The following is a 108586-nucleotide window of genomic DNA, read 5'->3' as shown; positions in this document are numbered from 1 at the left end:
TTGTGTGGGTCGTGTGTGTGTGTTTGTGTTTAATCAGCCCCCGGCCCTCCCGCCCCCCCCCCCGCGGCGCGGGGGGCGCCCCCCCGGCCGCCCCCCCCCCCCCCCCCTTCGGCGTACTGGCGCTGTTGTCTACGGCTCGAACTTGTAGCCGAGGCCACGCACCGTCACCAGGTAGCGCGGGGCGCCCGGGTCCGGCTCGATCTTGGCGCGCAGGCGCTTGACGTGGACGTCGAGGGTCTTGGTGTCACCGACGTAGTCGGCACCCCAGACGCGGTCGATGAGCTGCATACGGGTCAGGACCCGGCCGGCGTTGCGCAGGAGCATCTCCAGGAGGTCGAACTCCTTGAGGGGGAGGTCGACCTTGGAGCCGGAGACCGTGACCACGTGGCGGTCGACGTCCATGCGGACAGGACCGGCCTCCAGCGCGGCCGGGGTGACCTCCTCGGGCTCGCCGCGGCGGCGCAGGACGGCCCGGATACGGGCGACCAGCTCGCGTGAGGAGAACGGCTTGGTGACGTAGTCATCGGCTCCTATTTCCAGGCCGACCACCTTGTCGATCTCACTGTCCTTCGCGGTGACCATGATCACCGGAACGTTTGAGCGGCCACGCAGCTGACGGCAGACCTCGGTGCCCGGCAGGCCGGGCAGCATCAGGTCGAGGAGGACGAGGTCGGCGCCGTTGCGCTCGAACTCGTCGAGTCCGTCGGGCCCGGTGGTCGCGACGGCGACCTCGAAGCCCTCCTTGCGGAGCATGTACGACAGGGCGTCGGAGAAGGACTCCTCGTCCTCGACGACGAGCACTCGGGTCACGGGCGGACCTCCGGGGCGGAAAGCGTTTCGTACGCGGGTGAGTCGGGGGAATTGGGGGAATTCGATAGTGCGGGCTGCCCGGCCTCGTCGTCGAGATCGGGGTGCTGCTGAGCACGGTCGCGGGCCGCACCCGCCTCCGGCAGCCGCAGGGTGAACGTGGAGCCCTGTCCCTCGGAACTCCACACCGTGACCTCCCCGCTGTGCGAGGCGGCCACGTGCTTGACGATCGCGAGACCGAGGCCGGTGCCACCGGTGGCACGGGAACGGGCCGGGTCGACGCGGTAGAAGCGCTCGAAGATGCGCTCCTTGTCCTTGTCCGAGATGCCGATGCCCTGGTCGGTCACGGCGATCTCGATGAGGTCCCCGCCCGGAGCGCTGAGCCGGCGCGCGGCGATGCCGACGCGGGTGCGGGCGGGCGAGTAGTTGACGGCGTTCTCGACGAGGTTGCCGAGCGCCGCGGCGAGCTGGCCCCGGTTGCCCCAGATGCTGAGGTCCTCGGCGCCTCCGGCCGCCATGGTGATCTGCTTCGTGCCGGCGGCGTGCCGGCAGCGGTCGATCGCCTCGGCGACGAGCTCGTCCACGCGGACGGGCTCGGCGTCCTCCAGCGGGTCGTCGTTCTGCACCCGGGAGAGGTCGATGAGCTCCTGCACCAGGTTGGTCAGCCGGGTCGCCTCGATCTGCATGCGCCCGGCGAAGCGCTCCACGGCCTCCGGGTCGTCGGAGGCGTCCATGACGGCCTCGGACAGCAGGGAGAGGGCGCCGACCGGCGTCTTCAGCTCATGGCTCACATTGGCGACGAAGTCACGCCGCACCGCCTCTATCCGCCGGGCCTCGGTGAGGTCCTCGACCAGGAGAAGCACGAGTCGGGAGCCGAGGGGCGCGACACGAGCGGACACGGCGAGCGCCTCGCCGCGTCCGGTGCCACGCCTGGGCAGATCCAGCTCGACCTGCCTTATCTCGCCGTCACGTCTGGTGTCCCGGGCCATCTGGAGCATGGGCTCGACGGAGAGCTTGCCACCGCGCACCAGACCGAGGGCGTACGCCGCCGAGCTGGCCTTGACCACGGCGTCCCCCTCGTCGAGGACGACGGCGGAGGAGCGCAGCACCGAGAGGACCGTGTCCACGCCGGGGGGCAGGACAGGGTCGGTGTGCAGGGAGGTTCGGGTGGGTCGCTTCAGGTCGCGTTCGCTCCAGCGGAACGCCAGCATGGCGATGACGCCGGTAAGCACCCCGGCGATCGCTGCCGCTGCGGCGACCGCCGCGTTCACGTCCATGCGTCCAGGTTAGGCATGGGGTGGGTGCCGGCCACAGCCATCGAGGTGCGAGCTCGAACACTCGTCGCCCAGAGTTCACCTTGGAGCCAGTGTTGGTTCATTTGGGGTGGCGGAAACGGACGCGTACGGACCGGATCGTGGAAGCGTCGGGTTCGCCCTGGCGGTTTAGCGTGGAGATCACACTGGCGGTTTCACGACAGTCCGACTGGCGTTTTCGGGACAGTCTTACTGTCGGAGGTCATGACCGTAAGACTGTCCGCTCGACGGTTCGACGGAAACCCCTGAGGCAGACGTAAGAGAGGGACCCCTGATGCGGGACGCGTACCACGAGGAACTGGACTCGATCGGCGACAGCCTGGTGGAGATGGCCCGGATGGTCGGGTCGGCGATCGGACGCGCCACGACGGCGATCCTCGACGCCGACCTGAAGCTGGCCGAGAGTGTGATCGAGGCCGACCAGAAGGTCGATGATCTCCAGCACGACCTGGAGGCGCGGGCCATAGCGCTGCTCGCCCGCCAGCAGCCGGTGGCGACGGACCTCCGGATAGTCGTCACCTCGCTCCGTATGTCCGCCGACCTGGAGCGCTCGGGCGACCTCGCCCAGCACGTGGCGAAGCTCACCCGGCTGCGCTACCCCGAGCGCGCCATCCCGCAGGACCTGCACGCCACCATCCTGGAGATGGGCCAGCTCGCGCAGCGCCTGATGGCGAAGGCGGCCGAGGTGCTCGTCACCAAGGACGTCGACCTCGCGCTCCAACTGGAGCAGGACGACGACGCGATGGACCTCCTGCACCGCACGCTCTTCCAGCACCTCATGGACGAGCGTTGGAAGCACGGCATCGAGACGGCCGTCGACGTGACGCTGCTCGGCCGCTACTACGAGCGGTACGCCGACCACGCGGTGGCCGTGGCGAAGCGTGTGGTGTACCTGGTGACGGGTGAGCACGCGGATGAGCTGCAGGCCGACGTCCAGCCGGAGATCCAGCAGGTTTCGGGGGCGGAGGGGGCGTAAGCCCTCCGGGGGGCCTCGGGGACGGCTCGGGGGCGGCTCGTCACGCGGGCTTGCGGGGGTCTGTTCGGGGCGTGTGCAAGCCTCTGTGCGCCGTTGATGCGCCCAGCGGGGCGGGCATCCAATGGGCACAGGCTCCAGCCCTGAGGAGGCACCATGGCCGAATCCCCCAGCACGCCCGGCACGACACCCGACCCCACCCGGGAACGCGCGACCGAGCAGCCCGCCGACATCAGGAGCCTCCCGCTCTTCGGCGCCTGCGGCTGTGGCTCGGGCTGCGCGTGCGGGTGCCAGTCGGGGAATCCCTGCCAGTGCGGGTGAGGGTGTTCTGTTTCTCTGTACGACGCTGAAGGGCCCCGGTGCGATGGCGTACCGGGGCCCTTCGCGTGCCCGCGGCTCGGCGGCTCGGCGGGTCGGCGCTCGCCTCGCTCCCGGTGCCGTGCGGGAGGAGCATGGAAGGAGACCAGGACCAGGATCGTGAGGAGGTGCGGGCCATGGCTCAGTACATGGACGTACACCACAACATGAAGGGCATCACGGCCGACCAGCTCCGCGAGGCCCACAACGCGGACCTCGCCATAGAGAAGGACGAGCGCGTGCACTTCGAGCGGGCGTGGGCCGACCCCGAGTCGGGCGTCGTCTACTGCCTCTCCGAGGCGCCCTCGGCCGAAGCGGTCCAGCGCATCCATGAGCGCGCCGGGCACAAGGCGGACGAGATCCACGCGGTGCCGTTGTCGGTCTGACCGGCGGTGTTGGGGAGAACACGGAGATCGGCTGGGGGCGTTCGGCTCGACAGGCGGTCCGCGGAAGACGGGCTTACGGTCGAGCGGTAGGCGCCGAAGCGAGTGGTTGCCTCGCGTGCAGGCGTCGATTCCCTTCAGGACACGGACAGGAGACGACCTGCCATGGCCACAGCATCCGAAACCCCCGTACTGGACACCCTCGCCGCGATGACCGTCGACTCAGTCGAGCGGTGCGGGTTGACCCCGGAGACGTTCATGCTCACCCGCATCGCGGCCCTCGCCGCGTCGGACGCCCCGCCGATCTCCTACGTCGCCCACATCGACCCCGCCATCCAGGCCGGCATGACCGCCGAGCAGGTCCAGGACGTCCTCGTCGCCATCGCCCCCGTCGTGGGCACGGCCCGCGTCATGACGGCGGCCGGCAACATCGCCAAGGCCCTCGGCATCACCATCGCGGTCGCGGACGCCGAGGCCGAGATGCGGGGGCAGGGGTCGGGAACGTAGCGGCTCGACTTGGGCCCGGCACAACGGCAACAAGGCCCCTACCGGCGGAGAAACCGCAGGTAGGGGCCTTGAACAGTTCGGGTTACTTCTTCTTGCCCTGGTTCTTGACCGCCTCGATGGCCGCTGCGGCCGCCTCCGGGTCCAGGTACTTGCCGCCCGGGGTGACCGGGTTGAAGTCGGCGTCGAGCTCGTAGTAGAGGGGGATGCCCGTGGGGATGTTCAGGCCCGCGATGTCGGCGTCGGAGATGCCGTCGAGGTGCTTGACCAGGGCGCGCAGCGAGTTGCCGTGGGCCGCGACCAGGACCGTGCGGCCGGTCAGCAGGTCGGGGACAATGCCGTCGTACCAGTAGGGGAGCATGCGGACGACGACGTCCTTCAGGCACTCCGTGCGGGGGCGCAGCTCCGGCGGGATCGTCGCGTAGCGCGGGTCGTCCGACTGGGAGAACTCCGTGCCGTCCTCAAGCGGGGGCGGCGGGGTGTCGTAGGAACGGCGCCACAGCATGAACTGCTCCTCGCCGAACTCCGCGAGGGTCTGGGCCTTGTCCTTGCCCTGGAGGGCGCCGTAGTGCCGCTCGTTCAGGCGCCAGCTGCGGTGGACCGGGATCCAGTGGCGGTCGGCCGACTCCAGCGCCAGCTGGGCCGTGCGGATCGCCCGCTTCTGGAGGGACGTGTGGACCACGTCGGGCAGGAGGTCGGCGTCCTTCAGGAGCTCGCCACCGCGGACCGCCTCCTTCTCGCCCTTCTCGTTGAGGTTGACGTCCACCCAGCCGGTGAACAGGTTCTTCGCGTTCCACTCGCTCTCGCCGTGGCGGAGGAGGATCAGCTTGTACGGTGCGTCGGCCATGCCCCAGAGCGTAATCGACGTATTCCGCCCCCAGGAGGCCCGCCCAGCAGGCGGACAGTTGACGGGATCTGTTAATTGAGTGGCCTCCCCGAGCCGGGCCTATGTAAGTTGCGGATGCCGCCTCGGCTTCTTACATCCGCCGGCCCGTATCGGCCACACCCGTGGGGACCCCTATGTCACTCGCCGCCCTGAGGCGTGCCACCCGCGAGACCGTCTCCGGTCTTCCCCGCGAGTTCTGGTGGCTGTGGACCAGCACCCTGGTCAATCGGCTCGGTGCCTTCGTCGCCACCTTCATGGCCCTGTACCTCACCCTCGACCGCGGCTACTCCGCCTCCTACGCCGGTCTCGTCGCCGCGCTGCACGGCCTCGGCGGAGTCGTCTCGTCCATCGGGGGCGGCGTGATGACCGACCGGCTCGGGCGGCGGCCCACGCTGCTGATCGCGCAGGCCTCCACCGCCGCCTCGGTCGCGCTCCTCGGCTTCATGCACCACCCCGTCGCCATCGCCGCCGTCGCCTTCCTCGTCGGTGCCGCCTCCAACGCCTCCCGGCCCGCCGTGCAGGCGATGATGGCCGACATCGTCCGGCCCGAGGACCGGGTCCGCGCCTTCTCCCTCAACTACTGGGCGATCAACCTCGGGTTCGCCGTGTCCTCCATGGCCGCCGGGTTCATCGCCGAGGTCAGCTACCTCTCCGGGTTCCTGATCGAGGCCGGCATGACGGCCGTCTGCGCGGTCCTGGTGTTCGTCAAGCTGCCCGAGTCACGGCCCGAGCGCACCGCGACGGAGAAGGCCGCCGACGAGGTCGGGCTCGGCACCGTTCTGCGCGACGGGCGTTTCATGAGCGTCGTCGGACTGTCCTTCCTCGTCGCCCTCGTCTTCCAGCAGGGCTCGGTGGGGCTGCCGGTGGCGATGGGTGAGGAAGGGTTCTCGCCCGCCGACTACGGGCTCGCCATCGCCGTCAACGGCGTCCTGATCGTCGCCCTGCAGATCCCCGTCACCCGCTTCATCGAGCACCGGGACCCCAGACGCCTCCTCGTCCTCTCCTCCCTCCTCGCCGGATACGGCTTCGGGCTCACCGCCTTCGCCGGGTCGGTCGGCGTCTTCGCGCTCACGGTGTGCGTGTGGACGCTGGGCGAGATGCTCAACGCGCCCACCCAGACCGGCCTCGTCGTCCGCCTCTCCCCCGCCCACGGACGCGGCCGCTACCAGGGCATGTACACCCTGTCCTGGTCCGTCGCCGCCCTCGTCGCCCCCCTCATGTCCGGTTACGTCATCGACCACTACGGCGCCGAGTGGCTGTGGGGCCTGTGCGCGGTCGTCGGGACGGTCGCGGCCGTCGGATACGGCGCCCTGATGCACCGCCTGCCGGCCCGGCCACCGGCCGACAGCGCCGCCCCTGCCGACGCCAAGCCCGAGGTCAGCGCGGCCTGACCGGCCACTTCCTCCCTCACGGGTGCATCCGCGCCCCCTTCATCACCTTGTCCACCGCGTTCCTCGGCCCGTACACCGCCAGCCCCACCAGATCCAGCTCCGCCGTGCCCACGGCCCGCACCGCCGCCCGGTTGTCGCGGTCGTTGCCCGTCGTGAACAGGTCGGAGGTGAACACCGCGCGCGGGAGGGAACGGGACAGCACGCGCGCGTGGGCCGTCGTCAGGGTCTCCTTCGTGCCCTCGAAGACCAGGACCGGCTGGCGGAACATCGGCAGGTAGGGGACGCCGTCCGCGTCCTCGTAGGGGTCGCCGATCACTTCCGGCAGCTGCGTGCCCAGGCCGCTGACCAGGAACGCGGTGACGTTCAGCCGCTGCCAGGTCTCCAGGTCCTCGCGCAGCAGGACGGCGATCTTCGTGTCGAAACGGACGGGTTCAGCGGTCATGGGTTCGGCGGTCTTGGGATCAGCGGTCTTGGGATCAGTGGTCATGGGATGAGACTGACGGCCGTCGTACGGCACCGTCTTGTACGTTCTTTGCATGGCCGCCGCCGGGAATCGTCAGGAAGTCTCCGCGTGGCGCCCCTCCGTCCCGGGCGTCACCGAGGTGTTCCACGCCCACTTCACCGAGTACGCGTATCCGATGCACGTCCACGAGGCCTGGACGCTGCTGATCGTCGACGACGGCGCCGTCCGCTACGACCTCGACCGGCATGAACACGGCACCCCGCACGACACGGTCTCCCTGCTCCCGCCGCACATCCCCCACAACGGCTCCCCCGCCACCCCGCACGGCTTCCGCAAACGCGTCCTGTACCTGGACGGCACCCGGCTGGGCGACGATCTGATCGGCCCGGCGGTCGACTCCCCCGACCTGCGGGACCCGGTGCTCCGGCGGCGCGTCGGCCGGCTGCACACCGCCCTCGCCCACCCCGGCGACGAGTTGGAGGCCGACAGCAGGCTCACCCTCATCGGCGACCGGCTGCGCACCCATCTGCGGCCGAGGACGGTCACCGACCTCCCGCGCCGCGACCCGGCCCTCGCCCGGCGCCTGCGCGAACTCCTCGACGAGCGGGTCGTGCAGGGCATCGCCCTCGACGAGGCCGCCGGGCTCGTCCAGGCCCATCCCGCCCATCTCGTACGGTCGTTCAGCACCGCGTACGGCATCGCCCCGCACCAGTACCTGATGTCCCGCCGCGTCGACCGCGCCCGTCGGCTCCTCCTGGAGGGCCGGTCGCCGGCCGAGGTGGCCGTCGCGACCGGGTTCTACGACCAGTCCCATCTCACCCGGCACTTCCGGAAGTTGGTGGGGGTACCGCCGGGGCGCTATCGCGGCAGCGCGCGCTGAGCGTCGTACAGATTGCGCGGGCGTGCGGCGTCCGTGGTGCCGTACAGCTCCAGGCGGGAGTGGAGATCGCCGGGGAAGTCGGGTACGTCGATCTGCCCGAAGTCCGTGACCTCGTTCAGTCCCACGGTGGCGGAGTAGGGCGCCAGGCCGTCGAGGCGGACCATGCCGGCGCGGCCGTTGGTCACCCGGACGTTCCAGTGCGTGAAGCGCGCGCCGAACAAGGGGCCCGCGCTCGCGTCGCCGCCGTGGCGGCCGTCGTTGTGCACGGTGATGTCGGTGCGGACGTTGGCGAAGGGCAGGCCGCGGTGGCTGTCGAAGGTGCCCGTGCGCATGTCGCCGCGCGACCAGACGTTGTGGGAGGACAGGCCCTCGACGTTGATGCCGTGGAGCTGGGTGTTCGAGGGGGCGGGGGTGGTGCGGGCCTCGATCGTGAAGTCCTCGATCAGGTTGTCGTGCGAGCCCTCGCGGCAGAAGTAGGGGTGGTGGGTGCCGCGGCCCGCCACGCGCGTGTGCCGGAGCGTGCAGGCGGAGGCCGCGACCAGGCCGAAGCCGTTGTCGACGTGGCGCACGGTGACGTCGTCCACCCAGCAGTCGTAGGCGCATTGGAGGACCACGCCGTTGTGGCCCTTGTCGAGGAGGTGGGGCTGCTGTGGGGTCTCCACCGCCTCCAGGGTCAGGCCCTCGACGCCCGATCCCGTCAACTCCGGGGTGTGGGTGGTCAGTTGTGGGGTCCACTCCGGGCGCAGGTCGAGCGGGAGGGGGCGTTCGAGGGTGATCGTCCGGCCTCGGATCGCGGTGATGCGGACCGGCCATTCGTAGGGGACGTATGACGTCAGCTTCGTCTTGTCGTCCCAGGTGTACGCCTCGGGACCCGCGCCGCCGCCGCACATGTGCTCCAGGAGGTTGTGGTCGGCGTCGTCGGCGAGGCGGAGCAGGACCAGGGCGCCGGGGCGCAGCGTCGGAGGGAGCGGCGAAGGGGGCGGGGCCGTCACCGTCCAGTCGCCCTGCCGGGCGGGGGCGAGTGTCGTGAGCGGGCGCCACTCGTCGCGTCGGTTGCCCGTCCAGCCCTCGAAGGGCCAGGTCTTCGCCCTGATCGCGGCGACGAGGGAGTTCCAGCGGGCCTCGGGGGCCAGCCAGAGCAGGCCGCCCGCCCAGGACCAGGCCGACTTGTCGCCGCCGTAGCGGGAGCCGTAGGGGCCGATCAGATCGGTGAGGCTGTGCGTCGCGTAGAGCTTCGTGCGGGTGCTGCCCGCGCCGCGGAGGACCACGTTCGAGTGGCCTACGCGGATCACGTCGTCGATGCGGAACGTGCCGGGCGGGAGGGTGACCGTGCCGCCGCCGGCCCTTCCGGCGGCGGCGAGGGCCCGGTTGATCGCGGGGGCGGAGTCGGTCGTGCCGTCGGGGGTGGCGCCGAAGTCGCGGACGTCGGCCACGACTCGGGGGCGGGGGAAGCGGGGCGCTCCGCCGCGGTGGCCCGCCCGGCCGACGTAGGGGATCTGGGGGTGGGTGAAGGGGGTGCGGGTGAACTCGTGCCAGAGGGGTGGGACTTCGGTGGCGGCTGCCGCCTGTGCCGGAGCGGGCGCCGTTCCCGTGGCCGCGCCGAGTGCCACGGCTGTGGCTGCGCCCAGCAGGGTTCGTCTGGTGGGATGCGCGTTGCCCATGTCCGTACGCCCTTCCATGCGGCTCTTCATGGATGTGAACGACGTTCAGAAGTGCGGTGGGCGTGAGCATGCCACGGCACCTCGGGGGCGCGGAAGGGGTTGCGCGGAGTGAGTTGGTTCGGACTTTTACGTCACTCGGAAGGGCGCTGGGTCAGGTGAGTGAACGCGTCCAGGTTGCGGGTCGACTCGCCGCGGGCCACCCGCCACTCGTACTCCTTGCGGATCGCGGAGGCGAAGCCGAGTTCGAGGAGGGTGTTGAAGGCGCCGTCCGCCGCCTCCAGGACCTGGCCGAGGAGACGGTCGATGTCGTCGGGGGTCACTGCGGCGAGCGGGAGTTTGGCGGTGACGTAGACGTCGCCGAGCCGGTCCACCGCGTAACTGACGCCGTACAGCTTGAGGTTGCGCTCCAGGAGCCAGCGGTGGACGCCGGGTTCGTTCTCGTCGGGGTGGCGGATGACGAAGGCGTTGAGGGAGAGGGAGTGGCGGCCGACGATCAGGGAGACCGTGGTCGACAGCTTGTGGGTGCCGGGGAGCTTGACGACGTAGTTGCCGGGGGCGGGGCTCTCCCACTCCAGGTCGGCGTCCTTCAGGGCTCCCTCGACGACCTGCGCCGTCCTCTGTACGTCCGGTACGTCCGGTGCGTCCTGTGCGTCAGCCATGGTGGGAGCGTACGTGACGCCGGTGGGCCTGGGCCGCGGCGATGTAGACGTCCGCGGTGGCGGCGGCGGAGCTGTCCCAGCCGAAGGACTGGGCGTGCCGGGCGGCCGCGTCGCCCATGCGCGGGGACAGGTGCGGGTCGTCGGCGAAGGCGTGCAGCACGCGCGCGTACTCGGCCGGGTTGTGGCCCTGGACCAGGAAGCCGGTGTGTCCGTCCCGGACCGCGACGGGCAGGCCGCCGACCGCTGCGGCCAGTACGGGGGTGCCGGCCGCTTGCGCCTCGATGGCCACCAGGCCGAAGGACTCGCTGTACGACGGCATGACCAGCAGCGATGCCGCCCTGAACCAGTCCGCGAGCTGTTCCTGGCCGACGGGTGGGCGGAACCGTACGACGTCCGCGATGCCCAGGCGGGCGGCGAGCTTCTGCAGGCCCTCCGGCTTGGCGAGGCCGCTGCCGCTGGGGCCGCCGACGATCGGGACGAGGATGCGGGAGCGCAGCTCGGGGTGCTCGTCGAGGAGGACTGCCACGGCTCGCAGGAGGATGTCCGGGGCCTTCAGGGGCTGGATGCGGCCCGCGAAGAGCGGGATCAGGGCGTCCTGGGGGAGGCCCAGGCGGGCGCGGGCCGCCGCTCGGCCGTCGGCGGGTGAGAAGCGGGTGAGGTTCACGCCGGGGTGGACTACGGCGACCTTGTCGGGGTCAGCCGCGTAGTGACGTACGAGTTCTTCTGCTTCTTCGGCCGTGTTGGCGATCAGGCGGTCCGCTGCCGCGACGATCTGGGTCTCGCCGATCACCCGGGCCGCCGGTTCGGGGGTGTCGCCGTCGGCGAGGTTGGCGTTCTTGACCTTGGCCATGGTGTGCATCGCGTGGACCAGGGGGGCGCCCCAGCGCTGGGCGGCCAGCCAGCCCACGTGGCCGGAGAGCCAGTAGTGGGAGTGGACCAGGTCGTAGTAGCCGGGGCGGTGGCCGGCCCAGGCCTGCATGACGCCGTGGGTGAAGGCGCAGAGCTGGGCGGGGAGGTCCTCCTTGGCCAGGCCCTCGTAGGGGCCCGCGTCCACGTGGCGGACCAGGACGCCGGGGGCAAGCTCGACCACCGGGGGGAGGTCTGTGGCCGTGGTGCGCGTGAAGATCTCGACCTCGATGTTGATCGCGGCGAGGCGCTGCGCCAGCTCGACGATGTAGACGTTCATGCCGCCTGCGTCGCCGGTGCCGGGCTGGTGGAGGGGTGAGGTGTGCACGGAGAGCATGGCTACGCGGCGGGGGCGGCGGTGGAGCCTGAGCCGCGGGTGGGGTGCCGGGGAGCGTCGCCCGAGCCTGCTGACGTACTGGCTCACGTGGCAGTTCCTCCTTGGCTGCGGGCATGCCTGGCGGAGGGTGTGGGGCCCTCCACGGGGGTGCAACAGCGGAGGGAGGGGTTCCCATTCCGGGTGGGGTGGTTTTTGCCCAGGAATTACTGCGGATCGCTCAACTGTTCGGGGGTTGGGTGCGTTGGGGTGGCTGGGCCGGTATGCCTGCGGCAGCCTGTTGCCCTTCGGTGGGGGTGCGCGTTGCGCACGTTCGTCGTGGGTCGGTGCAGGTGGCGAGCCGCCTGGTGCCGGGCGCTTACCCTCGTATTCATGCCTGCCCGCGCCTCTGCCCGCCCCGTGGGAACGGTTACGCGCGGGACCACCAATCCCAATCGGCTGCGCCGTATGGATCGGTGGATCGCCCATGTGCATGGGGCCGAGCTTCGGCGGGCTGCCGTCGATCCCGTTGCGGTTGATCTTGGGTACGGCGCCGCTCCCTGGACCGCCGTCGAGCTGCTCGGGCGGCTGCGGGCCGTTGCGCCTGGTGTGCGTGTGGTCGGGCTGGAGATCGAACCCGCTCGGGTTGCCGCCGCTAAGCCGTATGAGCGGGAAGGGCTTGTTTTTCGGCACGGTGGGTTCGAGATTCCCCTTTCGCAGCGGCCGCTGCTCGTGCGGGCGGCGAATGTCTTGCGGCAGTACGAGGAGGGGGAGGTCGCCGGGGTCTGGGAGCGGCTGTGTGGACGGCTGGCGCGGGGCGGGCTGCTGGTCGAGGGGACCTGTGACGAGGTCGGGCGGCGGCATGTGTGGGTTGCGCTGGGGCCGGAGGGGCCTCGGACGGTGACCTTTGCGGCGCGGCTGGGGTCGTTGGGGCGGCCTTCGGATCTTGCCGAGCGGCTGCCCAAGGCGCTTATTCATCGCAATGTTCCCGGTGAGCCCGTGCACGCGTTTCTGCGTGACTTCGATCGGGCCTGGGCCGCTGCCGCGCCCTATGCGTCCTACGGCGCTCGTCAGCGCTGGATGCGGGCGGTGCGGGATCTTGTGGCGGACTGGCCGGTGGTGGACGGGCCCGGGCGGTGGCGGCAGGGGGAAGTGACCGTGCGGTGGGAGGCGTTGGCGCCCCGGGGCTGACGCTGTGAGCTGCGGGGAACGATCTCCGCGAGTCGTTCGTCACAAAGGCGGGGAGTTCGTCGTACGACGGATGGAATGGGGGAGGGAGTCACCGCCTCTGTCGTTTTGCGCCATGGCGTGGCACGATCCCCCAGGCGTCCGCATGTTACTGACGGTAAATCAGGTTTGGGGGCAGGGGTATGGGACCGGACAGGCGCACCCTCTCGCTGGGCAAGCGCAGCGTCCTCGTGGCCGTGGCCGTCGTCGGTGCGATCACCGTACTGGCGGCGCCTGGTACGGCGTTCGCGGCGCCCGAGCCCAGCCCGTCGCCCAGTGCGTCGCCGAGCAAGTCCCGGACTCCTGTGTCGAACAAGGACCTTGAGGCCGTCCGCGAGAAGCTGGAGAGGCTCTACCACTCCGCGGCCGTCGCCACCGACGAGTACAACGCCGCCGAGGAGGCGGCCGACAAGCAGTCCGCCCAGATCGTCGCGCTCGCGAAGAAGATCGTCCAAGGGCAGGAGCGGCTGGCCGAGTTGAAGAAGCGGGCCGGTGCCGCGGCCGCCGCCCAGTACCGCTCGGGCGGGCTGCCCGACGAGGCCAAGCTGATGCTCAGCGACGATCCGCAGGAGTTCCTCGAAGGCGCCGGGCGGGTGTTGCAGGGTGAGCGCGCGACCAAGGGGCTGCTGGGCGAAATGACCCGCACCCAGCAGGACTTGGAGCAGTACGCCAAGGACGCCTCCGCCCAGTGGCAGAAGCTGGAGGCGGGCCGTAAGGCGAAGGCCGCCGCCCAGAAGAAGATCGAAAAGCAGATCAAGGCGGCCGAACAGCTCGAATCCCGGCTGGAGGTGGAAGAGAAGGAACGCCTTGCCGAGTTGGAGAAGGAGGCCGCGCACAAGGCGCAGACCGCGTGGCTGGACTCCGGGATCCTGGACGACATCAAGGGCGAGGCGTCCGAAGAGGGGCGCAAGGCCGTCGAGTACGCCACGGAGCAGTTGGGCAAACCGTATGAATGGGGCGCCGAGGGGCCCAAGACGTACGACTGCTCAGGGCTGACGTCACAGGCCTGGGCCAGCGCCGGTCAGGGGATTCCGCGGACCTCGCAGGAGCAGTGGAAGCAGCTGGATCGGATCCGCATCGAGGACATGCGTCCCGGCGATCTCATCATCTACAACGCCGACGCCAGCCATGTGGCCATGTACATCGGCGACGGCGCCATCATCCACGCCCCGCGCCCCGGACGGACGGTGACCGTCGCGGGGGCCGGGTCGATGCCGATCCTCGGGGTGGTTCGGCCCGATGCGGGGTGATTCAGGGGGCTTGTGAGGGCTGGATGGTGATGGGGTGGATGGTGACTCGCGCCACGTGACCCGGCCCACGCCCCGTCCCTGTGCAAACCGGGCGTGGACGTGACGTTCGTCATCCCGACCCCCCGGTCACCCTGTCCAACTGCGGTAGGGAACGCGGCATATGACAGCGGCCGGTGTCCAAGCGGCGTGCCTCACACCATTCCGTTGCGGCGCCGACTACCGCTATGGTCCCCGTCGGTGGACCGAGACCCCTCGTTCCCGCCATGCCCTCGGGGGGAGGGAAGGAACTAAAGACGATGCCCCTACCCATACCGCGGCAGAGAGCGATCCCGGCCGTGGAGAGTGGTCGGGCGCCGGCCGCGTCCCCAGGCGGCACCTCCGAGGAAGAGGCTCCGCGTAAGGACGAGACGGTCGAGAACGCCACCCACACCACACTGACGCTGCTGCTGATCGAGGACGATCCCGGCGGCTCCGCGCTCGTGCCCGAGATGCTCGACTCGACCGGCAAGCCGATCCGCGTGCGCACCGCCCGCAACCTCACCGAGGCCGAGCGGCTGCTCACCGACGACGTCCACTGCATCCTGCTGGACCTGGCGCTGCCGGCGGCCGGCCGAAGCAGTGACGAGGACGAGCTCGGCGTGCTCAAGCACGTCCTGGAGCTCGCGCCCCGGCACGCCGTCCTGGCCCTCACCGCCTCCGGCGACGCCGAGCGCGGCACCGAGGCCGTGCGCGTCGGTGCACAGGACTACCTCTTCCGGGATGAACTGGACGCGCGGCTGCTCAGCCGTGCGATCCGGTACGCCGTGGAGAGGAAACGTTCCGACACGGCCGAGCGGCGCCTTGCCGAGGGCCGGCTGCGGGCCCAGGAGAACCGGCGCCTGGAGCGCGGGCTGCTGCCCACGCCGCTGCTGGAGGGCTCGTCGCTGCGGTTCGCCGCGCGGTATCGGCCGGGGCGCTCGCGTGCGCTGCTGGGCGGAGACTTCTACGACGTCGTCCGTACGGCCGACGGCACCGTGCACGCCATGATCGGTGACGTCTGCGGGCACGGGCCCGATGAGGCGGCCCTCGGTGTGGAGCTGCGGATCGCCTGGCGGGCGCTGACCCTGGCCGGGCTGTGCGGGGACGAGCTGCTGGGGACGCTGCAGAAGGTCCTTGAGCACGAGCGGGCCGACGACGAGATCTTCGCGACCCTGTGCACGGTGGACATCGCGCCGGACGGCCGACGGGCGGGGCTGTGCCTGGCGGGGCATCCGTCGCCGCTGCTCGCCCGGGCCGGGCGGCCGGCGCAGCTGCTGCCGTACGACAACAACGGTCCCGCACTCGGTCTGCTGCCCGGCGCACGGTGGCCTCGTATGGAGGTGAAGCTGGGGGCGGAGTGGAGCCTGATGCTCTACACCGACGGCTTGATCGAGGGCCGTGTCGGCGAGGGGCGGGAGCGGCTCGGGCAGGACGGCATGGTGGAGATGGTCCGCCGCCAGCTCTCCGAGGGGTTGAGCGGGGAGGCGCTGCTGCGGGCCGCTGTCAATGAGGTGCGGGACCTCAATGGCGGTGAGTTGACGGACGATGTGGCTGTGCTGTTGCTCGACCGCGGGGCGTGAGTTCGGGGCGTGAGTGCGGGACTCGCCCCGCGCCCCTGAGGGCGCGCCCCTAGGCGGCGCTGATCAGCGGCCGCCGTTCCACGGGCCGTACGGGCCGTCGCTGCTGGAGCCCCTTCTGCTGCGGCCGCCGCCGGGGAGGCTCTTGATCGCGGGGCGGACGTCGACCATGTACACGATCGTCGCGATGAGGCCGATGATCGGCAGGAACGACAGGATGTTGAAGATCAGGTTCACCACGAAGGCGATGCCGAGGATGATCAGCCAGAACGGCTTGGTCTGCTTGTCGGCCGCTCGGTAGGCGTCCTCCCGGCGCGTGGCCGCGTCGATCAGCGCGAAGCCGCTGAAAAGGATCAGGGCCATGCTCAGCAGCCACATGAACCCCGCGAAGCCCTGCATCAGCACAACGTCCACCACCCGATTCGGCTCGTACCTACGCGGTCACCGTACCCGCAACCGCCGGACCGCTACCCGAACAACGGGCCGAGCACTCCGTAAGTGCCCGGCCCGTGTCGAACGGCCCTGTTTCACCCGTACGTGTTACTTGGCGGGCGGGGTCGTCTTCTTGGCGGCGGTGGTCTTGCGGGTCGTGGTCTTCTTGGCGGCGGTCTTCTTCGCCGCAGCCTCGGCGGCGGGCTTGGCCTCGGTGGACTGCGCCTCGACCTTGTCCTCCTTGACCTCGACCGGCTCGGCCTTGGGCTCGACGGCCACGGCGAGCTCCTCGATCTCCTCGGCCGCCTCGCCGCGCCAGGTCTTCACGGCCTGCTCGCCGTGCTCGGCGACCTTCTCGTAGGTCTCACGGGCCTTCACGGCGTACTCGGCGGCGACGCCGACACCGCGCAGCGCGATGTCCTGGGCGGTCTCGCCGAGCTTCTTCAGGTCGGCGTCGAGGCTGCTGCCGAACTTCTTGAAGTCCGCGTCCAGGTTGCTGCCGAGCTTCTTGATGTCGGCGTCCAGGCTGGTGATGAACTCGTTGACCTTGGCCTGGATGCTCTCCTGGGCCTCCTTGGCCTTGGCACCGGCCTCCTTGGCACGGGCCGTGGCCTTCTCCTGGACGGCCTTGGGGTCGGTGCCGCGAACGGCCTCGATACGAGCCGGCGCCTCGGCGCGCAGCTGCTCCACCAGACCGGGCACCTTCTTGGCCTGCTGGTAGGCGAGGTCGGCCGTACCGGCGGCGAAGTAGAGCGGGGTCGGGTCGCTGAGGGTCTTACGCAGGTCGTCGGCGATGGCCATGGTGATGGTCCTCCCGGGTTGCTTTCAGGTGAGGGTTTTGGATCCCGCGGTCGGCCGGACGGGTACCCGAACAGTGCCGGACGAGTGCCGTAAGGCTGCTCGCCCATGCGCGCCGGTCGGTGCCGGTGCGTGCTGTGCGTGCCATGCGGGCCGCGCGTGCCGTGTGTCCGTTGTGCGGTGGCACTTGGCGCGCGTACGGCGGTGCATGGTCAGCCGGCCGACTGCCGCGGGTTGGTCGGGTTCTCCGGGTCGGCGGCGTCGCTGCCGTCGGACTTACCGGTCGTGCGGGTCTTGCTCGTGTTGCCGGTCTTGCTCGTCTTGCTGGCCTTGCTCGTCTTGCTGGTGGTGCGAGTGCGGCGCGTGGCGGACTTGCGGCCGCCGTCGGCCGCGCTGTTCGTGCCGTCCGCGCTCTCCGTGCGGGTCGTGCCGGTCGTACGGCCGCGGCGTACGGCGGTGTCGCCGCCCTGGCTGTCCGGCGCGCCGTCGCGATGGTCATCGCCGTCCCGGATGCCCGGTTCCGAGCCGAGGGCCTCCGCCGGCACGACTGCCTCGGCGGGTATCCCGAACCCGTTCTCCTTGCGGAAGGATTCGTAGATCTGGAGCAGCACCTGCTTCTGCCGCTCGTTCAGCGTGGGATCGGCGAGGATGACGGCGCGCGTCTCCACCTCGTCCCGGTCCCGCTCGGCGTCGAGGATGCCGGCGCGCACGTACAGCGTCTCGGCGGAGATCCGCAGCGCCTTGGCGACCTGCTGCAACACCTCCGCGCTCGGCTTGCGCAGCCCGCGCTCGATCTGGCTCAGATACGGATTGGACACCCCGGCGGCATCGGCGAGTTGCCGCAGTGACAGCTGCGCGTTGCGCCGCTGCTCACGCAGATAGTCGCCGAGATTGCCGACGTTGAGCGATGCCATGTCTCCACCTTGCCGCACTCTCGCTAACTATTGCAAGCACCCGCTTGCAAAAGTGCGCCACGCCACGTCGCGACGAAGGCGTGTCGGTGGCGTCGGTGGCCTCACTGACGTCAGTGAGGCCAGTGACGTCAGTGGTGGTCCCCGTGTCGGCCGAGGGTTTGTACGGGTGTCGCGTCGGGGCGGGTCCACTGGGGGACGGGGCGGCTGGTCGGGCCCCAGGTGGCGTTGCCGTCGGCGTCCGAGCGCCAGTACCAGCAGATCGGCGCGCCGTGCCCACCGACCGGGGCGCCGACCTCGGGGGACTCGGGCCAGCCCTCGGGGTCGTCCTCCCAGGCCTCGCGGCGGCCGTAGGGCGTCATGTCGAGCAGGCCGAGGGCACCGTTGACGCGTTCGTTGCCGCGACCGGTCGTGGAGTAGGTGAGGAAGGCGCGGTCGCCGTCGCGCAGGTAGCAGGTGAGGTACCCCATGTCGCCGCCGGCCGGTCCGGCCACGCCGCGCACCGAGTACCAGGGCTGGGTGTAGCCCATGAACTCGACGTAGGAGGCCACCTCGTCCCAGGCGCCCGTGGTCAGGATGGCGAACGAGACGCCGCGGGCGTTGAGGTAGGCGGCGTCCTTCAGGTGCCAGGCCGTGGTGGTGCAGCCCTCGCACTGCCCCTGGTGCGGGGCGCCGTCGTACCACATGTGCTTGTAGACCACGAGCTCGTCGCGGCCCTGGAACAGGTCCAGGAACGGGACCGGGCCGTCGGGTCCGACGACCTCGACCTTCCCGTCGAACTCCACCATCGGCAGCCGGCGGCGGGCCGCGGCGATGGCGTCCTCCTCCCGGGTGTGGGCCTTCTCCCGGACCAGCAGCTCGTCACGGGCGGCCTGCCAGGTGGCCAGGTCGACGACGGGCGGGCGGCCGGGCAGCGCGGGGGTGGGCGTGGACGTCATGGCTTCCTCCGTGGTGTGCCTCGCGGGTGGCGTTGGGTGGCCTCACTACAGACTCGCGCCCCCGCCCGAACTCATCGACCGACGCGCGGTGAGAGCACCTGCCACACACCGGAATTGGCGCCCTCGGAGGCGCCCGGAGTGGGGCCGTACACGGTCTCGGTGGGGCGTCGGACGCGGCTTCGGGCGTGGTGGGTGCTCGTTGGTCGGCCGTCCCCTGACAGGGCTTCACCCGCCCGTCCGCGGACTCGACGAAACTGCTCTGACCTGGTGTTTTCCTGGATTCTTTCTAGGCTGGGGAGATCTGCCGGACGCCATGGGAGGGGTCTTCGTGAGTGTGGTTGGCGTGGAGAGGGATGGCATGGAGGGGGATGGCATGGAGGGGGATGGCATGGAGTACGACGCTGCCCGCATCGAGGTGCTGGAGGGGCGGGAGGCCGTTCGCAAGCGGCCCGGGATGTGGGTCGGCTCGGTCACGGAACGCGGCCTGCATCAGCTGGTGTTCGAGGTCGTGGGCCGGGCGGTGAACGAGGTGTCGGCCACGGGTGCCGGCCGCGTCGACGTCACGCTCACGTCCGACGGCGGCGTACGGGTCGCCGACGACGGGCCGGGCGTCGCCTTCGAGGCACCGGCCGCCGGGGACGCCGACGGCCCTGGTCTCGAAGCCCTGCTGACCAGCATGTGCGCCGGGTCCGAGCCCAGTGGTCGACGCCTCGTGGGCGTGGGCCAGTTCGGCGCGGGGCTCTTCGTCGCCAACGCGCTGTCGAGCCGGCTGACGGCCGAGGTGCGGCGCGAGGGGGTGCGCCGGGCGCAGGAGTTCGCGCGCGGTGTCGCTCTCGCCCCGCCCTGCGCCGCGGGGCCCGCGACCGGCAGCGGGACCACTGTCGCCTTCTGGCCCGATGCCGGGATCTTCGAGACGACGGAGTGCTCGTTCGCCGTGCTGGCGGAGCGGTTCCGGCAGGTGGCCTTCCTCAACCGGGGACTGGAGATCTCGCTGACGGACGAACGCCCGGCGGGAGGGGCCCGGGTGGTGCGGTTCCGGTTCCCGGACGGGGTACGGGACTTCGTGGCCGCCCTCGACGCGGAGGCGGGGGCGTCCCTCCATCCGGACGTCATCGGCTTCGAGCGGGAGGACCCGCGGATGGCGGGGACGATGGAGCTGGCGTTCCTGTGGAGCGGTACCCGCTGGAACGGTTCCCGTGCGGAGCGGGTGCGCGGCTTCGCCAACAGCCTGGCCACGCCCGAGGGCGGCACGCACGTGGACGGCTTCCGCGACGGGGTGGCCGCCGCTGTCACCACGTACGCGCGGAAGCGGGGGTTGCCGGCGGCGGTGGAGGTGGATCCCGGTTCCGTGGCCGACCGGATCGGCGAGGGCCTGACGGCGGTCGTGTCGGTGAAGCTCGACCGTCCCGAGTTCCTCGGCGCCACGAGGGGGCTGCTGGGCAATCCCGAGGTGCGCGCCTGCGTCGGGGAGGCCGTACGGGAATGTCTCGACGGCTGGTTCGAGGAGCATCCGGAGCGGGCCGCGGAGGTCGTCGACCGGATCGTCCGGAGCGCCCAGGACTGATACGGGGCACCCAGAAGGAGCCTTCACTCCCGACCCGACGACCGCCCCGTCACCACCCGCTCCACATGCGTACGAAAGCTGCGCGGCGGGCGACCCGTCACGCGGAGGACGGTGTCGGTGGTCCGGTCCTCGGCTCCTTCGGCGATGGATCTGTCCAGGCCGGCGAGCATCGCCGCGAACTCGGGCGGCATCGACCGGGCGAGGTGATCGCGGAGCTGCTCGTACGTCAACTGCCGGTGCGTGACGGCCCGGTCGGTCACCTCGCCGAGGATGGTCGCGACGTCGGTGTGGCTGAGCGCCTCCGGGCCGGTGATGACCAGATCGGTGTCGGGGGCGTGGACGTCGGTCAGCGCGTGTGTGGCCACGGCCGCGATGTCGTCGGCGTCCACGAAGGCCACGCGCCCCTCGCCCGCCGCCGTCCGGATCGTCCCCTCCTCGCGGATGCTCCGGGCGTGCAGGTGGTCGCCGGTGAAGTTCTGCATGAACCAGGACGGCCGTAGGACCGCCCACTCGTCGAAGAGGCCGGGCAGCGCCTGGTGCACCTGGCCGACGGCCGGGCCTCCGGCGGGGATCGCCGAGGAACTGAGCAGTACGGCCCGGCGCACTCCGCAGGCCCGGGCCCGCTCCAGGAAGGGGAGCATGATGTCGGCCGGGGTCGCGGAGGCCAGGGGCGGGACGAGGTAGACGTGGTCCGCGCCGGTCAGGGCCTGTTCGTGGGTCGAGCGGTCGTACCAGTCGAAGCCGACGTCGAGCCGGGCCGCCTTGACCCGGTGCCCCCGGGCGGCGACGCCCCGGGCCACCCGGCTGCCGGTGGTGCCGGTGGCCCCGAGGACCAGGACGGTGACGGGCGGCGTGGTCATCGGTCCCCCTGAGCGAAGGCGGCGGCGCCGTCCTGGGGGATGCCGAGCGGGTTCCAGTAGTCGCGGTAGTGGGTGATACGGCCGTCCGCGACCGAGACCACGGCGACGTAGGTCATGTCGAAGGGGTCACCGCTGGGGACCAGCCGCCCGACCCCGCGCATCTCGACCACGATCGTCTCCGGGTCGAGGGTCTGGTGGATCTTCAGGTCGGGGAAGGCGTGGAGGTCGATGTGGTCGGGGTAGTCGCGCATGTAGTCGAGGACGGCGGCCCTGCCCTCCAGCCGCCTCGGCCATCCCTCGGGAGCGAACGGGAACTCGAAGACACCGTCCTCGTCCCACAGGTCGACCCAGGCGGGGATGTCCTTGTCGAGCAGCAACTGCAGGCCGTGGCGGTACAGGTCGGCCGGGTGCGCGGGCGCGGGCATGGGCTTGGACATGGGCGTGCGCATGGGCATGTGGGCTCCTTCCGTTACGATACGGACCCTGGGTCCGGTTAACGCTCCGCCACGATACGGACCCAGGGTCCGTTTACGCAACCGGAGGAATCACCGTGCCCGAACGCAAGCCCCGCGCGGACGCCGTACGCAACCGTGAGGCCGTCCTCGCGGCCGCCGACCGGCTCTTCGCAAGCTGCGACAGGCCCGAGCAGGTGACCATGGCCGACATCGCGGTCGCGGCCGGCGTCGGCAAAGCGACCCTCTTCCGCGGCTTCACCGACCGCACCGGGCTGATCCGCGCGCTCTACGAAGCCCGGCTCGAACCGATTCGCCGGGCCATCACGGACGGCCCGCGCCCCCTCGGACCGGACACCCCGCCGATGGAACGCGCCCTCGCCCTGCTCGACGCGGTCCTGTGCTTCAAGCTCGACCACCGGCACCTCTCCCTGGCACTGGAAGCGGCGGGCACCGACAGCCCCTACGGCGCCGACCACTACGACTGGTGGCACGGCACACTCCGCCGCGTACTGGAGCAGCTCCCCGGCCTCGACGGCAGCGACTTCGCCGCACACGCACTGCTCGCCGCCGTCCGCGCCGACCTCGTCGACCATCTGGTCGACCGACAGCACATGACCCGCGAGCAGCTGCGGGCGGAGCTGGCCGCGTTCGTGACGCGGGTCCTGACCGAGTCCGGGGAACTGTCTCCCTCCCCATGACCGGCCACCACCACCGCCGCCACGCCACCCCATGTCACAACCGTCCGCCCTGTCTCGTCCCAGGTGCAGAGACCCACTTCGGAATTCGGAAACTGGCAGGTGAGGGACATGCACGTGTTCGTGGCAGGAGGGACCGGGGCACTGGGCAGGCGGCTGGTGCCGCAGCTGGTGGCCCGGGGGCATCAGGTGACGGCCACCACGACGAGCTCGGCCAAGCTGGGGCTGCTGGCGGAGCTGGGCGCGCGGGGTGTGGTGATGGACGGGCTGGACGGGATGTCGGTCGGAGAGGCGGTGGCCGCGGCGCGGCCGGACGCGATCGTGCATGAGATGACCGCGATCTCCGGCAAGGCCGACATGCGGCACCCCGACCGGTCCTTCGCCACCACCAACCGGCTCCGCATCGAGGGTACGGACCACCTGCTGGCCGCCGCCGAGGCGACCGGCGTACCCCATGTCGTCGTGCAGAGCTTCGCCCAGAGCTACCAGCCCGGCGCCGGGCTGCTGACCGAGGAGGACCCGATCGAGCCGGGCACGGCGACGATGGCGCGCAGGATCTCGACGGGTGTCCTGCACATCCAGGACGTGGTGCCCAAGGCCGGCGGCACGGTCCTGCGCTACGGCGGGTTCTACGGACCGGGCGCCAGTGACGACGTGGTCGAGTTCGTACGCAAGCGGAAGTTCCCGCTCGTGGGCGAAGGCACCGGCTGGAACTCGTGGGTGCACCTCGACGACGCGGCGAGCGCCACCGTCCTGGCCGTGGAGAAGCAGGCCAGGGGCGTGTTCAACATCGTCGACGACGAGCCGGCGCAGGTCCGCGAGTGGCTGCCGTATCTGGCCGAGTGCGCCGGTGCCAAGCGGCCGATGCGGATCCCCAGGTGGCTGGCCAGGCTGCTGGCCGGGGAGTTCGCGGTGTCCCTGATGACCGAGGGACGCGGCTTCTCCAACGCGAGGACCAAGCGGGAACTCGGCTGGGGGTTGCGCCACCCCTCGTGGCGCCAGGGCTTCAAGGAGGAGCTGGCGTGACCCGGACCCAGGAGTTCGAGGAGCTACGGCCGCTGCTGTTCGCGATCGCCTACCGCATCCTCGGCAGCGTGAGCGAGGCCGAGGACGCCGTCCAGGAGAGCTGGCTGCGCTACGAGACCTCCCCGACCCGGCCCGCCTCGCCCAAGGCGTTCCTCTCGGCCGTGGTGACCCGGATCTCGATCGACGTGCTGCGCTCGGCCCGCGTCCGACGGGAGACGTACGTCGGACAGTGGCTGCCCGAGCCGCTGCTCAGCGACCCCTACGAGGACCCGGCGCGCTCGGCCGAGCTGGCCGACTCGGTGTCGATGGCGGCCCTGCTGCTGCTCGAACGGCTCAGCCCGCTGGAGCGCGCGGTCTTCGTGCTGCGCGAGGTGTTCGGGTTCGGCTTCCCCGAGGTCGCGTCGGCGGTGGACCGCTCGGAGGCGGCGTGCCGTCAGCTCGCGGTACGGGCGCGACGGCACATGGCCGCCGGGCGCCCCCGGTTCGAGGCGGACCGGCGGGAACGGGACGAACTGGCGGCCCGGTTCTTCGACGCGCTGCGGGAGGGCGACGTCGACGGGCTGCGGGCGCTGCTCTCCGCCGACGTCCAGCTGGTCGGCGACGGCGGCGGCAAGGCCCCGCAGCTGGCCAGGGTCGTCTTCGGCGCCGACAAGGTGGCCCGGGTGCTGGCCGCGGCCTTCCCCTGGCTGATGCGGATCGACATGACGCTGGAGCCGCGCGAGGTCAACGGCCAGCCCGGCGCCGTACTCCGCGACCGGGACGGCAAGGTGACCAACACCCTGGCCCTCGATGTGCTGGACGGCCGTGTCCAGATGATCCGCTCGGTGCAGAACCCCGACAAGCTGGGCCATGTGGGCCCGGTCGCGGACCCCTGGGCGGTCGCCCGTGAGGTGAAGGAGGCCCGCCGGGCCAAGGCTTGAGCACCGGGCTGGGGGCTTGAGCGCCGTAGCCACCAAGTACCCACTTTTTTGTGGGTACTTGGCAACGGCCGCCGGACATCCGAACCTGGGTGCAGGTGATCGGAAAGACACCCGCACCGCATCGAACGGAGGTGAACGCCCGGATCAGGCCGGAGCAAGCCGGAGCAAGCCGGATCAAGCCGGATCAGGCCGACCGGCTCTCGGTCATCCTCTCCAGCCGTCGATACCCCCACTCCGCCAACGGAGCCACGGCCTCGGCCAGGTCGCGGCCGAAGTCGGTCAGGGAGTAGACGGTCTTCAGCGGCAGGACGTCGTACACCTTGCGGTGCACCAGCCCGTCCGCCTCCATCTCACGCAACGCCTGCGTCAGCACCTTCTCGCTGAGGCCCGGCAGCCGACGGCGCAGTTCCGCCGGACGGGCGGGGCCGTCCTCCAGCAGCCACAGCAGCGACGTCTTCCACTTGCCGTCGATCACGGCGATCGCGGCGGTCACCCCGCACACATTCGGGTCATGGCGTCGATGCGACATTTCCCCACCCCTTTTGTCATCAATTATCGCCACCTTACAAGGAGTTGAGTCATGCCCACCTACGACCACGAGTCCGCCGTCACCGTCCTCGGTCTGGGCCCGATGGGCCGCACCCTGGCCGGTGCGTTCCTGGACGCGGGGCTGCGGGTCACCGTCTGGAACCGCACGCCCGGGCGGGACGGGGAACTCCTCGACCGTGGTGCCGAGTCGGCCGCGTCCCCGGCGGAGGCGGTCGCCACCAGTGCGCTGACCGTCGTCTGCGTGGTGAACTACGACGCCTCCGACGCCGTTCTGCGGCAGGACGCGGTGACCGACGCGCTCAAGGGCCGTACGGTCGTGAACCTGACCGCCGACACCCCGGCCCGCGCCCGGGACACGGCCGAGTGGGCCGCCGCGCACGGCGTCCGCTATCTGGACGGCGCGATCATGACACCGACCACGACGATCGGCACGGCCGACGGTGTGTTCATCTACAGCGGCCCCGAGGAGCTCTACCGCGAGCACCGGCCCATCCTCGACGCGCTCGCCGGCACCCACACCCACCTCGGCGAGGACATCGGCCGCGCCGCCGCCTACGACATCGCCCTGCTCGACATCTTCTGGACGGCGATGGCCGGCTACGCGCACGCCGTGGCCGTGGCCCAGGCCGAGGGCATCACCGCACGGGAACTCGCCCCGTTCGCCCAGGGCATCAGCGCGATCCTGCCGGCGCTCTTCGAGGAGTTCGCGGGCGACGTCGACGACCGCACCTACTCCGGCGAACTCAACCCCATCACCTCCGCCGTCTCGACCATGGCCCACATCGTCGAGGCCTCCGAGTCCCACGGCATCGAGGCGAACGTGATCCGCGCCGCCGAGGGCCTGGCCCGCCGTGTGGTCGCCCTCGGCCACGGCACGGACGGCTACATGCGAGTCACCGAACTCCTGGGCCGCGCCCGGCGGTAGCCCCTCCTCCAGGGCGGTCCAGGCACCGGTCGGTGAGGGCCGCGTCCGCGTCATCTCCCCCAGGTCGCGGCCCACACCGGCCCCCCGGGCACGGCCGGAACCCCTCAGCCCTCGAACCCCTTCTCCGCAAGGATCTTGTCGATCCGCGCCCGATGCGCCGCTTCCCAGTCGTCCAGGGTCTCCGCGGCCTCCTTGGCCAGCTTCGCCCGGGCCGCCACGAGCACCTCGTCCCGGCGGGCGGCCGGCACGACCACGACGCCCTCCTCGTCGGCCACCACGATGTCCCCGGCGTCGACCGAAACACCCCCGCACCGCACCCGCTCGTTCAGCGGCCGTACGACGGACTTGCCGCCCGGGATCGGGATGACGCCGCGTGCGAACACCGGGAACTCGATCTCCCGTACCTCCGCCAGGTCCCGGATCAGCCCGTCGGCGACGAACCCGGCGACGCCCCGGCGGTGGGCGACGGCGCAGACGTTCCCGCCGGCCAGCGCGTAGTCCAGGTCGCCCGACTCCACCACGACGACCGATCCGGGCTCGGCGCGGTGGATGGCCGCGTGCAGCATCAGGTTGTCCCCGGGCGGGCACCGCACCGTGAACGCCGGCCCGGCGATGCGCGGCACCGGGTTCCACAGCGGACGCATCCCGATGTCCATCACCTGCTCACGGCCCAGCAGGTCGGCGAGGGTGGTCGTGGGGATCTCCTGAAACTCGTTCATGGCAGTCATACAAGGAAAGTTACCGTCATGGTCATGACCGCCGGGGCGGCTCTCCCAGCCCGAAGGGTCACCACGGCAACGGCCGCCCATGCACCACCTCCAACCCCGCCACCGCCCGCGTCACCACCACATACAGCCGGTGCAGCCCCCGCTCCTCCGCCTCCACGATCGCCGCCGGTTCCACGGCGACGACATGGTCGTACTCCAGCCCCTTCACCACACTCGCCGGCACGACCGCCACCCGCGCCCCCAGCTCGTCCGCACCCCCCGCCTCGATCCCGGCCGACTCCAGCGCCGCCCGCACCCGTCCCACCTCCCCGTCGGCCGCGACGACCCCCACGGACCCCTCCCGGCCCAGCGCATCCCGTACGGCACCCACGACCGCCCCCGGCAGATCGCCCCCGGCCGCCCGGAACCGCAACTCCCCGTCGCCGCGCAGCGAACGGGCCTCCGGCACCTCCACGTCCAGCCGCTCCAGCAGCCGGTTGGCCAGCGCCAGTACCGCCCCGGGCACCCGGAACCCCGTGGTGAGAGGCACGACCGCCGCGTCCGGTTTGCCGAGGTGCCGCAGCACCGTCGCCCACGACCGCGCGGCCCACGGCGTCGTCCCCTGCGCCAGATCCCCCAGCACGGTCACCGACCCGAAAGGTGCCCGGCGCGCGATCGCCCGGCACTCCATCGGCGACAGGTCCTGCGCCTCGTCGACGACGACATGGCCGTACCCCTGCGGATGCTCGATGAGCCCGGCCACCTCGTCGAGCAGCACCAGGTCGGCGGCCGACCAGCGCGCCGACTTCCACGACCGCGGCGGCTTCGCCCACAGCAGCGCCTTCTGCTCCTCGCCGGCCAGCACCCCGTCGGCGGCGGCCGCCAGCACGGCCGGATCCCCGAGCAGCGCGGCCACCACCTCCTCGGGCCGGACCCGCGGCCATACGGCGTCGACGTACGCCCCGACGGCCCGCGCCCCGGAGATCCGCCGCACCCACGCCCCGCTCTGCGGCCCCGCCCGCCGCTCGGCCTGCTCCTGAATGCGCCGCACCACCCGCGTACGCACCCGCTCCCGTCCGACGCCGTACGGCGGCTCCTCGCCCCGCACCCCGGCGACGATCCGCCCCAGCTCCTCCGCCGAGACCCGCCACCGGTACGAACCGTCCGGCACGACAAGGGAGTCGACGGCCCCGCCCCGGCCCCCCACCCGTGCGTGCAGCGCCCGCCGCAGCACCTCCGCCATCCGGACGTCATGCTTCAGGACAGCCGCGCGCTCACAGTCCACCCCACGGACCGGACATCCGGCGGCGATCTCCTCCCCGAGCGTCGACTGCCGCACGCCCGTCTCGCCGAGGGCCGGGAGGACCTGGGAGATGTACGACAGGAAGGTCCGGTTGGGTCCGAGGATCAGCAGGCCGCCGCGCCGGATGCGCTGTGGGTGGGTGTAGAGCAGATACGCGGCGCGGTGCAGGCCGACGGCGGTCTTGCCGGTGCCGGGCGCGCCCTGCACGCACACCGACATCGCCAGGTCCCCCCGTACGAGATCGTCCTGCTCGGGCTGGATGGTGGCCGCGATGTCCCGCATGGGCCCGACGCGGGGCCGCTCGATCTCACGGGCGACGATGTCGCTGACGCGCGACTCCCCCCGGTCGAGGTGCTCGTCCTCCAGCCCGGTCAGGTCTGCGGAGTCGCCGCGGCTGCCGGGTGCCCAGCCGAACCGTCGCCGTACCGAGACGCCCTGCGGATCACGTGCCGTGGCCTGGTAGAAGGCGCGGGAGACGGGGGCCCGCCAGTCCACGACGAGGGGCGGCTCGGCCGGGCGCTCGGTGATCCGCAGCCGCCCGATGTGCAGGCTCTGCCGCCCGGCCTCCAACCGCCCGAAGAACAGGGGCCCTTCGGGCAGCTCACGCATCGCCTTCGCATGGCTGCGCAGCTCGTATCCCAGCACCTCGGCATCGGCGCCGGAGGCGGAGACGTCCGCGCCGGTGACGACATGCTCCTGGGCCCCGTCGACCATGGCGGAGAGGGCGGTGCGGCAGCGGTCGTGGTGGGCGCGTTCCTGGACGAGGGCGTGGTGGAGGGAGGGTTCGGGTGACGTCATTCCATGGAGCGTACCCAAAACTCGTAACCGAGTTAAATTTTTTACTCAGGCACTGATCCACTCAGATGTGGCAGTCCCGCCTCCAGCAGCCCGAACGCCCGCTCGGCCGCCGCCACGGCATCCGCCTTCACCTCCGCGACGGACTCCCCGCCGGCGATCCGCCGCCAGTTCTCGTTCGCGAGGATCCGCTGTACGGCGACGATCTGCCCGGCGGCCAGCCGTGCGTCCAGATCCCCGCCGAGCGCCTCGGCGAGCGCGGCCTCCGAACGCTGCTGAAAGGTGTACGCGCGGGCGACGAGAGACGGGGTCCCGTACAGCAGAGAGTGAAAGGCGAGCACCTCGGGATGGTCGTTCAGCCCGGTCACCGGATCGCACCGCTCCAGCCCGTCCAGGAAGTGCCGCCGCAGCGCGGCTACGGGCGCGGGCCCCTCCCGTACGACCCGCGCGGCCTCGTCCTCGTGGTCGGCGAACCGGTACAGGACGAGGTCCTCCTTCGCCGGGAAGTACCGGAAGAGCGTCGGCTTGGAGATCTCCGCGGCGGCGGCCACCTCGGCGACGGAGACGGCGTCGAAGCCCTTCTCCAGGAAGAGGCGGATGGCGGTGTCCGACAGGGTCTGGTACATCCGCCGCTTCTTGCGCTCGCGCAGGCCAACCTCGCTCATGCCGGTGAGCCTACGCTCGGCCCGCGCCGGCGCCCCTATGCCAGGAGGCGGGCGAGGTAGGGGTTGGCCGGGGGGCGGGCGGGCAGGCCGAGGAAGGCGGTGGCGGCGGCGAGGGTCATCGCGAACGAGCCCGCCGCCGTGTCGGGAGCGTTCCGGTCCGCCCTCGTGAGCAGGCGGTCCAGATCCACGTACGCGGAACGGACGATCTCGATGCCCCGGTACGTCCGCCAGTCCTCCTCCCAGTTCCCGGTGCACTCGCCGGGCAGCCCGCGCTGCCAGCGGCGGATCATGCGGTCCCGGATCTCCGGCCTGGTCGGAGTGAGATGCATGTGCCGGACCAGGTCGTAGAGGGGGTCGCCGATCAGTGCCCGGTCCCAGCTGACGAGGGTCACCGCGAGGTGATCGTCGCGGCGCACCAGATGCCGCGGGCCGAGGTCGCCGTGCAGCAGGGACGGTTTGCGCTCACTCATCCGGTGCCCGGACAGGAGCTGGTGCAGACGGCCCGGGGCGGGGAGCCCGACGAAGCGGGCCAACCGCTGTGACGGCTTGGGCAAGTCCCCGACCAGCTCGACGAGTTGGGACGTCAGCCACTCGAAGAACCTGCCGTCCCCGGCGGCCGGGTCGATCTGCCGGTGGCCCACCCCTGTCAGTGCGGCGAGCTGGTCGACCAGTCCGTCGGCCTCGTGCGGGAGCAGACCGTGCACCGGGTGACCCGGGGGCGTCTCGATGTCCCGAGGGCCGACGTAGGTGTGGATCGCGACGGGATCGCCCCGGGAGCACTCGCCCAGCGCCAGGACCCTGGGCACCGCCACCGCGACGCCCGCGTCCTCGATCGCCCTGAGCACCGCGTGTTCGGGAAAGAAGCCACGCTCCCGTCGCCCGGCATCCGTCAGCCTGCGCCGGACCACCACCGGAGGACCACCGTCCGGCCCGGGGACCACCGTGTTGAGATGCGCGGTCCCCTTGAACACCCGGCCCGCCGGGGCCGACCCCTCCGCGAGCAGGGCTTCCCGCACGGCCGCGGCGGGAAAGCCCGGGTGCTCGGGGAGCCGGTGATCCGGCCGCCAGCCGAAGACCTCCGCGCTGCCGTCCCCACCTCTGGCGCCGTCCCCACTACGGGGGCCGTCCCCACCGCCGCTGCCGTCCCGGCCGTCGATGCCGCCGTGCCGGTCAATGCCGCCGTGGCCACGCGCTGCCCGCCACCGGAAGAGGGCCCGTTCGATCTCGTACTCGCTCGGTATGTTCCGCAGCCGGAGCGGCTCCGCCGCATCCTCCAGGGCCCGGCGCACCTCCGCCGTGGCCGCGTCGAGGTTCTTCTGGGTGATCGGTCCCTCCAGCGACCGCGCGGCACGCATGACGTCCGGGTACACGGACTGCGCCCGCTCGAAGGCCACGTAGTGACCCAGATCCCTGGCCAGGCCGGACACCGCCGCGGGCCGGATCCACTGCATGGCGTCGGCCCAGGCGTCGACCACTTCGGCCCACTGGTGGGCCGGGTAGCGCATCCGCACCAGGTGCGTCGCCAGATCGTGCAGCGGATCGCCGTACGTCGCCAGCTCCCAGTCGACGCAGATGAGCGGGGGCAGGCCGTCGTAGGCCATGATCAGGTTGTCGCGGTGCAGATCCGCGTGCAGCAGGCTGTACGGCCGTCTGGCCATGGCCGGGACCCGCTCGGCCAGCCGGGTCAAGGCGTCCTCGGGTATGCCGAGCGCCGCGAACAGCCCGCCGAAGGCAGGCCGGTTGGGCTGCCGGATCTGCCGGTCGGCGAGATGCGCCAGCGTGCGCAGGAAGCCCTGGCTGTCCTTGTCGTCGCTCGGCCAGACCGACGGCAGCGACGGCAGCCGGCCCCGGCGCACCTGGGCCATCCCGGCGAGCAGGCCGGCCAGGGCCTTGACCAGCACGGTGTCGACGGGCTTGCCGTTCTGGGTGACGCTGGACAGCGGCATGCCTTCCACATAGCTGTGGATCGAGACGCCGTCCGCCTCGGCGAGGCACCGCGGCACATGGGGCAGGGCCTCTCCGACGGCCTGGAGGATCCGCGCCTCGTCGTTCCAGGTCCTGATCACCACGGGCAGTGCATCGGCCCGTCGCTCCCGCACGGTCACGGACGTACCCACGTCGAGACCCACCAGCGTGGCCATGGCGTCCGTGAGCGGAACCACGTAGTTCATGTTGTGGTATCCGCTCGTCGCCTGCCCCAGCCTCGCGGCTCGCCGCACGAACTCCCCGACGATGTCGGGCGTAGCGCGCTCCCCGTGTGCAGGACGGGGAGGAGGAGGTGCGCCCACTGGCCGCTCCAGGGTGTCTGGTGTCACGCGGAGGAGAGACGAACGAAAGGTGAAAGCAACACCATAGGACCACAATCACTCACCGCACGGCTCAAGTTGCCGTCAGGTGTCACGAAGTACGCCCGCCGCTTCCCGGGCCCGGCACCATCGGGTGAGTGCGCCCATGATCTGCGCCGGACTCGGCACGAGATCCAGCCCCAGGGGACCGGCGGCGCCCATCAGGATCCGGCGCAACTTCAGCCCCGAGTGGACGAGTTGTCCCCAGTGGGAATCCGGCTCCGAGCCCAGTTTCAGGGCCTCGCGAATGACATCGGTGAACACCGACTGGGCTCTTTTGTAGTCGATGAGCCGGTCCAGATCCTCTTCCATGCCCTTCGCGCTGCCGGGGCGGACCGCTTCCACGGCCGTACGCCACTGCTTCGCCATTCGGCGCGCCTGACGCATCGGATACTGCATCAGATACAGATGTGTGGCCAGGTCGTAGAGCGGATCGCCGACCATCGCGAGTTCCCAGTCGATCGTCCAGAGCAATCGGTCGGGATCGACGATGAAGTTCTCGCGATGGAGGTCGGCATGCAGCAGGCAAAAGGGACGCTCATGGAGACCCGCCACCGTCTTGCGCAGTTGTCCGAACGCATCGGGTTCCACTCCGAGATCCCTGAAAAGGCTCTCGAAGGTCTTCAGGTTCTCCGCATAGACGCGTTCTTCGGTGAAACAGACGAGCCGCTCAAGAAAGCCGTTGGTGTCACCGTCCACCGGCCGGTCCACGGTGTCGCACTTCCGGTCGGCCGCGAGGGCATCGGCGTCCAGGGCCGCCAGCTGGCCGAAGACATCCACGATCTGCCGGAACGCGTCATCGGGAATACCCTGCCCGGACGCGTACATCGACCCGAGGGTGACCCCTTCGATGAAGTGCTGCAATCCACAGCCGTCCACGTCGACGACCTCGGGAATCTGGCGGACATGCCCCCGCAGCGCGGTCAGCAGCTGCTCCTCCGACGCGAAGCAACGCCTGTCGAACCACAGGAGATTGCTGCGAGGTGCGCGGCACTTCCACCGCCCCTGAGCCACTCCGCCCGCCCGCGGGGGCAGCGAGATCACATAGGTCTCGTGGTGGTAGCCCTGAAGTGGTCCCTCGACCGCACCAGGGTCTCCACCGATCTCGACCGCGCGCAGCCGAGCGACGGAATCTGGTTCGGGTGACATGGCCCGTTTCTCTCACCTTGGGGCCTTGCGGCGGGGCACCGGAGTGGCAGCACAGTACTCCGCCGCCCGCGCGTATCGTGCCAGAAACCCGCGACACGTCCGAGCGCCCCTTCCCCACGTCATGACCTGCGACAGGGGCCGTGGCACGACCTGCGGCACGACCGGAGACATGACCGGTGACATGACCTGGGACGCTGGCCGCCCGGCCCGAGGTGGTCCACACTGAATCGGATGACCGGGAGGAGACCCATGGGTGACGCAGCCGGCGAACGGGAAACGCTGCTCGGACTCCTTGAGCACGCGGACGCCGTGTTCCTCGACTTCGACGGGCCCGTCTGCGATCTCTTCGGCGATGCCTCGACCGCACCCGTCGCCCGTGAGATCAAGAAGGCGGTGCGTGCCGTCTGGGACTCCGACCTGGGGCCGGACATCGAGCGCTGCGACGACTCCCACGGCATCCTCCGGCATGTCAGGGACTTGTACGAGGGGCCGCTTCCTGTCCCCCCTCGGCTGCGGGAGGCAATCGCAGAGGCGGAGGAGATCGTGCGGCGGCAGGAGTACGCCGCCATCGACTCGGCCCGCCCGGCGCCGGACGTCACCGGTCTGGTGACGGCACTCCGCGACATGGGGATGCGCCTCGCGATCGTCAGCAACAACGCTCCGGGACCGGTCGAGTCGTACCTGGAACGCAAGGGCCTGCGGTGGGCGTTCAAGGAGGTCATCGGGCGTGACCCGCACGAACCCCGCCATATGAAGCCCCACCCCGACTCCGTCGACCGTGCGCTGGAGTCCCTGGGCGGCCTGCCTCCTTCCGCCTGCGTCCTGATCGGGGACCAGATCACCGATCTCCAGGCCGCCCAGGCCGCGAAGACCCGGTTCATCGGATACACCCGGTACCCGCGGCGGGCAGCGGAGATGCTGGAGCTCGGCGCCGACGCGGTCGTGTCGTCGCACGCTCCCCTCATCGGCGCGGCAGAAGCACTGCGGAAGCCGAACTGACCTTCTGGTGCTGCCGAGTTGGCCCGGGCATCATGGAATGCTCGGAGATCGGCAGGCGTCGTCGCCGCGCATGTCCGCGGCACACAGGGGGTAGCGGGTGTCTCCTCGCGGTCCGGGCACCGACGGCCCGTCCAGACTCGCTCGCGTACGGCACTCACTGAGCGCGTGGAAACCCCGCATCGTCAAGTCGCTGCTGGCCCTGGTGGCCGCGCTGGCCCTCGCGGCCGAGATCATCGAACCGCTCGGAAATCTGCTCAAGGAGCAGAGTTTCCTCGGCGGATCCTTCGCCGCGCTCATCGCCCTCATCCTCTTCGACGCCATCAGCGACTCCGAGTCACGGCAGGAGGCCGACGGCGTCCATGTCATGGCCACCTGGCACGACCTGTTCCGCCCGATGCGCGAGACGTTCGAGGCACGGCACATTCGCATCGACTTCTCCGGGTTCACGATGGAGACACTGCTCACGCTGCTCAGGCCGTCCCTGGAAAAGCTGGCCGACGAGGAAGCGCACACACAGGAGTTGACCCTGCGCATCATCATCGCGCACCTCAATCTGCCGATGAGCCTCCCCGGCAAACTGGAACCCGCTCCCCCGAGCGCCGGACTCCCCGCCGGCACGCTGTACTTCGCCGACTCCACCGAGAACCGCGAACGGATGCGGGACGCTTTCACCAAGCCCAACTGGAACGAACTCAAGCGTCTCCTGGACCGGGTGCGTGAACGCAATCCCCGTCTCACCATCACGTGCGAGGTACGGGAGTCGCCGCAGATTCCGGAGCGGAAGCTGTACATCTTCAACCAGGAGAAGGTCTTCCACCAGCCGTACGGCATCAAGGACCGGACCATTTCCTGGCGCGAGGACGACGTCCGCATTCTCGACACCGAGGGCTTCGGACACCGGTACGGAAAGGCCCGCGTCGTCGGCTGGGACATGCGGTCCACGTCCCGGGAGACTCAGGAGATAGCGGAGCACCATATGGAGTGGCACCGGAACCTGTGGGAGAAACTGGAGTACATAAAGCCCCGCAATCCGGTCATCGCCGAGCCGCGCTGGGTTCCTCCGGAGGTGCGGGGCGCTCGGTAGCGGCTTGGGACCGAGCGCTATTGGGCGAGCAGGTTCCAGAGCGAGTCGAACCACCTCTGCATGGTGCCCACGAAGACCGTGCCCGGGGAGTTCGGATCGTCGTCCTTCACGTGGTGGGTGAGGGTGGCGCCGAGGACGAGCACGTCGAGCGCGACGACTTCCTCATCGGGTTCCAGCTCGATCCTCCGCTCGATCACCTCGTACGGCCCCTGCAGCGCTTCGACGCCGTTGAGCAGGTAGGGCTTGGAGGTCGGGGCCGGCGGCACATGGCGGATCTGTAAATCGACCGACGGCACCACCCCCAGGTTGGAGAGGGAATTCAATGACAGCCGCAGCGAGGCGGTGTGCCGCTCGGTGATGTCCCGCTGGACGGTGTCCCGGGACACCGCGAACTCCTCGGCGAGGTCTCGCTGGGAAGGCAGGAAGGAACCCCGTACATAGGTCCCGTCGGTCATACGGACGCGCAACTCGTCGGCGATCCGGAGGAATTCCCTGCCGTCGATGCCGCCGGTCGGCTCCGCATCCACCCGGCTTCAGCCCTCTCCCCTGACCACCCGCAGCAACGGCAGCAGCGACGCCACGACATGCGACGCTCCCGCGTCGCTCAGCAGCTTCTCCTTGCGCTCGTTACGCGCGTAGCCGAGGAACGGAACGCCGGCCTCGCGGGCGGCCTGGCAGTCGGTGGGGGCGTCGCCGATGAACAGGGCTCCGGCCGGGGCCACTCCCATGGCGTGCAGGGCGCGGTTGAGGTAGTGCGGGTGGGGCTTGAGGTACTGGAGTTCCTGGGTGCGGCCGTAGATGTGGGGCTGGAAGCAGTCGAGCAGCCCGCGGTCCGCGAGATAGGCGCGGACCACCTGAGGGGAGTTGTTCGTCACGATGGCCGGCCGCGCGCCGACCGCCGTCCAGGTGCGTATCAGCGGGTCGGCGTAAGGGGTGGGCAGCGACGAGGGGACGGCCCGCAGCTCCTCCTGGGTGAGACGTTCCTCCAGCTCCGCGACCAGGTCACTGTCCGGGTGCCGGCGATCGACGGCACGCAGGACGGCATGAGGGTCGGCGGTGTCCCGTTCGGCGCCGGACAGCAGGCCGTGCAGGCCCCGTACCTCCAGCCAGGCCACCAGGTCGTTCGCGACCCGCTCGGCCTTGTGGCCGGCGAACAGCCGACAGATCGGCCCGTCGAAGTCCCAGAGGACCACACGGACAGGACCGATCAGATCACGCAGGTTCTCGGTCTGTGCCGCCACAGGTTCAGTCCGCTTCGCATCAGAAGTCACTAGGAGAGTGTCAGGTCCGTCGTGATGGTTTCCCAGAGGGCGTCGAACCACTTCTGGGATTCCTCCACGAACGCGGCGTCGCGCTGTCCGGCCTGTCGTACGAAGGAGAAGAGCAGGGACTGGGAGCCCAGGGCGTCGTACATGTCCAGGGTGCGGCTCTCGTACTCCTCCTGGCGTTCGGTGAGGACGTAGTAGCCGATCAGCGCTTCGTCGCCGTTGAGGAGGTAGAGCTTCACCGGCGGGGTGAACGGCAGGGCGCGGAAGGTGACCCGGACGTCGATGCCGTGGGTCGCGCGCACGGCCTGGAGGTTGTGCCGCAGCACCTGGGCCTGGGCGTTGCGCATCTCCAGCCACCGCTTGTGGACCGGGTCGTCGTCCTCCCGGCCCTCCACCAGCACCGGGAACGCCAGATGGATGTCCCGCGACGGCAGCAGGATGCGGGCCTCGATCGACTCGGGGCGGATCGAGCCCTCGTGGATCTGGCGGAGCGGCTCACCGAGGGCCAGCATCAGGGTCTCGGAGGTGTGGCATACGACGTCCACGCGGACGTGCGGTGCGGCGAACGCCTCCCCCAGCCGGGGGGCGAGGCCGACCATCGTCGGCTGCGGGGCGCCCCGGGTGGGGGCCGGGAGGGCGATGCGCGGCGGGCTGCCCTTGCTGACGTTGGTGAGCAGACCGTCCTCCTGGAGCGCGCGCAGGGCCTGGCGTACGGCGCCTCGCTCCACGCCGAACTCCTCGGCCAGTTCGGCCTGGGTGGGCAGGCGGTCGCCCGCCTTGAGCTCTCCGACGCGGATCCGTTCCCGCAGGATGTCCGCGATCTCCTGGGGCGAGAGTCTCCTGCTGCCGTTCACTGCCACGTTCTCCTGAGTCACGACCAAACGCTACAACTCGCACCTATCTAGCGGGAGTTGTTTGAGAGTTGTTTCAAAGTAGGGGCCAAGTGGGGACAACTTAGTCAGAGTTGGCGTCAAGTTGGTTTGAGTTGGCGGAAGTAATCCTTCCATCCCCAGGATCCTGAAGGAGGAAACACCGATGCCCGTCCTCGCGCTCCTCTCCGCCGTCTTCGTCGTCGGCGTCGAACAGACCCTCCAGTGGAAGTACGGAACCACCGGCATCATCGGCCTACTGCTGCTCACGATAGGCATCAAGGCCAAGAACCCCGCTATCAGTTCGATGGGGGCCGTCGTCCTCGCGATCCTGGTGTCGGGGCCCGCCCTATGAGTCTCGACGAACACCCAGGTCAAACGCTGTGGGAGACGATCAGCTCGTGAGCACCAGCTCCGAACTGATCGTCTCCCACAGTGCGTTGAACCACACATGCGACTGCTCCACGAACGTCGTGTCCCGCAGCGCGGCCCCCTGCTCGAAGGCGAACAGCATCGACTGGATGCCCGGGGCGTCGTACATCTCCAGGTGCCGGTGGTCGATCTCCACCTCGCTGCGGGCCACCGTGTAGTAGGCGAAGAGCGCCTCCGCGCCGTTGAGCAGATACAGCTTCACCGGCGGAGTGAACGGCAGCGCACGGAAGCTGACCTGGACATCGATGCCGTGCGTGGCACGCAGCGCCAGCAGATTGTGCCGGAGCACCTGCCCCTGGGCGTTGCGCTGGGCCAGCCAGCGGCGCCGTAACTGTGCGTCGTCGTCGGCCGAGTCGCCCACCGGGGTGGGGAAGGCGAGCGGGATGTCCCGGCTGGGCAGCAGGACACGGACGTCGACCTTGGCCGGATTCAGCTGTCCGACATGGATCTGGCGGAGCGGTTCGCCGATGGCGAGCGTGAGGGAGACCGAGGTCAGACACAGGGCGTCGATCTCGACGTGCGGGGCCGCGAAGGCGGCGGCGATACGCGGGGCGAGGGCCACCATGGTGGACTGCGGCGGTGCTCCGGGGCCGGTCAGCGCCGTTCTGCCGAGGTCGGGCGCGACGGTGGCCGGCGCTCCCTTGGAGACGTTGGTGAGCAGGTGCTCCGACTGCAGAATCCGCAGGGCCTGCCGTACGGCTCCGCGCTCGATGCCGAATTCATCGGCCAGCTTGGCCTGGGTGGGCATGCGCTGACCGGGCCGCAACTCACCCGAGGTGATCCGGGCGCGCAGCTCGTCGGCCACCTCCCGGTGTGACTTCTGTGGCCGCTGTGACCTCTTCCGCCCATTGACGGAGGCGTGTTTCGGCTCCACGACCAAACACTACAACTTCCCGCCATCTTTAGGCAGTTCCTGGGAAGGTGGTTATGAGACGCTTCCAAGCGGTCATAAGTACAGTGAAGTTGGTCGCCAACTTCAACAACATGGTCAAACTTCAGGAAGGTTGGCCATCCGAGTCGGCTCCAGGTTCGGCTGGCCGGGCTCCCTTCCGGAGGGGAGCCGGGAGCCCGGTCGGTCAGCACAGTCACAACTTCACAGCGACAACTGAACATCGACGGCACAGCCACAACTGAACAGCTCGCTACGGATGAGCAGACCTGTCATCGGCAGGGAGGAGGGCTCAGTGGCTGTCCGGGCACCGCGGTCGCCCGGACGTACGAAGCGGGGCGTCGGCCATCCGGGCGGCGCCCGCTCGTTCTTCTCGGCTACGTCAGGAGGTCGGCTACGTCAGCAGGTCGTCCACCTGGGCCTCGCCGTCCCGGTAGCGTCGCGCGATCTCCGCGCTGCAGTCGTCGGCCGTCCGCTGCAACCGCTGGCGGCGCCGCGACACCTGCTGCTCGTAGCGCACGAGCCGCCCCATCGCGGTGTTCAGCTCGACGTCCGTACGTGCCTCCAGGTCGGACAGTTCGACCTCCGCCAGCATCTCCGCCGCCAACCGCCGGTACTCCTCGCTCTGCGGGGTGCCCAGGGTCACATGGCGGGCCGAGGAGCGGTGGCGGGCCGGTGCGTCGGTCAGGATCTCCGGGAGACGGTCCACGACGGACGCCGCGCCGGCCGGGGAGCGGCGCGCCAGCTCCGCCCGCAGGATGTCGATCCGCCCCTGCAGCAGACGTCGTACATAACTCAGGTCCGCCTCGTCGCGCTGGGCGTCGCGGCGCAGGGTGCGCAGCTCCGGCAGGCTGAGTACGGTCAGATCGAGCTCGGGCGGATCCACGGGCAGCCGTGGACCCGGGCCCGGGTCGTCGGCGGTGCGTTGTGTGGGCGGGCGGATGCCGTCCAGGTTGGCCGCCTGGTTCAACACGACAGCCGCAGGCGGCTGCCCGGTACTCGGTGTGCTCATATGCCTCTACCGTCCCCTCGACCGGCGCGTGGAAGCATGGTGCCATCCCAACTGGCCGCTATGTGACCGAGTGCCCATGAACAGCCCCAGATGGGGGGTTAAGGAAACAAAAAGAAGCCCCTTACGAGGCAGTCTCGCGCACACGGCATGATGGCGGCATGCGAGCTGTGGTGCAGAGAGTGGACGGCGCGAGCGTCGTCGTGGACGGCGAGACGGTCGGGGAGATCAGCGGCGAAGGGCTGTGCGTCCTCGTCGGGGCGACCCACGAGGACACCAAGGAGAAGGCCGCCCAACTCGCCCGCAAACTCTGGTCGATCCGCATGCTGAACGACGAGAGGTCGTGCAGCGACATCGACGCCCCGCTCCTGGTCATCAGCCAGTTCACCCTCTACGGCGACGCCCGCAAGGGCCGCCGCCCGACCTGGAACGCCGCCGCCCCCGGCGACATCGCCGAGCCCCTGGTCGACGAGGTCGTCGCCCAACTCCGCGCCCTGGGCGCCACGGTGGCGACGGGCCGTTTCGGCGCCAAGATGCGGGTGTCCTTGACGAACGACGGCCCGTTCACCGTGCTGCTGGAGATGTAGTCGTACGACTTACGACCACGACCACGACCACGGCTACGGCTACGGCTCGACGACCACTTCCTGCGCGGCCGCGGTCTCCCCGGCCAGCAGCCTCGCGTCCAGCGGCACGTTCCGCTTGACCAGCGCGAGCGCGACCGGGCCGAGTTCGTGGTGGCGTACGGACGTCGTGATGAAGCCGATCTTGCGGCCGTCGGGTTCCTCGTCGGCCAGCCGGATCTCGGTGCCGTGCGCGGGCACGTGGACCTCGCTGCCGTCCAGGTGCAGGAAGACCAGCCGGCGCGGCGGCTTGCCGAGGTTCTGGACGCGGGCCACCGTCTCCTGGCCGCGGTAGCAGCCCTTCTGCAGATGCACCGCGGTGCCGATCCAGCCCAGCTCGTGCGGGATGGTGCGGTGGTCGGTCTCGAAGCCGAGGCGCGGGCGGTGGTGCTCGACCCGCAGCGCCTCGTGGGCCAGGATCCCGGCCGGCGGGCCCGCCTTCTCGGCGTACGACTCCAGGTCGGCCCGGGGCAGGAAGAGGTCACGGCCGTACGCCGTCTCGCGTACGGCGACGCCCTCCGGCACCTCGGCGATCGAACCCGCGGGCAGATGGACGACCGCGCGATCGGCCGTCCGGTCGGCGACCTCGACCCGGTAGAAGAACTTCATCGACTCCAGGTACGCGATCAGCGCCTCCTGGGTGCCGGGCTCGACATGGGCCCAGACCGTCGTCCCGTCGTCCACCAGATACAGCGCGTGCTCGATATGGCCGTGCGCGGAGAGGATCAGCGCCTCGGTGGCCTCACCGGTCGGCAGGTCGCTGACGTGCTGGGTGAGCAGCAGATGCAGCCAGCTCAGCCGGTCGTCGCCGGAGACGGCCACGACCCCGCGGTGCGAGAGGTCGACGAATCCGGTGCCGTCGGCGAGGGCACGCTGCTCGCGGAACAGATCGCCGTAGTGGGCGGCGACGCCTTCGTCCACACCCTCGGCGGGCACGGCTCCGGGCAGGGACAGCAGAGGGCTCTTCATATGACTAACCCTACGACTCGGTAGTTGAACTCTTCAGCGCACAGTCCTTGCACCGGCCGAAGATCGCGAAGTGCTTCATGTCCGTGTCGAACCCGAAGGTCTGCCGCAGTTTCGCCGTGAACTCCGCGGCCACCGACACATCGGCCTCGATGACGTTCTGGCAGTCGCGGCACACCAGGTGGATGTGATGGTGCCGGTCCGCCAGGTGATACGTCGGCGCGCCGTGCCCCAGATGGGCGTGGCTGACCAGCCCCAGCTCCTCCAGGAGCTCCAGGGTCCGGTACACGGTGGAAATGTTGACCCCCGACGCCGTCTTCCTCACTTCCACGAGGATGTCGTCGGGGGTCGCGTGCTCAAGGGTGTCCACGGCTTCGAGCACGAGTTGCCGCTGCGGCGTCAGCCGGTAGCCGCGCTGCCTGAGGTCGCTCTTCCAGTCGGTGCTCACCACACCGACGAGTCTAGGCCTACTTGAAAAAGGCGATCCCGTCGTCCGGCATGTCGTCGGGCAGGGCCTTGGCCCAGCGCTCGACATCCTCCGGGGTGACGACCTTCTTCAGGTGTGCCGACATGTAGGGGCGCAGCTCGACCTCGGGGGTCTGCTTCTCGCCGACCCACATCAGGTCGCTCTTGACGTAGCCGTACAGGCGCTTGCCGCCGGTGTACGGGCCGGAGGCCGCCGTGCGGGCCACCGCGTCCGTGACCAGGTCGATCTGCGGCTTCTTGGCCGCCATCTCGCCATACCAGATCTCGACGACGCCGTCGTCGCGGACCATCGTGACCTCGACCTTGCGGTCGGCGTCGATGCGCCAGAAGCCGTGCTCGGTCTCCAGCGGCCTGACCTTGTTGCCGTCGTTGTCCAGGACCCAGGTGTGGGACTGGTACTCCAGGAAGTCACGGCCGTCGTGCGTGAAGGCGACCTCCTGCCCGAAGTTGCACTTCTCGGACCCCGGGAAGTCGTGCACGCCCGCGCCCGCCCAGTTGCCGAGCAGGAAGGCGAGGGGGACCAGGTCCTTGTGGAGGTCGGACGGAATCTCGATCATGAGCAGCTCAGAAGTCTCGTAAGTCGGTGAACGCGGCGATCCGGGTCAGCGCTGGCCCTGGTACAGCTTCTTCACGGTCAGCCCGGCGAATGCGAGGACGCCGACGCAGACCAGTGCCAGCAGTGCTTCGAAGAAGATCTCCACGGGGTGCTCCTTGGTGAGCGAGGGTGCGGTTGCACAAGGCCGTGGCCAAGCTTACGCGGGCGCCCGCGGCACTACGATTCCGGCTATGGCGAAGAAGCTCGTGATCAAGGTGACGGCGGGGGCCGATGCCCCCGAACGCTGTTCGCAGGCGTTCACGGTGGCGGCGGTGGCCGTGGCGAGCGGGGTCGAGGTGTCGCTGTGGCTGACGGGCGAGTCCGCCTGGTTCGCCCTGCCGGGCCGCGCCGCCGAGTTCGAGCTGCCGCACGCCGCCCCGCTGCCCGACCTGATCGACGCGATCCTGGCCGGCGGCCGGCTCACCCTGTGCACCCAGTGCGCGGCCCGCCGGGACATCACGGAGAAGGACCTGATCGAGGGCGTACGGATCGCGGGCGCGCAGGTCTTCGTACAGGAGGCGCTCGGCGACGAGACGCAGGCGCTCGTCTACTGAGACCGGGGGCGCACCGCTACCGCGACCGGGGCGCGCCGCTACTGCGACCGGGGCGCGGCTCTACTGCGATCGGGGGCGTTTCTTGCCGTCCAGCTCGTCCCACCACTCGTCGGACTTGGGGTCGCCGGACGGGTCGTCCCACCAGCGGTCCTCCGGTCCCCGCCGGTTGGCGACCATCGCGGCGAGCGGCGGGATGACCATGGCGACCACACACATCCCGACGGCCACCGGCACCGACCACAGGCGCACGACACCCCACGCCAGGACGAAGAGCGTGATGCACGTCCCCATCATGGCGAAGTACATATGACGTCGCCGTGCGTACATGCTTCAAGGGTAGGTCCGGGTACGCCGAAGGGGCCGCACCTCGGGCGTCCAACCCGGTTGAGGTGCGGCCCCTCGGCCGTCACTTGTCCCTCGCGGTCAGACCGCGATGGCGACCTCGGCGAGAGCGCCCTTCTCGGCGACGACGACCGTGCGGTCGGCGGTGGCGCCGGGGATGAGCGCACGTACGGTCCAGGTGCCCTCGGCCGCGTAGAAGCGGAACTGGCCCGTGGCGGAGGTGGGGACCTCCGCGGTGAACTCGCCGGTCGAGTCCAGCAGACGGACGTAGCCCGTCACCGGCTCGCCGTCGCGGGTCACCTGACCCTGGATCGTGGTCTCACCGGGCTTGATCGTCGAGGCGTCGGGGCCGCCGGCCTTCGCTCCACACATGTCTTTCTCCAAGAGGGGTCTGACCGGAAGGAAGGCCGGTCGGGGGTTACGAGAGGGTTGGGACTTACTTGTTGGCGCCGAGCTCGATCGGAACGCCGACCAGGGAGCCGTACTCGGTCCAGGAGCCGTCGTAGTTCTTGACGTTCTCCACACCGAGCAGCTCGTGCAGCACGAACCAGGTCAGCGCGGAGCGCTCACCGATACGGCAGTAGGCGATGGTGTCCTTCGCCAGGTCCACCTGCTCCTCGGCGTAGAGCTCCTTGAGCTCGTCGTCCGACTTGAACGTGCCGTCGTCGTTGGCGTTCTTCGACCACGGGATGTTGCGGGCGCTCGGGACGTGGCCCGGGCGCTGCGACTGCTCCTGCGGCAGGTGGGCCGGGGCGAGCAGCTTGCCGGAGAACTCGTCGGGCGAGCGGACGTCGACGAGGTTCTGCGAGCCGATCGCGGCGACGACGTCGTCACGGAAGGCGCGGATGGACTTGTTCTGCGGCTTGGCCTTGTAGTCGGTGGTGGCCCGCTCCGGGACCTCCTCGACCAGCTCGCGGGCGTCCAGCTCCCACTTCTTGCGGCCGCCGTCGAGGAGCTTGACGTTCTCGTGGCCGTAGAGCTTGAAGTACCAGTAGGCGTAGGAGGCGAACCAGTTGTTGTTGCCGCCGTAGAGGATCACCAGGGTGTCGTTGGCGATGCCCTTCGCCGACAGGAGCTTCTCGAAGCCCTCCTGGTCGATGAAGTCGCGGCGGACCGGGTCCTGCAGGTCCTTGGTCCAGTCGATGCGGATCGCGTTCCTGATGTGGTTCTTCTCGTAGGCGGACGTGTCTTCGTCCACCTCCACGATCGCGATGTTGGCGTTGTCCAGGTTGTCCTGGACCCACTCGGCGTCGACGAGGACGTCGCTGCGGCTCATGCTCTTCTCTCCTCCGGGGCAGTTACGGCGGGGCGTGCGAGTGCGGTGGGGTGCGCTCGCTCATGCCGAGACGGCGCACCTGTGCCCTGGTCAGGGCGTGGGGAAACGCAGAAGTCGGAGCTTCCGCTCAGAAGGGGCGACAGAGCATGGCGGCAACGCGGCACAGGTCTACTGCCCGCCGCTTCGTGAGATCCGCCTGTCCCCGCGACCGGAGGACGCTTGTCGAACACTGCATGGGCTCGATCGTAGGGACGGACAGGCGGGCGTGTCACCGGCGTGTCGCATCCTGAGACGGGATCGTCCGGGATGTGGGATTGAATCACTGCCGAGGGCGCACGGAGGTGGTCTCCGCGCGCCTGCTCCGGCGATCACATCTACGGTACGGACGGAGCCGTCTCGCCAGTCGGACACACGGCGTTCAAGCGGTGTGCCGACCCGCGTACTACCCGCGGGCTACCCCGCGAGGCGGACGTTCGAACCCCGCACCGTGATCTCGACGCCGGTCTTCGCCGCCTGGACCTTGTCGAGCTGGATGCCGCCGGGCAGGCCCTCGATGTTCTGCTGGAAGTCGGTGATCGCACGGGCCTTGGCCTCGGCGATGTCGACGCCGCCGAAGTTGGGCAGCGTGTCGGCCTTCACCCGCACGGTGTCGCCCTGGGCGGTGACCGAGCTCAGGACGTAGACCGGCTCGGGCAGCTTGGTGCCGAGGACGGTGGCCTCCACAGCGACCTTGATCTTGCCGTTGCCGCCGTCGGAGAGGCCGATGACGCTGGCGGTGACGCCGGGGGCGACCTGGGTGGGCTCGGACTTGGCGGTCTTCAGCAGTTCGGCGTAGGTGATGGACGCGGTGCCGGTGGCGGTGGCCGCGGTGGCGGAGCTGTAGTCGCCGGAGAACTCGACGCCCTTCATGTTCGCCTTGAGGTCGTCGATCCGGATCGTCTTGCCGTTGGTGCCGGCGGTGGCCTCGTAGTCCTTGATGCCGACCTCGACGTCGTCCAGGGTGCCGCTCGCGACCTGGGTCAGGAACGGAAAGCCCTTGATCGACACGTCGGGCGCGGTGGCGAGGTTCTCGGTGTTCTGGAGCTTGCCGGCCGCCTCGTCCTCGGCGAACCCGACGGCCAGCCGGTCGGCCAGCACGAAGAGGCCGCCGAGTATCACGACGACGATCAGCAGTATCCGCAGGGCGCGCATGTTGTGGTGTTCCCCCCACCTTGGCGGTCATCAACGACGTTGGTCTTGACGGTCATGACGGTCAACGACGGCTGGTGGCCGTCATGCGTGAGGGTAACGCCGCACCGGGGGTTGACCGGCGAATTGTGGATCATCTGTAACAGGTACCTGGGGCGAGGAGCCCCTGGAACTCAGACCAGCGCGCGGCCCAGCACGTACACCGCCGGTGCCGCCGCCGCCAGCGGCAGGGCGACGCCCGCCGTGAAGTGGACGAACCTGGACGGGTAGTCGTAGGAGGCCACCCGATGGCCGATCAGCGCGCACGCCGCGGCGCCCGCCCCGAGCAGCGCCCCGCCCGCGCCGACCCCGGTCATGGCACCCCCGGCGACGCCCGCCCCGGCCGCCGCGAGCAGCGAGACCACCACGGAGGCCGGCGTCGGCAGCGGCAGGGCCCGGGCCAGGACGGCCACCGCGACCGCCAGCGCCCCGACGGTCACCGCGTCCGCCGCCGCCGCGAGGAATCCGCCCGCGACGATCGCCAGCGCGGCCGAGACGACCGTCGCCATCAGGCCGTACATCCGCTCGTCCGGATCGGCGTGCGAGCGCAGTTGCAGGACCAGCGACAGCAGCACCCACACGCCCAGCGTGCCGAGGATCGCGGCCGGCGCGTGGTCGGACGCCAGCAGCGCCACGTCCGCCGTCAGCGCCCCCGCGAAGGCCAGCGCGATGCCCTGCCGGGCGGGCCACATGCCGTTCAGCCGGAACCAGCCCGCCGCGGTCAGCGCCTGGAGGGCGACCAGGGGCAGCAGGAGGGCGTACGAACCGACCGCCGCCGCCCCCGCGAGCAGCAGCCCCAGCAGCGCCGTGAGCGCGGCCGGCTGCATCCCCGGCTCGATGATCGGGGACCGGCCCTCCAGCCGGGCCCGCTGGGCGTCCGTGATGCGGGCGTTGCCGGAAACCGTCGCGGGGCCGTAGCCGTCGGCGTCGTCGCCCGGCTGAACATCCGCAGCCGCGTCAGTATCCGTGTCCGTGACCGGCGCGGGGGCCTGAATCCGCGCCCCGCTCTGCGCCTGCGCGCGGGGCTGGAACTGGGCCTGTGACTGAGCCTGAGCGTGGGAGTGGGCGTGGGGGTGGGGGTGGGCCTGCGCCTGGGCGGGAGGCTGCTGCCGCCCCTGCTGATGCTGTGCACCGTCCCAGCCTTGCTGCCCGGACCATGCCTGCGGCGGCGCGGACTGCTGCTGCGGGTACGACGACGTCTGCGCGGCCGAGCCCGAGGTCATCGGCGGCTGCACCTGGGTCTCCCAGGTCTGCCCCTGCCATTGCTGGGTGTACTGCTGGGCGGCCTGCGCGTCGTCGTGCGGCTGCTGCTGTCCGGGCCATGCCTGCGGCGCGGGCTGCTGGTGCTGCGGATACGGGTCATACCCGTCGTACCCCTGACCCTGGCCATGGCTCTGGCCCTGCCCATGGCCCTGTCCCTGATACGGCTGGTCGCTCATCGTCACCCTCCTGCGAACGGCGGGAGCACCTCGACCGTGCCGCCGTCGGCCAGCCGTACCGTCTCATGTTCGCGGGTGCCCACGGGGTCACCGTCGACGAGGAACGAGCATCGCCGCAGTACGCGCGTCAGTTCCCCGGGGTGTCGCTCGCGCACCGCGTCGAGCGCCTCGGCGAGGGTGGCCGCGTCGAACGGCTCCTCGGCGATCCCGGCCGCGGCCTTCGCGGCGGCCCAGTAGCGCACCGTGACCTTTGGCATCCGGTCCCTCAATCGATCGGCTGTGTACCCAGTCAGGCTAGCCGCCCTGTGCGACGGCCCAGTCCCCGATGCGGCCCAGCAGCGCGTCGGTGGCGGCGTGCTCGGCGTGCCCCATGCCGGGCTCCAGCCAGAGTTCGCCGTGGTCACCGGCGGCCCCGGCCAGCATGCGAGGGTGGTCGAGGGGGAAGTAGCCGTCCTGGTCGCCGTGCACGATCAGCAGCGGCGTGGGCGCGATCCGGGGTACGGCCTCCACCGGGGACATCGGGACCGGATCCCACTCCCGGTGATGGATCCGCGTACGGAATCCGTAGCGGCCCACCAGACGCCCCTCCGGCCGGGTCACCAGCCAGTGCAGACGGCGCATCGGGGGTGTGCCCCGGTAGTACCAGCGGGCCGGCGCGCTCACGGACACGACGGCATCCGCCGCGCCGTACAGCGCCGCGTGCCGCAGCACCACGGACCCGCCCATGGAGAAGCCGATCGTCGCCACGCGCGTGTGCCCGAGTTCCCGCGCCCAGCGCACCGCGGCCGCCAGGTCCAGCACCTCGCGGTCGCCGACCGTCGACCGGCCGCCCGACGCGCCGTGGCCCCGGAAGGAGAAGGTGACGACGGCGCCGTGCCGGGTGAGGGCCTCCGCCACCCGTCGAACATGCGGCCGGTCCACATCGCCCGTGAAGCCATGGGCGACGACGAACACCAGGTCACCGGCAGATGGACGCGAGGAGTCGTATACGACCGCACCCGGGTCGTATACGGAATCGATCGTCACGCCGTCGTCGGTGTGCAGAAACGTCCGCAAAGGTGTACGTCTGGTTGTCTCAGAGTGCGGACGAACCGTGGATCGTGCCACATGACCTGCCGGACCGTTGCTCATGTGGGCTATTCTGCTGGGCAGAGGACTCGGGCAGCGTAGCCCCCGGGTCCTTTTGTGCTTTCGGAAGCGTTGTATACGACGCGGGAAACCGCAGGTGTACGGGGCCTTCGGGATCGCAGAGCAGTTCCGTACCCCCAGATGTCCTCGCAGGGACCGAGGAGGAACCAGACGTATGAGTTCTCTGCTGCTCCTGACCAACGCCCTCCAGCCGTCGACGGAGGTGCTCCCCGCCCTCGGCCTGCTGCTGCACAACGTGCGCGTGGCTCCGGCGGAGGGTCCCGCCCTCGTCGACACCCCCGGCGCCGACGTCATCCTCATCGACGGCCGGCGTGACCTGCCCCAGGTGCGCAGCCTGTGCCAGCTCCTGCGGTCCACCGGCCCCGGCTGCCCGCTCATCCTCGTCGTCACCGAGGGCGGCCTCGCCGCCGTCACCGCCGACTGGGGCATCGACGACGTCCTGCTGGACACCGCGGGCCCCGCCGAGGTGGAGGCCCGCCTCCGGCTCGCCATGGGCCGCCAGCAGATCGTCGCCGACGACTCCCCCATGGAGATCCGCAACGGCGACCTGTCGGTGGACGAGGCGACCTACAGCGCCAAGCTCAAGGGCCGGGTCCTCGACCTCACCTTCAAGGAGTTCGAGCTCCTGAAGTACCTCGCCCAGCACCCGGGCCGCGTCTTCACGCGCGCGCAGCTGCTGCAGGAGGTCTGGGGCTACGACTACTTCGGCGGCACCCGGACCGTGGACGTGCACGTACGACGGCTGCGCGCGAAGCTCGGCCCCGAGCACGAGTCACTCATCGGGACCGTCCGGAACGTCGGTTATCGATTCGTTACCCCGGAGAAGGCCGACCGGACCGCCGAGGAGCCGAAGGCCAAGGCCGGCCAGGCAAAACCGGAGGATGCGGACGAGACGACCGTCCTGGACGGCGTCGAGGTCAAGGCCGAGGCATAGAGAGACGCGACGGACGCCCGGGCGGGGCGTCACCGGCGTTGCCTTCGCACAGCCGAGCGACAGCCGGAGCACAGCGAAGCTCCTTCACGCCCTGCCCAGAGCGGGTCCATCCGCGTAGACTCCGCGCGTGGCCAAGGTGACTCGGGATGATGTGGCGCGGCTGGCGGGGACTTCCACTGCCGTCGTCAGTTATGTCATCAACAACGGACCCCGGCCGGTCGCCCCGGCCACGCGCGAGCGTGTCCTCGCCGCGATCAAGGAACTGGGCTACCGGCCCGACCGGGTCGCCCAGGCGATGGCCTCGCGGCGCACGGATCTCATAGGCCTGATCGTCCCGGACGCGCGCCAGCCCTTCTTCGGGGAGATGGCGCACGCGGTCGAGTGGGCCGCCGCCGAGCGCGGAAAGATGGTCCTGGTCGGCAACTCCGACTACGTCGGCGAGCGCGAGGTCCACTATCTGCGGGCGTTCCTCGGAATGCGCGTCTCAGGACTCATCCTCGTCTCCCACGCACTGAACGACCTGGCCGCCGCCGAGATCGAGGCCTGGGACGCCCGTGTCGTCCTCCTCCACGAGCGGCCCGAGGCCATCGACGACGTCGCCGTCGTCACCGACGACCTGGGCGGCGCCCAGCTCGCCGTACGCCACCTCCTGGAGCACGGCTACCCGTACGTCGCCTGTATGGGCGGCACCGCGGAGACCCCGGCGGTCGGCGACCCGGTCTCCGACCACGTCGAAGGCTGGCGGCGGGCGATGGCCGAGGCCGGGATCCCCACCGAGGGGCGGCTGTTCGAGGCGCCGTACAACCGCTACGACGCGTATCACGTGGCGCTCGACATCCTCTCCGGGCCGAACCGGCCGCCCGCGGTCTTCTGCTCCACCGACGACCAGGCCATCGGTGTGCTGCGGGCGGCGCGTGAACTGCGGATAGACGTACCGGGGGAGCTGGCCGTCGCCGGGTTCGACGACATCAAGGAAGCGGCGCTGACGGATCCGCCGCTGACCACCATCGCCTCGGACCGGTCGGCCATGGCCCGGGCCGCGGTGGATCTCGTCCTCGATGACGGGCTGCGGGTCGCCGGGTCACGGCGCGAGCGGCTGAAGGTGTTCCCGTCGCGGCTGGTTCCGCGACGGTCCTGTGGGTGCGTCTGACGTCGGAGAGCAGGTCCCGGACTCAGGACGCCGAGGGCGTCCACCCGGCCAGCCAGTCCGCGACCTCCTGGTCCGCGGCCTGGGCATCGGTCAGCTGGGGGCGGTTGGAGCTCGCCGAACCCGACCCCGGGCCGGTGTTCCTGTACTCGGCGAAGCGGTCGTCCTTCCAGGGGAAGCCGCCCATGTCGGACCAGGGCGTGGACTTGATCGCGGCGCTGAGGGTGCTGTTGCGGACCGTGGTCTGCGGGTCGACGGTCGTGTCGCCGCCGGGGTGCCAGTTGCGGCCGAGGAAGAAGCTGGCGTTGCTCACGTCGCCGCCCACGGTCGAGTTGGCGATGAGGATGCCCTTGCGGTTGCCCTCGGTGCTCGGCGCGGTGACGTATCCGGCGGACGAGCCGTCCCAGCGCTTGCGCAGCGTGATGACGGACCTGTCGATGACGGCGGTGCCGCGGCCGAAGATGAAGTCGACATTGCCGAGGATGTAGGAGTTCTTGACGTAGACCCGGCCGAGGGTGCCCTTGGCCGCCGTCTCCATCTCCAGGGTGTCCTGGTCACCGGTGACGATGAGGTTGTCGAGGAACACCTTGTCGGCCATGGTGAGCAGGGCCACGGCCTGGTGCCCGTTGAGGGACTGGTTGGCGCCCTCGTCGAAGTCGTTGGTGACGCTGAGGTTGCGCAGCTGGGTGTCGTCGGCCTTGACGCTGAGGGTGGCGCTGCCGGGCGTGCCGTATGTCCCGCCTCCGGGCTTGGCCATGCCGGCGGCGTGTCCCTCGACGATGACGGTGTCCTTGCGGCTGGCGCCGGTCCCGACGATCGTCACGTGCGGCTTGTTCGCGGGCACGGTCACCGCCTCGCGGTACGTGCCCGGCTTCACCTGGACGACGACGCGTGAGGGATTGTTCGCCGGTACGGCGTTCACGGCGGCCTGCACGGTCGAGTACTGACCGCTGCCGTCCTTGGCGACGGTGAGGGTGGTGGCGGCCTTGGTGCTCGCCGTCGCACTCGTCGTACCGATGGAACTCCTCGGCCCCGCACCGGACTTGAGCAGCGCGGGCACATCGGCGGTCTTGTCGAGCGTGTAGCTGTAGAAGCTCTTCGGGTCGAAGGCGGTACCACCGCTCTCGTTGCGCCCGCTGGTGCCGGCGAACGTGTTGCCCTTCTGGACGAGGGCGGCCGTGCTGTCCTTGGTGACCGGGTTGTTCATGCCCTGGAAGTAGGAGTTCTCCAGGACCATCTTGGTCCTGCCGCGCGAGTAGTTGCCGTAGGAGGACTTGATCGTCGTCCCGGCCACGTCCTCCAGGAAGTTGTTGTAAAGGTGCGCGTGGGCGGCGTTGTCCGTGGAGGGGTTGCGCTGCTCGGTCTCGCGGAACCAGTTGTGGTGGACCGTGATGTCCGTCTTGACGTTGTCGGTCCAGCCGATGCCGAAGGTCTTGTTGTTGTCGCTCAGCTTGTTCCAGGAGACGGTCACGTTCGTGCTGTCCTTGCGGACGTCGATGAGCCCGTCGGCCATGTGCCGCAGATCGTTGTGGTCGATCCACACATGGTGTGCGCCGTCCATCTGAACGGCGTCGAAGTCATGGTCCTTGTCGTTCCAGACGCCCTGGTAGGAGTCCCGGATGGTGAGGTTCCGGATGATCACGTTGTGCACGCCGGACCCGAGGAAGAAGCCACCGCCGACGATCTGCCCGGAGGTCCCGGCCCCGACGATGGTCTTGTCCGACTGGACCTTGATCTCTTTCCCGACCGGGTTCATGTCGATGGTGGCGGCGACGACGATGACGTAGGGCTGCGCGGCCGTGGCGTACTTCTCCAGGTCGGCCTGTGTCTTCACGGTCACGATCTGCCCGTCACGGCCGCCGTAAGTGCCGTTCTGCCCAAGCGAGTTGACGGAGGCGAAGCCGTCGGCGGTGGCGGTGGCCCAGGAGGGGGCGGCGGTCGTCGCGGCGGACGCCCGCGCCTGGTTGTCCGCCCCGAAGAGCCCGAGGTCGGTGCCGTAGGCGAAGGTTCCGGCGGCGGTCAGGGCCAGCGGGACCCCGGCCGCCAGGGCCTTGCGGCTTCTGCGGTGCCGGGCCTTGCCGTGCTGCTCACTCATGCGGTGATCCATTCCGTGCGGGGGGATGGTTGCTCCGAAGAGCGGTCGCCGCCCCGCACGGAAAGGTTGCCGTCGTTGCCTACGAGAAGCCCACCAGGCCTGTTTCAGGGCCTACTTGGTGCAGGTGTCGGGGTCGAGCCTCTCCTCGATCTTGTCCTCACGGCCGTCGGGCTGGCCGTTGGGGAGGATCTTGTCGGAGACGCCGTCGATGTAGTAGCCGTACGAGTAGATCGTCTTCCAGCTCGCGTCCCGGCCGCGCCAGGTGTGCGCGGTGACGTCGTCGCCGCCCTTGTTCCACTGGTAGTCCTCGATCTGGAAGACCGGGTTCACGCGGACCACGCGCTGGTACGGCGTCCAGGTCACGGAGACCTGACGGCACGGCGGGATGGTCTTCTCGCTGCGGGTCTCGAACCGGGACTCCTTCTCCCAGCCCCACTCGTATCCGGCGCTGCCGCCCACGCCGCCGGAGAAGATGCTCTTGGCGAGGGAGAGGCTGATGGTGCCGCCCACGCTCTTCTTGGCGAACGTCTTGGTGCTGTAGCTGCTGACGAAGGTCTCCTTGTCGTCCGCGGAGCCCCGGTTGCCGATCCACCGTGAGGTGCGGACCGGCTCGCCCTTGGTGGACCAGGTCGAGGCCTCGGCGTACCCGCACCAGCCGCGGAACAGCTCCCACGGCCCGGCGGGCTTCCACAGCCCGAAGACGTCCCGCAGATACTCGTCCTGGGTCTTGAACTCGCCGGTGTCGACGTTGAGGGCGCCGTAGACGCCCGTCAGGCTCGTCTCCTGACTGCAGAGCCGCTCGATCATCAGGTCGGTGTTGCCGGGGTCGACGCCCCGGACGTTCTGCGCCCCGCCGGGCCCGGCCGCCTGCGCGGAACCGGCGCCGGCCAGCACGCCGGTTATGGCGAGGGCGGCGGAGGCGATGGCTGTTGTCGCTGTGCGAATGAGTCGCATGGGGGTTGGCTCACTCCATTGGTCTGTGCACAGGTGCCGGGCAGGCACCTGCCTGTCGGACAGCCAGGAAGATTCCAGAGAACCCACGAGTAGGGTCGCGGGCGGGTGAGGATGACAGGACATTGACAGCTGGGTGGGGGTGTCTGTCGGCTTTACCGGCTTTGAGCGATCACTCAGCGGGAGTCGTCCGTCGTCACGGCCCTGCGGTTGTTCTGACGGCTGAGGTTGATGGCGTGGAGCAGGGTGCCGACCGCTGCGGCGCCGCTCAGCAGGGAGCCACAGGCCGCGATCAGGGTCGCGGGGCCGTCGCCGCCGCCACCGCCGTCGTTCTCGGGTACCGAGATGACGGTCCGGGTCACCACGGGTGTCGGGGTCGGGGTCTGGGGTTCGCTCGGGCCACTCGGCTCCATGGTCCCGCCCCCGTCGGTCCCGCCCCCGTCGGTCCCTCCGTCGTCGGACGACTCCGGGGGCTTCGTGGTGTACCAACTGGTAGACGCGCCGGACCCTCCGTACGACCCGTCAGCCGGCCATGACTCCACCGCCAGGACGAGGAGCGAGACGGCGCCGGCCGTGAACACGAGGCCCAAGGTGACCCAGAGGACGATCTTCCGTAGCGAGTTCTTCAACATGGCTCCCCCTCGCCTCAAGCGTAGGGGGCGGCGGTCGGGAAGTGGATCTCCTTACCGGCCGCTTTGGGCGGGAGCCTCTGCGGGGCAACTGTGGTGAGCAGAAACCGAATTGGAGCCCGTCCCCTCCTGGCCCCACCTGAGCCGATCATTCCGGGATAACGTCGGTCGTTATGGCCAGCGATGCGATCACAGTCGAAGGGCTGCGCAAGCGGTACGGGGATGTGAAGGCTGTCGACGGGGTCTCGTTCGAGGTCAGGAGCGGCGAGTTCTACGGCATTCTCGGACCGAACGGCGCGGGCAAGACCACCACCCTGGAAATCGTCGAGGGGCTGCGCGAGCCCGACGAGGGCACCGTCACCGTGCTGGGCGAGGCGTCCTGGCCGCGCAACAAGGCCCTGTTGCCCCGGATCGGCGTCCAACTCCAGTCCTCCGCCTTCTTCGAGAAGCTCACCGCCCGCGAACAGATCCACACCTTCGCCTCGCTCTACGGCGTCCCCGGCGCGAACGCCGACGCGATGCTGGAGAAGGTCGGTCTGACCGAGAAGGGCGGCGTCCGCGACGACCGGCTCTCCGGCGGCCAGGCGCAACGGCTCTCCATCGCCTGCGCGCTCGTCCACGACCCGGAGCTGGTCTTCCTCGACGAGCCGACCACGGGCCTCGATCCGCAGGCCCGCCGGAACCTGTGGGATCTCCTGCGCGACATCAACGCCGAGGGCCGCACCGTCGTCCTGACCACCCACTACATGGACGAGGCCGAGACGCTGTGCGACCGGGTGGCCGTGATGGACCACGGCCAGATCCTGCGCGTCGGCCCGCCCGCCGACCTGATAGGCGAGCTGGGGGTGGACTCCCTTGAGGACGTCTTCCTCCAGCTGACCGGACGGGAGTACCGCGAGTGACGACGAGGAAGGGGACGGGGGCGGGGGCCGGGGCGGGGGTTCGGTCCTTCCGCAGTCTCAGCAAGGCCATGACCCTGGGCCTGCTGCGCGACCGGACAGCGGTCTTCTTCATGCTGATCTTCCCCCTGATGTTCCTGCTGTTGCTCGGCACCCTCCTCAAGGACGCCGGCATCTCCGAGTCGAAGGTGATCCAGGTCGGGGATGTCGCCGTGCTGGACGAGATGCCCGACAACGATCGCGAGCAGCTCCGTGACGTGCTGCGGATCGAGAAGACGGACGGCTCGGCGGCGGCCCTCGCGGACGCCCTGGAACAGGTCCGCAAGGGCGACGCGGACGCCGCGGTCACCCAGACCGCCGGAAAGGTCGAACTGCGCTTCTCGGCGGCCGACCTGGTACGCGCGGGGAACGTGCAGGGCATCCTGAACTCGATCGTCCAGCGGGCCAACCAGGCCGCCACCGGCCGGCCGCCCGCGTACACGCTGACGGCCGGGCAGGTCGAGGACGAGTCGACCAAGCCGATCCAGTTCCTCACGCCCGGGCTGCTCGGCTGGGCGGTGGCCATGGGCGCGGTGTTCGGCACCGCGCTCAACCTGGTCAGCTGGCGCAAAAAGCGCATCCTGCGCCGACTGTGGCTGGCACCGGTCAGCGCCGGCTCGGTGATCGGCGCCCGGATCGGCGTGAATCTGACGCTGGCCCTCGCGCAGACCGTGATCTTCCTCGGCGTGGCCACCCTGCCCTACTTCGGTCTGCGGCTGACCGGCTACTGGTGGCTGTCCTTTCCGCTGATCCTGAGCGGCACGCTGGCCTTCATGTCCATCGGGCTGGTCGTCGGCGCCTGGGCCAAGTCCGAGGAGGCCGCCAACGGGATGGCCCAGATCGTCATCCTCCCGATGGCCTTCCTCTCCGGTTCCTTCTTTCCGCTCGACTCCGCCCCGCAGTGGGTCCGTACGGTGTCGGAGTTCCTGCCGCTGAAGCATCTCGGCGAGGCGATGCAGGGTGTCCTCTCCCGCGGCCAGGGCTGGTCCACGGCCCTGCCCGTCATGGCGGGCCTACTGGGCTTCGCCGCCGTTCTCACGCTGATCGCCGTCCGGCTGTTCCGCTGGGAGGAGGCGTGACCGGCGCGCTGCCGGTGCGGGCGGCTACGGCTCGTACGGCGGCTACGGCTCGTACGGCTGCCGCGGTTCGGCGGGCGGAGGCGTAGGCGCCCCCGGCAGTCGTACGGTCGCCACCGTGCCGCCGCCCTCCGCGCGGGCCAGGGTCACCTGCCCGCCCGCCTGCTCGACCGTCCGCGCCACGATCGAGAGGCCGAGGCCCGAGCCCGGCAGGGCGCGCGCGCTCGGGGAGCGCCAGAAGCGGTCGAAGACGTGCGGGAGTTCGTCGGCGGGGATGCCGGGGCCGTGGTCGCGGACGGTGAGGGTGCCGTCGGCGAGGTGTACCTCGATGGTGCCGCCCTCCGGGCTGAACTTCACCGCGTTGTCGAGGATGTTGACCAGCGCACGCTCCAGCGCGGTCGGCTCCGCGCGGACGTACCAGGGCCGGAGGTCGGCGGTGATCGTCAGCTCCGGCCCGCGCAGGCGGGCGCGGCGCAGGGCCGACTCGACCGTGTCCTCCAGCGGGATCACCTGGACGCGTTCGCCGCGCTGGCTCTCCGAGCGTGACAGTTCCTGCAAGTCGCCGATCAGGGACGCCAGTTCGGTCATCTGCGCCTTCACCGAGGCGAGCAGGGCCTTGCGGTCCGCCTCCGGGATGGGGCGGCCGGTCTCTTCACTGCGGGTGAGGAGTTCGATGTTGGTGCGGAGGGAGGTGAGGGGGGTGCGGAGTTCGTGGCCGGCGTCGGCGATGAGCTGCTGCTGGAGGTCGTGGGAGCTGGCCAGGGCGGAGGTCATCGAGTTGAAGGAGCGGGAGAGACGGGCCACCTCGTCCTCGGCGTCGTCCTCCACGGGGATGCGGACGGTCAGGTCTTCTGTGCGGGCGACGTGTTCGACGGCTTCGGTGAGCTTGTCGACGGGGCGGAGTCCGGCGCGGGCCACTGCGAGGCCGGCGGCTCCGGCGCCGAGGACTCCGACGCCGGAGACGGCGAGGAGAATCAGCGCCAGTTCGTTGAGCGTCGACTGGGTGCTCTTGAGAGGGACGGCGATCATGAGGGCGGCGTCGGGGTACAGCTGGGCATCGGAACCCATTCCCTGAGCGTTGACGTACAGAGGCGTGGTCAGCACCCGTACGGAGTTGCCGTTCTCGTCCGTGCCATTACGAGTGCTGCTGCTGTTGCCCGCGTCGGCGACGACCTGCTTGTCCGAGTTGCTGGTCCTGACGGTTCCCTCGGAGTTGGAGGAGACGCACGCCGTGCCGTCGGCCTTCACCAGCTGGAGGTAGATCGTGTCCCGGGCCCCCAGCGTGTTGCGGTTCTCCTGCGGTTTCTTGGGGCACTCGGTGAGCGTGGCCACGACTCCGGGCAACGGCTGCGGCTTCTCCGCCACCTTCTTCAGGTTGTCGTCGAGCTGTCCGTAGAGCTTCCCCTGCACGATGAACCAACACGTCACCGAAACCGCCGCCACCGCGAACGCCACCGCCGCCGCCACCAGCAGCGCCAGCCGCGACCGGATCGGCAGCGACCGGTACCGGCGCAGAACCCTTCTCACTCCGCCCCACCCTGTCGCAGCACATACCCCACACCCCGAACCGTGTGCACGAGCCGCGGCTCGCCGCCCGCCTCGGTCTTGCGGCGCAGGTACATGACGTACACGTCGAGGGAGTTGGACGACGGCTCGAAGTCGAAGCCCCAGACCGCCTTGAGGATCTGCTCCCGGGTCAGCACCTGGCGCGGATGCGCCATGAACATCTCCAGCAGCGTGAACTCGGTGCGGGTCAGCTCCACCGGCCGCCCACCCCGCGTGACCTCGCGCGTCGCGAGGTCCATGCGCAGGTCGGCGAAGGTCAGCGCCTCGTCGTCCGCGGCGGCATCCGAACCGGCCGCCGCGGCGTAGGAGCTGCGGCGCAGCAGCGCGCGGACGCGGGCGAAGAGTTCGTCCAGTTCGAAGGGCTTGACCAGGTAGTCGTCGGCGCCCGCGTCCAGCCCGGTCACGCGGTCGCCGACCGTGTCGCGGGCCGTCAGCATGAGGATCGGCGTGGTGTCACCGGCGCCGCGGATACGGCGGGCCGCGGTGAGGCCGTCCATGCGGGGCATCTGGATGTCGAGGACCACCAGGTCGGGCCGGTAGGCGGTCGCCTTCTCCAGGGCGTCGGCGCCGTCGACCGCGACCTCGGTGTCGTACCCCTCGAAGGCGAGGCTGCGCTGGAGTGCTTCACGCACGGCCGGCTCGTCGTCGACGATCAGGATGCGCTGGGGGTCACGGTCGCCATCGGCGGGGCTCATGGGCTCGGGATCCTCGGGTGCGGTGGGACTGGGGGCCGGAGAGGGGAGGGCTGAGCCGGCTTGGACGCTCTCAGCCTCGCACGTTCTCAGCCTCGTACGGTACGGCGACGGCTGCGGGCCGTAGCGGCCCGGCGACCCGCGCGCGGGCGGGGCGTCGCCAGCTCCGGCGCCCGGGACGGGGCCGTCACGGCCACCGGCGGGTGCAGGGCTGCGGCGACGGCGAGGGCCAGGGCGATGTCGGCGGCGTCGGTGCCGACGCCGGTCGTGGTACCGGTCACTGTGTGCTCGACCTGCGTGATCATGACGTACTCCTTCGCGTTCTGCCGGGTCAGTTCTGCGAGCCCGAGCGCAGCTTCGCCAGGTCGGCCTTGACGGTGTTGATGGGGATGGCGAAGCCGAGGCCCACGCTGCCCGCGCTGGACGAGCTCGAACCCGCGGCCGAGTACATCGCCGAGTTGATGCCGATGATGTTGCCGTTCATGTCGATCAGGGCGCCGCCGGAGTTGCCGGGGTTCAGGGAGGCGTCCGTCTGGAGCGCCTTGTACGTCGTCGTGGACGACCCGGTGTCGCCGTTGAACTGCTGACCGCCGAACTCGAACGGCCATCCGCCGCCGCCCTGCTGCTGTTGCTGGCCCTGGCTCTCGTCCGTGGAGACGGTGACGTCACGGTTGAGCGCGGAGACGATGCCGCTGGTCACCGTGCCGGTGAGGCCCTCGGGGGAGCCGATCGCCACGACCTGGTCGCCGACCTTGACCCCGTCGGAGTCGCCGAGGGTGGCCGGGGTCAGCCCGGAGGCGTTCTGCAGCTTGATCAGGGCGAGGTCCTTGCTGCTGTCGGTGCCGACGACCTCGGCGGTGTACGTCTTGCCGTCGCTGGTCTTCACCTTGACCTGCGAGGCGCCGGAGACGACGTGGTTGTTGGTGATGATCTCGCCGTCGCCGGTGATGATCACGCCGGAGCCGGTGGAGGATCCGGCGTTGGACTGGGCGTTGATCTCGACGATGCTCGGGCTGACCGCCTTGGCGACCCCGGAGACCGTGCCCTTCTGGCTGGAGGGGACGACGTTGGTGCTGGTGGAGCTGGCGGAGGCGACGGTGTCGGTGCCGGTCAGCTCCTGGATGCCGTACGCCGTGCCGCCCCCGATCGCGGCGGCGACTATCGCCACGGCGGCGAGGAGGGCGACGGGACCGCGGTTGCGGCGCCGTTCCCTCGGCGGGTGGGCGACGGGTTCGGTGAGGAGAGCGGTGGGGGCTCCGCCGGCAGCGGCGCCGGTGGCGGCACCGGTCGCGGTCCCGGTGGCGGCGCCGGTCGCGGTCCCGGCGTGGGCATGGGCCGTCGGCTGGGCCGTCGGCTGATGCGCCGGCGGGGGCGGCCACTCGGGGTTCACGGGGGAGGAAGCGTGCTGCTGGGCGCCCTGGTAGGGGGTCGTGTACTGCTCGTACTCGCCGTCGCGGCGGAAGCTCTCGGTCATGTCCATGAGCTTGTCGCCCGACCATGAGAGCTCCCTGAGTGCTCCCTGAGAAGCCCGGCAGAAGCTCGTATGCCCGATATAAGGGTCCCTCTGGGAGCTAGGGCCGCCTTCTCAGAAAGGCCTCATGGAAGCTCGCGGGGGTCATCCAGCCGCGCAGCGTGGCCTGGATCGTCGACCGGAACGCGGACTCCGCCGTGGGGGCGTCGAAGGCCCCGGCGAGTTCGAGGGTCACCAGGCCGTGCAGGGCCACCCAGAGCGAGACGGCGATCGGCGTCGCCTCGCCGTCGAGGACGGACTCCGTCACGGCGCGGTCGATCGCCGCGACGAGCGGCCGGACGGGGTCGCCGGTGCCGATCGCTCCCGGCGCTCCCGACGGCTTGAAGGACTGCACCCCGCCGAACAGTACGGAGTACAGGTGGCTGTGTTCGCGTCCCCATCGCCGGTACGCGGCGGCCAGCTCGTAGAGGTCGGCGAGGGGGTCCGCCGAGGCCGGCACCGCCGTCACGGTCCGGAACAGGCTGGCGACGGCCTCGTCGCGCACCGCTGAGATCAGCCCGTCCTTGCCGCCGAACAGGGAGTACACCGCGGCCGTGGACGTCCCGGCGGCCGTGGCCACGGCGCGGACCGTGACCGACGCCTGTGGGGTGGTGGCGAGCATCTCCGTCGCGCACTCCACGAGCCGCTCTTTGACGGTCTCGTCGTTCGTCTTCGGCCTGCCCATGACGAGAAGCCTACCCGATTTGATAACGTCGTTTTGAAACGCCGTTCTGAAACAACATTCCGAAACGGCGTTCTGAAACATGTCCCGGCATCTCGGAGATCTCGGAGGCCGCTCGTGCCCACATCCGCCATACGTCCCGCCCGCTTCGCCCGACGTCCCGCCCGCCTCGCCCGACGCCTCGCCCGCCTCGCCCGACGCCTCGCCCGCTTAGCCGGGCGCGTGCTGCTGGCCCTGGCCGCCGTCGCGGCGCTGGTCGTCGTCTTCCTCGCCCTGATCGTCCTGACGGACGGGGCCGGATCGGGGGTCGGCGCATGGCTGGCGGCCCTCTGCGTCGGGGTCGTCGCCGCACTGTGGCGGGGCCGGCGTCGTATCCGGGCGGCGCGGCTCGTGCCGTTCGTGCCGGTGGTCGTCGCGGCGGCGCTGACGGCGTCGGTCTGCGTCCCGACCACGCCCACGGCCCGGCGGTACCCGCCCGCCCTGCCCTTCGTGGCCACCCAGCACTGGAGTCTGGACACCGGCAGCCGGGTCGCGGTGTACCACTACCCGCCCGCGAAGTCCGCCGCCCGCCATCCCGTCCCGCTCGTGTACCTCAACGGCGGACCGGTCCGCGGTATCTCGCTGCTCGACCACCGGTTCCTGCGACTCCTGGCGCGGCAGGGCCACGACGTCTACGCCTACGAGCAGGCGGGCGGCGGACGAAGCGAGCTGCTCCCCATGGACCAGTACACGATCTCCCGGTCGGTCCGTGACCTCGGCGCCGTCATCCGCCGGCTGGACAAGGGCAAGGCCGACGTCCTCGGCTTCTCGTCGGGCGGGGCCGTCCTCACCCGCGCTCTCGCCGACCCCGGCGTCGCCGCGCGCATGCACCGGGCGATCGTCGCCGAGCCCGGCCCGATGGACGGCCCCACGGCGCGGATCACCGGGCACAAGGGGCGGGAGTCCGCACGCGACCTCGCGCCTGCCATGACCGGGCCCCGATCGACGTACGTCCCCCGGTACGCCGTGGCGTTCGGCCTCATGCGCCTCGGGCTCCTCACCCCCGACACCGGGCTGATCGGACAGGCCGAGGGCGTCAACGCGTTCACCGCCGCCGACCTCGGCAGCGACACCGCGTCCGCCTACTGCGCGCGTGACGCCCACCGTATCCCGGCCGAGGACAGCGCGCGGAACTTCTCGTTCAGCCCCGCCGCCAGCCTCCGCATCCAGGAGACGGTGCGGGACTCACCCTCCATCGCCGCGCAGCTCAGGCGCTCCCGGACTCCCGCGATGCTGATGATCGCCGAGTGCTCCTCCCAGGTCCGCCAGTGGGCGACGGCCGTCCTCGCCGACGACCCCGCGGTGCGGCGCACGCAGTACATGCCCGGAGTCGGGCACCACATGTGGAACGGGCTGGACGGCAACAACGACCGGGCCGCCGCCGTCATCACCGCGTTCCTGCGGGACAGGCCGGCACCGGTGCCGAACCACCCGACCCGCGACGAGATCCCCGCGTTCCTGCGCGACCACGAGTGAAGGTCAAGGCGGGCGCGGGAGAACACCAAGAGCTCACCAACGCTCGATCATGAGTTCCCCGCGCTCGACCATGTTTCCGCAAGGGGAACATTTATTTGAAGTTTTGAGCGTACGTTCCACCCCGTGAATTCCGACAGATCAGCCGGCCCCACGTCGGCCAGCATCGCTCACAAGCGGTTCGCTCTCCCCTCGCCCGCCCGCCGCGCACTCCTGCGATTCGGGCTGACCGGGGCCGCAGCGCTGGGAACCACGGCCGCTCTCGGGACAACCCCGGCCGCCGCGGCGCCCGTTGCCGCCACCCCCACCTCCACTCGCCGCCCCGGCACGCCCGAGGAGGCCCTGCGTGAACTCGCCGCGGGCAACCGGCGCTGGCGCACCTTCCGTGAGCGGCACCCCGACGAGTCGCCCGCGGTGCGGCAGAGCCTGACGTCGGGTCAGCACCCGTTCGCCGTCGTCCTGGGCTGCATCGACTCCCGCGTCCCGCCGGAGCTGGTCTTCGACCAGGGCCTCGGCGACCTGATGACGGTGCGCTCCGCCGGTGAGGTCCTGGACGAGGCCGTACTCGGCAGCGTCGCCTACGGCGTGCTCGAACTGGACATCCCGCTGGTCGTGGTGCTCGGTCACCAGTCGTGCGGCGCAGTGAAGGCCGCCGTCGCGGCGGACGAGTCGGGTGAGCGGCTGCCGGCCCACATCCAGTACATCGCCGACCAGATAGCGCCCAACATAGACCGCACCCAGCAGGGCGACGCCCGCGTCAACTCCACCATCGACGCCAACATACGAGCCGTCCGCACCCGCCTCGCCGCGGAGCCCGACCTCGCCGCGAAGGTGTCCTCCGGCGAACTGGCCATCGTCGGCGCCCGCTACGAGCTGGACACGTATCGCGTCCACCGGGTCGTCTGACACCCGCAGCCGGCCGGACCGGCCGTGACCGCTAAGGGGTGTCCAGCAGCGTTCCCGGCAGGTCGAAGGTCTTCGCGCGGCCCGTGGCCGGATCCACCCGGGTCACCGCCTTCTCGGTGTAGAGCAGCCAGCCCGCCGAGGTGGCGGTGATGTCCAGGGAAGCCGCCACTCCCTTCACCCGGGCGCGGTGGAGTTCCTTGCCGGTGGTGGCGTCGAGCTCCAGGATCTCGGTGCCGTCGCCCGACGCCACCGCGATCAGCAAGGACGATCCGGTCGACGCCACCGCGTCGACCCGGCCGCCGGCCACCGACACTGTCGTCTGCGCGGCGGTACGGGTCAGAGTGGCCTTCAGGGATCCGGTGGATCCGGTGGACCCGGTCGACTTCGAGCTGCCCACTGTCACCGGGTGACCGGCCGGGCAGGCGAGGTTGGCGACGTCCAGCCCGCTCGGCACGGACACCGGTGTCACCTTGCCGGTGGTCAGGTCGGCACGAACGACCTTGTTGCCACTGGCCAGGCAGATGCCGTCCGACGTCGGGTCGGAGGCCGCCAGGTCGATCGTGCCGGGGATCTTCACCTCACGCTTCGTCGTCCAGTTCGCGGGGTCCTTGACCAGCACACTGGACGCGGTGGTGTGCTGCGCGGACTTGGTGTCCGGCAGCCCCGCCACCTCGGCGACCAGCGTCCTGCCGGGCAGCAGACGACGCAGGCGCTCGTCGGCCGTGAGGCCGTCGAGGACGTGGTCCTTGCGGGAGACCTCGTAGCGCCGGTCCGGCTTGTTCCCCTTGCGGGGCACGGTGAGCAGCGGGCGGCCGTCGGCGAGTTCGACGATCTGCGGGCTGACGGAGTCGTCGTCGTCCGACTGCTGGGGGACGACCGCGAGGCTCTCCGCCCGTCCCTTGTCCGGGTTGATCCCGACCACCGTGACCAGGCCGTCGACCTTGGCGAGCACGAAAGTCTTCGAGCCCTTCCAGTCCTTGCCCAGGTCCACACCACCGGGGCCGGAGCAGGCCGTCGTCAGTACGGCCGTGGCGGCGAGGGCGGGCAGAAACAGAGAGCGCCGTGTCGTGAAACGTGCCATGGGGGGTGGCTCACCAGTCCTTCATTGCATCTGTGGGGGACATCCTCGCGGCCCTGCGCGCCGGTCGGAACCGATGGCCGCGCTGCTCGGCACGGTGCTCGGTGCGCCGGGCAGAGCATCGAGCTGTCGTTCGATTGGGGAGCCTCAATTGATAGCAGGACATCGATCGGACACCACAATCCAGCCAACTGGCCGCGCGCGCTCCCTTGTCTCCCTTTCCCCGACATGACGGAGGCGGGGCCCCGGAGCCCGAGTGCTCCGGTGACCCCGCCTCGTATCGCCGACGTCAGCCCTGGTGCGCGGCCGGGCGAGAGGTTCTATTTACGGCCGACCGCGAGGTCCGCCCCCTCCAGCCGCACCCTGATCCCGTCTTTCTCCACCCGCACGTCCCGCAACCGCAGCTGTCCGCTCGGCGGTTCGGGCAGGCGGAAGCCCAGGGACAGCTGGTCGGCGAGGACCGGGCGGGTGAGGCGGGGCAGGGCGTCGAGGAGGGCGGGGTCGAAGCCCAGGAGCTTGAGGATCTGGGGGTGGTCGAGGGCCAGGTCAATGAGGTTCAGGCGCATGGCCTGGCGGATGAAGTGCGGGGTGCCGGTCAGATCGCTGAGCTTGGACTCGTTGCGCAGGGCCTCGCGGACGACGGAGTCGGGGACGCCGAGGCGCCGTACGACCGACGGGATCGACAGCAGCGCCTTCGCCTTGCGGGCCTCGCGGGCGAGGCGGTCCACCGACTGCCGGCTCAGATGCAGGCCCTCGGAGGTGTGGGCGCCGGGCCGGTACGTGGCCAGGTCGCCGATGTCCAGGCGCATTCCGCCGATGTGTGTCGCGATGCCGTTGTCGCCCTCGCGCAGGATCTGGGCCTCGGCACGCAGCCGGAGGTTGTGCCCGGCGACCGGCAGGGTGCCGCGCGCCCGGACCCGGTCGTGCCCCTCGCCGGTGAACGTGACCTGGGAGGCGCCGAGTTCGCGGTTCAGGTCGGCGAAGGAGAGCAGGACGTCGCCCTCCAGCCGGGGGACGTCGGCACCGCGCACCGACAGCGCGCCGTCGGTGTCCAGTCGTACGTCCCGCGCGGTGGCCGTCACCTGCGCGAGCGAGACCCGGGCGGCGGCGACGTCGGGGACGGTCACCTTGACCGAGTCCAGCCGCTCGTCGGCGAGTTGGGTGAGGAAGGGGAAGCCGTCGATCTCGACTTCGGGGGCCGCCGTCAGATGCAGACGGCTCTTGAGGGTGTCCGCGGCTCTGCGCTCGGCGTACAGCAGGGCCCAGCGGTCGGCGAGGGTGAGGAAGGCGGCGAGGACGACGAGTCCGACCACCGCCTTCATGGCGAGCGGCAGGCCCGAGAAGCGGCCTCGGCGCCGGCGACGGCTGTTACGGCGATGGTTGGGCGGAGCCCAGGGATCGTCCTGGGCCTCCGCGTCGTCCTGCTCTTCCCGTATGTCCTCGCGGAGGAATTCGTCCAGCGGACCGTCGTCCAGTCTGCCGAGTTCGTCGTAGGGGTTTGCATAGGAAAGCGAAGGATTTGGATAGGGATGCGCCGTTATGTGGTGGGGGGAACGCATCGGCCTATCCGACCATGCGCACGCCCCCCACCCGCAACCGCTACCGGATGTTTGCGATCTAGTTCACGCGTACTTCGCGCCAGTACTTCAAACCTCTACTTCATGCCGCTACTTCATGCCGCTACTTCACGACCGTGATCCGGTTCGCCGCCGGCGGTGCGATCGGGGCCGTGGCCGAGGAGTTGGCCGTGAGGTACTTCTCCAGGGCCGTCAGGTCGTCCGAGCCGACGAGGTCGTTGGTGCCCTGGCCCAGGGTCGGGAAGCCGTCGCCGCCGCCCGCGAGGAAGCTGTTGGTGGCGACGCGGTAGGTGGCGGTCGGGTTGATCGCCTCACCGTTCAGCCTGATCGAGTCGGAGACGACCCGGTCGGCGCCCGTCTTCGTCAGGTCCAGCGTGTACGTCAGCCCGGACGAAACCTGGAGCACCTTCGGCGAGGCCGCGTTCGTGCCGCTCACCTGCTCCTTCAGCACCTGGATCAGCTGGGCGCCGGTGAAGTCCTGGAGGTTCACGGTGTTGGAGAACGGCTGCACGGTGAAGCCCTCGGCGTACGTCACCACACCGTCGCCCTCGGCGCCCTTGGCCGCGTAGGTGAGCGGTGCCCGGATGCCGCCGGGGTTCATCAGCGCCAGGTCCGTCTCCGGGTCCAGCTCCTTGCCGTGCGCCAGCTGCGCGTCCGCGATCAGGTCGCCGATCGGGGACTCCGTACCGGTGTTGGAGATGTCGGCCGAGATGTAACCGATCGCGCGGTTGCCGATGGGCGCCGCGAGGGTGTTCCACTTCGAGATCAGCTCGGTCATGTCGGGCGCCTTGGCGACGTCCCGGGTGACCACACGGTTCGCCGACTTCACGGCCGTACGGGCGATGTCGCCGGTGAAGCGGTCGTACGTCAGCGTGGTGTCGGTGTAGAGGCGGCCGAAGGACGCCGCCGAGGTGACCATGCGGGGCTTGCCCGACGGGTCGGGGATCGTGCAGACGTAGGCCGCGTGCGTGTGGCCCGTCACCAGCGCGTCCACGGACGGCGTGATGTTCTTGGCGATGTCGACGATCGGGCCGGAGATGCCGTCGCCCGCGCCGGGCGCGTCGCAGTTGTAGTTGTACGAGCCGGAGGCCGGCTGCCCGCCCTCGTGGATCAGCGCGACGATCGACTTCACGCCCTGGCGCTGGAGCACCTTGGCGTACTTGTTGATCGTCTCGACCTCGTCCTTGAACTTCAGGCCCTTGACGCCGTCGGCGGAGACGACGCCCGGAGTGTCCTCCAGGGTCACGCCGATGAAGCCGATCTTGACGTCCTTCTTCTTCCACACCCAGTAGGGCTTGAGGATCGGCTTGCCGGACTTCTCGTCCAGGACGTTCGCGGCGAGATACGGGAAGTCGGCGCCCTCGAACTCCTCGCCCTTCACGTAGCAGCCGGCGGTCGGGTGGCAGCCGCCGTTCTGCAGACGGGCCAGTTCCTTGGCACCCTCGTCGAACTCGTGGTTGCCGACCGAGGTGACGTCCAGGTCGAGCTTGTTCAGCGCCTCGATGGTGGGCTCGTCGTGGAACAGGCCCGAGATCAGCGGGGAGGCGCCGACCATGTCGCCGCCGGCCGCGGTGATGGAGTACTTCTTGCCCTCGCGGGCCTGGCGCAGATGCGTGGCGAGGTACTCGACGCCGCCCGCGTCGATCGTCTTCGTCGTGCCGTCCGCCTGCAGCTCGGTGACCCGGCCGGAGGAGCCGGCCGGCGGCTCCAGGTTGCCGTGCAGGTCGTTGAAGGACAGCAGCTGGACGTCCTGGTAACGGCTGAAGTGCTGGCCGCCGCCGTGCTTCTGCGAGCTCTCCGCCGACGCCGTCGCGGGAAGCGCCGCGGCCAGCGCGCCCGCGGTGGCGAGGGATGCGGCGGCCGCGACCAGCGCGTACGTACGGCGTCTGCGGCGGTGCTGGTGGGATATGGCTGACATACGCCCCCCTGTGGGTCGTGAATAACCGGTGGGTTGTGGAAAACCGGCGGGTCGTGAAGAACCGGTGAGTCGTGGAGTGACCGGTACGTCATGAGTGACATGGCCCCGTCGGGCGGCAGCCTAGAGTCAACGCGCGTAGCGCGACAGGGGGTTCCGGGTTACAGCCTGGTTGCTTCTGATGTTGCCGCCGCCCTTGATTCCCGTGCCGGGACTTTGCCGGAGCCTCCCCTTACCCTCGTACGCATGACCAGCGACGACACCGCACACCCCCTCCCCTCCCGTTCCATCGAGACCCACTTCGCGCTCTCCCCCGAGCAGACCGAGGCCGTACTGGAACTGCTCGCGGAGGCCGCCCGGAACGACGGGCAGCAGGCGGTGTCCGAGCAGGGCCGGCTGCAACTGCGCGGCGGGCAGCGCGAGGGCGTCTCGCATCTGCTGCTGCTCGTCGCCGGGGAACTCGTCGGCTACGCCCAGCTGGAGGACACCGATCCGGTGGAGGCGCCGGCCGCCGAACTGGTCGTCCACCCCGCGCACCGCGGCCACGGGCACGGCCGCGCGCTGGGCTCGGCCCTGCTCGCCGCGTCCGGCAAGCGGCTGCGGGTGTGGGCCCACGGCGGCCATGCCGCCGCCCGCCATCTCTCCCAGGTGCTCGGCCTCACGCTCTTCCGCGAACTGCGCCAGATGCGCCGCTCACTGGCGGACCTGAACCTGGCGGACCCGGTGCTCCCCGCGGGCGTGACGGTCCGCCCCTTCGTGCCCGGCCAGGACGACACGGCCTGGCTCGCGGTGAACGCCGCTGCCTTCGCCCACCACCCCGAGCAGGGCTCCCTCACCCAGCGCGACCTCGACGACCGCAAGTCCGAGCCGTGGTTCGACCCGGCGGGCTTCTTCCTGGCCGAACGCGACGGCGAACTCATCGGCTTCCACTGGACGAAGGTCCACGCGGCGGAGGGCCTGGGCGAGGTCTACGTCCTCGGCGTCCGCCCCGGCGCCCAGGGCGGCGGCCTGGGCAAGGCCCTGACGACGATCGGCCTGCGCCACCTGGCGGCCCAGGGGCTGCCGACGGCGATGCTCTACGTCGACGCCGACAACAAGGCGGCGGTGTCGGTCTACGAGCGGCTGGGATTCACCACGTACGAGACGGACCTGATGTACCGGACGGAGACCTGAGCCGGCCTGGCCGCGACCCTGACCGCGGCTTGAGGGCTGGGGGGAGCGCAGCTTGAGGGCATGTTCAGGGCAGCTGGGGAGCAGGGCGAGAACCGGCTGAACTCTCCTGCTCTCCAGGCCGGCGCCCGGGAACAGCCGCGCTCCTCAGACGCCGTAGGAGCCGAGAGCGGACCGGCGAGGAACCCGGCGGCGGCGCGGAGACTCCCGTGTCCAGCACACCCCGAGCACCACGGCCGTACCCAGCACCATCGCCCACCGCCCTTGAGCCGCCCCCCACCCGAGGTCGTCCTGCCCCACCAGCAACCCCCACGGCGACGGCACGAGCATCACCGCACCGGCCATCGCGGCCAGCCTCATCGCCACGTCCCTGCCCGGCTCGGTGGCCCGGGTGAAGCGGACGGCGGCGCTCGCCGAGGCCATCGCGCAGGCCGCCATGGCCGCCGCCTCCAGGGTGACCGCGCCGACCGGCGGCCGGGCTCCGTCCGGTATGAGCAGGACGAGCGCCGCCCACCACAGTGCCGCGACCGGCACGATCAGCGCCGTGCGCAGGCCGGCGCGGGTCGCACGGCCGACGGGCGTCGCCGCGGTGGTGTGCCGCGCCGGGTCGTCGAAGAGAAACGCCAGCCCGAGCGCACCCACAAGTCCCGCCGCCCGCAGCAGGAACAGCCCCTCCCCCACCCCGGGCTGCGGCCCCGTCAGCCGAGCGCTCCCCGCGAGAAGGGCCCCGCCCCCACCCGCCACCGCAAGCGCCCGCCACGGCAGGCCACGCCAGACCGGCGGAATCAGCGCCCACAGCTGCACACATACCGGCGGAACGAGCGCCCACAGCCGGGCGCACCCCGCCGACCGCGCCCCCATCGACGCCCCTGCACCGACGCGCAGCCGCCACGCGGCCCCTCGCAGCCGGGCACCACCCGCCCTCAACCCCCGCACCAGGCCCCACAGCCGACCGCCGGCCTCCAACCGCCGCCCTACCCCGCGCACTCGTCCGCCCCCTCAGGAACCTTCACTCCGAGCAACCGGGCCGCCTGTGCCGCCGACGTCTTCGGTGACGTCAGTTCCTTCCAGTGGGCCTTCACCTGGGCCGCGACCGTGTCGTGCGGCCGGTCCAGCAGTTCGCGTACGACGTCCGTCTCGTGGGCCGACATCGAGATGCTGCCCGTGGGGGCGAGGACGACCGCCGAGCCGATGACGGAGTCGTCCAGGCGGAGGCGCTGGAAGGTGTCCAGTGGGGCGGGGTCCGTGCCCAGGGTCAGCCACATCATCGTCACCACGCGGGCGTCGCACATGGTCAGGGCCGCCTTCTCGGTGCCCGCCACCAGCACCGAGGCCACGCCGACGGCGAACTCGGGGACCCGGTTGCCGCCCCACCTCGTGCCGACGGTCACCTCACCTCGCCTGCCGGACACATCGAGCGCGGCGTCGGCCCCCAGGGGGCCATCGGCCGCCACCCGCTGCCGTACGGTCAGCCGCTCGGTCGCGGCGGAGCCGCCCGCGAGGCCCTGGACGCGGTCGACCACCTCGGCCCAGTCGGCGCTGCGGCCGGACCACTCGGGGAAGGCGCAGTACGTCGAAGTGCCCTTCGCCACGCACTTCTGGTCCTTCTGCGGCGAGACCGTCGCCGTCCAGCGGGCGTGGGTCAGAGCCGCCGAGTCGCCCGGGGACTGCCCGGCCACTCCCGCGACCGTGGCGGCGAGCGCGACGAACGCCACCGCCCGGACCGCGCGCGTGCGTCCCCCGCTGAGCAGGAGCGCGGCGCAGAGCATCAGGACCGTCAGGCCCGCCAGGTAGAGGGCGTGCCATGCCGCGGGGCGGCCCAGCAGGTCGGTGGGGATGGGGGCGCCGCCGATCTCGGGGTCGGCGGGCAGCAGCCGGTACAGCCAGGGCGCGTGGCCGGTGCCGGCCGCGGTGAGCACGAGGAGGGCGTAGACGCCGACCACAAGGATCAGGGCGGCGGCTCTGAACGGGGCCAGCCGGGCCAGCAGGACACCGGTGATGCCGGACAGCAGCACCGTCAGCGGGCCGACGGCCAGTTCGAAGACGGAGCCGTGGCCGACCGCGCCGGGCTTCAGTGCCGCCCAGGTGTACTCGAAGGTGACGACGAGGGCGACCAGCAGTGCGTACGGCACGACCGACAGGGCGTGGGCGAGCGTGCGCCGCCACGGCTCCATCGGCAGGGTGCCGTAGTACTCGTCGAGGCCGCGGCGACGGGAGCGCAGGGCGGTGGAGTTGACGCAGACGAGCAGCGCCATGGCGAGCAGCGCGGAGCCGGTCTGGGTGGTGCGGTCCACGTCCTGCAGCGCCGGGTAGTCGTTCATGCCCTCTTGGCCGTTGAACAGCTGCCAGGCCGTCCAGGCGAGGTACATGACGAGGAAGGCGCCCACCGGGAGGTGGAAGAGGAGTTCTCGGGCTTCGAAGCGGGCGAGTGCGAGGACGGCCCTGAAGCGGCGGACCTCGTGCGGGGGCCCGGCGACCGTACGGGCGGCGGCTTCCGTGATCTTCGTCGTGTTCATCGTCGTACTCATGCCACCGTCACCCCCGCGGCGGCGTCGTCCAGGGTGAGCAGGTAGCCGTCCTCCAGGGTGGGTTCGAGCAGGTCGGCGCCCTTCGGCGGGTCGCCGATGTTGCGGAAGGCGCCGGTGCCGGTGCGCCAGCCGGCCAGGGCGGCGGGGGCGCGTTCCGTGCTGCTCCAGACCCGGCCGGCCGCCTGTGCGGTGAGCTCGGCCGGTGTGCCCTCGAAGCGGACCCTGGCGTCGGCCAGGACGATCACCCGGTGGCAGAGCATCGTCACGTCCTCGGTCTGGTGGGTGGAGAGGAGCACCGTCCGGCCCTCGCCCGCCTCGGCGATCAACTCCCTGAAGCGCATGCGCTGTTCGGGGTCGAGGCCGACGGTCGGCTCGTCCAGGACCAGGAATCCGGGGTCGCCGACCAGGGCGGCGGCCAGGGCGACGCGCTGCCGCATGCCGCCGGACAGCCGCTTGACGCGCTGAGCGCGCACGTCGGACAGACCGACCGCGTCGAGCACCCGCCGCACCTCCGCGTACCGGGCGCGGCGGTCGGTGAGTTCCTTGAGGACCGCGACGTAGTCGACGAACTCGAAGGCCGTGAAGTCCGGGTGGAAGCCGGGGTTCTGCGGCAGATAGCCCAGCGAGCGGCGCACCTGGATCCGTCCGGCGGTCGTCCCCGGGTCCTGCCCGAGCACCGTGAAGGCGCCCCGGTCCGGGGGCACGGCGGTGGCGAGCACCCGCAACAGGGTGGTCTTCCCGGCCCCGTTGGGCCCGAGCAGGGCCGTCACCCCGGCCCGCAGGCGCAGCGAGACGTCGTCGAGGGCGGGCGTACCGCCGTAGCGGAGGGTGAGCCCGGAGGCGGAGACGGTGGGGGTCATGCGGCACTCCCGTGCGCTGAGTGGAGGAACAGGCCGGATACGAAGGAGCGGGCGAACACGGTGGCCGTCACACCGCACCCCCTGGTCCGAAGCCCGCGAACGGCGTGTGCGCGGAGGACGAGTCGAAGCGGTCCCTGAGGCGGCGGACCAGCGCGGCCGCGGCCAGTGCGACCACCGCCGTCACCGCCTGGCCCGGCGCCGTGAACGGTGCCGGAGTCCCCTCGGTCGCCTGCTGCGCGGCGATCAGGAACCCGATCCACGCCCCGCCCGTCAGCACGGGCGCGAACACCGGACCGAGCCTCGGCATCAGGGCGATCCCGATGCCGGTGAGGGCCAGCGCGGGCAGCAGCCAGGCCAGGGCGCGCAGACCGTAGTCCGGCAGGGCGAGGGAGGCCAGGCCGCACAGCACGAGGGCGGCGGCCAGGACGGCGGCCGTGCGGATCATCAGCAGCCGGAACCCGTGCAGCGGGGCGACGACGGCCATCTCGTAGGTCGGGTCGATCCCCGGTCCGTACGACAGCGCGACCCCGATGAGCGGGAGCAGCGGGGCGAGCCCCAGGAACAGGCCGGGTGTGTGCGCGGTGTGCACCATCAGCACGCTCATGAACAGCACGGACACCACCGCGAGCAGCCAGGACCGGCGCAGTATCGGCGTCGCGGCCAGCAGCCGCGCGGTGTGGTCGGCCACGCCGAACCGCACCAGCAGCCGTTCGAACAGGCCGGGCCGCGGTGCGTCCAGCTCGGCGTCCAGGCGCTCCCAGCCCGCGTCCAGCGCGACGGGATCGCTCACGTCGGCGAGCCGGGCCCGGCACTCGGCGCAGGCGACGAGGTGACTGTCGGCCGACCACAGCAGGGGCGGCGCCAGCTCGCCCCGGGCATAGCCGCGCAGGTCCTCTTCGGCGACATGCCATGTCATGCCAGTTCCTCCCGCAGTTGGCGGCGGGCACGCAGGGCCCGCGTCTTGACCGTGCCGGGCGGAATGCCGAGCAGGACGGCCGCCTCCCGGGTGGTGAGCCCGTCGACGACCGTCGCCTGCAGGACGGCCCGCAGCTCCGGCGAGAGCCTGGTGAGGGCACCGGCGAGGTCCCCGTGCTCCACCCCCGCGAGCACGCGCTCCTCCGCCGATGCCTCGTCACGGTGGCGCAGCCGGGCCAGCGCCTGGCGCAGCCGGCCGCGCGCACCGTCGCCGCGCAGCGCGTCGACCAGCCGCCGCGAGCCGATGCGCCAGAGCCATCCGGCGGCGTCCTGGGTGGAGCCCTCCTCGCGGTAGCGGGCGGTGCCGCGCCACACCGCGAGGAACGTCTCCTGCACGACGTCGTCGATCACCCCGGCGTCGGCGCAGCGGCCGCGCAGGCGCGCGGTCAGCCACGGCGCGTACCGCCGGTACAGCTCTTCGAAGGCGTGACGGTCCCCGTCCGCCGCGATGGCTCGCAGCAGCTCCCCGTCACTTCTCGTTGCGCTCACATCTCCTCATCGCACGAGCCCGGCCGATCGGTTCACGAAACCACGCTTGACTTTCCGGACCCACTTCCACCACCCTTTCACTACTCAATTAGTGAAAGGGTGGTGGGACGGATGGTCGAGTACCGCATCGACCGGCGCTCCGGCGTCGCCACCTATGTGCAGATCGTCCAGCAGACCAAACAGGCCCTGCGGCTCGGCCTGTTGGAGCCGGGCGACAAGCTGCCCACGGCCCGTGAGGTCGTCGAGGCCACCGCCATCAACCCCAACACCGTCCTCAAGGCCTACCGCGAACTGGAGCGCGAGGGCCTGGTCGAGGCGCGCCGCGGGCTCGGCACGTTCGTGCGGCGCGGACTCGGCGCCGCCCCCGCCGACTCGCCCCTGCGGGCCGAACTGGAGGCATGGGCGGCACGGGCCCGTGCGGCCGGGCTGGACCGCGACGACGTGGACGCCCTCTTCACCGCGGTACTGGACACGCACTTCAAGGGAGACGAGTCATGACCGACACCGCCATCGAGGCGGCCGCGCTGGGCAGGAGGTTCGGCCGGCGCCGCAGGATCGCGCTGGACGGCTGCTCCTTCCGGCTCCCGGCCGGCAGCGTGTGCGCCGTCGTCGGACCGAACGGCGCCGGCAAGTCGACCCTGCTCTCCCTCGCCGCCGGTCTGCTGCGCCCCACCGACGGCACGATCACCGTCCTCGGCCAGGCCCCGGCGAGCGCCCGGGAGCGACTCGCGTACGTCGCCCAGGACAAGCCCCTGCACCCGCAGCTCACCGTCGCCGACACCCTGCGGCTGGGGCGGGAACTCAACCCCCGCCGCTGGGACACGGCCGTCGCCGAGCGGATCGTCGCCGAGGGCGACCTCGACCCCAAGGCCAGGGTGCGCACCCTCTCCGGCGGCCAGCGCACCCGCGTGGCGCTCGCCCTCGCCCTCGGCAAGCGCCCCGAGGTGCTGCTCCTGGACGAGCCGATGGCCGACCTCGACCCGCTCGCCCGGCACCAGCTGATGGCCGCGCTCATGGCCGACGCCGCCGAACACGGCACCACGGTTGTCATGTCCTCGCACGTCGTCGCCGAGCTGGACGGCTCCTGCGACCACCTCCTGCTGCTCGGCGCCGGCCGGGTCCGCCTCGCCGGCCCGCTGGACGACCTGCTCGCCGCCCACCGGCTCGTGACGGGCCGGGCCGACACCCCCCTGGACCCGCACCTCGTGGTCGAGTCCCGCACCACAGGCCGTCAGCTCACCGCGCTGATACGGCCCGACGGCCCCCTCGGCGACGGCTGGCAGACCACCGCCCCCACCCTGGAGGAGCTGGTCCTCGCCCACCTGCGCGCCCCCGAGGCGCCGGCCCTGCGCCTCGACACCGTGCGGGAGGCCGCCGTATGACCGCCGCCCTCGCCGTCGAGCGGCCCGCCACCGCCACGCCCTCCCGAGGGCCGCGCGGACTGGTCTGGGCGATGCTGCGGCTGCACCGCTGGGCACTGTGGTGCTGGGCGCTGCTGGTGGCCGTCGGGGCGGGAGCGCTGCTGTGGGCGTGGGGTCCGGGCGCCGCCGCGGCCTGGGCGGAGTACTACGAGATGGCCTGCGACACCGTGACGCCGGGCGACCTCGCCTGCGACTACACGGGTGCCGCGTACGCCCGCTACGACTCGGTCGTCGGCACCGCCGCCGCACTCATCGGCATCGTCCCCTTCCTCACCGCCGCCTGGGCCGGCGGCGCGCTCATCGGGCGCGAACTGGAAAGCGGGACCGCCCAGTTGGCGTGGACGCAGTCCGTCTGCCCGGCCCGCTGGCTGGCCGCCAAGCTCGCCGTCCCGGCCGCCCTCCTCGTCTCCGGCACGCTCGTGCTCACGCTGCTGCACCACATGCTGTGGTCGGCGGACGGCGCGCTGCGGCAGGTGAACAGCTCACGGCACTGGTACGCGGGCACCACCTTCGAGGCCAACGGCACCCTCGCCACCGCCTACGTCCTCCTCGGCCTCGCCGTCGGCGTCCTCGCCGGACTGCTCCAGCGCCGCGCCCTGGCCGCGCTCGGCACGGCGGTCGTCGGCCTGGCGATCCTCACCGCCGCGCTCCGCGCACTGCGCCCCCACCTGTGGCCGGTCGAGACGCTCACCGGCAAGCGCGGTTACCCCGAGTGGACCGGCATGGTCGTCGGGGACGGCGCCCTCACCTCCACCGGCGCCCGTGTCCCGGACCCGCACTGCGACACGGCCAAGTGCTACGCCGACCACGACGTCGTCGGCTACTACCGCGACTACCACCCCTCCTCCCACTTCTGGCCCCTGCAGCTCGTGGAGACCGGCATCGCCCTCGCCGTCGCCGGCCTGGCCGTCCTCGCCGCCTTCGCGCTGCTGCGCCGCCGTACCGGAGCCGCCGTATGACCAGCCCCTCCGCGACGGCCGTCTCCTCGGCCCGCACGCCGTCCGGCCCGCGCGGCGGCCTGTTCCGGGCCGTCCTGCGGCTGCATCGCACGGCCCTGGTCCTCTGGGGCCTGGCTCTGGCCGCCGCCACGGCGTACCTGATCTGGCTGCACACCATCGGGGGCGAGGCCCGCAGGGGCACCAGCCCGTGCGCCATACCGGCGTCCGACGGCCTGCCCTCGTGCGCGGCGGTCGACGCGATCACCGCCGACGAGACGTACAGCACCGGCATCGCCCTGGTCACCACGGCCCTGTCCTACCTGGTCTTCCCGGTGGCCGCCTGGGCGGGCGGCGCGCTGATCGGCCGCGAGCTGGAGAGCGGCACCGCCCAGCTGGCCTGGACCCAGTCGGTCACCCCGGCCCGCTGGCTGGCCGCCAAGCTGGCCGTCCCGGCCGCCCTCCTCACGGCCGGCACCGGCACGCTCGTCGTGGTCAACCGCTGGGCACAAGGGGACGGCAACCCGAACCTGGTCGGTGACTGGTACTTCGAGGACGTCTTCCTCGGCATCGGGCCCACGGCCGTCGCCTACCCCCTGGCCGCCCTCGCCCTCGGCACCCTCACCGGGCTGCTGCTCCGCCGGGCCCTGCCCGCCGCCGGAGTGGCCTGCGCCGCCGCGTTCGTCCTCTACAACCTGCTGGAACGCAACCGCGAGAACCTCTGGCCGACGGTCACCCGCAGCGAGTCCCACGGCTTCGAACTGCCGCGTTCCGCCTGGCAGCTGGGCTGGGAGGGGTCCACCAGCGCGACCTTCCACCCCCGGTCCCACTTCTGGCCCCTCCAGTACGCCGAGACCGGCATCGTCCTCGCGGTCGCCGCCGCCGCGACCCTCGCCGCGTTCTGGCTGCTGCGCCGCCGTACCCCCTGAGACCTCCGGTCCGTACGTCCCTCCACGGGGGGAAGGACGTACGGACCGGACATACCCGCGCGGACGTAGACGCCCGCGAGCCGCCCCCCGCTATCCCACACGCCATGTCTCCGTAACCATTGGTTCAGACGGACTTGCGACGCTCACCCAATGACCGCCGCCGTGCCAGCGCCTTCGCCGCCGCCGGAGGGGAACGCGAGGAACGGGGACGCCCGGCGCCTCCCCGCGTCGCTCCCGCCCGCGCTCTCCGACGCGCCCATTGGTCTGGATGCGCGGAACAATGGGCATATGAGCCAGCCCACCAACGCCCAGGCCAAGGTCCAGCACGCGCAGCCCTCCGTGGGCTCCATCGCCGCGCACCGCCCGCACACGGTCACCTCCGCGGTCGTCTCCGACCTGGAACCCGACATCGACGCCGACCTCGACGCGTACGAGGTCACCGAGATCGAGGGCGTCCAGTTGCCCCAGGGCCGGTTCCTGGACCGGGAGCGCAGCTGGCTCGCGTTCAACGAACGCGTCCTCGAACTCGCCGAGGACCCGAACACCCCGCTCCTGGAGCGGGCGAACTTCCTGGCCATCTTCGCCAGCAACCTGGACGAGTTCTTCATGGTCCGCGTGGCCGGACTGAAGCGCCGTATCGCGACCGGTGTCGCCACCCGGTCCGCGTCCGGCCTCCAGCCGCGCGAGGTCCTGGAGATGATCTGGGCCCGCTCCCGCGAGCTGATGGCCCGGCACGCCGCCTGCTACCACGAGGACGTCGCCCCCTCCCTCGCGGAGGAGGGCATCCACCTGGTCCGCTGGGGCGAGCTGACGGAGAAGGAGCAGGCCCGCCTCTTCACGCTGTTCCGGCACCAGATCTTCCCGGTCCTGACCCCGCTGGCGGTCGACCCCGCACACCCGTTCCCGTACATCTCCGGGCTCTCCCTGAACCTGGCCGTACGGGTCCGCAACCCCGTCACCGGCACCCCGCACTTCGCCCGGGTGAAGGTGCCCCCGCTGCTCTCCCGCTTCCTGGAGGCCTCCCCCGGCCGGTACGTCCCGATCGAGGACGTCATCGGCGCGCACCTGGAGGAGCTGTTCCCCGGTATGGAGGTGCTGGAGCACCACGCCTTCCGGGTCACCCGCAACGAGGACCTGGAGGTCGAGGAGGACGACGCGGAGAACCTGCTCCAGGCCCTGGAGAAGGAGCTCATGCGGCGCCGCTTCGGCCCGCCGGTGCGCCTGGAGGTCGAGGAGAACATCAACCAGGAGGTCCTGGACCTGCTGGTGCGCGAGCTGAAGATCAGCGAGGCCGAGGTCTACCCGCTCACCGGCCCCCTGGACCTCACCGGCCTCTTCCGTATCGCCTCGATCGACCGTCCCGAGCTGAAGTACCCGAAGTTCGTCGCGGGCACCCATCGCGATCTCGCCGAGGTCGAGTCGGCGTCCGCGCCGGACATCTTCGCCGCGCTGCGCAACCGGGACGTCCTGCTGCACCACCCGTACGACTCCTTCTCCACCTCCGTGCAGGCGTTCCTGGAGCAGGCGGCCGACGACCCGGACGTCCTCGCGATCAAGCAGACCCTGTACCGGACGTCCGGCGACTCCCCCATAGTCAACGCGCTCATCGACGCCGCCGAGGCCGGCAAGCAGGTGCTCGTCCTGGTCGAGATCAAGGCCCGCTTCGACGAGCACGCCAACATCAAGTGGGCGCGCAAGCTGGAGGAGGCCGGCTGCCATGTCGTCTACGGCCTCGTCGGCCTGAAGACGCACTGCAAGCTGTCGCTGGTGGTCCGCCAGGAGGGCGAGACGCTACGGCGCTACAGCCACGTCGGCACCGGCAACTACCACCCGAAGACGGCACGGCTCTACGAGGACCTGGGCCTGCTGACCGCGGACCCGCAGGTCGGCGCCGACCTGTCCGACCTGTTCAACCGCCTGTCCGGCTACTCCCGCCGGGAGACCTACCGGCGGCTCCTGGTCGCGCCCAAGTCCCTGCGCGACGGTCTGATCTCGCGGATCAACAAGGAGGTCCAGCACCACCGTGCCGGACGTCCCGCCTATGTCCGCATCAAGGTCAACTCGATCGTCGACGAGGCGCTGATCGACGCCTGCTACGCCGCGTCCCAGGCGGGCGTGCCGGTCGACATCTGGGTCCGCGGCATCTGCGCGGTCCGCCCGGGCGTGACCGGACTGTCGGAGAACATCCGCGTCCGCTCGGTACTCGGCCGCTTCCTCGAACACTCCCGGATCTTCGCCTTCGGCAACGGCGGCGAACCCGAGGTGTGGATAGGCAGCGCCGACATGATGCACCGCAACCTCGACCGCCGTATCGAGGCCCTGGTCAGGGTCACCGACCCGGCCCACCGCGCCGCGCTCAACCGGCTCCTGGAGACCGGTATGTCCGACACCACCGCCTCCTGGCACCTCGGCCCGGAGGGCGAGTGGACCCGGCATGCGACGGACGCGGACGGCCAGCCCCTGCGCAACGTCCAGGAGATGCTCATAGACGCCCGGAGGCGCCGGCGTGGCACAGCAACACCTTGATCCGACGGACCCCACGGCCGGGGCTGTGACGGGGGACGCCCTCGCGGGCTACCTGCGCGCCCAGGCCACGGAGTTCCTCCGAGCCCTGCGCCTGCACCGGGAGACCGGCAGCGGTGCGTCCAACGGCTCGGAGGAGTCCGTCGACGCGGCCCGGGCGCTACGCCGCTCGGCCCGCCGTATCAGCGCCAGCCTGCACACATTCCGCCCCCTGCTGGACGCCGACTGGTCGGAGGCCATCCGCCCGGAGCTGGCCTGGCTCTCCGGCACGCTGGCCATGGAACACGCGTACGCGGCCCGGCTGGAACGCCTGCTGCTGGCACTGCACCGGCTGTCGGGGGCGACAGTGCTGCCCGGGCAGTCCGGCGGGGCCGACGCCGGTGGCGTCGCCGACGTGGCCGGCGTGGCCGCGGGCAGCCGCTCGGCCGACGCGACCGCCGGCGTGGCCGCGGGCGGTCGTGCCGGTGGCGGAGCGACCGTTCCGCAGAAGGCGGCGCCGCACGCCGGCCCCTCCGCCGCGACGGCCACCCCGGAGCGCGGCAACCTCACGGTGGGCGCGGCCAAAGCGGGCGCCCTGCTCGAACGCCAGCTCACGCTCGCCCGGACCCGTGCGCACAGCACCGCCCTGCAGGCCCTCGGCTCCTCCCGCTTCCACGCCGTTGCCGACAACATCGCCGTACTGGCCAGCGAGGTCCCCCTGACCCCCGCCGCGGCCACCGCCGACCTGCGCCCCCTCGCGGCCGCCGCCGAGGAGCGGCTCACCGACGCGGTGGCGGCGCTGCCGCTGGTGACCGCGGGCCACCCCTACAACGCCGAGGCCCTGATCCACGGCCTGTCCCCGGACCCGGCCCCGCATCCGCAGGACGCCCCCTGGCACCAGGTCCGCCTGCTGCTGCGCCTGCACCGCTACGCCCGCGAGGTCCTCCTCGGCGACGACGGCCCGGTGGACGTACGGCTGCTGGCGGCCGGCCAGGCCCTGAACCGGCACCGCGACGCCTCCGAGGCGGCCGCCGCCGCGGCCCAGGCGGCCCGCACCCCGCGCATCGCCCCGGCGACGGCGTACGCCCTCGGCGTGCTGCACGCCGACCAGCGGCACGAGGTGGAGGCTGCGCGGTTCGCGTTCCAGCAGTCCTGGCAGCTGAAGACGGTGGGCGCGCCTCAGCGACCCTGAGGCCCGCCCTGGGAACCCCTGCACCACAGGTACTCCCGAAGGAGGCACATTTCCGGTGACTCACCCGAACCAAGACCTCACCGTCCATGCGGCCGGCTGCGTCCTGTGGCGCCGTTCGCCGGTCGACGGTGAGCTGGAGATATGCCTGATCCACCGTCCGAAGTACGACGACTGGTCGCATCCCAAGGGCAAACTGAAACGCGGCGAGGACCCCCTCGAAGGCGCTCTGCGCGAGGTCGCCGAGGAGACGGGCCACTCCGCCGAGCCGGGAGCCGAGCTGCCGACGCAGCGGTACATCGCCAACGACCGCCCCAAGGAGGTCCGGTACTGGGCGGCCGAGGCGGGCCCGGGCCGCTTCGCCCCCAATGCCGAGGTGGACCGCCTGCTGTGGCTCTCGCCCACCGCCGCCCGGTGCCGTCTCAGCCAACCGAGGGACCGCCCACTCGTGGACGCCCTACTGCAGTCGCTGCGGCCCGCCTAGTCCGAAGCAACCCGCACAAAGCGTCGGCATACACCCGTGTCCTCAACGTAAGCGTTCCGTTACCTCACCGCACCGTCCCCAGGGGTTCACCCCCCGTTCATTTACGCCCTTCGGCCGCTTCACCTGTTCTGCCTAATTTCAGCCGTGCACGATGACGGACCGCGCCCCGGGGGGACGGGTCCGCGTCACCCATTCTTCGCACGCCGCCGGAATTCAGGACGGCGGCTCCTGGAAGGAACACCCTCAGTGAAGCTTCAGCGCAAGAACCGGCGCGTCCTCGCTCTCGGCGCTCTCGCCGTCTCCGGCGCCCTGGCCCTCACGGCGTGCGGCTCCGACGAGACCGGCAACGGCGGCGGCGACGCCTCCTCCAGCGCCGGCGCCAGCAACATCAAGTGTGACGACGCCTCGGGCCAGGTCCTCGCCGACGGCTCCTCCGCCCAGAAGAACGCCGTCGACGCCTGGGTGAAGCAGTTCTCGTCCGCCTGCAAGGTGGAGATCAACTACAAGGCCGGCGGCTCCGGTGCCGGTGTCACCGCCTTCACCCAGGGCCAGATCCCGTGGGCCGGTTCGGACTCGGCCCTCAAGCCCGAAGAGGTCGAGGCCTCCAAGAAGATCTGCTCCGGCGGTCAGGGCATCGACCTGCCGATGGTCGGCGGCCCGATCGCCCTCGGCTACAACGTCCCGGGTGTGGACAACCTCGTCCTGGACGCCCCGACGATCGCCAAGATCTTCAACGACAAGATCAAGAACTGGAACGACCCGGCGATCGCGAAGCTCAACCCCGGCGCCAAGCTGCCCGACCTGAAGATCCAGGCCTTCCACCGCTCCGACGAGTCCGGCACCACGGACAACTTCACCAAGTACCTGATCGCCACCGCCAAGAGCGACTTCCCCTACGAGGGCGGCAAGGCCTGGCAGGCCAAGGGCGGCCAGTCCGCTCCGCAGTCCTCCGGCGTCGCCGCGCAGGTCAAGCAGACCGCCGGCGCGATCGGCTACTTCGAGCTGTCCTACGCCAAGAACGGCATCAAGGCCGTCGCCATCGACACCGGCGCCGGCAAGCCGGTCGAGGCCTCCGTCGAGAACGCCACCAAGGCCATCTCGGACGCCAAGGTCGTCGGCACCGGCAAGGACCTCTCCCTGGAGCTGAACTACGCCACCAAGGCCGAGGGCGCCTACCCGATGATCCTCGTCACCTACGAGATCGTCTGCGACAAGGGCAACAAGTCCGAGACCCTGCCCGCCGTCAAGGCCTTCCTGCGCTACGCGGCCTCCGAGGACGGCCAGAAGATCCTCGCCGAGAACGACTACGCGCCGATGCCCGAGGACATCATCGCCAAGGTCCGCACGACCGTCGAAAGCCTGAGCTGACCTGAGAGTGCGGTCCGGTCTCCCGTGTGGGACCGGACCGCACCGTCCGGTGCACCGCCGCCAGGGGCCGCACACCACGTGCGGTTCCGCAGACCGGAGAACCCGATGGACACCACACACATAGCTGACGCACCTCCCCCCACCCCACAGCCGTCCGTGACCGAGCAGAAGCGCGCGGCCCGTGGTGCCACCCGACCCGGAGACCGGATCTTCCTCGGCCTCTCCCGCGGCTCGGGCATTCTGCTGCTGGTGATCATGGCCGCGATCGCGGGCTTCCTCACCTACCGCGCCGTCCTCGCCATCAGCAAGGACGAAGGCAACTTCCTGACGACCTTCGAGTGGAACACCGGCGTCAACCCGCCGGTCTTCGGCATCGCGGTGCTGGCCTACGGCACGATCGTCTCCTCGATCATCGCCATGGTCATCGCGGTCCCGATCGCGGTCGCCATCGCGCTGTTCCTCACCCACTACGCCCCGCGCCGGCTGAGCGGTCCCATCGCCTACGTGATCGACCTGCTCGCCGCCGTGCCGTCCATCGTCTACGGCCTGTGGGGCGCCCTGATCCTCGTACCGCACCTGGGCGGCCTGTTCGGCTGGCTGGACGACTACCTCGGCTGGACCGGCATCTTCGAGTGGCAGGGCGGCGCCGCGCGCTCCATGCTCACCGTCGGCATCCTGCTCGCGATCATGATCCTGCCGATCATCACCAACGTGAGCCGCGAGGTCTTCCGCCAGGTCCCGCAGACGCACGAGGAGGCGGCCCTGGCGCTCGGCGCCACCCGCTGGGAAGTGATCCGCATGTCGGTCCTCCCCTTCGGCCGCTCCGGCGTGATCTCCGCCTCGATGCTCGGCCTCGGCCGCGCCCTCGGCGAGACGATGGCCGTCGCCACCGTGCTCTCCCCCGACTTCCTGATCCACGCCAGCCTGCTCGACCCGGGCGGCGGCACCTTCGCCCAGAACATCGCCAGCAAGTTCAGCGAGGCCACGGAGTTCGGCCGTGACGCGCTGATCGCGTCCGGTCTGGTCCTGTTCGTCATCACCCTGCTGGTCAACGGCGCGGCCCGCGCGATCATCGCCCGCCGCAAGGAGTACTCGGGGGCCAACGCATGAGCACCGCACCCACCGTCGCCCCCAAGCGCCGCAGCACCCTGCGCGGCGGCCGGCTGCCCAAGTGGGCTCCGTGGGCCATCGCCGCCGGATCCGTCGCCCTCGGCGTCGGCATCAGCGCCGCCGCCGGCCTGAACAGCAGCATCCAGTGGCTGCTGATCGCCGCGATCCTCCACGTCCTCGGTACGTACGTCATCGCGGCCAAGGTGGAGAACCGCCGCCAGGCCAAGGACCGCGTGGTCACCTCGCTGGTGTGGGTCGCGTTCCTGCTCGCCGTGGTGCCGCTGGCCTCACTGGTGTGGTCGACCGTCCAACGCGGCGTGAAGGTCCTCGACACCTACTTCCTGACCCACTCGATGGGCGTGGTCGCCGACTCGGAGCCGGGCGGCGGCATCTACCACGCCATCCTCGGCACGCTGGAGCAGGTCGGCCTCGCCACGCTGATCGCCGCGCCGATCGGCGTGCTCACCGCGATCTACCTGGTGGAGTACGGCCGCGGCGGCCTCGCCCGTGCCGTCACCTTCTTCGTCGACGTCATGACCGGCATCCCGTCGATCGTCGCCGGCCTGTTCATCCTCAGCATCATGCTGATCTTCGAGATGGAGCCGTTCGGCTTCGCCGGCTCGCTCGCTCTCGCGATCCTGATGATGCCGGTCGTCGTGCGTTCCACCGAGGAGATGCTCAAGCTCGTCCCGAACGAGCTGCGCGAGGCCTCGCTGGCGCTCGGCGTGCCCAAGTGGCGCACCATCCTGAAGGTGGTCCTGCCGACCTCGCTCGGCGGCATCATCACGGGCATCATGCTGTCCATCGCCCGTATCGCCGGTGAGACCGCGCCCGTGCTGCTGCTGGTGTTCGGCAGCAAGTTCATCAACTCCAACCCGTTCGAAGGCGCGCAGGCGTCGCTCCCTCTGTACATCTACCAGCAGTACGGATCGGGCGAGGCTCCGGCGTACGACCGGGCGTGGGCGGCGTCGCTGACGCTGATCGCGTTCGTGATGATCCTCAATCTGGTGGCCCGCGGCATCGCCCGCTGGAAGGCCCCGAAGACGGGCCGCTGACGCGGCCATTGACGACAGTCAGCGACTCGAAAGAAGCAGTGATTTCCATGGCCAAGCGCATTGATGTCAGCGGCCTCAACGCCTACTACGGCTCCTTCCTCGCCATCGAGGACATCTCGATGACCGTCGAGCCGCGCTCCGTGACCGCCTTCATCGGCCCGTCCGGCTGCGGCAAGTCCACGTTCCTCCGCACCCTCAACCGCATGCACGAGGTCACGCCGGGCGGCCGGGTCGAGGGCAAGGTCATGCTCGACGACGAGAACCTGTACGGCACCGGAATCGACCCCGTGGCCGTGCGCCGCGAGGTCGGCATGGTCTTCCAGCGCCCGAACCCCTTCCCCACGATGTCCGTCTACGACAACGTCGCGGCCGGCCTGAGGCTGAACGGCTCGTACAAGAAGTCGCAGCTGGACGACATCGTCGAGAAGTCCCTCAAGGGCGCCAACCTCTGGAACGAGGTCAAGGACCGCCTGAACAAGCCGGGCTCCGGTCTCTCCGGCGGCCAGCAGCAGCGTCTGTGCATCGCGCGGGCGATCGCGGTCGAGCCGAAGGTCCTCCTCATGGACGAGCCCTGCTCGGCCCTCGACCCGATCTCCACCCTCGCCATCGAGGACCTGATCGGTGAGCTCAAGGAGCGCTTCACGATCGTCATCGTGACGCACAACATGCAGCAGGCGGCGCGTGTCTCCGACCGCACGGCCTTCTTCAACCTGGCGGCCGTCGGCCAGCCCGGCAAGCTGATCGAGATCGACGACACGGAGCGCATCTTCTCCAACCCGTCGGTCCAGGCCACGGAGGACTACATCTCCGGCCGCTTCGGCTGACAGACCCCTCGCGGTGCTGCATGGCGGTGCCACCGCGAGGCAGATAAAGGGCCCGCCCCCCGGCTCCCGGGGGGCGGGCCCGTCTGTGTCCGGGCAGCGCCCTCCGGCATGGTGCGGGCCGGGCGGTCACACGCTCACATGATCCACGGCATCCGCTCTCGCCAGGCTCCGGGCGCGTCTGGCCGGCCCCCGCCAACCGCACGTGCAGCGGGCGGTGCAGAAGGGTCCCTTCTCCACCGTTGACGTGCGGTGCTCCTCGGGGTCGCGGTGCTTTCGGTGTGCCGTCGGTCCATCCTGCTGCGCCACATCGACAACGTTACCCAGGGCAAGTAAGCGCAACGCCCCCGGGCGCCGTGACGAGGGCACCTACCCGTCGTTAACCGGAACGACAGGGGGCCCGTGACGGACGTACCGGCTGGGGGTAGGCAGGCGATGACGGAGCGGCAGCAGCACAGGCGGCGGCACGGGGCTGGCGTTGCGGCCGGCGTCCTTTGTGTCTGTCTGACGGGCAGCGGATGCGCGCAGAACGGCGCGGCGGTGGAGGACTCACGCGGGCGGGACGCCGTGGAGGTCGTGCGGCACGCGGCCGACGCGCTCATCGGAGCCCGGAGCTCCAAGGCCCGTACGTCCATGGAGATGGCCACCGGCGGCACCCGCGTCACCATCCGCGGCGAGGGCGTGTACGACTTCGGCAAGCAGCTGGGGCAGCTGAAGGTGCTGCTGCCGCAGGACCCGGCGGGCGCCACCGCACACCGGCCGATCATGGAACTCCTCGCCCCCGGGGCCCTGTACATGAAGAACCGCGGCGCCGGGGTGCCCGCCAACAAGTGGGTGCGGGTCGACACCCGGTCGCTGTCGGACGGGAACCTCGTCACCGGCGGGGCCACCGATCCGTTCGCCGCCGCCGAGGTGCTGCGCGGGGCGCGGACGGCGACGTATGTGGGCCAGGAGGATGTCGCCGGTACCTCGGTGCGGCACTACCGGGGAACGGCCGACCTCGGCTTCGCCTCTCAGGACGCGTCCGACGGGCACAAGGAATCCCTGGCGGCAGCGGCGAAAGGGTTCGCCACGGATCAGGTGCCGTTCGACGTCTATCTGGACGAGGCCGGCCGGATCCGCAAGGTCAGGCACCGGTTCAGCTTCGTCAACGGGCAGCAGAGCGACGCCGTCGCGGTGGCCTCGACGACCTTGCTGTACGACTTCGGGGCCCCCGTCGACGTACGTCTGCCGGACGGCGACGACATCTACGCCGGCAAGATCGCGGAGGAGTGAGGGCCGGCGTATGCCTGCGTGACGGGCGTCAAGAACTAGCCCGTCCGTGCCATGCGCGGTGTGTAGGCCGCTCCCTACTCTAGGAAGTCGGTAACGGCAGAGAAGAGGTGATGCGCGTGGCTCCGGTCGGCGGTACGGCAGTTCAGGACCACGTGGCCCTCGCCGAGATCGAGCTGTGCGGAGAGCTGATCATCGCGGCATCGACCGCCCGCGAGGACCGGCTCAGCCTGGCGAGCATCGACGAGGTGCTGAGAGTCACGGAGGAACGGGCAGCGGAGGAGCGGGCACCGGAGCGTGACGCGTCCGACGAGTGAGCTCGCTCTCACATCAGGGCAGGTCAAGTCGGGGCCGGGCCGATCGGGGACGGTCAGATCGGGGAGGGGCAGATCGGTGGAGGTCAGGTCCTCAGCAGCCGCCCGATCGCCTTCGTCGCCTCCTCCACCTTCGCGTCGATCTCCGCACCGCCCTTGAGGGCCGCGTCGGCGACGCAGTGCCGGAGGTGTTCCTCCAGCAGCTGGAGGGCGAAGGACTGCAGGGCCTTGGTGGAGGCGGACACCTGCGTCAGTATGTCGATGCAGTAGACGTCCTCGTCGACCATCCGCTGCAGGCCACGGATCTGGCCCTCGATACGGCGCAGGCGCTTGAGGTGTTCGTCCTTCTGCTTGTGGTAGCCGTGGATGCCCCGGTCGTGGTCCGTCACGACCTCGGCAACGGCCGGTTCTGTCGCCTCTTCAGCGACGGAGGGCGCATCCGCGCCGGCCTCGGTGGTCGTCATCGCGTCCTCCAGACATAAACCGCTTCACATACCCCTACTGGGTATATCGTACCGAACTTTGCTGGGTATAGGGCCTTGTGGCCGACGCCGCGCACGGCCACTGGACTGGACCACTGGGCAGGCCCCTGTGCCGACCACTGTGCCTGATGGGCGACACTGGAGGACGGCCCATTAGCCGTGGCCGGATGATGCGCCTAGCATCAGCCTGACCGAAACCGATGCTTACCGAGGACCCCACGTGCGATTTCGTCTGACCCCCCGGGAGACGAGCTTCTACGACATGTTCGCCGCGTCCGCGGACAACATCGTCACGGGCTCGAAACTCCTGATGGAACTGCTCGGGGCGGACAACGCCGGCCGGGCCGAGATCGCAGAGCGTATGCGGGCCGCGGAACACGCGGGTGACGACGCCACACACGCGATCTTCCACCAGCTGAACTCCTCGTTCATCACGCCGTTCGACCGCGAGGACATCTACAACCTCGCATCGTGCCTCGACGACATCATGGACTTCATGGAGGAGGCCGTCGACCTGGTCGTCCTCTACAACGTGGAGGAACTTCCCAAGGGCGTCGAGCAGCAGATCGAGGTGCTGGCGCGCGCGGCCGAGCTGACGGCCGAGGCGATGCCGAACCTGCGCACGATGGACAACCTCACCGAGTACTGGATCGAGGTCAACCGCCTGGAGAACCAGGCCGACCAGATACATCGCAAACTCCTCGCGCACCTCTTCAACGGCAAGTACGACGCCATCGAGGTCCTCAAGCTCAAGCAGATCGTCGATGTGCTTGAGGAAGCGGCGGACGCCTTCGAGCACGTGGCGAACACGGTGGAGACCATCGCCGTCAAGGAGTCCTGAGCCCTTCAATGGACACCTTCGCCCTGGTCGTGACCATCGCGGTCGCGCTCTTCTTCACGTACACCAACGGCTTTCACGATTCCGCGAACGCGATCGCCACGTCCGTCTCGACGCGGGCCCTGACACCGCGGGCCGCGCTGGCGATGGCCGCGGTGATGAACCTCGCCGGTGCCTTTCTCGGCTCCGGTGTCGCCAAGACGGTCAGTGAGGGCCTGATTCAGACACCCGAGGGCTCGAAGGGGATGGGCATCCTCTTCGCCGCGCTGGTGGGTGCGATCACCTGGAACCTGATCACCTGGTACTTCGGCCTGCCGTCCTCGTCCTCGCACGCCCTGTTCGGCGGCATGGTGGGCGCGGCGCTGGCCGGCGGGACGACGGTCTACTGGGACGGCGTACTGGACAAGGTCGTCATCCCGATGTTCGTGTCGCCGCTCGTCGGACTGTGCGCGGGCTATCTGGTCATGACGGCGATCATGTGGATCTTCCGCCGCTCGAATCCGCACAAGGCCAAGCGGGGCTTCCGCATAGCGCAGACCGTGTCGGCCGCCGGCATGGCCCTCGGACACGGCCTCCAGGACGCCCAGAAGACCATGGGCATCGTGGTGATGGCCCTGGTCATCGCCGACGTCGAGGACTACGGCGACCCGATCCCGGTATGGGTGAAGATCGTGTGCGCCGTGATGCTGTCCCTCGGCACCTACGCCGGCGGCTGGCGCATCATGCGCACCCTCGGCCGCAAGATCATCGAACTCGACCCGCCCCAGGGTTTCGCCGCGGAGACGACCGGCGCGTCGATCATGTTCACGACGGCCTTCCTCTTCAAGGCCCCGATCTCCACGACCCACGTCATCACCTCGGCCATCATGGGCGTCGGCGCCACGAAGCGCGTGAACGCCGTCCGCTGGGGCGTCGCCAAGAACATCGTCCTCGGCTGGTTCATCACGATGCCGGCGGCCGCGTTGGTGGCGGCGGGGGCGTTCGGGGTTGTGAATCTGGCGTTCCTGTAGGGGTCGGCCTGCCGCCTGCTGCCAGTCCGGAGGGCGCCGCGGTGAGCATCCGGCTGGAACCTGCACGAGTACCGCCTCCGCCCAGACTGTCAGTAGCGCCTGGCATGCTCGCGCAGAACGGATCCCCGAAGAAAGCCGCGACATGACCCAGCAACCCCATGAGCCTCTGCTCGACTCCGACGGACGAGCACTTCCCTTGCCCCCCGACCCCTTGATCCCGGTGCCGGACGAGGTCGGGCACCAGCTGGCGGCGTACCGGGCGGGTGATACCGCGCAGGCAACGGGGTTACTGGCCGCGCTCGCCGGCACGGGACGCAGCAGTGCGTCCGGGCACGCGGCGATGGCGCTGGCGGGCATCGAGATCGGCGAGAACGGCCTCGGCGGCTCCCACCGGCGATGGCTGGAGCAGGTGGCCGCGGGAGAGGACCCCTGGCTGGGCCCTCTGGCCGCGGTGATGCTCACCCCCGACTTCCGGTCGGGCACATCCTCGGACTCGGGCCGAAGGCTCCTTGCGAGCCTCGCGGCTCAGCTCACCGGCGACCCGGACACCGCCCTGGACGGATTCGAGCAGGTCTTAAGGGCCCACAAGGGCACGGAGCCCGGAGACGTCGCCGGCCTCCTGCTCGGCAACCTCCTCATCCAGAGCGGCGATCAGGCCGCCGCCCTGGAGCCACTCAGCTACACGCGCGGAATGTGCGACGGCACACTCGCGGGCTATGCGGCTCATCTCGAAGGGCACGTCCTCATCGGGCAGAACGAGAAGGAGCGAGCGAGCAAGGTGCTCCAGTACGCGCACGGCGAATCCCACCCGGCCGGAGGCGGTGACAAGGGGCTGCACCCCTGGGTCGCCATCCGGTTCGGCGAACTACTGGCGAGCGACCCATGGGTGGACCTCGTCTACGACCAGATGGAGGAGAGCGGTGTGAGCATGGGCGAGGTGCTCCGCGAACCCTTCGAGTCCGCCGAGTACCCGAAAGAGGTCAGCACTCCCGCGCTCGCCGACATCGGCCTGTTCCTGTTCCCCGCGGACTTCGAACCTGTACACGCGGGTCTGGAGCGCCTGAAGGCATGGAGCGACGAACGATACGAACGCGGCCGCAGGCTCGTCCTCACGCTCCACACCCATGTCGAGGACACGCGCGACGACGAACGCACCCTGGGACTGGCGGAACTGCGGGCGAAGCTCGACCTGCCCAAGCCCAAGTAGCAAACCGTGACGCCCCTGGGGGACGGGACGGGTAGCGGGGGCGGGGGCAGGGGCGAGGAAATTCCATTGCGTAAACGGGTCGTACGCGATGGAACCCCGCCCCTCACCACGCCGTCTCGTTCCACGTATCCCCCAGGAGGCGACATGGAACGGCGTACCTTCATCGGCGGCACCGCAGCAGCCCTCACCGCCCTGACGGCAACCGCCTGCAACGGCACGGACAGCAAGAGCAGCGGCACCGGAACAGGGACCGGAGCAAGCAGCGCCGACGTCGGCGCCGGCACCCGCACCCAAAACACCGCCGTCTCCGCCCCCACCACTTGGACCGCCCTCGCCCAGTCCCTCGACGGCCGCCTAATCCGCCCCGGCGACGCCGACTGGAAGTCCGCGCACCAGCTCTACAACACCCGCTTCGACTCCCTGAAGCCCGCCGCGGTCGCCTACGTCGCCCACCCCGACGACATACGCACCGCCCTCGCGTACGCCCGCGCCCACCACTTCCAGGTGGCCATCCGCAACGGCGGCCACTCCTACGGCGGCTGGTCCTCCGGCAACAACCGCCTGATCATCGACGTCTCCAAGCTCAACCGCATCCGCGCCTCGGGCAACACCGCGGTGGTCGGCGCCGGCTCCAAGCTCATCGACGTCTACCGCGCCCTCGCCGCGAAGGGCGTCACCATCCCCGCCGGCTCCTGCCCCTCCGTCGGCGTCTCCGGCCTCACCCTCGGCGGCGGCCACGGTGTGACGTCCCGCGCCTACGGTCTGACCTGCGACAGCCTCACCCAGGCCACCCTGATCACCGCCGACGGCAAGCAGGTCACCGCCAACGCCACCACCAACAAGGACCTCTTCTGGGCCCTGCGCGGCGCGGGCAACGGCAACTTCGGCGTCGTCACGGAACTGCAGTTCAAGACCCACCCCGCCCCCCAGGCCGTCACGGCATACCTGACCTGGCCCTGGGCGAAGGCGACCGCGCTGATCAAGGCATGGCAGACGTGGGGCCCGAGCCAGCCCGACGAGATCTGGTCGGCCCTGAGCATCTCGAACCACGCCGGCGGCAACCCCACCATCTCCCTCGCCGCGTTCTCCCTGGGCACCTACGGCGAACTCCAGAACGCGCTGGACCGCCTCGCCGACGGCCCCGGCGGCCCCGGCCCCGCGAGCAACGTCGTGCTCAGGCGCCGCTCGTACGAGGAGTCGATGGAGCTGTACGCGGGCTGCTCGTCCTTCGCCTCGGACGCCCAGTGCCACCTCCCCGGCGGCACCCCGGGCCGCTCCCCGCAGGGTGCGCTCAGCCGCGAGACATACGCCGCGAAGTCGGACTTCTTCGACCGTTCCCTCTCCGCGGCGGGCATCCAGACCCTGCTGCGGCAGATGCAGTCGGTCCGCGGCGGCTCCGGCAGCGTCGCCCTGACGGCCCTCGGCGGAGCCGTCAACCGCGTCTCCCCGACGGCAACGGCCTTCGTCCACCGCCGCTCCCGCATGCTGGCCCAGTACATCGGCTCCTGGCGCGCCGGCACGACGGGCTCCGAGGTCCAGTCCTGGCTGGCCGCGGCCCACACCGCCATGCAGCCGTATGCCTCGGGCGCCGCGTACCAGAACTACTCCGACCCGGGTCTGACGGACTGGCGCAAGGCGTACTACGGGGATGCGGGGACGCGCCTGACGAAGCTGAAGAAGCAGTACGACCCGGAGAGGTTCTTCACGTACCCGCAGGCGCTGTAGGGGTCGAGGGGCGGGCACCCGCCCCCTCCCTCAGGCCAAAGGCCAAACCGGCACCGGCACCGGCACCGGCCCTAGGCGGCCAGATCCCGCTCCTCAGCCCCCGCGGTCTCCTTCCGCGCCCCCGGGATCAACGCGTCCTGCCCACCCACCCGGGACCGTCCCCGCGACTTGATCAGCCACCCGCCCCTCGGTGACCGCTCGATGGCGGACATCAGGGGCGTCAGCAGGGCCATGGCCAGCGGTGACAGCAGCAGGGCGACGGCCGTGCCGAGGGCGAAGCCGCCGACGACGTCGGTCGGGTAGTGCACGCCCATGTAGATGCGGCAGAACCCTTCGAGCAGGGCGAGGCCGATGCCGGCCAGCCCGAACTTCCGGTTGGCGACGAACAGTCCGACGCCGAGGGCCATGGCGATCGTCGCGTGGTCGCTCACGAAGGAGTAGTCGGTCTTGCCGGTGACGAGGACTTCGAGGCCCTGGTGATCGTTGAACGGGCGGGGCCGCTCGACGAACCCCCGTATCGGCACGTTCACGAGCACGGCGACCGCGGCGGCCAGCGGCGCCCACACCAGCGCGGCGACGGACGAGGGGGCGTCCTCGTCACCCCTCCGCCGCACGGACCACCAGCACCACACGATGAGCACGATCAGGGCGAGCAACAGCCCGTACTCACCGACGTATCCCATGACGCGGTCGAACCAGCGCGGTGCGTCCTTGGCCAGGCCATTGATGTCGTAGAGCAGCTCGACGTCGGGGTTCGACCCGGATTCTGCGAGTCCAGCCATGATGCCGCGGCCCCTTCATCTACTCTCCGGCGCATCTTGCGTACGCCGCTCCGCCCACCCCCGTGGTTGTGATCCGGCTACGTCAACAGGAACGCATGGCCCCTCTTGATACGTTCCACACTCCACTGAATGATCACGCAGACGTTATCGAAGAGAGACCCATCGCCGCAGCTCAGGGGGAGGGTTCACGCTGGGTCTAAACCGTCGTGGGCAGCGCTTTCGCGCCATCCTCGGTCACCCGGGTGGCCCCGAAGTAGTCGGGGGTGTCGATCGGGTCGAACCGGATCACAGCACCTGTTCTCGGTGCGTCGATCATGTACCCGCCACCGACATAAATCCCGACATGCCGGATGGCCCGGGAGTTGTTGAGGTCGTCCGAGAAGAACACGAGGTCCCCGGGCAGCAGTTCGGCCCTGGCCGGATGCGGCCCCGCGTTCCACTGGTCGTTGGCGACACGCGGCAACGTGATCCCGACACTCTCGTACGCCGCCTTGGTCAACCCCGAGCAGTCGAACCGCCCGCCGTCCTCGGCCGTGCCGTCACCGCCCCAGAGGTAGAGGGTGCCGAGCTTCTTCTGGGCGTAGTAGATGGCGCCGGCGGCCTGCTGGCTGGGGTCCACCCGGCTGACGGGCGCGGCGAAGCTCTCTTCCAGCGTCGTGATCGTCTTCACGTAGTTCTGGGTCTCCGAGTACGGCGGCACGCCCCCGTACTTGATGACCGCGTACGCCCCGGCGTTGTAGGACGCGAGCATGTTCTTCGTCGCGTCGCCGGGTACGTCCTTCACGTACGAGGCAAGCGTGCAGTCGTACTTGGCGGCCGACGGAATCGCGTCCTTCGGATCCCATACGTCGCGGTCGCCGTCCCCGTCGCCGTCTATCCCGTGGGTGGCCCAGGTCCCCGGGATGAACTGGGCGATGCCCTGCGCCGCCGCCGCGCTCTGGGCCTTCGGGTTGAACCCGCTCTCCTGGTACAGCTGGGCGGCGAGCAGCGCGGGGCTGATGGCGGGACACAGGTTGCCCCACTTCTGCACGAGGTTCGAGTAGGCGGCGGGCACGGCCCCCTTGGCCAGCGCCCTGGACGCTCCGCCCACGCCACCCGCGAGGTTCCCGGCGACGATGTAGACGCCGACGACGAGCAGCATCACGAAGCTGAGCCCCGCCGCGACCGCGGCACCCGCCACGATCCATGCCTTACGCACCGTCAATCGCCCCTCACCCGCCAGGAGTCCGCCCGCGCCAGTTTAGGAGCTTCCCACGCGCAGGCCATGGCAACCGATGCTCTCGTCAGGCCATGGCAGCCGATGCCTCGTCAGTTCGACGCGGACTCCCTTTCCGCTTCGTGGTAGAGCTCCGCCGCATCCGCCCCCAGGACCACGCTGTACGACACGTTCGCCGAGGTCCCGCCATTGTCGTGCCCACCGAGCACGCCCACGACCGCCTCGTCCCCGCTGATCCAGGGACTCCCGCTGCTCCCACCGGCGAACCCGGGGCATGCGATGGCCTGCTGCGTACGGCCGCGGAGATGCGGCTTGTTGGTGCAACTGACCGGCTCCTCATCGGCGTTGGGATACGCGGTGACGGTCACCGCCGTGCCCCCCGGGACCGCGCCCACGGCGAGCCGATTGCCGCCCACCACGTCCTCCACGCCTTCCCCGCCCTGATCCCCCACCGCCAGGAACGCCACGTCACTGTCCTCGTCCCGCCTCTCCTGCCACGCCTTCGACAGGAACCGCCTCCCGACCTTCCACACCCCGTACGGCGCCTCGCCGTCCCGGTACCCCGGCACGAACACCATGTCCCGCTTCTTTCCGCCCAGGCAGTGGGCGGCGGTGACGATGAGGTTCCGATGCGCACTGTGCACCACGGACGCGGTGCAGAAGTGGCCGCCGCGGAGGCTGTCACGACGGTCGGCCGCGAACAACGCACCCACTCGCGCGCCTCGTGCCGTCGCCCCGGCGAAGACGGACACACCGAAGGGGCCTGTGCCGGCGCCGGCAGCCGCGGAGGCCGAGGTGAGGGCGAGGAGGAAGCTGGCGGCATACAGGGAGAGGCGGGGGGTGCGGGGGGAGCGGGCGGGGCGGGGCGTGGGCTTCATCGAGGGCCACTGTGGCCGACGAAGGTGAGAAAACTGTCAGATCCCATCAGTTGTCCTCGTCACTGGTCGCCTTCCGGTCCGGGTCGGGAGAATGACCCCACGTCCGAGACCTGCGAAGGGAACAGAACTCCGTGGCCGACATCCCCCCGGACCTCGCCTGGGAGCGAGCCGCCCCGCCCGACGCCACCGGCCCGGGCCCCTGGATCGAGATCGCCTTCGGCGAGGGCGACGACGGTGAGGCGCCCGTCTATCTCCGCGAGACCAGCGACCCGGACAACGTGGTCACCACCAACCGCCGCAAATGGAACGCCTTCGTACTCGGCGTGCAGGCGGGTGAGTTCGATCACTTCGTCGAGTTCGTAGAGGACGCGTGACCACCACAGCGCACTGCCAGGCCTGCAGGCGCCCGATCGAGAGGTCCGGCGGACCGGGCCGTACCGCCGCGTACTGTTCACCGGCCTGCCGACAGCGTGCCTACCGGGAGCGGCAGAAGCCGGCCGGCCTTCCGGTCAGGGACCTGGTGTCGGACCTCGGGGACCGGCTGTCCCGGTTGCGGGCATGTTCGGCAGCTGGCCCCACCTCACCGGCATTACTTCCCACGTCATCGCGTCCGGCGGGCCCAACTGCCACGATCGTGACCGGAAGCAGCCCGACCGACTGGACCGACTGGACCGACTGAGAGGACACCATGCCCGCCTACGCCATAGCCCACCTCCGGAACGCCACCCCGCATCCGGAGATCGCCGAGTACATCGAGCGCATCACCGCCACCTTCGAGCCGTACGGCGGCCGCTTCCTCGTGCACGCCACCCCGCACGAGACGAAGGAGGGCAGCTGGCCGGGACACGTGGTGCTGATCGGCTTCCCCGGGATCGAGGAGGCCCGGTCCTGGTGGGACTCACCCGCGTACCAGGAGATCGCTCCCCTGCGCTCCCGGCACATCGAGGGCGACATCATCCTCGTCGAGGGAGTCCCGGAGGGCTACGACCCGGCGGTCACCGCCAAGGCCCTGCGGGACGGACTCACGGCCGAGTAGCGACACTCGACGATCAACGCTCAACGCGGCTGCTCAAGCCCGGAAGGTCCCGCCGGATGTACCACTCGGTGGCGAGGATCCCGTCCCGCACGGCCTCCGGGAAACCGGCGAGAAGGCCGGGCGCGGAGGTCCCCCGCTCCACCTCAGCCCGATGCGCCAGTACGGCGGCCCACTTCCGCTCCAGCCAGGGGCTGACGTCGACGGTCGTGGTGACCCATTCGTCCGGGACCGTGTTCATGCCCTTGCCCGCACGGGCCAGTTCGTTCAGCGCGGCGAGGGCCGAGTGCGGGTGGGTGGCCAGGTAGAGGGCGCTCGGCTGCCAGGGGGCACCGGCGTGCGGGTAGAGGCGTTCGAGGCCGGCCGCCTCGACGGCGAGCGTGGTGACGCGGTGGGTGTGCACATGGTCGGGATGGCCGGTCAGGCCGCCGTACGCATCGTGGGTGACGACGATCTCCGGGCGGAACTGCCGGATATGGGCCACCAGCCGGCCGACCGCCTCATCGAGCGGCGCCTCGCACAGACGCGGGCTGCCCGGAGCGGACGACGGCACCCTGGCATCGGCGTACCCCAGCATCCGCGGCTCCCCGGCGCCGAGAATCCGCAAGGCCTCGGCGAGTTCGGCGCCCCGGCGCGTGTCCGGCGTCCAGGTCGCCGTCACCACGGCGGTACGGGCACCCTGGGCGGCGTGCCGGGCGAGGACTCCGCCGGAGGACAGGGACTCGTCGTCCGGGTGGGCAAAGACAGCGAGCAGGCTCGGCAGGGTCATCGAGCGTCACCTCCGCGTACGTCCTACCCGTCCTACCCCCGGGTACGAGAGCTCAGGCGATCGGACACGGGGAGTCAGCCGGTCTACGCACCGACGACCGGCTCCCCCACCCGCCAGCCAACCCCCGTCAGCTCCTCCGACACCGTCCACAACCGCCGCGCCACCTCCGCGTCACTGGCCGCGGCAGACCGCCCCACAAGCGTCGGCACGCCCCGCATCTCGCCGAGCCCGTCCGGGCCGACGTAGCTCGCGCCGGGCAGATCCTGGGTCGCCGCGTACAGCGTGGGCAGCGCGCCCGCCTTGTCGTCCTGGGCGAGGAACCTGTTGCCGATCTTCATGAGCCCGCGCATCAGCGGGTTGGCCGCATGGCTCTGGAGGTTGGTGGCGGCGTAGCCGGGGTGGGCGGCCAGGGCACGGACACCGGAGCCGGAGCCGGCCAGGCGCCGCTGGAGTTCCAGGGTGAAGAGGAGGTTGGCCAGCTTCGACTGGGCGTAGGCGCGCTGCGGGTCGTAGCCGGAGGTGAAGTCGAGGTCCTCGAAACGGATCCGTGCGTCGCCCCAGCGGTGGGCACCGGACGACACCGTGACCACGCGGTCGGTGACATACGGCAGCAGCAGGTTCGTCAGCGCGAAGTGGCCGAGGTGGTTCGTGCCGAACTGCATCTCGAAGCCGTCCGCGGTCCGCTGCCGGGGCAGCATCATGACGCCCGCGTTGTTGATCAGCAGATCCAGGGGCCGCCCCTGCCAGCCGTCCGCGAACTCCCGTACCGACGACAGATCCGCCAGGTCCAGGCGCCGCACCTCGGTGCTGCCGTTCACCGTCGCCGCTGCCGCCCGGCCCCGCTCCGGATCCCGTACGGCGAACACGACGTGCGCCCCGGCGCGGGCCAGCGCGTCGGCCGCGCGGAGACCGATGCCGCTGTTGGCCCCGGTGACGACGGCCGTGCGCCCGGCGAGGTCGGGAATCCGGGCCGCATCCCACGCACGGCTCTTGCCGTTGCTCTCGCTCTTGCTCTGTGTGTTGTCAGCCATGCAAACGAATGTAGGCGTCGCCAACAATGCTGTCAATGACAACAAAGATGGCAATGCCAACAATGATGGCGTCGCCAACATCAAGCTACGATGGTGCGCATGCCCGAGAGCCGCCCCTATCACCACGGAGACCTGCGCGCCGCCCTGCTCGCCGCAGCGGAACGCACCCTGCGCGAGAAGGGCACCGGCTCCCTCTCCCTGCGCGAACTGGCCCGCGAGGTAGGCGTCAGCCACGCCGCCCCCGGCCGGCACTTCAAGGACAAGCAGGCCCTGCTCAACGCCCTGGCCCTGGCCGGTTACGAGCGGCTGGCCCAGACTCTGAACGCCGCCGAGGACCCCGCACTCCCCCTGGAACCCCGGCTCACCGCCCTGGCCCGGGCCTACCTGGGCTTCGCCATCGACAACGCCGAGCTCCTGGAGGTCATGTACGCCCGCAAGCACGACCCGGACGCCTCGGAGCAGATGGCCGTCGCCGTCGAGCGGACGATCGGCAGCCTCGAACGCGTCCTCGCGGACGCCCAGAAACGCGGCGAGATCATCGAGGGCGACCCCGAGGAACTCAACCTCGTCACCGGCGCCGCCCTCCACGGCGTGGCCACCTTCATCGCCGCGGGCTGGCTGACCCCGGAAGCGGCGCTGGCCGGCGTGGAGGGCCTGGTCCACCACCTGCTGCACGGTTTGAAGCCCCGGTGAGACAGGGGGCGCTCGTCGCCGGTTGACGCCCCGTCACCACCCCTGGCCGCAACAGGCCGAGGCACCCCGGCACGGCCCGTTCACCATCCCGGGATAGCCTTCACCCGCAGAACACGGGCACGATCAGCCACCCGACAGGCTCACCCGACCGGCCGCCAGAAACGGCACCCGGCGTGAAGAGGGGCTAACGACGGAACCACACCACAGGTTCCGCTCAGGCCTCGTTGCCCGGCGTGACCTGCCGTGATACACAGAGTGACCGTACGAGCTATTCGTACGAATCCCGCCCATCAATGACGCCAAGTCGACATACGACGGCGACAATGTCGGCGAGAATGATGCCTGACCTCTGCGCGGCGCAGGGGACTGCGGAACTACCCAACAGGGGCGGTGACTTACATGTTCTTTGCGGCCGACAAGGGCGACATCAACACCATCATCGGCGGGATCGCTCCGGACTGGGGTCCCTTCGGGGCACTGGGGAACGAAGCGAAGACGATGATCCAGGTCGTCATGGCGGTCGCCATCCTGATCTGCCTCGGCATCGCCATCTGGGGCGCGGCCAAACAGCGCATCGGCGCGACGGCGCTGCGCGACACCTTCAGCGCCGAACAGGGCAAGGGGCTGATCGTCGCCGGTCTGACGGGCGTCTTCATCATCGGCTCACTGGGCACGCTGTTCACCATCGTGTACGGCATGGCCGTCTAGCGGCCCCTCCCCCTTCCTCCGTCCGTTCCGGGCACGCCCGGTCCCCCTAGTCCCCCACCCACCCGTCGTGCCCACCGGCTGAGGTTGCGTTTCCCTGATGTCGAGTCACCACACCGCGCCCATGCGGGAACCAGCACGGCTACCGTCGTACTCCAACGTGTTTTCGTCCGACGCCGAGGGGGCGTACGCGGCATGAGTCTCGGAGACGAGCGGGAGCCCTCCGGCGGTTACGGAGGCACGGGCCAGACCCGGACACGGCTGCCCGAAAGCGGCGGTGACGTGTACGGAGGCGCACGACGGGGCGGCCGCTCCTCGTCCCGGAGCCTGGTCACCGTGGTCGGCGTCGTCGTCCTCCTCATCGCAGCCATCGCCTTCGCGAACCGTGGAGGCGAAGACTCCGGTTCAGGAGGCGGGGACGAAAACCAGCCGAATTCCTCGTCCACGGCGGCGAGCGGGTCGCAGCCGGTACAGGGGAAGAACGGGGGGATCCCGGCGGGGTTCGCCCAGGACCAGCAGGGGGCACAGAGCGCGGCGGCCAACTACTCCGTGGCCCTGGGCTCGGCCGACATGTTCGACACGGCCACACGGCACGAGATCGTCAACACGGTCTACGCCCCGGATGTCGCAGCCAACCGACAGGCCGACCTGGACAACGCGTACTCCAGCGAGGAGTTCCTGAAGAACATCGGCCTCAACACAGACGGCACCGCACCGGAGGGTCAGTCGTTCGTCTCCCGGGTCATCCCGGTGGGCACCAAGACCACCGCGTTCAGCACGGGTGCCGCCACCGTCGAGGTCTGGTACACGTCCCTGTTCGGTCTGTCCGGCGACGGCTCGACCAACCCGGTGTCCGAGAGCTGGTACACCACGACCTACCAGCTGACGTGGGTCAACAAGGACTGGAAAGTCACCGACTTCCAGCAGAAGGACGGGCCCGTGCCGGTCGGACGCGACCAGCGGGCCTCCACCGCCGACGACATGACGAAGGCCGTCGAGGAGTTCGGAGGGTTCACGTATGCGCGCTAACCGCCGCTTCCTCAAGGCCGCCGGAGCCCTCGCAGCCGTACAGACGACCGTCGTACTGCTGGCCACCCGTGCTGTCGCCGCACCCACCCCTTCTCCCACCCCCTCGGCGAGCAACGACCCCTGCGACCTCATCCGCGGCCCCGCCAAGGACTACTGCGAAAAGGACAACGGCGGATCCGGATCCGGCGGCGGCCGCTCCCTGACCGACCCCACCGCCACCCTCGACCCCCTCTCCTCCCTCGCCAAGGGCTGCGCGGACGCCGCCTCATGGACCGTCAAGCAGCTCAGCGAGGCGGTGAAGGAGACGGCGAACGTCGACTTCACGAACGCCAAGTTCCTCCAGCAGTACGCGGTCGTCTTCGCGGCATCGACGATCCTCACGCTCCTCCTCTGGCTCCTGGCCGTCGCCAAGCGAGCCGTTCGCGGCGTCCCCCTCACCACCGCCATCAGCGAAGCGATCGGCTTCCTCTGGCTGACGGTGCTGGCGTCCGCGTTCACCCCGCTGATCCTCTACACGGTCGTATCGGCCACCGACGGCGTCACGGACGTCCTCGCGAAGACCACGGGCAACCAGACGGACACCTTCTTCGGCACCTTCGCCGGCGCCCTGGAAAAGGGCGAGGACATCGGCGGCGGCCCGATCATGCTGATCGTCGTCTCCCTGGTGAGCATCCTCGCCGCCGGCATCCTCTGGCTGGAGCTCGTCATCCGCGCCGCCCTGCTCTACGTCGGCGCCCTCCTCGGCACCGTCGTCTACGCGGGACTTGTCGACAAGAACCTCTGGGGCCACGTCCGCCGCTGGGCCGGCATCATGATCGCCGTCATCCTGGTCAAGCCGGTCATCGTCATCGTCCTCGGCCTGGCCGGCGCGCTCTCCTCCGACGACGGCCCGAACGCCTTCTCCGCCGTCGTCTCGGGCCTCGCCATCATCCTGCTCGCCATCTTCGCCAGCGCGATGATCTACCGCTTCGTGCCCGGCTTCGGCGACGAACTCGCCGGCTCCCGCAACAACCGCATCATGCGCGGCGCCGAGGGCAAGGCCGCAGCCGTCATAAGCTCGCCGGCCACCCTGGTCGCCCAGGGCATCAAGACGCACAGCTCCCGGGCGGACAACAACGGCGGAGGCCAGTCCAGCGCCGCCCGTCCCTCGAACCCCGCCAGCGGCGGCGTCGCCGCGCACAGCTCGCGCTCCTCGACCGGAGGCGGCGGATCTGTCCCCTCCGCCGCACCCGCACCCCGGTCGAGCAGCCCGGTGAACAGCCCCCACGCCAGCAACACCCGCAACAGCAATCGTTCAGGAGGTGACGGGCGTTGACGACCGAGTCCCATGTGTCCCATCCGGTCACGCCCCGCCGTACGTATCTGATCGGCCGCGCCCGGCCGAACGCGGTCGTCGGCCGCAACCGCGAGACCGGCGAGATCACGCTGATCATCGTGGGCGCGTTCCTCGGCATGATGTGCGGGCTCCTCGTCCCCGTCCTGTCCCTGCGCATCGCGCTGCTCACGGGCTTCCCGCTGCTCGCGCTGGCCGCGGTCTACGTGCCGTACAAGCACCGGACCTTCTACAAGTGGTTCGAGATCAACCGCAGCTACAAGCGCAGCCTGCGCCAGGGCACGACCTACCGCTCCGCCGCCATCGAGGCCGGCACCCGCGTCGACGGCCGTGAGGTCGAGGTCGGCCCGCCGCCGGGCATCGGCCGCATCACCTGGCTCGCCGCCCCGTTCGGGCCCGACGAGATCGCCGTACTGCTGCACGCCGACCGCCGCACGGTCACGGCCGCGATCGAGATCGAGGGCCCCGGCGTGGGCCTGCGCGACTCCGAGGACCAGGAGGCCCTGGTCGACCGCTTCGGCACCCTGCTGAAGCATGTCGCCAACGGCGACGGCTTCGTGACGCGCCTTCAGATGCTCGCCCGCACCCTCCCGGCCGACCCGGACGCCCACGCCAAGGACGTCGCCGTACGCGGCGACGAGCGGTCCCTGGGCTGGCTGCAGCAGTCGTACGACCAGCTCCAGTCGATGGTGTCGACGAGCAGCGAGCAGCACCGGGCGTACCTGGTCGCCTGCATGCACTTCACGCGCGAACTGGCCGCCGAGGGCATGGCGATGGCCCGCGCGGCCCGTCCGCACGGCGGCAAGGTGGACCGGGACGCCGGTCTCGCGGTCGTCATGGCGCGCGAGCTCACCGACATCTGCTCGCGCCTCCAGGAGGCCGACATCCGCGTCCGGCAGCCGCTCGGGCAGGGCCGTCTCGCCTCGCTCATCCACTCCATGTACGACCCGGACCACCCGATCGACCACATCCAGGCGATGACCAAGCGCAACGCCTGGCCGGCCGAGCTGGACGCCATGGAGCCCACGTTCCTCCAGGCCAAGACCCGGGAGTCCTCCACGCGCGCGCCCTGGTGCCACGCCACGGCCTGGGTGAAGGAGTGGCCGATGACCCCGGTGGGCGTCAACTTCCTGGCGCCGCTGCTCGTCCACACCCCGGACGTCATCCGTACGGTCGCCGTCACCATGGACCTCGAACCCACCGAGGTCGCCATCGAGCGCATGCTGACCGAGAAGACCAACGACGAGGCGGAGGCCAGCCGCGCCGCCAAGATGAACCGCACCGTCGACCCCCGCGACGTCGCCGCCCACAACCGTCTCGACCAGCGGGGAGAGGATCTCGCGAGCGGTGCCGCCGGGGTCAACCTGGTCGGCTACATCACCGTCTCCTCCCGCACCCCCGAGGCCCTGGCGCGCGACAAGCGGACCATCCGGGCGTCAGCCGGAAAGTCGTATCTGAAGCTGGAGTGGTGCGATCGGGAGCACCACCGGGCATTCGTGAACACGCTCCCCTTCGCCACCGGCATTCGGAGGTAGGACCTGATGCGGGACCCGCTGTCCGTCCTCACCGACGCCTTCACGTCCTTCCTCTTCGGGAAGGTCGAGACGACCCGGCTGCCGGTGCGCACGTCGACGGGCCAGGCCCAGGCGGTCTACCTCCCGACCGCCGCCCCCGGCCTCGGCGACTCGGGCGTCATCATCGGCCGCGAGGTGTACTCCGGGAAGGGCTACATCTACGACCCCTTCCAGCTGTACGGCCAGCAGCTCCCCGCCCCCCACTGGCTGGTCCTCGGCGAGTCCGGCAACGGCAAGTCGGCCCTGGAGAAGACGTACGTCCTGCGCCAGCTGCGGTTCCGCGACCGCCAGGTCGTCGTCCTGGACGCCCAGGGCGAGGACGGCGTCGGCGAGTGGAACCTCATCGCGCAGGAGCTGGGGATAACGCCGATCCGCCTGGACCCGACGGCGGCCCTGGACATGGGGATCCGGCTCAACCCGCTCGACCCGGCCATCACGACGACGGGCCAGCTCGCGCTCCTGAGGACCATCATCGAGGTCGCCATGGGCCACGGCCTCGACGAGCGCTCCGGCTTCGCCCTGAAGGTCGCGCACGCCTATGTCAACGAGACCATCATCGAGCGCCAGCCGGTCCTGACCGACATCGTCGAGCAGCTGCGGCACCCCGAGCCGGAGTCGGCGGAGGCGATGAACGTCGCCATAGACGACGTACGGGCGTGGGGCCTGGACGTCGCTCTGGTCCTCGACCGGCTGGTCGACGGTGACCTGAGGGGCATGTTCGACGGCCCGACGACGGTCGGTATCGACCTGGACGCGCCCCTCATTGTGTTCGATTTGTCCCACATCGACCGCAACTCCATCGCCATGCCGATCCTGATGGCGATCGTCGGTGTATGGCTGGAACACACCTGGATCCGCCCCGACCGGAAGAAGCGCATCTTCCTGGTCGAGGAGGCCTGGCACATCATCAACAGCCCCTTCGTGGCCCAGCTGTTCCAGCGGCTGCTGAAGTTCGGCCGCCGCCTCGGCCTGTCCTTCGTGGCCGTCGTCCACCACCTCTCGGACGTCGTCGACGGCGCGGCGGCGAAGGAGGCGGCCGCGATCCTGAAGATGGCCTCCACCAGGACGATCTACGCCCAGAAGGCCGACGAGGCGAGAGCGACGGGCCGGGTGCTGGGCCTGCCCCGATGGGCCGTGGAGATCATCCCGACCCTCACCCCCGGCATCGCGGTCTGGGACGTCAACGGCAATGTCCAGGTCGTCAAACACCTGGTCACCGAGACCGAACGCCCGCTGGTCTTCACCGACCGCGCGATGACCGAGTCGTCCAGCGACGTCACCGACGACGCCCTGCGCGCCGCCGAGCTGGAGGCCGAGGAGCGGGCGGCGGCCTTCGTGGAACAGCACCTGGGCGACTCCGAGTCGACGGTGGCGTAGGCGCAAGGGGAGGGCAGCGTGAGACCGGACGACCGCCGGGCACACCGGGACAACGGCTACGGCCGGGACAGGCAGGAAAGCCGGCAGGGCCAGGGAGGCATCCCCGACGGCCTGCTGGTCGGCATACTCGCCTTCCTCCTCGGCATGACCCTGCTGGTGTGGACGGCGACCGGCCTGGCGGCCCTGTTCGCGCACGGCGCCTGGCCCTCCGGCGTCACCTTCGTCCGCACCCCCCTGGCCATGCGCTACCTGATCGAGGAGCCCCACGACATCCCGGGCGCCTGGCCGGACACACCGGCGGCCCAGCTGTCGGGGTACGGACTGTTCTGGGGCCTGTTCATCGGCCAGCTCATGGTGCTGGTCGTCCTCACCGTGTTCGTACTGGGGACGGTGGCCAGGTGGCGGGCGGTCAGAGCGGGGCGGCGCGCGGCGAAGACGGGGGGCGCGGAAGCGCCGGTGCCCGCAGCTCCGCCGGCACCGGCACCGGCACCGGCACCGGCACCAACTCCCGTCCCCGCGGCACACGACGTACCGGCCCCGAGAACGGAACCGCAGCCGACGGAGGCGTTCAGCGCGGAAGCGGCGCCGGGGGCCGAGCCGCACAGCCCATTGCCGGCCGCACCGGAACCGGTGGCCGGATGGGAAAAGATCCTCGTGGCCTCCAGGGAAGGCCGCCAGACAGCCGCGGCCCAGGCAGTCCTCGACGCCGAAGGCCCCACCCTCGTGGTCACCTCGAACCCGGCCCTCTGGCAGTCCACCAAGGACGCCCGCGCCAAACTGGGCCCGGTCCACCTCTACGACCCCACCCACCTCTGCGACACCCCGTCCCGCCTCCACTGGTCCCCCACCACGGGCTGCGAGAACAAAGAGGTCGCCGTCGCTCGCGCGGCAGCACTCCTCGCACCGGTCCGCCCGACCGCCAAACTGGACCAGGCCCTGGCGGCGGCAGCCGAAACGCTCCTGCGCAGCTACCTCCACGCCGCCGCCATCGACGGCCGCACCATCCGCCACGTCCACCGCTGGTCCCAGGGCAACCAGGTCCAGGACGCCGTACGAACCCTCCGCACCAACCCGAAGGCCGCCCCCGGCGCGGCGGGCGAACTCGAAGCAGCCCTCACCGCGCACCCCGAACGCCGGGACATGGCCCAGGAGTTGACGACCCGGGCGCTCTCCGCACTCCACACCGTCAACATCCGCGAGGCATGCACTCCAAACCGAACTGATGCGCTCGCCTTGGATTCCTTCATCGATGAAGGGGGCACGCTTTATCTGGTGGGTGAATCCATCGAGGACCCCCGAGCCAACCCGGGCGCCATGCCACTCCTGACGGCTCTCGCCGCAAGCGTGGTCGAGCGCGGCCGGCGCATGGCCGAACGGTCATCCTCCGGTCGCCTCGACCCACCAATGACGCTCGTCCTGGACGACGTCGCCGCCGTGGCTCCGCTTCCCCAGCTACCGGAGCTGCTGGCCACCGGAGCGGACCGGGGTATGCCGACCCTGGCCCTGCTCCGGTCCCGGGAACAGGCCCGCTCCCGCTGGCCGCACGACGAACTCCCGGTGTAGCCAAGCCCTACGGCCGCTCCAGCACGAACTCCAGCTCCGTCTCCCCCGGCCGCGCGGCCAACGGCACGACAACACCGCTCGGCACGAACCCCACCCGCCGATAGAACCGCTGCGCCCGCCCGTTCTCCTCGTGCACGATCAGCCGCACCCGCTCGGCACCCCGCGACCAGGCCCACTCCAGCCCGGCATCGAACAGCACGTCGGTCAGCCCGCTGCCCCGCTCCTCGGGCCGCACGAACACCGCGACGACATGCCCCTGCTTGCGCTCCACCGGAAACCCGGCCCAGTCGGTCACCCCCGGCTCCTCGACCAGCACGGTCAACGTCCCGACCCAGCTCCCGTCCGGCCCCTCGGCGATGATCTGCTGCGCCCCGTCGGCCCCCTCACAGGCCCCGGCGGCCCGCTCCTGCCAGAAGGAGTCCGGCCGGACCAGAGCCTCCTCGTGCGTCTCCAGAAAAGCGAGCGCCGCGACCGGATCCTGCAGCGCGGCAAGCCGCAGCTCCTTCGCGGCGGGCCACTCGTCGGCGCGTATGGACCGGATGACGTAGGCCCCGGGGTTCATGGTGCTCATGACGGCAACCGTAGTACCCGGGTACGACATCGCTCACCCGGAATACCGCCCACGGCTCTGGGACACCCGGGGAGGAACCCGCACGATGGACCACGTGACGCAAGAGCGAGCGACCGAACCCCTCACCCAGCACGTCCAGCGCATCAGCCGGCGCATCCGAGCCTTCGACCGACGCCACCCCCTCGTCTGGGACCTGCACCTCACCGGCTTCTGGGTGACGGCCGCCCTGATCGACTACTACGGCGACGGCTGGCTCAACGTCACCCGGGACCGCGACAACCCGGGTTGGCTGGTCCTCGCCCTGAGCCTCGGCCTCTCCGTCCCCCTCCTCCTGCGACGCGCCCACCCCCGCGCCGCACTCCTCGTCATAGCCCCCTTCGCCCTGGTCAACGGCTGGACCGGCATCGCCCTCCAGGCAGTCCTGCTCCAACTCCTGGTCGTCTTCCACCTCGCCCTGCGCCGCCCCACCCGCAACCTGTGGTGGGCGACGGCCCTGATCACCACGCCCGTCGCGCTGATGGCCGCCCGCCACCCCCAGGGCGGCATGGACAGTGACATCGTCCCCGTGCTGATGTCCATCGCCGTGGCGATCGCGATCGGCATCACCGTCCGCACCCGCCGCGACCACACCGAGGCCCTGGAGGACCGAGCCCGCCGCCTGGAGATCGAACGCGACCAGCAGGCCCAGCTCGCCGCCGCGGCCGAACGCGCCCGTATCGCCCGCGAGATGCACGACATCATCGGCCACAACCTCTCGGTCATCACCGGCCTGGCCGACGGCGGCCAGTACGCGGCCGCCAAGTCCCCCGACCGCGCCGCCCAGGCCCTGCACGCGATAGCCACCACCAGCCGCCAGGCCCTCGGCGAACTACGCCGCCTCCTCGAAATCCTCGGTGACGAAGACCACCCCCACGCCCCCCACGCCGAGCTCACCCCCCAACCCACCCTCACCGACCTGGACCACCTCATCAACGGCGTCCGCGCCGCGGGCCTCCCCGTCCACACCACCGTCCAAGGCACCCCCGAACTCCCCCCGGGCCGCCAACTCACCGTCTACCGAGTCATCCAGGAAGCCCTCACCAACACCCTCAAACACGCAGGCCCCGGCACAACCGCGCAAGTACTGCTGTCCTACGAGGAGAAGGGCGCCGTCACCGCGACAGTGACGGACACCGGCAGAGGCGGCCCGCTCCCCGGCCCCGCACAACCCCAGGAAGGCCGCGGCCTCCCTGGAATGCGCGAGCGAACAGCCCTGTACGACGGCACACTTGAGGCCGGCCCACGCCCGCACCCCGAGCAGGGCTGGCGCGTCCACCTTCACCTCCCGGAGGAACCCCCGCAGTGACCACCGTCCTCATCACCGACGACCAGCCCCTCCAGCGCTTCGGCTTCCGGATGCTCCTGGAGAGCCAGGACGACATGACGGTGACCGGCGAGGCGTCCAACGGCAGCGAAGCGGTCCGCATGGCCGCGGAACTGAGCCCCGACGTGGTCCTGATGGACGTCCGCATGCCCGGCCTCGACGGCATCGAGGCCACCCGCCGCATCACCGCCGCCGGCGACCGCACCCGGGTCCTGATCCTCACCACCTTCGACCTCGACGAGTACGCCTACGCAGGCCTCCGCGCCGGCGCCTCCGGCTTCCTCGTCAAGGACGCCCAGCCGGAGGAGCTCCTCTCCGGCATCCGCGCCGTGGCCACAGGCGATGCGGTGGTCGCCCCAAGCCTGACCCGCCGCCTCCTGGACGCCTACGTCCACCACCTGCCGACCCAGAACCCCACCGACGGCCCCGAACCAACGCCCCTGGACACACGCCTCACCACCCTCACCGACCGCGAGCTCGAAATCCTCACGGTGATCGGCAGGGGCTGGACGAACACGGAGATAGCCGCGCGCCTCCATCTCGCCGAATCGACGGTGAAGACCCATGTGGGCCGCATACTCGCGAAAACGGCCTCACGGGATCGAATTCAGGCGGTGATCCTGGCGTACGACGCGGGACTGGTGAGGCCGTCCTGAAACGCGAAAAGGCCCACACCGTAAGGTGTGGGCCTTTTCTCAAAATTTGTTCGGCGGTGTCCTACTCTCCCACAGGGTCCCCCCTGCAGTACCATCGGCGCTGTAAGGCTTAGCTTCCGGGTTCGGAATGTAACCGGGCGTTTCCCTCACGCTATGACCACCGAAACACTATGAAGTTAGACCGGAACACAACACGGTCATTGCCTCAGAACTAACACAGTGGACGCGAGCCTCTATGGACAAGCCCTCGGCCTATTAGTACCGGTCACCTCCACACATTACTGTGCTTCCAGATCCGGCCTATCAACC

Annotated in this window: 113 protein-coding genes and 2 rRNA genes; 54 read left to right on the top strand and 61 right to left on the bottom strand. The window is 70.4% G+C overall.

The window, feature by feature from the left end; all coding sequences use genetic code 11:
• Nucleotides 1-129: 129 nt before the first annotated feature.
• Together ACFWYS_RS31700 and ACFWYS_RS31695 are read right to left on the bottom strand one after the other, a co-directional pair.
• Nucleotides 130-810, bottom strand: coding sequence for a response regulator transcription factor (locus tag ACFWYS_RS31700; protein WP_015659563.1), 681 nt, complete (start codon nt 808-810; stop codon nt 130-132).
• Complete coding sequence (locus ACFWYS_RS31695) at nt 807-2084, bottom strand: sensor histidine kinase (RefSeq protein ID WP_384776191.1); 1278 nt, start codon at nt 2082-2084, stop codon at nt 807-809. The genes ACFWYS_RS31700 and ACFWYS_RS31695 overlap by 4 nt, the downstream gene beginning before the upstream one ends.
• A 310-nt stretch (nt 2085-2394) precedes the next feature.
• Here ACFWYS_RS31695 and phoU point away from each other — a divergent pair, with 310 nt between their 5' ends.
• The 4 genes from phoU (at nt 2395) to ACFWYS_RS31675 (ending at nt 4340) form a co-directional block, all read left to right on the top strand.
• Nucleotides 2395-3096 (top strand): phosphate signaling complex protein PhoU, encoded by a 702-nt coding sequence (gene phoU / locus ACFWYS_RS31690; protein WP_384776189.1) that lies wholly within the window; start codon nt 2395-2397, stop codon nt 3094-3096.
• Nucleotides 3097-3249: 153 nt separating this feature from the next.
• The gene (locus tag ACFWYS_RS31685; protein WP_384776187.1) at nt 3250-3414 is read left to right on the top strand and encodes a hypothetical protein; all 165 of its coding nucleotides are present in this window, start codon (nt 3250-3252) and stop codon (nt 3412-3414) included.
• Nucleotides 3415-3587: 173 nt separating this feature from the next.
• Nucleotides 3588-3836: an SCO4226 family nickel-binding protein gene (locus tag ACFWYS_RS31680; protein WP_272119592.1), complete on the top strand. Its 249-nt coding sequence runs from the start codon at nt 3588-3590 to the stop codon at nt 3834-3836.
• Nucleotides 3837-3998: 162 nt separating this feature from the next.
• Nucleotides 3999-4340, top strand: coding sequence for a carboxymuconolactone decarboxylase family protein (locus ACFWYS_RS31675; RefSeq protein ID WP_384776185.1), 342 nt, complete (start codon nt 3999-4001; stop codon nt 4338-4340).
• 82 nt (nt 4341-4422) lie between these two features.
• Here the strand turns inward: ACFWYS_RS31675 and ACFWYS_RS31670 are convergent, their stop codons facing one another.
• A complete protein-coding gene (locus tag ACFWYS_RS31670) occupies nt 4423-5184 on the bottom strand; it encodes a phosphoglyceromutase (RefSeq protein ID WP_062723775.1) in 762 nt (253 codons plus the stop codon).
• Between the two features lie 173 nt (nt 5185-5357).
• On the opposite strand from ACFWYS_RS31670, the gene ACFWYS_RS31665 reads away from it, so the two are divergent.
• Entirely contained in the window at nt 5358-6614 is a 1257-nt protein-coding gene (locus ACFWYS_RS31665) for an MDR family MFS transporter (RefSeq protein ID WP_384776183.1), read from the top strand.
• A 16-nt stretch (nt 6615-6630) separates the two neighbouring features.
• Here ACFWYS_RS31665 and ACFWYS_RS31660 read toward each other — a convergent pair whose 3' ends face one another.
• On the bottom strand, nt 6631-7101 hold the full coding sequence (locus ACFWYS_RS31660) for a DUF2000 family protein (protein ID WP_384776181.1): 471 nt from the start codon (nt 7099-7101) through the stop codon (nt 6631-6633).
• 49 nt (nt 7102-7150) lie between these two features.
• Between ACFWYS_RS31660 and ACFWYS_RS31655 the strand changes: the two genes are divergently transcribed.
• Nucleotides 7151-7957, top strand: coding sequence for an AraC family transcriptional regulator (locus tag ACFWYS_RS31655; RefSeq protein WP_384776179.1), 807 nt, complete (start codon nt 7151-7153; stop codon nt 7955-7957).
• On the opposite strand, the gene ACFWYS_RS31650 is transcribed toward ACFWYS_RS31655, so the two are convergent.
• From ACFWYS_RS31650 to mshA, 3 genes are all read right to left on the bottom strand, one after another.
• A complete protein-coding gene (locus ACFWYS_RS31650; RefSeq protein WP_384776177.1) occupies nt 7936-9636 on the bottom strand; it encodes a glycosyl hydrolase family 28-related protein in 1701 nt (566 codons plus the stop codon). The genes ACFWYS_RS31655 and ACFWYS_RS31650 overlap by 22 nt on opposite strands.
• Nucleotides 9637-9749: 113 nt before the next feature.
• Nucleotides 9750-10277 (bottom strand): YbjN domain-containing protein, encoded by a 528-nt coding sequence (locus ACFWYS_RS31645; protein ID WP_384776175.1) that lies wholly within the window; start codon nt 10275-10277, stop codon nt 9750-9752.
• A complete protein-coding gene (gene mshA / locus ACFWYS_RS31640; protein ID WP_384776173.1) occupies nt 10270-11607 on the bottom strand; it encodes a D-inositol-3-phosphate glycosyltransferase in 1338 nt (445 codons plus the stop codon). The genes ACFWYS_RS31645 and mshA overlap by 8 nt, the downstream gene beginning before the upstream one ends.
• 282 nt (nt 11608-11889) lie before the next feature.
• Between mshA and ACFWYS_RS31635 the strand changes: the two genes are divergently transcribed.
• From ACFWYS_RS31635 to ACFWYS_RS31625, 3 genes are all read left to right on the top strand, one after another.
• Nucleotides 11890-12687 carry a class I SAM-dependent methyltransferase gene (locus ACFWYS_RS31635; RefSeq protein WP_384776171.1) on the top strand — a complete coding sequence of 266 codons (798 nt, stop codon included), beginning with the start codon at nt 11890-11892 and terminating at the stop codon, nt 12685-12687.
• Nucleotides 12688-12866: 179 nt separating this feature from the next.
• On the top strand, nt 12867-13973 hold the full coding sequence (locus ACFWYS_RS31630) for an NlpC/P60 family protein (RefSeq protein WP_384776169.1): 1107 nt from the start codon (nt 12867-12869) through the stop codon (nt 13971-13973).
• A 296-nt stretch (nt 13974-14269) separates the two neighbouring features.
• Nucleotides 14270-15571 (top strand): PP2C family protein-serine/threonine phosphatase, encoded by a 1302-nt coding sequence (locus tag ACFWYS_RS31625; RefSeq protein ID WP_384776167.1) that lies wholly within the window; start codon nt 14270-14272, stop codon nt 15569-15571.
• A gap of 63 nt (nt 15572-15634) precedes the next feature.
• On the opposite strand, the gene ACFWYS_RS31620 is transcribed toward ACFWYS_RS31625, so the two are convergent.
• From ACFWYS_RS31620 to ACFWYS_RS31605, 4 genes are all read right to left on the bottom strand, one after another.
• On the bottom strand, nt 15635-15967 hold the full coding sequence (locus ACFWYS_RS31620) for a DUF2516 family protein (protein ID WP_384776197.1): 333 nt from the start codon (nt 15965-15967) through the stop codon (nt 15635-15637).
• Between the two features lie 141 nt (nt 15968-16108).
• Nucleotides 16109-16801, bottom strand: a complete 693-nt coding sequence (locus tag ACFWYS_RS31615; RefSeq protein ID WP_384776165.1) for a hypothetical protein — start codon at nt 16799-16801, stop codon at nt 16109-16111.
• 209 nt (nt 16802-17010) lie between these two features.
• A complete protein-coding gene (locus ACFWYS_RS31610) occupies nt 17011-17712 on the bottom strand; it encodes a helix-turn-helix domain-containing protein (RefSeq protein ID WP_384776163.1) in 702 nt (233 codons plus the stop codon).
• 128 nt (nt 17713-17840) lie between these two features.
• Nucleotides 17841-18647, bottom strand: a complete 807-nt coding sequence (locus tag ACFWYS_RS31605) for a DUF899 family protein (protein WP_384776161.1) — start codon at nt 18645-18647, stop codon at nt 17841-17843.
• A 388-nt stretch (nt 18648-19035) separates the two neighbouring features.
• Between ACFWYS_RS31605 and ACFWYS_RS31600 the strand changes: the two genes are divergently transcribed.
• Nucleotides 19036-20211, top strand: a complete 1176-nt coding sequence (locus ACFWYS_RS31600) for an ATP-binding protein (protein WP_384776159.1) — start codon at nt 19036-19038, stop codon at nt 20209-20211.
• A 23-nt stretch (nt 20212-20234) separates the two neighbouring features.
• Here the strand turns inward: ACFWYS_RS31600 and ACFWYS_RS31595 are convergent, their stop codons facing one another.
• On the bottom strand, nt 20235-21071 hold the full coding sequence (locus tag ACFWYS_RS31595) for an ergot alkaloid biosynthesis protein (protein ID WP_384776157.1): 837 nt from the start codon (nt 21069-21071) through the stop codon (nt 20235-20237).
• On the bottom strand, nt 21068-21496 hold the full coding sequence (locus ACFWYS_RS31590; RefSeq protein ID WP_384776195.1) for a nuclear transport factor 2 family protein: 429 nt from the start codon (nt 21494-21496) through the stop codon (nt 21068-21070). The genes ACFWYS_RS31595 and ACFWYS_RS31590 overlap by 4 nt, the downstream gene beginning before the upstream one ends.
• 125 nt (nt 21497-21621) lie before the next feature.
• Between ACFWYS_RS31590 and ACFWYS_RS31585 the strand changes: the two genes are divergently transcribed.
• From ACFWYS_RS31585 to ACFWYS_RS31575, 3 genes are all read left to right on the top strand, one after another.
• Entirely contained in the window at nt 21622-22224 is a 603-nt protein-coding gene (locus tag ACFWYS_RS31585) for a TetR/AcrR family transcriptional regulator (RefSeq protein WP_384776155.1), read from the top strand.
• 108 nt (nt 22225-22332) lie between these two features.
• Nucleotides 22333-23247 (top strand): NAD-dependent epimerase/dehydratase family protein, encoded by a 915-nt coding sequence (locus ACFWYS_RS31580; RefSeq protein ID WP_384776153.1) that lies wholly within the window; start codon nt 22333-22335, stop codon nt 23245-23247.
• A complete protein-coding gene (locus ACFWYS_RS31575; RefSeq protein ID WP_384776151.1) occupies nt 23244-24167 on the top strand; it encodes an RNA polymerase sigma-70 factor in 924 nt (307 codons plus the stop codon). The genes ACFWYS_RS31580 and ACFWYS_RS31575 overlap by 4 nt, the downstream gene beginning before the upstream one ends.
• 184 nt (nt 24168-24351) lie before the next feature.
• On the opposite strand, the gene ACFWYS_RS31570 is transcribed toward ACFWYS_RS31575, so the two are convergent.
• A complete protein-coding gene (locus ACFWYS_RS31570) occupies nt 24352-24696 on the bottom strand; it encodes a winged helix-turn-helix transcriptional regulator (RefSeq protein ID WP_384776149.1) in 345 nt (114 codons plus the stop codon).
• A 51-nt stretch (nt 24697-24747) separates the two neighbouring features.
• Between ACFWYS_RS31570 and ACFWYS_RS31565 the strand changes: the two genes are divergently transcribed.
• Nucleotides 24748-25641, top strand: coding sequence for an NAD(P)-dependent oxidoreductase (locus tag ACFWYS_RS31565; RefSeq protein ID WP_384776147.1), 894 nt, complete (start codon nt 24748-24750; stop codon nt 25639-25641).
• 104 nt (nt 25642-25745) lie between these two features.
• Here the strand turns inward: ACFWYS_RS31565 and ACFWYS_RS31560 are convergent, their stop codons facing one another.
• The 5 genes from ACFWYS_RS31560 to ACFWYS_RS31540 all read right to left on the bottom strand — a co-directional run bounded on the left by ACFWYS_RS31560 (nt 25746) and on the right by ACFWYS_RS31540 (nt 32605).
• Nucleotides 25746-26369: an RraA family protein gene (locus ACFWYS_RS31560; RefSeq protein WP_384776145.1), complete on the bottom strand. Its 624-nt coding sequence runs from the start codon at nt 26367-26369 to the stop codon at nt 25746-25748.
• Between the two features lie 58 nt (nt 26370-26427).
• Nucleotides 26428-28449 (bottom strand): HelD family protein, encoded by a 2022-nt coding sequence (locus tag ACFWYS_RS31555; protein WP_384776143.1) that lies wholly within the window; start codon nt 28447-28449, stop codon nt 26428-26430.
• 41 nt (nt 28450-28490) lie between these two features.
• The gene (locus ACFWYS_RS31550) at nt 28491-29111 is read right to left on the bottom strand and encodes a TetR/AcrR family transcriptional regulator (protein WP_384776141.1); all 621 of its coding nucleotides are present in this window, start codon (nt 29109-29111) and stop codon (nt 28491-28493) included.
• 35 nt (nt 29112-29146) lie between these two features.
• A complete protein-coding gene (locus tag ACFWYS_RS31545) occupies nt 29147-31282 on the bottom strand; it encodes a phosphotransferase family protein (protein ID WP_384776139.1) in 2136 nt (711 codons plus the stop codon).
• 219 nt (nt 31283-31501) lie between these two features.
• Nucleotides 31502-32605 carry a phosphotransferase family protein gene (locus ACFWYS_RS31540; protein ID WP_384776137.1) on the bottom strand — a complete coding sequence of 368 codons (1104 nt, stop codon included), beginning with the start codon at nt 32603-32605 and terminating at the stop codon, nt 31502-31504.
• 249 nt (nt 32606-32854) lie between these two features.
• Here ACFWYS_RS31540 and ACFWYS_RS31535 point away from each other — a divergent pair, with 249 nt between their 5' ends.
• Nucleotides 32855-33604, top strand: coding sequence for an HAD family hydrolase (locus ACFWYS_RS31535; RefSeq protein WP_384776135.1), 750 nt, complete (start codon nt 32855-32857; stop codon nt 33602-33604).
• 97 nt (nt 33605-33701) lie between these two features.
• Entirely contained in the window at nt 33702-34688 is a 987-nt protein-coding gene (locus ACFWYS_RS31530) for a hypothetical protein (protein ID WP_384776133.1), read from the top strand.
• A 17-nt stretch (nt 34689-34705) separates the two neighbouring features.
• Here the strand turns inward: ACFWYS_RS31530 and ACFWYS_RS31525 are convergent, their stop codons facing one another.
• From ACFWYS_RS31525 to ACFWYS_RS31515, 3 genes are read right to left on the bottom strand one after another with little or no spacing between them, the layout of a single operon-like run.
• Nucleotides 34706-35215, bottom strand: a complete 510-nt coding sequence (locus ACFWYS_RS31525; protein WP_384776131.1) for a GntR family transcriptional regulator — start codon at nt 35213-35215, stop codon at nt 34706-34708.
• Between the two features lie 6 nt (nt 35216-35221).
• Complete coding sequence (locus ACFWYS_RS31520; RefSeq protein ID WP_384776129.1) at nt 35222-35929, bottom strand: HAD family hydrolase; 708 nt, start codon at nt 35927-35929, stop codon at nt 35222-35224.
• Between the two features lie 29 nt (nt 35930-35958).
• Entirely contained in the window at nt 35959-36837 is an 879-nt protein-coding gene (locus tag ACFWYS_RS31515; protein ID WP_384776127.1) for a winged helix-turn-helix domain-containing protein, read from the bottom strand.
• A 154-nt stretch (nt 36838-36991) separates the two neighbouring features.
• Here ACFWYS_RS31515 and ACFWYS_RS31510 point away from each other — a divergent pair, with 154 nt between their 5' ends.
• On the top strand, nt 36992-37180 hold the full coding sequence (locus tag ACFWYS_RS31510; protein ID WP_384776125.1) for a hypothetical protein: 189 nt from the start codon (nt 36992-36994) through the stop codon (nt 37178-37180).
• A gap of 39 nt (nt 37181-37219) precedes the next feature.
• On the opposite strand, the gene ACFWYS_RS31505 is transcribed toward ACFWYS_RS31510, so the two are convergent.
• Nucleotides 37220-38137 (bottom strand): winged helix-turn-helix domain-containing protein, encoded by a 918-nt coding sequence (locus tag ACFWYS_RS31505; protein ID WP_384776123.1) that lies wholly within the window; start codon nt 38135-38137, stop codon nt 37220-37222.
• A gap of 403 nt (nt 38138-38540) precedes the next feature.
• Entirely contained in the window at nt 38541-39158 is a 618-nt protein-coding gene (locus ACFWYS_RS31500; RefSeq protein ID WP_384776121.1) for an aerial mycelium formation protein, read from the bottom strand.
• A gap of 158 nt (nt 39159-39316) precedes the next feature.
• Between ACFWYS_RS31500 and dtd the strand changes: the two genes are divergently transcribed.
• Nucleotides 39317-39742 (top strand): D-aminoacyl-tRNA deacylase, encoded by a 426-nt coding sequence (dtd, locus tag ACFWYS_RS31495; protein ID WP_384776119.1) that lies wholly within the window; start codon nt 39317-39319, stop codon nt 39740-39742.
• A gap of 39 nt (nt 39743-39781) precedes the next feature.
• On the opposite strand, the gene ACFWYS_RS31490 is transcribed toward dtd, so the two are convergent.
• From ACFWYS_RS31490 to ACFWYS_RS31480, 3 genes are read right to left on the bottom strand one after another with little or no spacing between them, the layout of a single operon-like run.
• Nucleotides 39782-40747, bottom strand: coding sequence for a YgfZ/GcvT domain-containing protein (locus ACFWYS_RS31490; RefSeq protein WP_384776117.1), 966 nt, complete (start codon nt 40745-40747; stop codon nt 39782-39784).
• Between the two features lie 10 nt (nt 40748-40757).
• Nucleotides 40758-41195, bottom strand: a complete 438-nt coding sequence (locus tag ACFWYS_RS31485) for a Fur family transcriptional regulator (RefSeq protein WP_272119515.1) — start codon at nt 41193-41195, stop codon at nt 40758-40760.
• A gap of 16 nt (nt 41196-41211) precedes the next feature.
• Complete coding sequence (locus ACFWYS_RS31480; RefSeq protein WP_384776115.1) at nt 41212-41787, bottom strand: FABP family protein; 576 nt, start codon at nt 41785-41787, stop codon at nt 41212-41214.
• Between the two features lie 229 nt (nt 41788-42016).
• On the opposite strand from ACFWYS_RS31480, the gene ACFWYS_RS31475 reads away from it, so the two are divergent.
• A complete protein-coding gene (locus tag ACFWYS_RS31475) occupies nt 42017-42379 on the top strand; it encodes a DsrE family protein (RefSeq protein ID WP_272119511.1) in 363 nt (120 codons plus the stop codon).
• A gap of 60 nt (nt 42380-42439) precedes the next feature.
• Here the strand turns inward: ACFWYS_RS31475 and ACFWYS_RS31470 are convergent, their stop codons facing one another.
• From ACFWYS_RS31470 to ACFWYS_RS31435, 8 genes are all read right to left on the bottom strand, one after another.
• The gene (locus ACFWYS_RS31470) at nt 42440-42706 is read right to left on the bottom strand and encodes a DUF3099 domain-containing protein (protein ID WP_384776113.1); all 267 of its coding nucleotides are present in this window, start codon (nt 42704-42706) and stop codon (nt 42440-42442) included.
• 96 nt (nt 42707-42802) lie between these two features.
• Nucleotides 42803-43093 carry a DUF1416 domain-containing protein gene (locus ACFWYS_RS31465; protein ID WP_384776111.1) on the bottom strand — a complete coding sequence of 97 codons (291 nt, stop codon included), beginning with the start codon at nt 43091-43093 and terminating at the stop codon, nt 42803-42805.
• A 64-nt stretch (nt 43094-43157) separates the two neighbouring features.
• Nucleotides 43158-43997, bottom strand: coding sequence for a sulfurtransferase (locus ACFWYS_RS31460; RefSeq protein WP_384776109.1), 840 nt, complete (start codon nt 43995-43997; stop codon nt 43158-43160).
• Nucleotides 43998-44124: 127 nt separating this feature from the next.
• Nucleotides 44125-44232: an Ms5788A family Cys-rich leader peptide gene (locus tag ACFWYS_RS31455; RefSeq protein ID WP_384776107.1), complete on the bottom strand. Its 108-nt coding sequence runs from the start codon at nt 44230-44232 to the stop codon at nt 44125-44127.
• 218 nt (nt 44233-44450) lie between these two features.
• Nucleotides 44451-45188 carry a DUF2993 domain-containing protein gene (locus ACFWYS_RS31450; protein ID WP_384776105.1) on the bottom strand — a complete coding sequence of 246 codons (738 nt, stop codon included), beginning with the start codon at nt 45186-45188 and terminating at the stop codon, nt 44451-44453.
• 170 nt (nt 45189-45358) lie between these two features.
• Entirely contained in the window at nt 45359-46663 is a 1305-nt protein-coding gene (locus tag ACFWYS_RS31445; protein ID WP_384776103.1) for a hypothetical protein, read from the bottom strand.
• Nucleotides 46664-46665: 2 nt separating this feature from the next.
• Nucleotides 46666-46920, bottom strand: a complete 255-nt coding sequence (locus ACFWYS_RS31440; protein ID WP_272119498.1) for a MoaD/ThiS family protein — start codon at nt 46918-46920, stop codon at nt 46666-46668.
• Nucleotides 46921-46957: 37 nt separating this feature from the next.
• The gene (locus ACFWYS_RS31435; protein ID WP_384776100.1) at nt 46958-47794 is read right to left on the bottom strand and encodes an alpha/beta hydrolase; all 837 of its coding nucleotides are present in this window, start codon (nt 47792-47794) and stop codon (nt 46958-46960) included.
• A 172-nt stretch (nt 47795-47966) separates the two neighbouring features.
• On the opposite strand from ACFWYS_RS31435, the gene ACFWYS_RS31430 reads away from it, so the two are divergent.
• Both ACFWYS_RS31430 and ACFWYS_RS31425 read left to right on the top strand, forming a co-directional pair.
• Nucleotides 47967-48746, top strand: a complete 780-nt coding sequence (locus ACFWYS_RS31430; RefSeq protein WP_384776098.1) for a response regulator transcription factor — start codon at nt 47967-47969, stop codon at nt 48744-48746.
• A 127-nt stretch (nt 48747-48873) separates the two neighbouring features.
• A complete protein-coding gene (locus tag ACFWYS_RS31425; protein WP_384776096.1) occupies nt 48874-49896 on the top strand; it encodes a LacI family DNA-binding transcriptional regulator in 1023 nt (340 codons plus the stop codon).
• Between the two features lie 22 nt (nt 49897-49918).
• Here the strand turns inward: ACFWYS_RS31425 and ACFWYS_RS31420 are convergent, their stop codons facing one another.
• From ACFWYS_RS31420 to ACFWYS_RS31410, 3 genes are all read right to left on the bottom strand, one after another.
• The gene (locus tag ACFWYS_RS31420; protein ID WP_384776094.1) at nt 49919-51988 is read right to left on the bottom strand and encodes a pectinesterase family protein; all 2070 of its coding nucleotides are present in this window, start codon (nt 51986-51988) and stop codon (nt 49919-49921) included.
• 111 nt (nt 51989-52099) lie between these two features.
• A complete protein-coding gene (locus ACFWYS_RS31415) occupies nt 52100-52942 on the bottom strand; it encodes a hypothetical protein (RefSeq protein ID WP_384776092.1) in 843 nt (280 codons plus the stop codon).
• 173 nt (nt 52943-53115) lie between these two features.
• Nucleotides 53116-53571, bottom strand: coding sequence for a hypothetical protein (locus tag ACFWYS_RS31410; protein WP_384776090.1), 456 nt, complete (start codon nt 53569-53571; stop codon nt 53116-53118).
• Nucleotides 53572-53741: 170 nt separating this feature from the next.
• Here ACFWYS_RS31410 and ACFWYS_RS31405 point away from each other — a divergent pair, with 170 nt between their 5' ends.
• The gene (locus ACFWYS_RS31405; protein WP_384776088.1) at nt 53742-54470 is read left to right on the top strand and encodes an ABC transporter ATP-binding protein; all 729 of its coding nucleotides are present in this window, start codon (nt 53742-53744) and stop codon (nt 54468-54470) included.
• On the top strand, nt 54467-55585 hold the full coding sequence (locus ACFWYS_RS31400; RefSeq protein WP_384776086.1) for an ABC transporter permease: 1119 nt from the start codon (nt 54467-54469) through the stop codon (nt 55583-55585). The genes ACFWYS_RS31405 and ACFWYS_RS31400 overlap by 4 nt, the downstream gene beginning before the upstream one ends.
• 42 nt (nt 55586-55627) lie before the next feature.
• Here the strand turns inward: ACFWYS_RS31400 and ACFWYS_RS31395 are convergent, their stop codons facing one another.
• The 5 genes from ACFWYS_RS31395 to ACFWYS_RS31375 form a co-directional block, all read right to left on the bottom strand.
• Complete coding sequence (locus ACFWYS_RS31395; protein ID WP_384776084.1) at nt 55628-57109, bottom strand: sensor histidine kinase; 1482 nt, start codon at nt 57107-57109, stop codon at nt 55628-55630.
• Nucleotides 57106-57843, bottom strand: coding sequence for a response regulator transcription factor (locus ACFWYS_RS31390; RefSeq protein WP_384776082.1), 738 nt, complete (start codon nt 57841-57843; stop codon nt 57106-57108). Before ACFWYS_RS31390 ends, ACFWYS_RS31395 begins: the two co-directional genes overlap by 4 nt.
• A gap of 86 nt (nt 57844-57929) precedes the next feature.
• Nucleotides 57930-58145: a hypothetical protein gene (locus tag ACFWYS_RS31385; protein WP_384776080.1), complete on the bottom strand. Its 216-nt coding sequence runs from the start codon at nt 58143-58145 to the stop codon at nt 57930-57932.
• A gap of 26 nt (nt 58146-58171) precedes the next feature.
• Nucleotides 58172-59314 (bottom strand): S1C family serine protease, encoded by a 1143-nt coding sequence (locus ACFWYS_RS31380; protein ID WP_384776077.1) that lies wholly within the window; start codon nt 59312-59314, stop codon nt 58172-58174.
• A gap of 97 nt (nt 59315-59411) precedes the next feature.
• The gene (locus tag ACFWYS_RS31375; RefSeq protein WP_384776075.1) at nt 59412-60035 is read right to left on the bottom strand and encodes a TetR-like C-terminal domain-containing protein; all 624 of its coding nucleotides are present in this window, start codon (nt 60033-60035) and stop codon (nt 59412-59414) included.
• 219 nt (nt 60036-60254) lie between these two features.
• On the opposite strand from ACFWYS_RS31375, the gene ACFWYS_RS31370 reads away from it, so the two are divergent.
• Both ACFWYS_RS31370 and ACFWYS_RS31365 read left to right on the top strand, forming a co-directional pair.
• On the top strand, nt 60255-61547 hold the full coding sequence (locus ACFWYS_RS31370) for an alpha/beta fold hydrolase (RefSeq protein WP_384776193.1): 1293 nt from the start codon (nt 60255-60257) through the stop codon (nt 61545-61547).
• Nucleotides 61548-61670: 123 nt separating this feature from the next.
• Nucleotides 61671-62450 (top strand): carbonic anhydrase, encoded by a 780-nt coding sequence (locus tag ACFWYS_RS31365; protein ID WP_384776073.1) that lies wholly within the window; start codon nt 61671-61673, stop codon nt 62448-62450.
• Nucleotides 62451-62481: 31 nt separating this feature from the next.
• Here the strand turns inward: ACFWYS_RS31365 and ACFWYS_RS31360 are convergent, their stop codons facing one another.
• The 3 genes from ACFWYS_RS31360 to ACFWYS_RS31350 form a co-directional block, all read right to left on the bottom strand.
• Nucleotides 62482-63531 carry a hypothetical protein gene (locus ACFWYS_RS31360; protein ID WP_384776071.1) on the bottom strand — a complete coding sequence of 350 codons (1050 nt, stop codon included), beginning with the start codon at nt 63529-63531 and terminating at the stop codon, nt 62482-62484.
• A gap of 317 nt (nt 63532-63848) precedes the next feature.
• On the bottom strand, nt 63849-65087 hold the full coding sequence (locus tag ACFWYS_RS31355; RefSeq protein WP_384776069.1) for a DUF2993 domain-containing protein: 1239 nt from the start codon (nt 65085-65087) through the stop codon (nt 63849-63851).
• A 121-nt stretch (nt 65088-65208) separates the two neighbouring features.
• Nucleotides 65209-67023 carry a bifunctional metallophosphatase/5'-nucleotidase gene (locus ACFWYS_RS31350; RefSeq protein WP_384776067.1) on the bottom strand — a complete coding sequence of 605 codons (1815 nt, stop codon included), beginning with the start codon at nt 67021-67023 and terminating at the stop codon, nt 65209-65211.
• A 243-nt stretch (nt 67024-67266) separates the two neighbouring features.
• Between ACFWYS_RS31350 and mshD the strand changes: the two genes are divergently transcribed.
• Entirely contained in the window at nt 67267-68193 is a 927-nt protein-coding gene (gene mshD, locus ACFWYS_RS31345) for a mycothiol synthase (RefSeq protein WP_384776065.1), read from the top strand.
• Between the two features lie 144 nt (nt 68194-68337).
• On the opposite strand, the gene ACFWYS_RS31340 is transcribed toward mshD, so the two are convergent.
• From ACFWYS_RS31340 to ACFWYS_RS31320, 5 genes are all read right to left on the bottom strand, one after another.
• Entirely contained in the window at nt 68338-69177 is an 840-nt protein-coding gene (locus ACFWYS_RS31340) for an ABC transporter (protein ID WP_384776063.1), read from the bottom strand.
• Nucleotides 69165-70718: an ABC transporter permease gene (locus ACFWYS_RS31335; protein ID WP_384776061.1), complete on the bottom strand. Its 1554-nt coding sequence runs from the start codon at nt 70716-70718 to the stop codon at nt 69165-69167. Before ACFWYS_RS31335 ends, ACFWYS_RS31340 begins: the two co-directional genes overlap by 13 nt.
• On the bottom strand, nt 70715-71578 hold the full coding sequence (locus tag ACFWYS_RS31330) for an ABC transporter ATP-binding protein (RefSeq protein ID WP_384776059.1): 864 nt from the start codon (nt 71576-71578) through the stop codon (nt 70715-70717). The genes ACFWYS_RS31335 and ACFWYS_RS31330 overlap by 4 nt, the downstream gene beginning before the upstream one ends.
• Nucleotides 71579-71645: 67 nt before the next feature.
• Complete coding sequence (locus ACFWYS_RS31325; RefSeq protein WP_384776057.1) at nt 71646-72494, bottom strand: zf-HC2 domain-containing protein; 849 nt, start codon at nt 72492-72494, stop codon at nt 71646-71648.
• On the bottom strand, nt 72491-73042 hold the full coding sequence (locus tag ACFWYS_RS31320) for an RNA polymerase sigma factor (RefSeq protein ID WP_384776055.1): 552 nt from the start codon (nt 73040-73042) through the stop codon (nt 72491-72493). Before ACFWYS_RS31320 ends, ACFWYS_RS31325 begins: the two co-directional genes overlap by 4 nt.
• Before the next feature lie 111 nt (nt 73043-73153).
• Between ACFWYS_RS31320 and ACFWYS_RS31315 the strand changes: the two genes are divergently transcribed.
• From ACFWYS_RS31315 to pstB, 11 genes are all read left to right on the top strand, one after another.
• On the top strand, nt 73154-73540 hold the full coding sequence (locus tag ACFWYS_RS31315) for a GntR family transcriptional regulator (RefSeq protein ID WP_384776053.1): 387 nt from the start codon (nt 73154-73156) through the stop codon (nt 73538-73540).
• A complete protein-coding gene (locus ACFWYS_RS31310; RefSeq protein ID WP_384776051.1) occupies nt 73537-74424 on the top strand; it encodes an ABC transporter ATP-binding protein in 888 nt (295 codons plus the stop codon). The genes ACFWYS_RS31315 and ACFWYS_RS31310 overlap by 4 nt, the downstream gene beginning before the upstream one ends.
• Nucleotides 74421-75422: an ABC transporter permease gene (locus ACFWYS_RS31305; protein ID WP_384776050.1), complete on the top strand. Its 1002-nt coding sequence runs from the start codon at nt 74421-74423 to the stop codon at nt 75420-75422. The genes ACFWYS_RS31310 and ACFWYS_RS31305 overlap by 4 nt, the downstream gene beginning before the upstream one ends.
• The gene (locus ACFWYS_RS31300) at nt 75419-76327 is read left to right on the top strand and encodes a hypothetical protein (RefSeq protein ID WP_384776048.1); all 909 of its coding nucleotides are present in this window, start codon (nt 75419-75421) and stop codon (nt 76325-76327) included. Before ACFWYS_RS31305 ends, ACFWYS_RS31300 begins: the two co-directional genes overlap by 4 nt.
• Before the next feature lie 150 nt (nt 76328-76477).
• Nucleotides 76478-78853, top strand: a complete 2376-nt coding sequence (locus tag ACFWYS_RS31295) for an RNA degradosome polyphosphate kinase (RefSeq protein ID WP_384776046.1) — start codon at nt 76478-76480, stop codon at nt 78851-78853.
• Nucleotides 78834-80021: a CHAD domain-containing protein gene (locus ACFWYS_RS31290; RefSeq protein ID WP_384776044.1), complete on the top strand. Its 1188-nt coding sequence runs from the start codon at nt 78834-78836 to the stop codon at nt 80019-80021. The genes ACFWYS_RS31295 and ACFWYS_RS31290 overlap by 20 nt, the downstream gene beginning before the upstream one ends.
• Before the next feature lie 55 nt (nt 80022-80076).
• Complete coding sequence (locus ACFWYS_RS31285; protein WP_384776042.1) at nt 80077-80502, top strand: NUDIX hydrolase; 426 nt, start codon at nt 80077-80079, stop codon at nt 80500-80502.
• A gap of 246 nt (nt 80503-80748) precedes the next feature.
• Nucleotides 80749-81870, top strand: a complete 1122-nt coding sequence (pstS, locus tag ACFWYS_RS31280) for a phosphate ABC transporter substrate-binding protein PstS (RefSeq protein ID WP_384776040.1) — start codon at nt 80749-80751, stop codon at nt 81868-81870.
• A gap of 105 nt (nt 81871-81975) precedes the next feature.
• Nucleotides 81976-82980, top strand: a complete 1005-nt coding sequence (gene pstC, locus ACFWYS_RS31275) for a phosphate ABC transporter permease subunit PstC (protein WP_384776038.1) — start codon at nt 81976-81978, stop codon at nt 82978-82980.
• Nucleotides 82977-84035, top strand: coding sequence for a phosphate ABC transporter permease PstA (gene pstA, locus ACFWYS_RS31270; protein ID WP_384776036.1), 1059 nt, complete (start codon nt 82977-82979; stop codon nt 84033-84035). The genes pstC and pstA overlap by 4 nt, the downstream gene beginning before the upstream one ends.
• 47 nt (nt 84036-84082) lie before the next feature.
• On the top strand, nt 84083-84859 hold the full coding sequence (pstB, locus tag ACFWYS_RS31265) for a phosphate ABC transporter ATP-binding protein PstB (protein ID WP_384776034.1): 777 nt from the start codon (nt 84083-84085) through the stop codon (nt 84857-84859).
• A gap of 126 nt (nt 84860-84985) precedes the next feature.
• Here the strand turns inward: pstB and ACFWYS_RS31260 are convergent, their stop codons facing one another.
• Nucleotides 84986-85165 carry a hypothetical protein gene (locus ACFWYS_RS31260; RefSeq protein WP_384776032.1) on the bottom strand — a complete coding sequence of 60 codons (180 nt, stop codon included), beginning with the start codon at nt 85163-85165 and terminating at the stop codon, nt 84986-84988.
• Between the two features lie 126 nt (nt 85166-85291).
• Here ACFWYS_RS31260 and ACFWYS_RS31255 point away from each other — a divergent pair, with 126 nt between their 5' ends.
• Both ACFWYS_RS31255 and ACFWYS_RS31250 read left to right on the top strand, forming a co-directional pair.
• Nucleotides 85292-86131: a hypothetical protein gene (locus ACFWYS_RS31255; protein WP_384776030.1), complete on the top strand. Its 840-nt coding sequence runs from the start codon at nt 85292-85294 to the stop codon at nt 86129-86131.
• Nucleotides 86132-86241: 110 nt separating this feature from the next.
• Nucleotides 86242-86445 (top strand): hypothetical protein, encoded by a 204-nt coding sequence (locus ACFWYS_RS31250; RefSeq protein ID WP_384776028.1) that lies wholly within the window; start codon nt 86242-86244, stop codon nt 86443-86445.
• 83 nt (nt 86446-86528) lie between these two features.
• Here ACFWYS_RS31250 and ACFWYS_RS31245 read toward each other — a convergent pair whose 3' ends face one another.
• Complete coding sequence (locus ACFWYS_RS31245; protein WP_384776026.1) at nt 86529-86906, bottom strand: metal-sensitive transcriptional regulator; 378 nt, start codon at nt 86904-86906, stop codon at nt 86529-86531.
• A 238-nt stretch (nt 86907-87144) separates the two neighbouring features.
• On the opposite strand from ACFWYS_RS31245, the gene ACFWYS_RS31240 reads away from it, so the two are divergent.
• The 4 genes from ACFWYS_RS31240 to ACFWYS_RS31225 all read left to right on the top strand — a co-directional run bounded on the left by ACFWYS_RS31240 (nt 87145) and on the right by ACFWYS_RS31225 (nt 91704).
• Nucleotides 87145-87765, top strand: a complete 621-nt coding sequence (locus ACFWYS_RS31240; protein WP_272119415.1) for a DUF47 domain-containing protein — start codon at nt 87145-87147, stop codon at nt 87763-87765.
• Between the two features lie 8 nt (nt 87766-87773).
• A complete protein-coding gene (locus ACFWYS_RS31235) occupies nt 87774-88772 on the top strand; it encodes an anion permease (RefSeq protein ID WP_384776024.1) in 999 nt (332 codons plus the stop codon).
• 142 nt (nt 88773-88914) lie between these two features.
• On the top strand, nt 88915-89979 hold the full coding sequence (locus ACFWYS_RS31230) for a hypothetical protein (protein ID WP_384776022.1): 1065 nt from the start codon (nt 88915-88917) through the stop codon (nt 89977-89979).
• Between the two features lie 144 nt (nt 89980-90123).
• Complete coding sequence (locus ACFWYS_RS31225) at nt 90124-91704, top strand: FAD-binding oxidoreductase (protein WP_384776020.1); 1581 nt, start codon at nt 90124-90126, stop codon at nt 91702-91704.
• Between the two features lie 71 nt (nt 91705-91775).
• Here ACFWYS_RS31225 and ACFWYS_RS31220 read toward each other — a convergent pair whose 3' ends face one another.
• From ACFWYS_RS31220 to ACFWYS_RS31210, 3 genes are all read right to left on the bottom strand, one after another.
• Entirely contained in the window at nt 91776-92486 is a 711-nt protein-coding gene (locus tag ACFWYS_RS31220) for a phosphatase PAP2 family protein (RefSeq protein ID WP_384776018.1), read from the bottom strand.
• 196 nt (nt 92487-92682) lie between these two features.
• The gene (locus ACFWYS_RS31215; RefSeq protein ID WP_384776016.1) at nt 92683-93690 is read right to left on the bottom strand and encodes an NlpC/P60 family protein; all 1008 of its coding nucleotides are present in this window, start codon (nt 93688-93690) and stop codon (nt 92683-92685) included.
• A 104-nt stretch (nt 93691-93794) separates the two neighbouring features.
• Nucleotides 93795-94580, bottom strand: coding sequence for a trypsin-like serine peptidase (locus ACFWYS_RS31210; protein WP_384776014.1), 786 nt, complete (start codon nt 94578-94580; stop codon nt 93795-93797).
• 131 nt (nt 94581-94711) lie between these two features.
• Between ACFWYS_RS31210 and ACFWYS_RS31205 the strand changes: the two genes are divergently transcribed.
• Nucleotides 94712-94954: a DUF397 domain-containing protein gene (locus tag ACFWYS_RS31205; protein ID WP_384776012.1), complete on the top strand. Its 243-nt coding sequence runs from the start codon at nt 94712-94714 to the stop codon at nt 94952-94954.
• 314 nt (nt 94955-95268) lie between these two features.
• Nucleotides 95269-95616: a DUF1330 domain-containing protein gene (locus ACFWYS_RS31200; protein ID WP_384776010.1), complete on the top strand. Its 348-nt coding sequence runs from the start codon at nt 95269-95271 to the stop codon at nt 95614-95616.
• Between the two features lie 13 nt (nt 95617-95629).
• Here the strand turns inward: ACFWYS_RS31200 and ACFWYS_RS31195 are convergent, their stop codons facing one another.
• Nucleotides 95630-96382 carry a PIG-L family deacetylase gene (locus ACFWYS_RS31195; protein WP_384776008.1) on the bottom strand — a complete coding sequence of 251 codons (753 nt, stop codon included), beginning with the start codon at nt 96380-96382 and terminating at the stop codon, nt 95630-95632.
• Between the two features lie 83 nt (nt 96383-96465).
• A complete protein-coding gene (locus ACFWYS_RS31190; protein ID WP_384776006.1) occupies nt 96466-97413 on the bottom strand; it encodes an oxidoreductase in 948 nt (315 codons plus the stop codon).
• Between the two features lie 90 nt (nt 97414-97503).
• Here ACFWYS_RS31190 and ACFWYS_RS31185 point away from each other — a divergent pair, with 90 nt between their 5' ends.
• The 7 genes from ACFWYS_RS31185 (at nt 97504) to ACFWYS_RS31155 (ending at nt 105687) form a co-directional block, all read left to right on the top strand.
• The gene (locus ACFWYS_RS31185) at nt 97504-98106 is read left to right on the top strand and encodes a TetR/AcrR family transcriptional regulator (RefSeq protein WP_384776004.1); all 603 of its coding nucleotides are present in this window, start codon (nt 97504-97506) and stop codon (nt 98104-98106) included.
• A gap of 399 nt (nt 98107-98505) precedes the next feature.
• Nucleotides 98506-98814: a hypothetical protein gene (locus ACFWYS_RS31180; RefSeq protein ID WP_055624817.1), complete on the top strand. Its 309-nt coding sequence runs from the start codon at nt 98506-98508 to the stop codon at nt 98812-98814.
• Between the two features lie 192 nt (nt 98815-99006).
• Nucleotides 99007-99840: a hypothetical protein gene (locus tag ACFWYS_RS31175; protein ID WP_384776002.1), complete on the top strand. Its 834-nt coding sequence runs from the start codon at nt 99007-99009 to the stop codon at nt 99838-99840.
• On the top strand, nt 99830-101155 hold the full coding sequence (locus ACFWYS_RS31170) for a hypothetical protein (RefSeq protein WP_384776000.1): 1326 nt from the start codon (nt 99830-99832) through the stop codon (nt 101153-101155). Before ACFWYS_RS31175 ends, ACFWYS_RS31170 begins: the two co-directional genes overlap by 11 nt.
• Nucleotides 101152-102708: an SCO6880 family protein gene (locus ACFWYS_RS31165; protein ID WP_384775998.1), complete on the top strand. Its 1557-nt coding sequence runs from the start codon at nt 101152-101154 to the stop codon at nt 102706-102708. The genes ACFWYS_RS31170 and ACFWYS_RS31165 overlap by 4 nt, the downstream gene beginning before the upstream one ends.
• A 6-nt stretch (nt 102709-102714) precedes the next feature.
• Nucleotides 102715-104124, top strand: a complete 1410-nt coding sequence (locus ACFWYS_RS31160; protein ID WP_384775996.1) for an ATP-binding protein — start codon at nt 102715-102717, stop codon at nt 104122-104124.
• A gap of 18 nt (nt 104125-104142) precedes the next feature.
• On the top strand, nt 104143-105687 hold the full coding sequence (locus ACFWYS_RS31155; protein WP_384775994.1) for a type IV secretory system conjugative DNA transfer family protein: 1545 nt from the start codon (nt 104143-104145) through the stop codon (nt 105685-105687).
• 7 nt (nt 105688-105694) lie between these two features.
• Here the strand turns inward: ACFWYS_RS31155 and ACFWYS_RS31150 are convergent, their stop codons facing one another.
• Nucleotides 105695-106258, bottom strand: a complete 564-nt coding sequence (locus ACFWYS_RS31150; protein WP_384775992.1) for a GNAT family N-acetyltransferase — start codon at nt 106256-106258, stop codon at nt 105695-105697.
• 85 nt (nt 106259-106343) lie between these two features.
• On the opposite strand from ACFWYS_RS31150, the gene ACFWYS_RS31145 reads away from it, so the two are divergent.
• Entirely contained in the window at nt 106344-107603 is a 1260-nt protein-coding gene (locus tag ACFWYS_RS31145; protein ID WP_384775990.1) for a sensor histidine kinase, read from the top strand.
• The gene (locus ACFWYS_RS31140; RefSeq protein WP_384775988.1) at nt 107600-108277 is read left to right on the top strand and encodes a response regulator; all 678 of its coding nucleotides are present in this window, start codon (nt 107600-107602) and stop codon (nt 108275-108277) included. The genes ACFWYS_RS31145 and ACFWYS_RS31140 overlap by 4 nt, the downstream gene beginning before the upstream one ends.
• 48 nt (nt 108278-108325) lie before the next feature.
• On the opposite strand, the gene rrf is transcribed toward ACFWYS_RS31140, so the two are convergent.
• Together rrf and ACFWYS_RS31130 are read right to left on the bottom strand one after the other, a co-directional pair.
• Nucleotides 108326-108442, bottom strand: a 5S ribosomal RNA gene (gene rrf / locus ACFWYS_RS31135).
• A gap of 70 nt (nt 108443-108512) precedes the next feature.
• Nucleotides 108513-108586: ribosomal RNA gene (locus ACFWYS_RS31130) — 23S ribosomal RNA — on the bottom strand; the annotation flags it as partial.

Source organism: Streptomyces sp. NPDC059010, assembly GCF_042740355.1.
In the GTDB taxonomy this organism is placed as follows: Bacteria; Actinomycetota; Actinomycetes; order Streptomycetales; family Streptomycetaceae; genus Streptomyces.
Note: the sequence above shows the minus strand (reverse complement) of the source record. Positions and strands in the feature narration are given on the sequence as shown.

What these genes read in the sequence shown, in the direction of transcription:
- ACFWYS_RS31160 (WP_384775996.1), top strand. Translation starts at nt 102,715, where the DNA reads ATGCGGGACCCGCTGTCCGTCCTCACCGACGCCTTCACGTCCTTCCTC.
- ACFWYS_RS31210 (WP_384776014.1), bottom strand. Translation starts at nt 94,580, where the DNA reads ATGAAGCCCACGCCCCGCCCCGCCCGCTCCCCCCGCACCCCCCGCCTC.
- pstA (WP_384776036.1), top strand. Translation starts at nt 82,977, where the DNA reads ATGAGCACCGCACCCACCGTCGCCCCCAAGCGCCGCAGCACCCTGCGC.
- pstC (WP_384776038.1), top strand. Translation starts at nt 81,976, where the DNA reads ATGGACACCACACACATAGCTGACGCACCTCCCCCCACCCCACAGCCG.
- ACFWYS_RS31535 (WP_384776135.1), top strand. Translation starts at nt 32,855, where the DNA reads ATGGGTGACGCAGCCGGCGAACGGGAAACGCTGCTCGGACTCCTTGAG.
- ACFWYS_RS31360 (WP_384776071.1), bottom strand. Translation starts at nt 63,531, where the DNA reads ATGGCACGTTTCACGACACGGCGCTCTCTGTTTCTGCCCGCCCTCGCC.
- ACFWYS_RS31335 (WP_384776061.1), bottom strand. Translation starts at nt 70,718, where the DNA reads ATGAGTACGACGATGAACACGACGAAGATCACGGAAGCCGCCGCCCGT.
- dtd (WP_384776119.1), top strand. Translation starts at nt 39,317, where the DNA reads ATGCGAGCTGTGGTGCAGAGAGTGGACGGCGCGAGCGTCGTCGTGGAC.
- ACFWYS_RS31355 (WP_384776069.1), bottom strand. Translation starts at nt 65,087, where the DNA reads ATGCGTTCCCCCCACCACATAACGGCGCATCCCTATCCAAATCCTTCG.
- ACFWYS_RS31565 (WP_384776147.1), top strand. Translation starts at nt 24,748, where the DNA reads ATGCCCACCTACGACCACGAGTCCGCCGTCACCGTCCTCGGTCTGGGC.
- ACFWYS_RS31325 (WP_384776057.1), bottom strand. Translation starts at nt 72,494, where the DNA reads ATGACATGGCATGTCGCCGAAGAGGACCTGCGCGGCTATGCCCGGGGC.
- mshD (WP_384776065.1), top strand. Translation starts at nt 67,267, where the DNA reads ATGACCAGCGACGACACCGCACACCCCCTCCCCTCCCGTTCCATCGAG.
- ACFWYS_RS31625 (WP_384776167.1), top strand. Translation starts at nt 14,270, where the DNA reads ATGCCCCTACCCATACCGCGGCAGAGAGCGATCCCGGCCGTGGAGAGT.
- ACFWYS_RS31295 (WP_384776046.1), top strand. Translation starts at nt 76,478, where the DNA reads ATGACCGCCGCCGTGCCAGCGCCTTCGCCGCCGCCGGAGGGGAACGCG.
- ACFWYS_RS31620 (WP_384776197.1), bottom strand. Translation starts at nt 15,967, where the DNA reads ATGCAGGGCTTCGCGGGGTTCATGTGGCTGCTGAGCATGGCCCTGATC.
- ACFWYS_RS31305 (WP_384776050.1), top strand. Translation starts at nt 74,421, where the DNA reads ATGACCGCCGCCCTCGCCGTCGAGCGGCCCGCCACCGCCACGCCCTCC.
- ACFWYS_RS31605 (WP_384776161.1), bottom strand. Translation starts at nt 18,647, where the DNA reads ATGACGTCCACGCCCACCCCCGCGCTGCCCGGCCGCCCGCCCGTCGTC.
- ACFWYS_RS31350 (WP_384776067.1), bottom strand. Translation starts at nt 67,023, where the DNA reads ATGTCAGCCATATCCCACCAGCACCGCCGCAGACGCCGTACGTACGCG.
- ACFWYS_RS31225 (WP_384776020.1), top strand. Translation starts at nt 90,124, where the DNA reads ATGGAACGGCGTACCTTCATCGGCGGCACCGCAGCAGCCCTCACCGCC.
- ACFWYS_RS31390 (WP_384776082.1), bottom strand. Translation starts at nt 57,843, where the DNA reads ATGAGCCCCGCCGATGGCGACCGTGACCCCCAGCGCATCCTGATCGTC.
- ACFWYS_RS31675 (WP_384776185.1), top strand. Translation starts at nt 3,999, where the DNA reads ATGGCCACAGCATCCGAAACCCCCGTACTGGACACCCTCGCCGCGATG.
- ACFWYS_RS31235 (WP_384776024.1), top strand. Translation starts at nt 87,774, where the DNA reads ATGGACACCTTCGCCCTGGTCGTGACCATCGCGGTCGCGCTCTTCTTC.
- ACFWYS_RS31590 (WP_384776195.1), bottom strand. Translation starts at nt 21,496, where the DNA reads ATGCCCGCGCCCGCGCACCCGGCCGACCTGTACCGCCACGGCCTGCAG.
- ACFWYS_RS31430 (WP_384776098.1), top strand. Translation starts at nt 47,967, where the DNA reads ATGAGTTCTCTGCTGCTCCTGACCAACGCCCTCCAGCCGTCGACGGAG.
- pstB (WP_384776034.1), top strand. Translation starts at nt 84,083, where the DNA reads ATGGCCAAGCGCATTGATGTCAGCGGCCTCAACGCCTACTACGGCTCC.
- ACFWYS_RS31310 (WP_384776051.1), top strand. Translation starts at nt 73,537, where the DNA reads ATGACCGACACCGCCATCGAGGCGGCCGCGCTGGGCAGGAGGTTCGGC.
- ACFWYS_RS31415 (WP_384776092.1), bottom strand. Translation starts at nt 52,942, where the DNA reads ATGCGACTCATTCGCACAGCGACAACAGCCATCGCCTCCGCCGCCCTC.
- ACFWYS_RS31460 (WP_384776109.1), bottom strand. Translation starts at nt 43,997, where the DNA reads ATGAGCCGCAGCGACGTCCTCGTCGACGCCGAGTGGGTCCAGGACAAC.
- ACFWYS_RS31615 (WP_384776165.1), bottom strand. Translation starts at nt 16,801, where the DNA reads ATGGCCATCGCCGACGACCTGCGTAAGACCCTCAGCGACCCGACCCCG.
- ACFWYS_RS31465 (WP_384776111.1), bottom strand. Translation starts at nt 43,093, where the DNA reads ATGTGTGGAGCGAAGGCCGGCGGCCCCGACGCCTCGACGATCAAGCCC.
- ACFWYS_RS31245 (WP_384776026.1), bottom strand. Translation starts at nt 86,906, where the DNA reads ATGACGACCACCGAGGCCGGCGCGGATGCGCCCTCCGTCGCTGAAGAG.
- ACFWYS_RS31255 (WP_384776030.1), top strand. Translation starts at nt 85,292, where the DNA reads ATGACGGAGCGGCAGCAGCACAGGCGGCGGCACGGGGCTGGCGTTGCG.
- ACFWYS_RS31655 (WP_384776179.1), top strand. Translation starts at nt 7,151, where the DNA reads ATGGCCGCCGCCGGGAATCGTCAGGAAGTCTCCGCGTGGCGCCCCTCC.
- ACFWYS_RS31510 (WP_384776125.1), top strand. Translation starts at nt 36,992, where the DNA reads ATGCCCGTCCTCGCGCTCCTCTCCGCCGTCTTCGTCGTCGGCGTCGAA.
- ACFWYS_RS31475 (WP_272119511.1), top strand. Translation starts at nt 42,017, where the DNA reads ATGGCGAAGAAGCTCGTGATCAAGGTGACGGCGGGGGCCGATGCCCCC.
- ACFWYS_RS31545 (WP_384776139.1), bottom strand. Translation starts at nt 31,282, where the DNA reads ATGAACTACGTGGTTCCGCTCACGGACGCCATGGCCACGCTGGTGGGT.
- ACFWYS_RS31230 (WP_384776022.1), top strand. Translation starts at nt 88,915, where the DNA reads ATGACCCAGCAACCCCATGAGCCTCTGCTCGACTCCGACGGACGAGCA.
- ACFWYS_RS31595 (WP_384776157.1), bottom strand. Translation starts at nt 21,071, where the DNA reads ATGACCACGCCGCCCGTCACCGTCCTGGTCCTCGGGGCCACCGGCACC.
- ACFWYS_RS31375 (WP_384776075.1), bottom strand. Translation starts at nt 60,035, where the DNA reads ATGGGCAGGCCGAAGACGAACGACGAGACCGTCAAAGAGCGGCTCGTG.
- ACFWYS_RS31680 (WP_272119592.1), top strand. Translation starts at nt 3,588, where the DNA reads ATGGCTCAGTACATGGACGTACACCACAACATGAAGGGCATCACGGCC.
- ACFWYS_RS31455 (WP_384776107.1), bottom strand. Translation starts at nt 44,232, where the DNA reads ATGCAGTGTTCGACAAGCGTCCTCCGGTCGCGGGGACAGGCGGATCTC.
- ACFWYS_RS31630 (WP_384776169.1), top strand. Translation starts at nt 12,867, where the DNA reads ATGGGACCGGACAGGCGCACCCTCTCGCTGGGCAAGCGCAGCGTCCTC.
- ACFWYS_RS31665 (WP_384776183.1), top strand. Translation starts at nt 5,358, where the DNA reads ATGTCACTCGCCGCCCTGAGGCGTGCCACCCGCGAGACCGTCTCCGGT.
- ACFWYS_RS31670 (WP_062723775.1), bottom strand. Translation starts at nt 5,184, where the DNA reads ATGGCCGACGCACCGTACAAGCTGATCCTCCTCCGCCACGGCGAGAGC.
- ACFWYS_RS31410 (WP_384776090.1), bottom strand. Translation starts at nt 53,571, where the DNA reads ATGTTGAAGAACTCGCTACGGAAGATCGTCCTCTGGGTCACCTTGGGC.
- ACFWYS_RS31635 (WP_384776171.1), top strand. Translation starts at nt 11,890, where the DNA reads ATGCCTGCCCGCGCCTCTGCCCGCCCCGTGGGAACGGTTACGCGCGGG.
- ACFWYS_RS31420 (WP_384776094.1), bottom strand. Translation starts at nt 51,988, where the DNA reads ATGAGTGAGCAGCACGGCAAGGCCCGGCACCGCAGAAGCCGCAAGGCC.
- ACFWYS_RS31405 (WP_384776088.1), top strand. Translation starts at nt 53,742, where the DNA reads ATGGCCAGCGATGCGATCACAGTCGAAGGGCTGCGCAAGCGGTACGGG.
- ACFWYS_RS31480 (WP_384776115.1), bottom strand. Translation starts at nt 41,787, where the DNA reads ATGATCGAGATTCCGTCCGACCTCCACAAGGACCTGGTCCCCCTCGCC.
- ACFWYS_RS31500 (WP_384776121.1), bottom strand. Translation starts at nt 39,158, where the DNA reads ATGAGCACACCGAGTACCGGGCAGCCGCCTGCGGCTGTCGTGTTGAAC.
- ACFWYS_RS31490 (WP_384776117.1), bottom strand. Translation starts at nt 40,747, where the DNA reads ATGAAGAGCCCTCTGCTGTCCCTGCCCGGAGCCGTGCCCGCCGAGGGT.
- ACFWYS_RS31385 (WP_384776080.1), bottom strand. Translation starts at nt 58,145, where the DNA reads ATGATCACGCAGGTCGAGCACACAGTGACCGGTACCACGACCGGCGTC.
- ACFWYS_RS31200 (WP_384776010.1), top strand. Translation starts at nt 95,269, where the DNA reads ATGCCCGCCTACGCCATAGCCCACCTCCGGAACGCCACCCCGCATCCG.
- ACFWYS_RS31330 (WP_384776059.1), bottom strand. Translation starts at nt 71,578, where the DNA reads ATGACCCCCACCGTCTCCGCCTCCGGGCTCACCCTCCGCTACGGCGGT.
- ACFWYS_RS31555 (WP_384776143.1), bottom strand. Translation starts at nt 28,449, where the DNA reads ATGACGTCACCCGAACCCTCCCTCCACCACGCCCTCGTCCAGGAACGC.
- ACFWYS_RS31185 (WP_384776004.1), top strand. Translation starts at nt 97,504, where the DNA reads ATGGTGCGCATGCCCGAGAGCCGCCCCTATCACCACGGAGACCTGCGC.
- ACFWYS_RS31645 (WP_384776175.1), bottom strand. Translation starts at nt 10,277, where the DNA reads ATGGCTGACGCACAGGACGCACCGGACGTACCGGACGTACAGAGGACG.
- ACFWYS_RS31440 (WP_272119498.1), bottom strand. Translation starts at nt 46,920, where the DNA reads ATGCCAAAGGTCACGGTGCGCTACTGGGCCGCCGCGAAGGCCGCGGCC.
- ACFWYS_RS31450 (WP_384776105.1), bottom strand. Translation starts at nt 45,188, where the DNA reads ATGCGCGCCCTGCGGATACTGCTGATCGTCGTCGTGATACTCGGCGGC.
- ACFWYS_RS31300 (WP_384776048.1), top strand. Translation starts at nt 75,419, where the DNA reads ATGACCAGCCCCTCCGCGACGGCCGTCTCCTCGGCCCGCACGCCGTCC.
- ACFWYS_RS31175 (WP_384776002.1), top strand. Translation starts at nt 99,007, where the DNA reads ATGAGTCTCGGAGACGAGCGGGAGCCCTCCGGCGGTTACGGAGGCACG.
- ACFWYS_RS31250 (WP_384776028.1), top strand. Translation starts at nt 86,242, where the DNA reads ATGCGCGTGGCTCCGGTCGGCGGTACGGCAGTTCAGGACCACGTGGCC.
- ACFWYS_RS31435 (WP_384776100.1), bottom strand. Translation starts at nt 47,794, where the DNA reads ATGAGCAACGGTCCGGCAGGTCATGTGGCACGATCCACGGTTCGTCCG.
- ACFWYS_RS31560 (WP_384776145.1), bottom strand. Translation starts at nt 26,369, where the DNA reads ATGACTGCCATGAACGAGTTTCAGGAGATCCCCACGACCACCCTCGCC.
- ACFWYS_RS31580 (WP_384776153.1), top strand. Translation starts at nt 22,333, where the DNA reads ATGCACGTGTTCGTGGCAGGAGGGACCGGGGCACTGGGCAGGCGGCTG.
- ACFWYS_RS31170 (WP_384776000.1), top strand. Translation starts at nt 99,830, where the DNA reads ATGCGCGCTAACCGCCGCTTCCTCAAGGCCGCCGGAGCCCTCGCAGCC.
- ACFWYS_RS31190 (WP_384776006.1), bottom strand. Translation starts at nt 97,413, where the DNA reads ATGGCTGACAACACACAGAGCAAGAGCGAGAGCAACGGCAAGAGCCGT.
- ACFWYS_RS31180 (WP_055624817.1), top strand. Translation starts at nt 98,506, where the DNA reads ATGTTCTTTGCGGCCGACAAGGGCGACATCAACACCATCATCGGCGGG.
- ACFWYS_RS31660 (WP_384776181.1), bottom strand. Translation starts at nt 7,101, where the DNA reads ATGACCACTGATCCCAAGACCGCTGATCCCAAGACCGCCGAACCCATG.
- ACFWYS_RS31470 (WP_384776113.1), bottom strand. Translation starts at nt 42,706, where the DNA reads ATGTACGCACGGCGACGTCATATGTACTTCGCCATGATGGGGACGTGC.
- ACFWYS_RS31695 (WP_384776191.1), bottom strand. Translation starts at nt 2,084, where the DNA reads ATGGACGTGAACGCGGCGGTCGCCGCAGCGGCAGCGATCGCCGGGGTG.
- ACFWYS_RS31550 (WP_384776141.1), bottom strand. Translation starts at nt 29,111, where the DNA reads ATGAGCGAGGTTGGCCTGCGCGAGCGCAAGAAGCGGCGGATGTACCAG.
- ACFWYS_RS31570 (WP_384776149.1), bottom strand. Translation starts at nt 24,696, where the DNA reads ATGTCGCATCGACGCCATGACCCGAATGTGTGCGGGGTGACCGCCGCG.
- ACFWYS_RS31600 (WP_384776159.1), top strand. Translation starts at nt 19,036, where the DNA reads ATGGAGTACGACGCTGCCCGCATCGAGGTGCTGGAGGGGCGGGAGGCC.
- ACFWYS_RS31540 (WP_384776137.1), bottom strand. Translation starts at nt 32,605, where the DNA reads ATGTCACCCGAACCAGATTCCGTCGCTCGGCTGCGCGCGGTCGAGATC.
- ACFWYS_RS31380 (WP_384776077.1), bottom strand. Translation starts at nt 59,314, where the DNA reads ATGACCGAGAGCTTCCGCCGCGACGGCGAGTACGAGCAGTACACGACC.
- ACFWYS_RS31150 (WP_384775992.1), bottom strand. Translation starts at nt 106,258, where the DNA reads ATGAGCACCATGAACCCCGGGGCCTACGTCATCCGGTCCATACGCGCC.
- ACFWYS_RS31445 (WP_384776103.1), bottom strand. Translation starts at nt 46,663, where the DNA reads ATGAGCGACCAGCCGTATCAGGGACAGGGCCATGGGCAGGGCCAGAGC.
- ACFWYS_RS31145 (WP_384775990.1), top strand. Translation starts at nt 106,344, where the DNA reads ATGGACCACGTGACGCAAGAGCGAGCGACCGAACCCCTCACCCAGCAC.
- ACFWYS_RS31685 (WP_384776187.1), top strand. Translation starts at nt 3,250, where the DNA reads ATGGCCGAATCCCCCAGCACGCCCGGCACGACACCCGACCCCACCCGG.
- phoU (WP_384776189.1), top strand. Translation starts at nt 2,395, where the DNA reads ATGCGGGACGCGTACCACGAGGAACTGGACTCGATCGGCGACAGCCTG.
- ACFWYS_RS31220 (WP_384776018.1), bottom strand. Translation starts at nt 92,486, where the DNA reads ATGGCTGGACTCGCAGAATCCGGGTCGAACCCCGACGTCGAGCTGCTC.
- ACFWYS_RS31650 (WP_384776177.1), bottom strand. Translation starts at nt 9,636, where the DNA reads ATGGAAGGGCGTACGGACATGGGCAACGCGCATCCCACCAGACGAACC.
- ACFWYS_RS31195 (WP_384776008.1), bottom strand. Translation starts at nt 96,382, where the DNA reads ATGACCCTGCCGAGCCTGCTCGCTGTCTTTGCCCACCCGGACGACGAG.
- ACFWYS_RS31315 (WP_384776053.1), top strand. Translation starts at nt 73,154, where the DNA reads ATGGTCGAGTACCGCATCGACCGGCGCTCCGGCGTCGCCACCTATGTG.
- ACFWYS_RS31610 (WP_384776163.1), bottom strand. Translation starts at nt 17,712, where the DNA reads ATGGCATCGCTCAACGTCGGCAATCTCGGCGACTATCTGCGTGAGCAG.